This window comes from Oceanicaulis sp. (genome assembly GCF_965249665.1).
Classification (GTDB): Bacteria; Pseudomonadota; Alphaproteobacteria; order Caulobacterales; family Maricaulaceae; genus Oceanicaulis.
The window spans coordinates 519,775-632,097 of record NZ_OZ252247.1 but is presented as its reverse complement, the minus strand read 5'-3'; the positions used below and the strand labels follow the sequence as shown (position 1 = coordinate 632,097).

103 protein-coding genes (1 of these 103 only partly in view) are annotated in these 112,323 nt (G+C 62.0%); 61 read left to right on the top strand and 42 right to left on the bottom strand.

What is annotated here, in order from left to right; all coding sequences use genetic code 11:
• Nucleotides 1-1,413: the 3' portion of a signal peptide peptidase SppA gene (gene sppA, locus ACP154_RS03095; protein WP_421856944.1), read on the top strand. Its footprint begins 453 nt before the window's first position; 1,413 of the gene's 1,866 nt are visible here — the last part of the coding sequence; its start codon lies off the left edge, out of view; the stop codon is at nucleotides 1,411-1,413.
• A gap of 60 nt (nucleotides 1,414-1,473) precedes the next feature.
• On the opposite strand, the gene ACP154_RS03090 is transcribed toward sppA, so the two are convergent.
• Nucleotides 1,474-2,340, bottom strand: coding sequence for a LysR family transcriptional regulator (locus ACP154_RS03090; RefSeq protein WP_421856947.1), 867 nt, complete (start codon nucleotides 2,338-2,340; stop codon nucleotides 1,474-1,476).
• 104 nt (nucleotides 2,341-2,444) lie between these two features.
• Between ACP154_RS03090 and ACP154_RS03085 the strand changes: the two genes are divergently transcribed.
• Nucleotides 2,445-3,077, top strand: a complete 633-nt coding sequence (locus tag ACP154_RS03085; RefSeq protein WP_421856950.1) for an FMN-dependent NADH-azoreductase — start codon at nucleotides 2,445-2,447, stop codon at nucleotides 3,075-3,077.
• Between the two features lie 59 nt (nucleotides 3,078-3,136).
• Here the strand turns inward: ACP154_RS03085 and folE are convergent, their stop codons facing one another.
• Entirely contained in the window at nucleotides 3,137-3,766 is a 630-nt protein-coding gene (gene folE / locus ACP154_RS03080; protein WP_107711609.1) for a GTP cyclohydrolase I FolE, read from the bottom strand.
• A 284-nt stretch (nucleotides 3,767-4,050) separates the two neighbouring features.
• Here folE and cysS point away from each other — a divergent pair, with 284 nt between their 5' ends.
• The 4 genes from cysS to ACP154_RS03060 are packed head-to-tail and all read left to right on the top strand — an operon-like array spanning nucleotide 4,051 to nucleotide 7,220.
• The gene (cysS, locus tag ACP154_RS03075) at nucleotides 4,051-5,439 is read left to right on the top strand and encodes a cysteine--tRNA ligase (RefSeq protein WP_421856953.1); all 1,389 of its coding nucleotides are present in this window, start codon (nucleotides 4,051-4,053) and stop codon (nucleotides 5,437-5,439) included.
• A gap of 39 nt (nucleotides 5,440-5,478) precedes the next feature.
• Entirely contained in the window at nucleotides 5,479-5,913 is a 435-nt protein-coding gene (locus tag ACP154_RS03070; RefSeq protein ID WP_421856956.1) for an iron-sulfur cluster assembly scaffold protein, read from the top strand.
• A 51-nt stretch (nucleotides 5,914-5,964) separates the two neighbouring features.
• Nucleotides 5,965-6,321: a membrane protein insertion efficiency factor YidD gene (gene yidD, locus ACP154_RS03065; RefSeq protein ID WP_421856959.1), complete on the top strand. Its 357-nt coding sequence runs from the start codon at nucleotides 5,965-5,967 to the stop codon at nucleotides 6,319-6,321.
• A 14-nt stretch (nucleotides 6,322-6,335) separates the two neighbouring features.
• Nucleotides 6,336-7,220 carry a glycosyltransferase family 2 protein gene (locus tag ACP154_RS03060; protein WP_421856962.1) on the top strand — a complete coding sequence of 295 codons (885 nt, stop codon included), beginning with the start codon at nucleotides 6,336-6,338 and terminating at the stop codon, nucleotides 7,218-7,220.
• Between the two features lie 27 nt (nucleotides 7,221-7,247).
• Here the strand turns inward: ACP154_RS03060 and ACP154_RS03055 are convergent, their stop codons facing one another.
• Complete coding sequence (locus tag ACP154_RS03055) at nucleotides 7,248-8,150, bottom strand: hydroxymethylglutaryl-CoA lyase (protein ID WP_421856964.1); 903 nt, start codon at nucleotides 8,148-8,150, stop codon at nucleotides 7,248-7,250.
• 2 nt (nucleotides 8,151-8,152) lie between these two features.
• Nucleotides 8,153-9,850 (bottom strand): ArnT family glycosyltransferase, encoded by a 1,698-nt coding sequence (locus tag ACP154_RS03050; protein WP_421856967.1) that lies wholly within the window; start codon nucleotides 9,848-9,850, stop codon nucleotides 8,153-8,155.
• 111 nt (nucleotides 9,851-9,961) lie between these two features.
• Here ACP154_RS03050 and ACP154_RS03045 point away from each other — a divergent pair, with 111 nt between their 5' ends.
• Both ACP154_RS03045 and ACP154_RS03040 read left to right on the top strand, forming a co-directional pair.
• Nucleotides 9,962-10,690 (top strand): glycosyltransferase, encoded by a 729-nt coding sequence (locus ACP154_RS03045; protein ID WP_421856970.1) that lies wholly within the window; start codon nucleotides 9,962-9,964, stop codon nucleotides 10,688-10,690.
• A gap of 60 nt (nucleotides 10,691-10,750) precedes the next feature.
• The gene (locus ACP154_RS03040) at nucleotides 10,751-11,239 is read left to right on the top strand and encodes a hypothetical protein (protein WP_421856973.1); all 489 of its coding nucleotides are present in this window, start codon (nucleotides 10,751-10,753) and stop codon (nucleotides 11,237-11,239) included.
• A 74-nt stretch (nucleotides 11,240-11,313) separates the two neighbouring features.
• Here ACP154_RS03040 and ACP154_RS03035 read toward each other — a convergent pair whose 3' ends face one another.
• Complete coding sequence (locus tag ACP154_RS03035) at nucleotides 11,314-11,868, bottom strand: carboxymuconolactone decarboxylase family protein (RefSeq protein WP_107711601.1); 555 nt, start codon at nucleotides 11,866-11,868, stop codon at nucleotides 11,314-11,316.
• Nucleotides 11,869-12,022: 154 nt separating this feature from the next.
• Between ACP154_RS03035 and ACP154_RS03030 the strand changes: the two genes are divergently transcribed.
• Entirely contained in the window at nucleotides 12,023-12,628 is a 606-nt protein-coding gene (locus ACP154_RS03030) for a TetR/AcrR family transcriptional regulator (RefSeq protein ID WP_421856976.1), read from the top strand.
• A 552-nt stretch (nucleotides 12,629-13,180) separates the two neighbouring features.
• Here ACP154_RS03030 and phaR read toward each other — a convergent pair.
• Nucleotides 13,181-13,777, bottom strand: a complete 597-nt coding sequence (gene phaR, locus ACP154_RS03025; protein WP_107711599.1) for a polyhydroxyalkanoate synthesis repressor PhaR — start codon at nucleotides 13,775-13,777, stop codon at nucleotides 13,181-13,183.
• 205 nt (nucleotides 13,778-13,982) lie between these two features.
• Between phaR and ACP154_RS03020 the strand changes: the two genes are divergently transcribed.
• A complete protein-coding gene (locus ACP154_RS03020; RefSeq protein ID WP_421856979.1) occupies nucleotides 13,983-14,705 on the top strand; it encodes a beta-ketoacyl-ACP reductase in 723 nt (240 codons plus the stop codon).
• A 70-nt stretch (nucleotides 14,706-14,775) separates the two neighbouring features.
• Nucleotides 14,776-15,507, top strand: coding sequence for a DUF4908 domain-containing protein (locus tag ACP154_RS03015; RefSeq protein WP_421856982.1), 732 nt, complete (start codon nucleotides 14,776-14,778; stop codon nucleotides 15,505-15,507).
• A gap of 9 nt (nucleotides 15,508-15,516) precedes the next feature.
• Here the strand turns inward: ACP154_RS03015 and ACP154_RS03010 are convergent, their stop codons facing one another.
• The gene (locus ACP154_RS03010) at nucleotides 15,517-15,969 is read right to left on the bottom strand and encodes a cupin domain-containing protein (RefSeq protein ID WP_421856985.1); all 453 of its coding nucleotides are present in this window, start codon (nucleotides 15,967-15,969) and stop codon (nucleotides 15,517-15,519) included.
• Between the two features lie 62 nt (nucleotides 15,970-16,031).
• On the opposite strand from ACP154_RS03010, the gene ACP154_RS03005 reads away from it, so the two are divergent.
• Nucleotides 16,032-17,153, top strand: coding sequence for a hypothetical protein (locus ACP154_RS03005; protein ID WP_421856988.1), 1,122 nt, complete (start codon nucleotides 16,032-16,034; stop codon nucleotides 17,151-17,153).
• Here the strand turns inward: ACP154_RS03005 and gloB are convergent, their stop codons facing one another.
• Entirely contained in the window at nucleotides 17,154-17,921 is a 768-nt protein-coding gene (gloB, locus tag ACP154_RS03000) for a hydroxyacylglutathione hydrolase (RefSeq protein ID WP_421856991.1), read from the bottom strand.
• A gap of 104 nt (nucleotides 17,922-18,025) precedes the next feature.
• Here gloB and ACP154_RS02995 point away from each other — a divergent pair, with 104 nt between their 5' ends.
• Nucleotides 18,026-18,811, top strand: coding sequence for a class I SAM-dependent methyltransferase (locus ACP154_RS02995; RefSeq protein WP_421856994.1), 786 nt, complete (start codon nucleotides 18,026-18,028; stop codon nucleotides 18,809-18,811).
• Entirely contained in the window at nucleotides 18,808-19,887 is a 1,080-nt protein-coding gene (gene hisC, locus ACP154_RS02990; protein ID WP_421856997.1) for a histidinol-phosphate transaminase, read from the top strand. Before ACP154_RS02995 ends, hisC begins: the two co-directional genes overlap by 4 nt.
• Nucleotides 19,888-19,962: 75 nt before the next feature.
• Here the strand turns inward: hisC and ACP154_RS02985 are convergent, their stop codons facing one another.
• The 5 genes from ACP154_RS02985 to ftsE are packed head-to-tail and all read right to left on the bottom strand — an operon-like array spanning nucleotide 19,963 to nucleotide 23,944.
• Nucleotides 19,963-21,006 carry a DUF2125 domain-containing protein gene (locus tag ACP154_RS02985; RefSeq protein ID WP_421857000.1) on the bottom strand — a complete coding sequence of 348 codons (1,044 nt, stop codon included), beginning with the start codon at nucleotides 21,004-21,006 and terminating at the stop codon, nucleotides 19,963-19,965.
• Nucleotides 21,003-21,731 (bottom strand): lysophospholipid acyltransferase family protein, encoded by a 729-nt coding sequence (locus ACP154_RS02980; protein WP_421857003.1) that lies wholly within the window; start codon nucleotides 21,729-21,731, stop codon nucleotides 21,003-21,005. The genes ACP154_RS02985 and ACP154_RS02980 overlap by 4 nt, the downstream gene beginning before the upstream one ends.
• Nucleotides 21,732-21,759: 28 nt before the next feature.
• Nucleotides 21,760-22,329, bottom strand: a complete 570-nt coding sequence (locus ACP154_RS02975) for a YdcF family protein (protein ID WP_421857006.1) — start codon at nucleotides 22,327-22,329, stop codon at nucleotides 21,760-21,762.
• Nucleotides 22,326-23,228, bottom strand: a complete 903-nt coding sequence (locus ACP154_RS02970) for a cell division protein FtsX (RefSeq protein ID WP_421857009.1) — start codon at nucleotides 23,226-23,228, stop codon at nucleotides 22,326-22,328. The genes ACP154_RS02975 and ACP154_RS02970 overlap by 4 nt, the downstream gene beginning before the upstream one ends.
• Nucleotides 23,225-23,944, bottom strand: coding sequence for a cell division ATP-binding protein FtsE (gene ftsE, locus ACP154_RS02965; RefSeq protein WP_107711587.1), 720 nt, complete (start codon nucleotides 23,942-23,944; stop codon nucleotides 23,225-23,227). The genes ACP154_RS02970 and ftsE overlap by 4 nt, the downstream gene beginning before the upstream one ends.
• A 68-nt stretch (nucleotides 23,945-24,012) precedes the next feature.
• Here ftsE and ACP154_RS02960 point away from each other — a divergent pair, with 68 nt between their 5' ends.
• Complete coding sequence (locus tag ACP154_RS02960; RefSeq protein ID WP_421857013.1) at nucleotides 24,013-24,849, top strand: zinc-ribbon domain-containing protein; 837 nt, start codon at nucleotides 24,013-24,015, stop codon at nucleotides 24,847-24,849.
• Nucleotides 24,850-24,852: 3 nt separating this feature from the next.
• On the opposite strand, the gene ACP154_RS02955 is transcribed toward ACP154_RS02960, so the two are convergent.
• Genes ACP154_RS02955 through argH form a run of 3 tightly spaced genes read right to left on the bottom strand, consistent with a single transcriptional unit; the run spans nucleotide 24,853 to nucleotide 29,077 of the window.
• The gene (locus ACP154_RS02955; protein ID WP_421857016.1) at nucleotides 24,853-27,381 is read right to left on the bottom strand and encodes a DUF4175 domain-containing protein; all 2,529 of its coding nucleotides are present in this window, start codon (nucleotides 27,379-27,381) and stop codon (nucleotides 24,853-24,855) included.
• 47 nt (nucleotides 27,382-27,428) lie between these two features.
• Nucleotides 27,429-27,626 (bottom strand): LPS translocon maturation chaperone LptM, encoded by a 198-nt coding sequence (lptM, locus tag ACP154_RS02950; RefSeq protein ID WP_107711584.1) that lies wholly within the window; start codon nucleotides 27,624-27,626, stop codon nucleotides 27,429-27,431.
• Nucleotides 27,623-29,077, bottom strand: coding sequence for an argininosuccinate lyase (gene argH / locus ACP154_RS02945; RefSeq protein ID WP_421857019.1), 1,455 nt, complete (start codon nucleotides 29,075-29,077; stop codon nucleotides 27,623-27,625). Before argH ends, lptM begins: the two co-directional genes overlap by 4 nt.
• A 57-nt stretch (nucleotides 29,078-29,134) precedes the next feature.
• On the opposite strand from argH, the gene ACP154_RS02940 reads away from it, so the two are divergent.
• Both ACP154_RS02940 and ACP154_RS02935 read left to right on the top strand, forming a co-directional pair.
• Nucleotides 29,135-29,728 (top strand): TlpA family protein disulfide reductase, encoded by a 594-nt coding sequence (locus ACP154_RS02940; protein WP_421857022.1) that lies wholly within the window; start codon nucleotides 29,135-29,137, stop codon nucleotides 29,726-29,728.
• Between the two features lie 70 nt (nucleotides 29,729-29,798).
• Nucleotides 29,799-30,299 carry a hypothetical protein gene (locus ACP154_RS02935; protein WP_421857025.1) on the top strand — a complete coding sequence of 167 codons (501 nt, stop codon included), beginning with the start codon at nucleotides 29,799-29,801 and terminating at the stop codon, nucleotides 30,297-30,299.
• Nucleotides 30,300-30,362: 63 nt separating this feature from the next.
• Here ACP154_RS02935 and ACP154_RS02930 read toward each other — a convergent pair whose 3' ends face one another.
• The 4 genes from ACP154_RS02930 to ACP154_RS02915 all read right to left on the bottom strand — a co-directional run bounded on the left by ACP154_RS02930 (nucleotide 30,363) and on the right by ACP154_RS02915 (nucleotide 33,685).
• A complete protein-coding gene (locus ACP154_RS02930) occupies nucleotides 30,363-31,304 on the bottom strand; it encodes an electron transfer flavoprotein subunit alpha/FixB family protein (protein ID WP_421857028.1) in 942 nt (313 codons plus the stop codon).
• Complete coding sequence (locus ACP154_RS02925; protein WP_107711579.1) at nucleotides 31,305-32,054, bottom strand: electron transfer flavoprotein subunit beta/FixA family protein; 750 nt, start codon at nucleotides 32,052-32,054, stop codon at nucleotides 31,305-31,307.
• A gap of 288 nt (nucleotides 32,055-32,342) precedes the next feature.
• The gene (locus tag ACP154_RS02920) at nucleotides 32,343-32,951 is read right to left on the bottom strand and encodes a YceI family protein (protein ID WP_421857031.1); all 609 of its coding nucleotides are present in this window, start codon (nucleotides 32,949-32,951) and stop codon (nucleotides 32,343-32,345) included.
• A gap of 158 nt (nucleotides 32,952-33,109) precedes the next feature.
• Complete coding sequence (locus ACP154_RS02915) at nucleotides 33,110-33,685, bottom strand: cob(I)yrinic acid a,c-diamide adenosyltransferase (protein ID WP_421857034.1); 576 nt, start codon at nucleotides 33,683-33,685, stop codon at nucleotides 33,110-33,112.
• On the opposite strand from ACP154_RS02915, the gene ACP154_RS02910 reads away from it, so the two are divergent.
• The gene (locus tag ACP154_RS02910) at nucleotides 33,684-33,830 is read left to right on the top strand and encodes a hypothetical protein (protein ID WP_421857037.1); all 147 of its coding nucleotides are present in this window, start codon (nucleotides 33,684-33,686) and stop codon (nucleotides 33,828-33,830) included. The genes ACP154_RS02915 and ACP154_RS02910 overlap by 2 nt on opposite strands.
• A gap of 19 nt (nucleotides 33,831-33,849) precedes the next feature.
• Nucleotides 33,850-34,947: a serine hydrolase domain-containing protein gene (locus ACP154_RS02905; RefSeq protein WP_421857040.1), complete on the top strand. Its 1,098-nt coding sequence runs from the start codon at nucleotides 33,850-33,852 to the stop codon at nucleotides 34,945-34,947.
• Here the strand turns inward: ACP154_RS02905 and ACP154_RS02900 are convergent.
• On the bottom strand, nucleotides 34,944-35,150 hold the full coding sequence (locus ACP154_RS02900; protein ID WP_421857043.1) for a twin transmembrane helix small protein: 207 nt from the start codon (nucleotides 35,148-35,150) through the stop codon (nucleotides 34,944-34,946). The two genes, ACP154_RS02905 and ACP154_RS02900, sit on opposite strands and share 4 nt — an antisense overlap.
• 195 nt (nucleotides 35,151-35,345) lie before the next feature.
• Here ACP154_RS02900 and ACP154_RS02895 point away from each other — a divergent pair, with 195 nt between their 5' ends.
• Entirely contained in the window at nucleotides 35,346-35,969 is a 624-nt protein-coding gene (locus ACP154_RS02895; RefSeq protein WP_107713588.1) for a TetR/AcrR family transcriptional regulator, read from the top strand.
• 5 nt (nucleotides 35,970-35,974) lie between these two features.
• Here the strand turns inward: ACP154_RS02895 and ACP154_RS02890 are convergent, their stop codons facing one another.
• Together ACP154_RS02890 and ACP154_RS02885 are read right to left on the bottom strand one after the other, a co-directional pair.
• On the bottom strand, nucleotides 35,975-37,123 hold the full coding sequence (locus tag ACP154_RS02890) for a Rieske 2Fe-2S domain-containing protein (RefSeq protein WP_421857046.1): 1,149 nt from the start codon (nucleotides 37,121-37,123) through the stop codon (nucleotides 35,975-35,977).
• Complete coding sequence (locus ACP154_RS02885) at nucleotides 37,120-38,064, bottom strand: DMT family transporter (protein ID WP_421857049.1); 945 nt, start codon at nucleotides 38,062-38,064, stop codon at nucleotides 37,120-37,122. Before ACP154_RS02885 ends, ACP154_RS02890 begins: the two co-directional genes overlap by 4 nt.
• Before the next feature lie 158 nt (nucleotides 38,065-38,222).
• On the opposite strand from ACP154_RS02885, the gene ACP154_RS02880 reads away from it, so the two are divergent.
• Together ACP154_RS02880 and ACP154_RS02875 are read left to right on the top strand one after the other, a co-directional pair.
• Nucleotides 38,223-39,695, top strand: a complete 1,473-nt coding sequence (locus ACP154_RS02880; protein WP_421857052.1) for a sodium/proline symporter — start codon at nucleotides 38,223-38,225, stop codon at nucleotides 39,693-39,695.
• A gap of 5 nt (nucleotides 39,696-39,700) precedes the next feature.
• Complete coding sequence (locus tag ACP154_RS02875) at nucleotides 39,701-40,243, top strand: GNAT family N-acetyltransferase (protein WP_421857055.1); 543 nt, start codon at nucleotides 39,701-39,703, stop codon at nucleotides 40,241-40,243.
• Between the two features lie 214 nt (nucleotides 40,244-40,457).
• Here ACP154_RS02875 and ACP154_RS02870 read toward each other — a convergent pair whose 3' ends face one another.
• From ACP154_RS02870 to ACP154_RS02850, 5 genes are all read right to left on the bottom strand, one after another.
• A complete protein-coding gene (locus ACP154_RS02870) occupies nucleotides 40,458-41,000 on the bottom strand; it encodes a DUF3299 domain-containing protein (protein ID WP_421857058.1) in 543 nt (180 codons plus the stop codon).
• Nucleotides 41,001-41,066: 66 nt separating this feature from the next.
• On the bottom strand, nucleotides 41,067-41,774 hold the full coding sequence (locus ACP154_RS02865; RefSeq protein ID WP_421857061.1) for a ZrgA family zinc uptake protein: 708 nt from the start codon (nucleotides 41,772-41,774) through the stop codon (nucleotides 41,067-41,069).
• An 11-nt stretch (nucleotides 41,775-41,785) separates the two neighbouring features.
• On the bottom strand, nucleotides 41,786-42,583 hold the full coding sequence (locus ACP154_RS02860) for a ZIP family metal transporter (protein WP_421857063.1): 798 nt from the start codon (nucleotides 42,581-42,583) through the stop codon (nucleotides 41,786-41,788).
• 168 nt (nucleotides 42,584-42,751) lie between these two features.
• Nucleotides 42,752-43,234: a bacterioferritin gene (gene bfr / locus ACP154_RS02855; protein WP_107711568.1), complete on the bottom strand. Its 483-nt coding sequence runs from the start codon at nucleotides 43,232-43,234 to the stop codon at nucleotides 42,752-42,754.
• A 238-nt stretch (nucleotides 43,235-43,472) separates the two neighbouring features.
• Nucleotides 43,473-43,658 carry a (2Fe-2S)-binding protein gene (locus ACP154_RS02850; protein WP_421857065.1) on the bottom strand — a complete coding sequence of 62 codons (186 nt, stop codon included), beginning with the start codon at nucleotides 43,656-43,658 and terminating at the stop codon, nucleotides 43,473-43,475.
• A gap of 211 nt (nucleotides 43,659-43,869) precedes the next feature.
• On the opposite strand from ACP154_RS02850, the gene ACP154_RS02845 reads away from it, so the two are divergent.
• Together ACP154_RS02845 and gltB are read left to right on the top strand one after the other, a co-directional pair.
• The gene (locus ACP154_RS02845; RefSeq protein WP_421857067.1) at nucleotides 43,870-45,375 is read left to right on the top strand and encodes an NAD(P)-dependent oxidoreductase; all 1,506 of its coding nucleotides are present in this window, start codon (nucleotides 43,870-43,872) and stop codon (nucleotides 45,373-45,375) included.
• A complete protein-coding gene (gene gltB, locus ACP154_RS02840) occupies nucleotides 45,372-49,880 on the top strand; it encodes a glutamate synthase large subunit (protein ID WP_421857069.1) in 4,509 nt (1,502 codons plus the stop codon). The genes ACP154_RS02845 and gltB overlap by 4 nt, the downstream gene beginning before the upstream one ends.
• On the opposite strand, the gene ACP154_RS02835 is transcribed toward gltB, so the two are convergent.
• Nucleotides 49,877-50,836: an AraC family transcriptional regulator gene (locus ACP154_RS02835; protein WP_421857071.1), complete on the bottom strand. Its 960-nt coding sequence runs from the start codon at nucleotides 50,834-50,836 to the stop codon at nucleotides 49,877-49,879. The two genes, gltB and ACP154_RS02835, sit on opposite strands and share 4 nt — an antisense overlap.
• Before the next feature lie 101 nt (nucleotides 50,837-50,937).
• Here ACP154_RS02835 and ACP154_RS02830 point away from each other — a divergent pair, with 101 nt between their 5' ends.
• From ACP154_RS02830 to ACP154_RS02795, 8 genes are all read left to right on the top strand, one after another.
• Nucleotides 50,938-51,360 (top strand): DUF4345 domain-containing protein, encoded by a 423-nt coding sequence (locus ACP154_RS02830; protein WP_421857073.1) that lies wholly within the window; start codon nucleotides 50,938-50,940, stop codon nucleotides 51,358-51,360.
• A gap of 9 nt (nucleotides 51,361-51,369) precedes the next feature.
• Nucleotides 51,370-51,729, top strand: a complete 360-nt coding sequence (locus tag ACP154_RS02825; protein WP_421857075.1) for a hypothetical protein — start codon at nucleotides 51,370-51,372, stop codon at nucleotides 51,727-51,729.
• 38 nt (nucleotides 51,730-51,767) lie between these two features.
• Nucleotides 51,768-52,133 (top strand): hypothetical protein, encoded by a 366-nt coding sequence (locus ACP154_RS02820; protein ID WP_421857077.1) that lies wholly within the window; start codon nucleotides 51,768-51,770, stop codon nucleotides 52,131-52,133.
• A gap of 12 nt (nucleotides 52,134-52,145) precedes the next feature.
• Nucleotides 52,146-52,886, top strand: coding sequence for a M48 family metallopeptidase (locus tag ACP154_RS02815; protein WP_421857079.1), 741 nt, complete (start codon nucleotides 52,146-52,148; stop codon nucleotides 52,884-52,886).
• 127 nt (nucleotides 52,887-53,013) lie between these two features.
• On the top strand, nucleotides 53,014-54,198 hold the full coding sequence (locus ACP154_RS02810; RefSeq protein WP_421857081.1) for an LL-diaminopimelate aminotransferase: 1,185 nt from the start codon (nucleotides 53,014-53,016) through the stop codon (nucleotides 54,196-54,198).
• A gap of 116 nt (nucleotides 54,199-54,314) precedes the next feature.
• Entirely contained in the window at nucleotides 54,315-55,583 is a 1,269-nt protein-coding gene (locus ACP154_RS02805; protein ID WP_421857083.1) for a pilus assembly protein TadG-related protein, read from the top strand.
• 108 nt (nucleotides 55,584-55,691) lie between these two features.
• Nucleotides 55,692-57,002, top strand: a complete 1,311-nt coding sequence (locus tag ACP154_RS02800) for a pilus assembly protein TadG-related protein (protein WP_421857085.1) — start codon at nucleotides 55,692-55,694, stop codon at nucleotides 57,000-57,002.
• Between the two features lie 102 nt (nucleotides 57,003-57,104).
• Nucleotides 57,105-58,763: an AbgT family transporter gene (locus ACP154_RS02795; RefSeq protein WP_421857087.1), complete on the top strand. Its 1,659-nt coding sequence runs from the start codon at nucleotides 57,105-57,107 to the stop codon at nucleotides 58,761-58,763.
• Nucleotides 58,764-58,830: 67 nt separating this feature from the next.
• Here the strand turns inward: ACP154_RS02795 and ACP154_RS02790 are convergent, their stop codons facing one another.
• A complete protein-coding gene (locus tag ACP154_RS02790; protein WP_421857089.1) occupies nucleotides 58,831-60,552 on the bottom strand; it encodes a M28 family metallopeptidase in 1,722 nt (573 codons plus the stop codon).
• Nucleotides 60,553-60,744: 192 nt separating this feature from the next.
• On the opposite strand from ACP154_RS02790, the gene ACP154_RS02785 reads away from it, so the two are divergent.
• Together ACP154_RS02785 and ACP154_RS02780 are read left to right on the top strand one after the other, a co-directional pair.
• Nucleotides 60,745-61,680: a bile acid:sodium symporter family protein gene (locus ACP154_RS02785; RefSeq protein ID WP_421857091.1), complete on the top strand. Its 936-nt coding sequence runs from the start codon at nucleotides 60,745-60,747 to the stop codon at nucleotides 61,678-61,680.
• Nucleotides 61,681-61,706: 26 nt separating this feature from the next.
• Nucleotides 61,707-63,491 (top strand): N-acyl-D-amino-acid deacylase family protein, encoded by a 1,785-nt coding sequence (locus ACP154_RS02780; RefSeq protein WP_421857093.1) that lies wholly within the window; start codon nucleotides 61,707-61,709, stop codon nucleotides 63,489-63,491.
• A 127-nt stretch (nucleotides 63,492-63,618) separates the two neighbouring features.
• Here ACP154_RS02780 and ACP154_RS02775 read toward each other — a convergent pair whose 3' ends face one another.
• Together ACP154_RS02775 and ACP154_RS02770 are read right to left on the bottom strand one after the other, a co-directional pair.
• On the bottom strand, nucleotides 63,619-64,377 hold the full coding sequence (locus ACP154_RS02775; RefSeq protein WP_421857095.1) for an SDR family NAD(P)-dependent oxidoreductase: 759 nt from the start codon (nucleotides 64,375-64,377) through the stop codon (nucleotides 63,619-63,621).
• A gap of 8 nt (nucleotides 64,378-64,385) precedes the next feature.
• Complete coding sequence (locus ACP154_RS02770; protein WP_421857097.1) at nucleotides 64,386-66,701, bottom strand: penicillin acylase family protein; 2,316 nt, start codon at nucleotides 66,699-66,701, stop codon at nucleotides 64,386-64,388.
• 128 nt (nucleotides 66,702-66,829) lie between these two features.
• Between ACP154_RS02770 and ACP154_RS02765 the strand changes: the two genes are divergently transcribed.
• Entirely contained in the window at nucleotides 66,830-67,615 is a 786-nt protein-coding gene (locus tag ACP154_RS02765) for an EAL domain-containing protein (RefSeq protein WP_421857099.1), read from the top strand.
• Here the strand turns inward: ACP154_RS02765 and ACP154_RS02760 are convergent.
• From ACP154_RS02760 to ACP154_RS02745, 4 genes are all read right to left on the bottom strand, one after another.
• Entirely contained in the window at nucleotides 67,612-69,045 is a 1,434-nt protein-coding gene (locus ACP154_RS02760) for a coniferyl aldehyde dehydrogenase (RefSeq protein WP_421857101.1), read from the bottom strand. The two genes, ACP154_RS02765 and ACP154_RS02760, sit on opposite strands and share 4 nt — an antisense overlap.
• Before the next feature lie 11 nt (nucleotides 69,046-69,056).
• A complete protein-coding gene (locus tag ACP154_RS02755; RefSeq protein WP_421857103.1) occupies nucleotides 69,057-70,664 on the bottom strand; it encodes a GMC family oxidoreductase in 1,608 nt (535 codons plus the stop codon).
• Nucleotides 70,661-71,917: a serine hydrolase domain-containing protein gene (locus tag ACP154_RS02750; RefSeq protein ID WP_421857105.1), complete on the bottom strand. Its 1,257-nt coding sequence runs from the start codon at nucleotides 71,915-71,917 to the stop codon at nucleotides 70,661-70,663. Before ACP154_RS02750 ends, ACP154_RS02755 begins: the two co-directional genes overlap by 4 nt.
• A 136-nt stretch (nucleotides 71,918-72,053) precedes the next feature.
• Nucleotides 72,054-73,202 carry a PQQ-dependent sugar dehydrogenase gene (locus tag ACP154_RS02745; protein ID WP_421857107.1) on the bottom strand — a complete coding sequence of 383 codons (1,149 nt, stop codon included), beginning with the start codon at nucleotides 73,200-73,202 and terminating at the stop codon, nucleotides 72,054-72,056.
• Nucleotides 73,203-73,302: 100 nt separating this feature from the next.
• On the opposite strand from ACP154_RS02745, the gene ACP154_RS02740 reads away from it, so the two are divergent.
• The 10 genes from ACP154_RS02740 to msrA all read left to right on the top strand — a co-directional run bounded on the left by ACP154_RS02740 (nucleotide 73,303) and on the right by msrA (nucleotide 85,531).
• Nucleotides 73,303-73,758 (top strand): hypothetical protein, encoded by a 456-nt coding sequence (locus ACP154_RS02740; RefSeq protein WP_421857109.1) that lies wholly within the window; start codon nucleotides 73,303-73,305, stop codon nucleotides 73,756-73,758.
• Between the two features lie 324 nt (nucleotides 73,759-74,082).
• Nucleotides 74,083-76,815, top strand: a complete 2,733-nt coding sequence (locus tag ACP154_RS02735; RefSeq protein WP_421857111.1) for a TonB-dependent receptor — start codon at nucleotides 74,083-74,085, stop codon at nucleotides 76,813-76,815.
• 133 nt (nucleotides 76,816-76,948) lie between these two features.
• Nucleotides 76,949-77,410, top strand: a complete 462-nt coding sequence (locus tag ACP154_RS02730) for a hypothetical protein (RefSeq protein WP_421857113.1) — start codon at nucleotides 76,949-76,951, stop codon at nucleotides 77,408-77,410.
• Complete coding sequence (locus ACP154_RS02725) at nucleotides 77,394-78,332, top strand: sterol desaturase family protein (protein WP_421857115.1); 939 nt, start codon at nucleotides 77,394-77,396, stop codon at nucleotides 78,330-78,332. The genes ACP154_RS02730 and ACP154_RS02725 overlap by 17 nt, the downstream gene beginning before the upstream one ends.
• Before the next feature lie 274 nt (nucleotides 78,333-78,606).
• On the top strand, nucleotides 78,607-79,731 hold the full coding sequence (locus ACP154_RS02720) for a ferritin-like domain-containing protein (RefSeq protein ID WP_133723976.1): 1,125 nt from the start codon (nucleotides 78,607-78,609) through the stop codon (nucleotides 79,729-79,731).
• 136 nt (nucleotides 79,732-79,867) lie between these two features.
• On the top strand, nucleotides 79,868-81,421 hold the full coding sequence (locus ACP154_RS02715; protein WP_421857118.1) for a L,D-transpeptidase family protein: 1,554 nt from the start codon (nucleotides 79,868-79,870) through the stop codon (nucleotides 81,419-81,421).
• 104 nt (nucleotides 81,422-81,525) lie between these two features.
• On the top strand, nucleotides 81,526-82,533 hold the full coding sequence (locus ACP154_RS02710; protein WP_421857120.1) for an N-acetylornithine carbamoyltransferase: 1,008 nt from the start codon (nucleotides 81,526-81,528) through the stop codon (nucleotides 82,531-82,533).
• Complete coding sequence (locus ACP154_RS02705) at nucleotides 82,530-83,885, top strand: acetylglutamate kinase (protein WP_421857122.1); 1,356 nt, start codon at nucleotides 82,530-82,532, stop codon at nucleotides 83,883-83,885. The genes ACP154_RS02710 and ACP154_RS02705 overlap by 4 nt, the downstream gene beginning before the upstream one ends.
• Nucleotides 83,882-84,826 (top strand): N-acetyl-gamma-glutamyl-phosphate reductase, encoded by a 945-nt coding sequence (gene argC / locus ACP154_RS02700; RefSeq protein WP_421857124.1) that lies wholly within the window; start codon nucleotides 83,882-83,884, stop codon nucleotides 84,824-84,826. The genes ACP154_RS02705 and argC overlap by 4 nt, the downstream gene beginning before the upstream one ends.
• A 69-nt stretch (nucleotides 84,827-84,895) precedes the next feature.
• Nucleotides 84,896-85,531, top strand: coding sequence for a peptide-methionine (S)-S-oxide reductase MsrA (msrA, locus tag ACP154_RS02695; RefSeq protein WP_421857126.1), 636 nt, complete (start codon nucleotides 84,896-84,898; stop codon nucleotides 85,529-85,531).
• Between the two features lie 3 nt (nucleotides 85,532-85,534).
• Here msrA and ACP154_RS02690 read toward each other — a convergent pair whose 3' ends face one another.
• Nucleotides 85,535-87,091: an ArnT family glycosyltransferase gene (locus ACP154_RS02690; protein ID WP_421857128.1), complete on the bottom strand. Its 1,557-nt coding sequence runs from the start codon at nucleotides 87,089-87,091 to the stop codon at nucleotides 85,535-85,537.
• 367 nt (nucleotides 87,092-87,458) lie between these two features.
• On the opposite strand from ACP154_RS02690, the gene ACP154_RS02685 reads away from it, so the two are divergent.
• The 6 genes from ACP154_RS02685 (at nucleotide 87,459) to ACP154_RS02660 (ending at nucleotide 97,260) form a co-directional block, all read left to right on the top strand.
• Entirely contained in the window at nucleotides 87,459-90,716 is a 3,258-nt protein-coding gene (locus ACP154_RS02685; protein WP_421857130.1) for a TonB-dependent receptor, read from the top strand.
• A 167-nt stretch (nucleotides 90,717-90,883) separates the two neighbouring features.
• On the top strand, nucleotides 90,884-92,479 hold the full coding sequence (locus ACP154_RS02680) for an alkaline phosphatase D family protein (RefSeq protein ID WP_421857132.1): 1,596 nt from the start codon (nucleotides 90,884-90,886) through the stop codon (nucleotides 92,477-92,479).
• A 52-nt stretch (nucleotides 92,480-92,531) separates the two neighbouring features.
• Nucleotides 92,532-93,548, top strand: a complete 1,017-nt coding sequence (locus ACP154_RS02675; protein ID WP_421857134.1) for an agmatine deiminase family protein — start codon at nucleotides 92,532-92,534, stop codon at nucleotides 93,546-93,548.
• A gap of 40 nt (nucleotides 93,549-93,588) precedes the next feature.
• The gene (locus ACP154_RS02670) at nucleotides 93,589-94,737 is read left to right on the top strand and encodes a serine hydrolase domain-containing protein (protein ID WP_424993762.1); all 1,149 of its coding nucleotides are present in this window, start codon (nucleotides 93,589-93,591) and stop codon (nucleotides 94,735-94,737) included.
• Entirely contained in the window at nucleotides 94,737-95,570 is an 834-nt protein-coding gene (gene aguB / locus ACP154_RS02665) for an N-carbamoylputrescine amidase (protein WP_421857138.1), read from the top strand. The genes ACP154_RS02670 and aguB overlap by 1 nt, the downstream gene beginning before the upstream one ends.
• Before the next feature lie 145 nt (nucleotides 95,571-95,715).
• A complete protein-coding gene (locus ACP154_RS02660; RefSeq protein WP_421857140.1) occupies nucleotides 95,716-97,260 on the top strand; it encodes a GNAT family N-acetyltransferase in 1,545 nt (514 codons plus the stop codon).
• A 1-nt stretch (nucleotide 97,261) separates the two neighbouring features.
• Here the strand turns inward: ACP154_RS02660 and ACP154_RS02655 are convergent, their stop codons facing one another.
• From ACP154_RS02655 to ACP154_RS02645, 3 genes are all read right to left on the bottom strand, one after another.
• Nucleotides 97,262-97,438: a hypothetical protein gene (locus tag ACP154_RS02655; protein ID WP_158267816.1), complete on the bottom strand. Its 177-nt coding sequence runs from the start codon at nucleotides 97,436-97,438 to the stop codon at nucleotides 97,262-97,264.
• Between the two features lie 73 nt (nucleotides 97,439-97,511).
• Complete coding sequence (locus ACP154_RS02650; RefSeq protein WP_107711531.1) at nucleotides 97,512-98,165, bottom strand: MarC family protein; 654 nt, start codon at nucleotides 98,163-98,165, stop codon at nucleotides 97,512-97,514.
• Nucleotides 98,166-98,297: 132 nt separating this feature from the next.
• Nucleotides 98,298-99,518: a substrate-binding domain-containing protein gene (locus tag ACP154_RS02645; RefSeq protein ID WP_421857142.1), complete on the bottom strand. Its 1,221-nt coding sequence runs from the start codon at nucleotides 99,516-99,518 to the stop codon at nucleotides 98,298-98,300.
• A gap of 163 nt (nucleotides 99,519-99,681) precedes the next feature.
• Between ACP154_RS02645 and ACP154_RS02640 the strand changes: the two genes are divergently transcribed.
• The 7 genes from ACP154_RS02640 (at nucleotide 99,682) to ACP154_RS02610 (ending at nucleotide 108,764) form a co-directional block, all read left to right on the top strand.
• On the top strand, nucleotides 99,682-99,855 hold the full coding sequence (locus ACP154_RS02640) for a hypothetical protein (protein ID WP_158267815.1): 174 nt from the start codon (nucleotides 99,682-99,684) through the stop codon (nucleotides 99,853-99,855).
• A gap of 1 nt (nucleotide 99,856) precedes the next feature.
• Nucleotides 99,857-101,110: a type III PLP-dependent enzyme gene (locus ACP154_RS02635; protein ID WP_107711529.1), complete on the top strand. Its 1,254-nt coding sequence runs from the start codon at nucleotides 99,857-99,859 to the stop codon at nucleotides 101,108-101,110.
• Between the two features lie 2 nt (nucleotides 101,111-101,112).
• Nucleotides 101,113-102,168: a 1,9-bis(guanidino)-5-aza-nonane synthase gene (locus ACP154_RS02630; protein WP_421857145.1), complete on the top strand. Its 1,056-nt coding sequence runs from the start codon at nucleotides 101,113-101,115 to the stop codon at nucleotides 102,166-102,168.
• A 58-nt stretch (nucleotides 102,169-102,226) separates the two neighbouring features.
• A complete protein-coding gene (gene speD, locus ACP154_RS02625) occupies nucleotides 102,227-102,676 on the top strand; it encodes an adenosylmethionine decarboxylase (protein ID WP_133723963.1) in 450 nt (149 codons plus the stop codon).
• A 147-nt stretch (nucleotides 102,677-102,823) separates the two neighbouring features.
• Nucleotides 102,824-103,711, top strand: coding sequence for a polyamine aminopropyltransferase (gene speE, locus ACP154_RS02620; RefSeq protein ID WP_421857147.1), 888 nt, complete (start codon nucleotides 102,824-102,826; stop codon nucleotides 103,709-103,711).
• 489 nt (nucleotides 103,712-104,200) lie between these two features.
• Nucleotides 104,201-106,822 (top strand): ATP-dependent chaperone ClpB, encoded by a 2,622-nt coding sequence (gene clpB, locus ACP154_RS02615; RefSeq protein ID WP_421857149.1) that lies wholly within the window; start codon nucleotides 104,201-104,203, stop codon nucleotides 106,820-106,822.
• Nucleotides 106,823-106,976: 154 nt separating this feature from the next.
• On the top strand, nucleotides 106,977-108,764 hold the full coding sequence (locus tag ACP154_RS02610) for a PAS domain S-box protein (protein WP_421857151.1): 1,788 nt from the start codon (nucleotides 106,977-106,979) through the stop codon (nucleotides 108,762-108,764).
• A 35-nt stretch (nucleotides 108,765-108,799) separates the two neighbouring features.
• Here ACP154_RS02610 and ACP154_RS02605 read toward each other — a convergent pair whose 3' ends face one another.
• On the bottom strand, nucleotides 108,800-109,234 hold the full coding sequence (locus tag ACP154_RS02605) for a glyoxalase superfamily protein (RefSeq protein WP_421857153.1): 435 nt from the start codon (nucleotides 109,232-109,234) through the stop codon (nucleotides 108,800-108,802).
• Between ACP154_RS02605 and ACP154_RS02600 the strand changes: the two genes are divergently transcribed.
• Both ACP154_RS02600 and ACP154_RS02595 read left to right on the top strand, forming a co-directional pair.
• Nucleotides 109,233-109,397 (top strand): hypothetical protein, encoded by a 165-nt coding sequence (locus ACP154_RS02600; protein WP_166643722.1) that lies wholly within the window; start codon nucleotides 109,233-109,235, stop codon nucleotides 109,395-109,397. The two genes, ACP154_RS02605 and ACP154_RS02600, sit on opposite strands and share 2 nt — an antisense overlap.
• Nucleotides 109,398-109,520: 123 nt before the next feature.
• The gene (locus ACP154_RS02595; RefSeq protein WP_421857155.1) at nucleotides 109,521-110,360 is read left to right on the top strand and encodes a dienelactone hydrolase family protein; all 840 of its coding nucleotides are present in this window, start codon (nucleotides 109,521-109,523) and stop codon (nucleotides 110,358-110,360) included.
• Between the two features lie 7 nt (nucleotides 110,361-110,367).
• Here ACP154_RS02595 and ACP154_RS02590 read toward each other — a convergent pair whose 3' ends face one another.
• A complete protein-coding gene (locus ACP154_RS02590) occupies nucleotides 110,368-111,858 on the bottom strand; it encodes a peptidoglycan DD-metalloendopeptidase family protein (protein WP_421857157.1) in 1,491 nt (496 codons plus the stop codon).
• Nucleotides 111,859-112,082: 224 nt separating this feature from the next.
• Between ACP154_RS02590 and ACP154_RS02585 the strand changes: the two genes are divergently transcribed.
• The gene (locus ACP154_RS02585; protein WP_107713583.1) at nucleotides 112,083-112,322 is read left to right on the top strand and encodes a hypothetical protein; all 240 of its coding nucleotides are present in this window, start codon (nucleotides 112,083-112,085) and stop codon (nucleotides 112,320-112,322) included.
• Nucleotide 112,323: the final 1 nt, after the last annotated feature.

Below are 112,323 nucleotides of genomic sequence, written 5' to 3'. Positions count from 1 at the left end.
ATGAGCGGCTACTTCCTCGCCGCACACGCCAGCGATGTCTACTTGCACGACATGGGCGGCGCGAGCGTGACGGGGTATGCGGTCTATCGCACCTTCTTCCGGTCCCTGCTGGATCGTTTGTATGTGACGTTGAACGTCTACCGCGTCGGCACCTTCAAATCCGCGCTTGAACCCTATCTGGGCGATGAGATGTCGGAACCCGCCGCAGAGGCGAACCTTTTTGTCTTTGGCGATCTGTGGAACGCCTATACGGATCGCGTCGAAGCGGCGCGCGGCCTGTCGGACGGCGCTTTGCAAACCTATGCCGACACCTTCCCGGAGCTGCTCGTGGCCCAGGATGGCGACACCGCCGCTGTGTCCTTGAACGCCGGTCTTGTCGACCATGTGATCGGCCGTGGCGCGTATCGCGATCTGCTGGCCGAACGCTTTGGCCGGGATGAGGACACGGGCGGCATCGTCGCCAGCAATTTCTTTGACTATGTGAACGCCAATCGTGAATTCCAGCTGGTTCCGGCGGACAAGATCGTCGTGATCAAGGCTGTGGGCGGCATTGTCGACGGTGATGGTGATGGCGGTGTGATCGGTGGCGATCAGCACGCAGAGCTCGTGCGTCGGGCTCGCCTTGACGACAATGTTCGCGCCATTGTTCTGCGCATCGATTCAGGCGGCGGCTCGGCCTTCGCCTCTGAACTGATCCGTGAAGAGCTGGAAATGGCGCGTCTTGAAGGCAAGATCGTCATCGCCTCCATGGGCGGCGTGGCGGCTTCTGGCGGCTACTGGATCGCGACGCCGGCCCATGAGATCTGGGCCGAGCCGACCACCATCACTGGCTCGATCGGCATCTTTGGCTTCATTCCGACCTTTGAGAACTCCCTCGCCGAGATTGGCGTCTATGAAGACGGCGTCGCCACGACGGCGACCGCACGTCAGCCTTCTTTGACGGGTGGTGTGACCGAGGAATGGAACACCGTGCTGCAAAGCTCCATCGAGGCAGGGTATGAGCGCTTCCTGTCTATCGTGGCGGAGTCACGCGATATGACCCGTGATGAAGTGGATGCGGTCGCTCAGGGACGTATCTGGACCGGTCAGCAAGCCTATGACCGCGGTCTGGTGGACTCAATTGGCGGCTATGATGACGCCATCGCCGCCGCCGCCGAACGCGCTGGCCTTGAAGAGGGCGATTACCGCGTCGTGGAATTCCGCGACGAGGTCGACCCCTTTGCTCAGATCCTGGAAATGCTCGGTGAAGATGCGCGCCTCGCCGTCTTCGGCAACGGACTTCTGGGTTCGGGCTGGCTGGGTGATCTGGCCCGCGACGCGCAGGACGAGATCGAAACCATCAATATGATGAACGATCCCAATGGCGTGTATGCGAGCTGTGTGGAATGCAACGCGTTCCGTATCAACCAGTAAGCAGACGCATCCGCGAGACTGAGAAGGCCCGGCTGATCCAGCCGGGCCTTTTTCATGGGATCAGCCCTGAAACTGGGAGCGCAGCCAGCGCAGGACCTTGCGGACCTTGCTGGACTGAAGCGCTTCTTCTCGACCGGCAATTTTGTAGGCGGGGCCCTTCAGCCGCATGACGGGGCTCACAGGCGCCAGCAAGCCGCGCTGGATCAGAAGGCTCAGCAAATGGGGGCTGCCCAAGAGCACGCCTTGTCCTGCGAGCGCGCACTGAACGGCGTACTGTTCGTCATCGAAGGCGCGGTCCTGCGCGATGTTGATCCGCAAATCCGTTTGCTGTGACAGGTCTTGCCATGAGGGCGCGGCGCCAATCGGCATGCGCCAGCTCGGGCTGAGCAGATCCACGCTGCGTCCCGCCAGCACCTTGTCTCTGAGGGCGGGTGTGGCGAAAGCGCCGAATTCATCCTCGACCAAGATGTCTTCGCCCGGCTTCACCGGTCCATAGCGGATTGCAAGATCGATCTGTGTGGCGCGCTTCAGATCCACAGGCGCATAGGAGGTTTCGATCCGGACGCTCAGATCGGGAAGCTCGGTTTCGAGCTGGGCCAGCCTGGGCGCCAGCCACAGGCTGGCGAAGGCGGGCGTCACGGCCAGGGTGATGCGTCCTGACTGGGGTTTGAGCTCGGACAGGGCGATGTCGATATCCCTGAAGGCGCCGGCCAGGCGTTCGGCCAACTGCCGTCCTTCAGATGTGGCGGTGACGCCGCGGGCTGAGCGGATGAGCAAGGGCAGGCCCAGCTGCGCTTCCAGCGCCTTGATGGCGTGTGACAGCGCGGTCGGCGTCACGCCCAGCTCTTCTGCGGCGCGCGCGAGGGTCCCGTGCCTCGCGGCGGCTTCAAACGCCCGCAGCGCGCGATGGGAGATGTGAGAAGACATGAGAAAATCTCACCTTTGACTGAAGTCATCTCTATAGCGCCTCATGGCTATATGCGGAAATTAAGAAGCCTCTTTCAACCCTGTTAGTTCTAGAGGTGAAAATTATGCATGTCTTGAGAGTGGATGCGAGCGTCCGCAAGGACGGTTCGTTGAGCCGGGAAATCGGAGACGCCTTTATGCAGGCGCTCCGAAACACTCATCCCACGGTCAAGCTGACTGAACGTGATGTGGGTCTGAACCCGCCACAGATCATCACGTCCGACTGGGTGGCGGCGGCCTTCACCCCTCGAGATGACAGAAGCGCCGCGCAGTCTCAGCGTCTGGAGCGCAGTGATCAGGCCATAGCCGAGCTTCGCGAGGCGGAGATCATCCTGATCACCGCGCCGATGTATAATTATGGCATGCCGGCGGGCCTCAAGGCCTGGGTGGACAGCGTCGTCCGCAAAGACGAAACCTTCACGTTCGACCTGGCGCGCGGCGATTTTCCGCTTCAGCCGGTCCTGTCGGGCAAAACGCTCGTGCTGGCCACGGCCTGGGGCGAGTTCGGCTTTGAGCCAGGCGGCGTCAGGGACGGGCAAGGCCATCTGGTGGGCCATGTGAAGGCGGTGTCGGGCTATCTGGGCGCGGACCGGGTCGAGCATGTGGGCGTCGAGTATCAGGAATTCGCCGATGACCGCTTTGAAGCATCCCTGCAAGCGGCGCTGGAGCGGGCCAGAGCTCTGGGCGCCAGCCTTTGAAAAACAAAAAGCCCGGGAGCAGCGCTCCCGGGCTTTCCTGTTTGCGGTTCAGTCAGCGCCTAGCGCTTGGACTGCTCGCACAGATTCATGAAGCGCTGGCGCAGTTCGGCGTTCGCCTTGAACTCGCCGCGGAACATGGTGGTGATCGTGGACACGTTCGGATGATGCACGCCGCGCGTGGTCATGCACTGGTGTTTGGCGTCCACAAAGATCGCGACGCCCAGCGGGCTCATGGCGTCCTCAATCGCATCGGCGATCTGGGCGGTCATGGTCTCTTGCGTCTGAAGACGCTTGGAGAAGGCCTCGACCACTTTGGCGATCTTGGAGATGCCCACCACGGCGCGATCCGGCAGATAGGCAACGCAGGCGGTGCCCAGAATCGGCGCGATGTGGTGCTCGCAATGGCTCTCCACATCAATGTTGGTCAGCATGACCATGTCGTCATAGCCCTGCACGTCCTCAAAGCGTTTGCCGAGGATTTCGTGCGGATCTTCATTATAGCCCCGGAACCAGTCCTGATAGGCTTTCACAACACGCTTGGGCGTTTCCAGAAGGCCCTCACGGCGGGGGTCGTCACCAGCCCAGCGCAGCAGCGTGCGTACAGCTTCTTCAGCTTCTTCGCGGGTCGGGCGAGCAATGGCGTCCTCAGGCAGGTTGGCCAGAGTTTCTTTGTCAGTCATGGCGTCCATATCGGGCGGATCCTTTCGTTGACGGGCGCAGCTCTGCGTGAAGCAGAGCGACGAAGTACCGGTTTCCGGATCCAGCAGGGCGGGACGGTGCATGCCGTCGACGCGCGCCGGGTCTAGATGTTTCCTCCGGGAAGCGGATTTACCGCGTCCAGCACTTAGTTAGTTTCGGGTTTGAAATATCCAATACCGTAACAAGTCTTTTTCCTAAGCGCTTCACGTTGTAGACCGTCGCGCTGGTGTAACGCAAATCCCTGCGCTGCGCTCAGACTTTTGGAAAAGCTCAGATGACCGTCCTGAAACTGTATGACACCGCCGCGCGAAAGAAGCGCGACTTCGTTCCGATCAATGCCGAGCGGGTGACGATGTATGTGTGTGGTCCGACGGTCTATTCAGAAGCCCATATAGGAAATTTCCGTCCGCCGGTGGCGTTTGACGTGCTGTTCCGTTTGCTCCGGCATGTGTATGGCGCAGACCATGTGGTCTATGCGCGCAACATCACGGACGTGGATGACAAGATCAACGCGGCGGCCGCTGAAGCCGGTGTTGATATTTCCGTGATCACGGACAAATTCGCCCGCATCTATCGCGAAGACAGTGCGGCGCTGAACATCACGCCGCCTTCGCTGGAGCCGGCGGCGACCGCGCACATGCCGCAAATGGTCGCCATGATCGAAAAGCTGATGGCGGATGGCTTCGCCTATGCCGCCGAAGGCCATGTGCTGTTTTCCGTCAGCAGCTACGACAAGTACGGCAAGCTGTCAGGCCGCTCTCTGGATGACATGATCGCGGGCGCTCGCGTGGAAGTGGCGCCGTACAAGAAAGATCCGGCTGACTTTGTTCTATGGAAGCCGTCCAAGCCCGGCGAGCCGGTCTGGGAAGCCCCGTTTGGCGATGGTCGTCCGGGCTGGCACCTGGAATGCTCGGCCATGATCGAAGCGAACTTGGGAGAGACCATCGACATTCACGGCGGCGGCGGCGATCTGGTTTTCCCGCACCATGAAAATGAAGTGGCTCAGTCAGTCTGCGCCCATGGCGGAGCGCCATTGGCGAACTATTGGCTGCATAACGGCTTTTTGTCGATGGAATCCGAGAAGATGTCCAAATCGCTCGGCAATGTGATCAAGCCCAACGACCTTTTACAGAAGGGTGTGAAAGGCGAGGTGATCCGCTATGCGTTGATGACAGGCCATTACCGGGCGCCGCTCGACTGGACCGCCAAGCTTCTGGAAAACACCCAGCGGTCCATGGACCGGCTTTACGGCGTGCTGCGTCGTCTGAAGGCGGTCAAGGCCGCTGAGGTCGATGTGCCCGCTGCGGTCATGGACGCGCTGCTCGATGATCTGAACACGCCCAAGGCGCTGGCCGCGCTGTTCGAGATCGCCGGCCGCGCCAACAAGGCCGCCAGTGAGGAAGAGCAGGCGCAGGCCAAGGGCGAGCTGCTCGCCGCAGGACGGCTTCTGGGCCTGTTTGATCAGGATCCGGACGCCTGGTTTGGTCTCGATACGTTGGATGAAGCGCTCCGCGTAGAGATCGACCAGTTGCTCGCCGAGCGTCTTGAGGCGCGTCAGGCCAAGGATTTCGCCAAGGCCGACGCCATCCGTGAAACCCTGACATCGAAAAATGTCCAAGTGGACGATGGTCCCGAAGGGGCGACCTGGCGCCTGAAGGGCTGACGCCTTGAAATCGCCTAGCTGGGGGCGGACATAACGCGCATGAGTGACATCTATTCCAATGATCTGCTCGAATTGGCGGCTGATATTCCACATATCGGCCGCCTGAGCGCGCCGCACGGCAGCGCCCACAAGGTCTCTCGCATTTGCGGGTCCGAGCTGACGCTGGACCTCCGGCTGGAGGAGGGGCGCATTTCAGAGATCGGACTGGACCTGAAAGCCTGTGCTCTGGGCCAGGCCAGCGCCAGCGTCTTCGCCCGGTCTGCGATCGGGGCGGATCTGGAGGAAATTCGTGCTGCACGCGAAGCGCTCAAGGCGATGTTGAAGGATGGAGCCGAGCCGCCCAAGGGTCGGTTTTCAGCCCTTGTCGCTCTTCAGCCTGCCGCGGACTATCGCCAGCGTCACGGGTCCATTCTGCTGGCGTTTGACGCGGCGCTGGAGGCTTTTGAGGCAGCGCTTGCGCAGACTCAGGCTTAATGTGGACTCTGAACGAGTTTTGGATTGATCAGGCGCCGAACTGGGCTTCTAATGTGTAGACGAGCTGGACTTGCACGCTTGCCGACTCGCCTGGGGCTGGTATTGCTGCGCGCTTATCAAATCGGACTGTCCCCGATCCTCTACGCTTTCGGTGTGCGGTGCCGACACCAGCCCAGCTGTTCGAGCTACGCAACAGATTGCGTGCGTGAACAAGGGCTGTGGCGCGGTTCCTGGCTGGCGGCGGGACGGGTGCTTCGGTGCCGTCCAGGCGGCAGCTGGGGATATGACCCAGCTCCCGAGCCGCGTCCGAAAACGGCGTGGTGGAAAGTCTGGGCGCTGCGCGAGGGGCCAGTGCGGGACAGGCAAGGCTATATACATCCGGCGGGTGAAACGCCGGATGGGGAATGAGTGGGGGAACGGACGTGGATCAACCAGTCCGATCAGGCATCTCGGCGGTCATTGTGACCTTTCGCACGGGAGACGTCTTGCTTGAGTGCGTGGATTCCGTGCTCGCAGCGCCGGATGTGGACGAGCTCGTGCTGGTCAATCATGACAACCCCCCTGAAATGGTCGCCCAGCTTGAGCAGCGGGCCCGTCACGACGCCAAACTTCGAATTGTGCATACAGGCGGTAATCTGGGCTTTTCCAGGGGCTGTAATATCGGGGCGCAATCCGCGCGGGGCGACGCGCTTTTGTTTCTGAACCCCGACGCTGTTCTGAAACCGGGCGACGCAGCGCGTCTTCTCAAGACCGTTCAGGGCCGGGCGGAGCCCGCCATCGTCGGGGCGCGTCTGATCGGGCCGGATGGCAAGGAACAACGTGGCGCCCGCCGGGGCGCTCTGACGCTCGGATCCGTCTTGACCGGCTTTCTGGGTGTCTCGTGCAAGTTTCACCGCGAGCATGAACCCCTGCCTGAACAACCGGTCCGAATGCCGACCGTATCAGGGGCCGCCATGCTGATGACGCGGCGTGGCTTTGATCGCCTCGAGGGTTTTGATGAAGGGTATTTCCTCCATGTGGAGGATATCGACATCTGCAAGCGTGCGCGGGATTTCGGCGGCGAGGTGATCTTTGAGCCGCGTGTGGAAATCGCCCATGTGGGCTCCACCTCGAAAATCAGCCCCATCAAGGTTGAAGTGTTCAAGGCGCTGGGGCTGGCGCGATATTTTACGCTGCATGGCGGGTTTGTGGGCCCGTTGCAAGGATTTGTCCTGGGGCCGGTCTTCCTGTTGGGGGCGGTAATGCGCTCGGTTCTGTTTCAGATCCAGGGGCGGACAGCCAGCAAGGTGCCAGCCTCCGAACTCTAGCACGCGGATCTGAACCGAGGCAGTGGCTTATCGGGGCGGAAACGGCCCGGCCTTGCTGAGCGCGGACTCAATGGGGTGCTTGAGCGCAACCTGTTCAAGCCAGTGGGCCGTCTCGATCATCTTGTCGAGATCAATGCCGGTGCTGTAGCCCCCGCGTTCCAGCATGTAGACCACGTCCTCGGTCGCCACATTGCCCGTCGCTTTCGGCGCGAACGGACATCCACCAATCCCGCCCGCTGACGCGTCGATCACATCCACACCCGCCTCGACAGCGGCGTAGACATTGGCGATGGCGGTGTTGCGGGTGTTGTGAAAGTGCAGACGCAGGCGCGCTTTTGGCGCGGCTTCACGTACGATCTCCACGGCCGTGTTGACCTGCCAGGGCGTCGCCACGCCGATGGTGTCGCCCAGAGCGATTTCGCTCGCCCCGGCGGCGGCCGCCCGTCCGGCCAGCTCCCCCAGAATCGCCGGGTTCACCTCCCCGTCAAACGGATCGCCGAACGCGACAGAAATGGTGGCGGACAGGGGAATGCCTGCGTCATGGGCGAGCACCGCAATCCGGTCCAGCAGGTCGGCGGTGTCCTGTGGGGTGGCGTTCTGATTGCGTTTGCCGAAGCCTTCAGAGGCGACCATGACGTAATTGATCTCATCGCAGCGCGACTCGATCGCCTGGCGCATGCCGCGTTCATTCAGCGCCAGACCGATGAAGGACACGCCCTTGTCGCGCGGAACCTGCTCCATCACGGCGATGGAATCGGCCATTTTCGGCACGGCCTTGGGATTGACGAAGCTCGCCGCTTCCAGGCGCTTCACCCCGGCGTCAATCAGCCGGTCGATGAAGTCGAGCTTCACAGATGTTTCAAGCTGGACCGGGTCGTTCTGCAAGCCATCGCGCGGCCCGACTTCAACGATCTCGATGGAACGGCTCATGGTCAGCTCCCAGAGGTTTCGGCGGCGCTGGCGTCGCAGCCGGTGGCGGCGATCAGCAAGACCGTGTCGTCGCCGCGTGAATAGTTGAACCCGTCCACCAGCCGGACCGCACAGGCGCGCTGCACGAACGGGCGCAGGGTCTCCGCTGCGTTATCGCTCCAGCGGCTCAGATCAAATACGTAAAGTCGCGGAGTGGAGAAATCGAGGCGCCCGGCCGCTAGATCTGCAGCGATCTCATCTGCATCGCGCAACTGCACCGCGCCGCGCGTCAGAAAGACAAAGCTGGGCTCGGTGTAGGTGGAGACGAGCTCTGCATCGCCCACAAGCGCGCGCATATCGGCGACTTCCACCGCGGCGGGCGCGGAGGGGAACAGGATGTCCGCGGACGGCGCGACCACTCCGCGTCCCAGCCCGTGCCAGCTCAAACCGATGACCACCAGGCCGATCAACGCCAGATCATAGCGTCTCATATAGAGCGCGAAGGTCGCAGCAAGGCCGCAAAACACCATGATCCCGGTCGCCAGAAACGCCGCCCATTGCGCGCCGGAGAACCGCCAGGCGAGCGCGATCAGAAGCCCGCCGGCTGCAAGAACGCCCAAGCCGAGCAATCCCAGACCCACAAGCCGCCAGCGGCGCTCCACCCGGCCCCATCGCGCCAGGCCCAGACCGGCGACGACGGCGAGGGCGGGATAGATCGGCAAGGGGTAATGGGGCAGCTTTGTCGGGATCAGCTCCACCAAGAGCCAGGCGGGCGCGATGAAGGCGACCAGAAGGCGCGCGGCTTGAGCGTCCGACGTCTGATCGCGCCAATCCTTGATCAGGCTCGCAAGGCCTGTGGGCAGGCTGACGATCGCGGGCAGGAACAGGATTGGCAGCAACAGAAGATGACTGCCCGGCGGCGCACCATGTCCTTCGTGTCCTGAGGTGAGCTTGGGGGCCATGTCCCCGCCCAACGCGTCAATCAGGAAGGCGCCGTCCGTGGCGATCTGAACGCCGATCAGCCAGGGCAACAGGATCAGCGCGGCCACCAACGGGCCGGGCCAGTAGAAAAAGACCTTGAGCCAGGTCACCCGGCGTTCGAGTGCGCACAGCGTCACCACCGCCAGCCCCATCATGGCGGGTGTTACGGGCCCTTTGATCAGCGCGCCCAAAGCCACGAAGACCCACATCAAGACCGCCCATCGGCGGCGGCGAGTGTCCGTTTTCGCCAGCCAGACCTCGACAAAGGCGAGAAAACTTAGACCGGTCATGGCGCACAGAAGAGCGTCGGTCTTGGCGATGCCGCCCTCAGAGGCCAGCAACAGCGTGACCGACACCAGCGCCCCCGCGAAGACGCCTGTGCGGTGATCATACAGGCGTCGGCCCGCCCAAAAGGCGCTCAGCGCCGCCAGCATCGCGCCCAGCACGGACGGCAAGCGGTAGGCCCAAATCTCGCGCGCGTCCGGTCCGGTGGTCACAGCGACGCTGAGGCTTTGCAGCCAGTAGATCCCGATGGGCTTTTTATGGCGCGGCGCGTCCTGAAACCGGATCTCGACGAAATCGCCGCTCTCGATCATTTGCGCGGTGGCTTGGGCAAAGCGCGCTTCATCTCGGTCCAGAACTGGCAAGGTGAACACGCCCAGAAGACTGGCGATCAGGGCCAGACCGGCGATGAACAGGCGGGCCCGTTCGGTGTTTATCAGGCGATCTTGCAACGACATGAACAGCCCGGGCGCAGAGAACAAAGAAAAAGATCGTGCGTCTGTGTGAATAATCGGTATGAAACGCGGCAAGATATTCTTCAAGCAAGTCCGTCCAAGACGAAGCGTTTCATGACTGATCCCCGCCCAGAGCTGAGCATTATCGCGCCGATGCATAACGAGGCAGGTAATGCTGCGCGTCTTGCAGAAGAAATCTATAGCGTTCTTAAGGATCGCTCGCACGAAATCGTTCTGGTCAATGACGCCAGCACCGATGAGACGCTGGCCGAACTGCTGGCGGCGAAAGAAACCATCCCGACGCTACGGATCGTGACCCATCGCAAGAACGCTGGCCAGTCGCGTGCGATCCGCACTGGCGTTCTGGCCGCCAAGGCGCCGCTGATCTGCATGCTGGATGGCGATGGTCAAAATCCGCCCGCCGATATTCCGACCCTCGTCGACGCCCTGGCGGCCGCACAAGAGACCACCGGAATGGTGGCGGGGCGCCGGGTGGGACGCCAGGACAGCGCGTGGAAGAAGACCGCCTCGCGCTTGGGCAATGGCGTGCGCAAATCCTTGCTCAATGATGATGCCGACGACACGGGCTGCGGCCTTAAAGCCTTTCGCCGTGACGCCTATTTGCTGTTGCCCTTCTTTGATCATCAGCACCGTTTCCTCCCCGCCTTGATGAAGCGCGAAGGCTTTGATGTGGGCTTCCGGGATGTGGGCCACAGGCCACGCACCGCCGGCCAATCGAAATATACCAATCTGGGACGTCTTTTCGCCTCTTTGAGCGATATGCTAGGTATGATGTGGCTCAACAGTCGTGCGCGTCAGCCCGGCGGCTGGGACGAAGCCTGATCAGGCGCCCGATATCTTCGGCGCCGGTGGTGGACGGGCGACGGGGATAGGAGAACGGTCATGACCGGTCCGACGGGTTCAGGTGTCGCAGTGGGGCTCGCCAGCTCTGAAGCGCAGGTTCAACAGAGCGGGGGGCTCAACGTGTTTACGATTTTTCCGAAATTACTCATTCCCATGGCGGTTTACGCCCTGGTCGCCTATAGCGACGCCTTTTTTGGCGGCGAGGGCGCATCCATGCTGACCAATCCGTTGTTCACCCTGGGCCTGCCCAGCGGGGAATGGGCGGTGTCGGCGTCTGACCTGATCCTGACGCTGGCTCTGGCCATGCTGTTTATTGAAATGGTGGGATCGGCCAGCTCGGGCACATCGTCCTTGCTCAATCACGGCCTGTCCATGGCGACCTTGCTGGTGGGCATTTTGCTGTTCTTGCTGGTGCCGGTCTTCGCCACCTCCACCTTCTTCCTGCTCATCGTGATGAGCCTTCTGGATGTGGTTGCGGGCTTCACCGTGACGGCCATCTCGGCCCGCCGCGATCTCGGCGCCGGCTAGGGTGCAAGCCTCAACTGATGAAAACGGCCGGTTCCGTCATGGAACCGGCCGTTTTTGATTCAGGCTTTTTGGGATCAGGATTTCGGCGTCCAGGCGAATTTCTTGAACGCGCTGTCCACGGGCGTTTTGGCGAGGTGGTTGGTGTAATTGGACATGATTTTCTGGCTGTAGCCCAGAACCACTTCGAGCACATTGCGCTGGGTGAAGCCGGCGTCGAGGAAGGCCTGAAGTTCGGCGTCATCGAGCTCGCCACGCTGGCGGACCAGCTGCAAGGTGAAGGTGCGCAAGGCTTCAAGCCGCGCATTGGGAAGTGCGGTCTCATCGCGCAGGGCGTCGATAATCGCGTCGTCCACCTTCATGCTTTTGGCGATGCCAGTGTGTGCAGGCACGCAATAATGGCAAGCGTTCTCAACATTGATGGTCTGCCAGACCACGGTCAGTTCATCCGCGTCAAAGCTGGAGTTCTGAAACAGCTCATGCACACGCTGATAGGCTTCCAGCAGTTCAGGCGATTCCGCCATCACCGCGTGCAGGCCTGGTACCATGCCGAAGGCTTTGAGTGAGTTTTCAAGCAGCGGTTTGGACGCTTCAGGAGCGCTGGCGTCGTCGTGAAGGGTAAACTGGGTCATTGGCGTTTCCTTTGTCTGTTTAGAGCCGACGCAGGGACACCTAGGTATCTTTGAGTGATCACTCAATACGTAGTTTGAGCAATCACTCAAATGTGAGCTATAAAGGTTCCACAGAACGCTTGGCGACAGACCGCCAATGACCCAGATTTAAAACATGAAACGCGCGCAACCCTATAATCGTGATCAAGCTCTGGCGGCGGCGCTCGAGCTGTTTTGGCGCAAGGGCTACCACGCCACTTCGCTCAAGGATCTCGAGCTGGCATTGTCGATGAAGCCCGGCAGTATTTATGCGGCCTTCAAAAGCAAACGCGCGCTCTACCTGGCGTGTCTGGAGAGATATTTTAACGCCGGCCTGGACGATTTCTGCGCCACCCTTGCCCAAGCTCCGACTTATCTGGAGGGGCTGGCGAGCTATCTGCGCGGTTTCGGTGAGGTGAAATCCGCACAGGGGCCGGCGCGCGCCTGTATCATCGTGAAGACCGCCTTGAATGCTACCGATGAGGATGCGGAACTTCAGCAACAGTCCCGGGTCTATCTTCGGCGCATGCGAGCTGAGTTCGAGCGATGTTTTGAAAGCGCTCAAACCGCCGGTGAGATGTCAGATGCGTTCGATCCGGCTCAGCTGGCCGTTCAGTACCAGGCCGATCTGACTGCGCTACGGATTGAAGCTCAGCATGGGCTGGACGCTGACGCGCTTAAGTGGCTGGCGGACAGGAAAGCTGACGATGTTCTGGCGCTCGGCCAGCTTCACTCTGCCTGATCGCCAGCGGGCTCAGATCATCACGAACAAAAGCGTGAGCACCCAACACCCATCCCAGAGCGGGCTGAACCGGTCATGTAGATTGTCGAGGGTGTAGAGCCCGCTCATGCCGACCGCTCCTCGCTGCGCGCGGGGGGCTGGCGGGTCAGGCCTTGCTGGGCGCTGTCATAGGCCCGGGCGTACCGGGCTCGCTCGCTGGCGTCCGCCCGCAGGCCGCGCCGAGGGTGCGGGAAGTCCGCTTGGACCTGAACGCCTACGGCACTGGTTGCGCGCGCGACAGCGGGTTGTGGGGCAGGGTCAGTGTTTCTCGTAGCGCGACGGTCAGACCGGCCCGAGCTGCGGCGATCCTCACGCCGACTTGCCGCGCCCGGAGTCACAGGTTGAACCTGATCAGCTCGGGATGCGGAAGGCGCGGGCAGCGCCAGACGGCGCGGTGAATTGAAGCCAGAAACAAACATGGCCTGGACCGAGCAAGGTCCAGGCCAGTTTTAACGCTTCGTTTACGTCTCTAAATGCGCCATTAACTGTGTTGGCGGTTCAAAATGAAACGGGTCACTCCTTGTTCGCCAGCTGATCCAGCTTCTGGCGCATGGCCTCAAGCTCATCGCGCAGGGATTGCACATCATCGCTGCGCGGGGTGTCAGAGGAGGGCGCGGCGGGCATGTCGCCCATGGCGGCGCCGGTGGAGAAAGGCGTGAACATCGACATTGCCTGCTGGAACATCGCCATATTGCGCTTGGTCTGTTCTTCCAGCATGGCCATAGAGTTGCCGCCCATCGCATCTCCCATGGCGCCTGTCATCTTTTCGCGCATGGCTTGATGCTGACGCGACAAGGTGTCCATGGACATCTGGAGATAGCTGGGGACCATCGATTGCATCGAGTCCCCGTAAAACGAAATCAGCTGACGCAGAAACTCCACAGGTAGCAGTGTTTCGCCTTTGGATTCCTCTTCGAAGATGATCTGGGCCAGCACCCCCCGCGTCAGATCGTCACCCGATTTTGCGTCGATAACTTTAAAATCACGGCCCTCCCGGACGAGTTCGCGCAGATGGTCCAACGTCACATAACGGCTTGCAGACGTGTCGTATAAGCGGCGGTTCGCATATTTCTTGATCGTTACGACGTCAGACGTCTTGGTTTCTGTCACGCGATGTCCTCCCTAAGATCCCTCTTGAATACTCCGATGGTCCCATAACATCCGGCTCGACTCGGCTTCAATTCAACGTCATTAATCATAGAGGCGGCGTCAGGGGTCGAAGTGTGGCCGCCACAGCTGGATTGCTGCGTGCGCCACATAGTTATGCTGCGCAGCATAACCCGGATTTGTACTGAAGGACAAAGGGGAAATCGTGATGCAGCGAACAGCTTTGGTCACAGGCGGGACACGCGGTATCGGGCGGGCTATTTCAGTGGCGCTGAAAGACGCCGGATACGCTGTCGGCGCAAATTATGCGGGCAATGATGAGGTCGCCTCTGCGTTTACAGATGAGACCGGTATTCCGAGCTTCAAATGGTCAGTCGCCGATTACGAAGCGTGTGAACAGGGGATCAAGGACGTGGAGGCCAAGCTCGGCCCTGTGGACATCCTGGTCAACAATGCTGGCATCACCCGCGATGCGCCGTTTCACAAAATGTCACCCACCCAATGGCGAGAGGTGATCGACACCAATCTCAGCGGCGTCTTCAACATGACCCACCCGGTGTGGCCGGGCATGCGGGAGCGTGGCTTTGGGAGAATCATCACGATCTCCTCGATCAACGGCCAGAAGGGTCAGTTCGCCCAGGCCAATTATTCCGCGGCGAAGGCGGGCGATCTTGGCTTTACCAAAGCGCTGGCCCAAGAGGGCGCGCGCAAGGGCATCACCGTCAACGCGATCTGCCCAGGCTATATCGCCACTGAAATGGTGATGGCGGTGCCTGAAGATGTGCGCCAACAAATCATATCCACAATTCCCGTGGGTCGCTTGGGCGAAGCGCAAGAGATTGCGCGTTGCGTCGTGTTCTTGTCCTCTGATGATGCGGGTTTCATTACCGGCTCCACGCTAACGGCCAATGGCGGCCAGTATTTGGTCTAACTGTGATCCGTCGCAGTCACACCTTGCTTGCGCCTCGAAATCGCCCTGAAGCGGTTTACACTCCATCGCCATGAAACGTGGTATTTTTGGCCTTCTTGTTGTCAGCGCCGGGCTTTGCGCGCTGGCGACTGCGGAAGGCGTCGCCCAACCCAACCCGTTCCGGCGCATGCTGGGGCAGGAGGTTCAGACCGTTGAGCGCTCGCTATGGTTCGAGCGGGCGGATGGTCGGGGCGGCTTTGTTTTTGATCGCTCGGCGCGGATGCCGCTGATCCAAGAGGGCAGCGATGATGAAGTGCTGGCCGTGTATCAGGCGCGCGCAGCGGGCGGCGGTGAAGTGTGGCTGACCGATACAGGCCGCGTGATGTTGCGTCAGTCCAATCTGGGCGGCTGGACGTATTTCCCCTCCGACCGTCCTGATGGCGTGATCGTGGAACCGGTCGGGCAGGCGCGGGGGTTTGAAGTCCAGCCCATGGAAGACACTGCGCTGGAACGCGCGGCGACCGACATGGCGCAAGCGCTCGCCCAGATATCGCGCAATGAAGTGCGCGCCGAGCTGACGGCGCTTGATCCCGAAGGCAACGCCTATATGGCGGACGCCATGCGCATGGTGCGACGGGGGGCGGATCTGGCGCCGCGGCGCAGTGTCCGTGATTTGCAAGTGGTGCGGCTGGGCGTGGGCGAACGTCCACGCGTCACGTACGACGGACAGGTTCTCGACATCTCCATCACGCCGTCCATGGGCTATGGCGGTCGCCCCAGCTCGGCCCTGATCCGCCAGAGCTTTGAGAGCCAGGCCCGCTGACACAGCGTGTCAGGGCGCGCCGTCCGGACCTGGGCGCCAGTCGTTTGGCGCCATTTCAAATCCCTCAAATTCAAATCCTGGCGCGACCAGACAGCTGACCAGCGTCCAGGCGCCCAGGGATTCCGCCGTCTGCCAGGCGTGAGCGGGAATGACGAGTTGCGGGCGTTCTCCGGACCTCAGATTGGGGCCCAGCCTTTGATTGCGCGCGCTGACCCCGTCCTCGCTCCAGCTGAGCGACAGGGGGGCGCCGGCCTGCCAGAGCCAGGTTTCATCGGCGTCGACCTTGTGCCAGGCCGAGACCTGATCGGCGGCGAGCAGGAAATAGATCGCTGTAAAGCGCGATCGGCCATCCGGGCCCGGAGCGGCGCGATGGGTCTCGACATAATGGCCGCCCTCAGGGTGAGGCGTCATGCCGAGCATGCGAATGATCTCGTTCACGCCCAGATCGCTCGATGGAGTCATGATGCCCGTCCTTTTGGCCTGATAATTGCAAAACGTTCTCATAGTAGAACAGGTGCTGGTCCATGACCCAAAACATGTTTGGGAAACTGAAATTGCTCAAATCAGGCGGCTCGACAAGCCGTGTGATGGATCTGTTGTCGGTTCACGAACGCGCCGGCTCGCTGGGCATGAGCAGCAAGACCGCCATGTTCAACACCAAACGCCTCAATACCAGCTTCATTGTGAAACACACCTTGCGGCCCTGGGAGCGTGAACAGCTGAGCGGCGCCCGCATCTCGGCCACCAAGATCATTATCCCGATGTCCGAACGCAATCTGGATACGGGCGGTCACAGCATTTTCGTTGAGGACCCGGCGCTGGATGAGAAGCTGAGCAGCCATCTGGGCGTGTCACGCAGCTTGCCGCGTTTCCGCGATGACATCACGCGCTTGAGAGGGCTGTCGAAGCTGCCGTCTTTTGATCCCTATCTCTTGTTCGATCACTTCAGATTGACGGACCGGCCGGTGTCTGACGCCTATTTTGAGATGAACGAGCGTGAGCTCAGCGCCATCAGTGAGTTTGTAGCCGGGCAGATCAATCTTCTGGTTCGCCGGGCGTTGAACTCAGACCAGGATGGCTCCCTGGCCAAGGCGCGCAAACTGGCGTCGACCCTGTTTGAAGACCATACCTCCTCCAAGCTCGATGTGTTGCGTCTGGCGCTGAATATGTCGCCCGAACAGTACCGTGACGGTGTAAACGGCTGGAAAGGCACGCTGTACTATTGCTGGCGCGCGGGCAGCTGTAATCGGGAATTGTCTGATTTCATCACGTCCCTGAAGCAGCTCAATCTGGGACAGCTGAACGCCGGTGACCGCGATGAGTATCGCCAGGCCATGAGCGGCATCGCCCGATTGGCCGGTCAGCGCTGGGCGCGGGTGCAAAACCGCCTGTCACAATACCACGATCAGTTTTCGCGCTTTATCAAGGATGGCGACGGCGCCGCCCTGTCGCAATTTCTGATGATGGCGCCGGACATGTTTGTGGAGATGGGCGAGGATATGAGCCGCATCCAGCATGTGTGCGCCTCCTGGCGCTTCTGGGTCGGGGATCGGGACGCCGCCGACCTGCCGGTCGCCGAAGCGCGAGGCCTGTTTGAGGATTTCGACGCTGCGCTCAGCCTGGAGCCGCACGCTCAGGCGGCCTGATCAGAAAGCGTCCTTGCGCCGACGTAGCTCGGCGAAGACCTCCGCATCGCTGGCTGACGGCAGACCCAGCCGATCGCGCAAGCCTTCATCATCCCATCTCAGAAACGGATTGGCTTCGCATTCCGCCGCCAGAACGGTGGGGATGGTCGGCTGATCGTCAGCACGCAAGGCGTCCACGCGCCGCGCATAGCTTTGCAGGGCCTGATTGTCGGGGTCGACGCTCAAGGCAAAGCGAGCATTGGCCTGGGTGTATTCATGGGCGCAATAGATCACGGTTTCCGGCGGCAGATGACGCAATCGCGCCAGCCCGGCCTGCATCTGTTCGGGTGTGCCTTCAAACATGCGACCGCAGCCCAATGCGAACAGGCTGTCACCGACAAAGGCGACGCCCGCATCCTCGAACCAGTAGGCGATGTGACCCAAGGTATGTCCGCCCACATCAATCACCTGCGCGCGCTCCTTGCCGAGCATCACCGTGTCGCCGGGTATGACTGGCTGATCCACATGGCCGATTGTGGCCTGTTCGGCGCGCGGCGCGACGATCTGCGCGCCCGTGGCTTTGGCGATGGCGGCGTTGCCGCCGGCATGATCCCAATGATGGTGGGTGTTCCAGATCGCCGTGATGGGCCAGCCCAGCGTCTGGGACTCTTCAAGAATGACCTCGGCTTCGGGCGTGTCGATCACAGCGACCGCGCCGGTTTCAGAACACCGGATCAGAAAGCCGTAATTGTCCTGCAGACAGGGAAACTGTCGGATGTCGAGCGCCATACGGTCGCCTTTCACACAATGGAGTCTTTGACTGGGGCCCAGCCTTACCCAGATTAGAGGAACAGCCTAGCATGGGGCTGAACCGTGTTTCCATGAGCTGACTGATGCGAACCGACGCGCTGGACATCGCCCGCTTTTACCGCACGCCCCCCGGTCGGGCGGCGCGCGATATGGTGCAGCGTCGGATTCAGGCGCTTTGGCCTGATGTGGACGGGCTGGACATGCTCGGTTTCGGCTATGCGCCGCCTTTCCTTGAGCCGTTCAGAGATGGCGCGCGACGCACGATCGCCTTCATGCCCGCCGCTCAGGGCGCGGTTCCCTGGCCGTCCCAAGGCGTCGGGAAGGGCGGGCTGACCATGCTGGGCGATGAACAGAGATTTGGTTTCAAAGAGGCTTTGTTTGATCGCGTCATCTTGGTGCACGCCCTTGAAGAAGCCGCTGATCCGGCGCGTCTGCTGCGTGAGGTGTGGCGGGTCATGGCGCCTGAAGGGCGATTGCTGGTGATCGCCGCACATCGCTCCGGTCTGTGGTCGCGTGTGGATTCAACCCCGTTTGGACATGGCCGTCCGTTTTCGCGCAGCCAGCTTGGGGGCTTGCTGAGCGGCGCCCTGTTTGAACCCGTCGCCTGGTCGCGCGCCCTCTACGCGCCGCCCTGGCGGTTCGCGTGCGGGCCAAAGACCGTGCGCGCCTTTGAGTCGACCGGCGAGCGGCTGTGGCCGGCCTTTGGCGGGTTGATCCTCAGTGAGGCGGTCAAGCATGTGGGCGCGGTGCGTCCGGGCGGCGCGACTCAGCGTGTGCGCAGAAAGAGCCTTGAAGGCGCGACAAGGCCCGCGCTATCTCCTCGCTCAGATACGACGTCGCATTCAGATGAGCAGAAAGGCGCATCATGACGCTTCAGCCCCGTCCCGGTCTTCTTGACATCAAACCCTATGTGCCCGGCGCCGCTGCACCCGAGGGGGCGGTGAAGCTGTCCTCTAACGAGAACGCGCTGGGGTGCAGCCCGAAGGCCGCTGAGGCGTTCAAGGCTTCGGCGAGCGTCCTGCACACCTATCCCGACGGCGGCGCCACAGCGCTGCGCGACGCCATCGCCAAGGTGGAAAATATCAAGGCGGAGCAGATCGTCTGCGGAGCTGGCTCTGATGAATTGCTGCAGCTGATCGGCAAGGCCTATCTGGCGCCCGGCGACAAGGTCGTTCAGAGCCAGTACGGCTTTCTGGTCTATCGCCTGGTGGCGATGCAATCGGGCGCCGAGATCGTCTCGGCTCCGGAAAAGCATTACACGGCGGATGTGGATGCGCTGATCGAGACGGCGGGCGATGACGCCAAGATCGTTTTCCTGGCCAACCCCAACAATCCCACCGGCACCTGGATTCCGGGCTCGGAAATCCGTCGACTTCGTGACGGCCTGCCGGAGACCACGCTGCTGGTTGTTGACTGCGCCTATGGCGAGTTTGTCGATGCCCCCGATTACGAAGACCCGCTGGCGCTGGTGAGTGAATACGACAATGTGGTCGTCACGCGCACCTTCTCGAAAATTCATGGCCTGGCCGGCCTGCGTCTGGGCTGGATGTACGGCCCCAAAGAGGTGGTGGATGTCATCCACCGCGTCCGGGGTCCGTTCAACGTCAATCTGCCCGCTATTGAAGCCGGCGTGGAGGCGATCCAGGATGCGGAGTTCGTCGCCAAATCAAAAGCCCATAACGATCAGTCGCTGGCCTTCCTGACACAGCAACTGGGGGGGCTCGGGCTCGAAGTGACGCCGTCCGTGTGCAATTTCGTGCTGGTCCATTTTCCCGAAACTCCGGGCAAAACCGCCGATGACGCCAATACATTCCTGGCGGAACGCGGCCTGATCGTACGCGGCGTGCAGCCCTATGGCTTGCCGAACGCACTGCGGATCTCGGTGGGTCTGGACGCGCATAACCGCGCCGTGGTGGACGCGCTTGAGGCTTTCACCAAGGGCTAGGCGATCAAGCCTGATCCAACAAAAAACCCGGACGGTCATCGTCCGGGTTATTTTATGGAGCACCGTCGGCGGCGCTTAGTCCAGCGTGTCGAGATCCCCGATCCGGGCCGGCCCCAGGAACAAACCGCCATCTTGCAGCAAGAAGGGCAGAGCGATGCCGTCATCCCGGCGCGGCGCCATCATCGCAGCGAGGCGCAGAGCAGCGCCCTGTTCGTCATAAACCAGCCGGGCGTCTTCCAACGCGGTGATCAGGCTTTCAGGGTCAGAGACGACGACGCTCAACCGTCCGGCCGGGCGAATTTGACGATCCAGGGTGACTTCGCCAGCCCCTGTCAGGGCAGCAGGTCCCCAGTCCAGGCGAGTCTGGCGGATGATCAGGCGCCCGTCCGCACGGGTCCAGGCCAGCGGATCGCCCGCGAGCGACAAGGTGTCAAACTCAGTCAAGACACTGTCGAGCTGGTAGAGTTGGACGGTGCCTCCAAATGCGGCCTGAAGCGGATCGTCCAGCCGGGAGTCGTCAAAGCGCAAGCCTTCCACGATGATGCCGCTCAGGAAATCTCCGGTTTCAGAGATGCGGCCGGTCATGGCGACCCGCTCTATCGCCGAGGTGGGCGGTTGCGGCCCTGAGAGCGCTTGCACCTGGAGCGCCGTGATCTCAGCGCCAATCTGGCGGGTGACGCCGTTGCGAGTGATCAGGCTGAACCGAGCCTGCTCGCTTCGCAGTTCGTACTGTGCAGGCTCCCCTTCGACGGTTGTTCCCAGCACAACGCGCTCGTTCAGGCCGACGATCCAGTGATTGAGATTGTAGAACTGGGCGCTGGCGGTTCCGTTATCGACGGCGATGCGCCAACCGCCCGCATCTGCCGGCGCGGAGATCTCATAGTCTGACAGGTGCAGGGTGAATCGGAACGGATAGCCGCGCACAGTCATTGTGCTGTAGTCGATAGCGTATCCCGCTGCGATCCTGTCATCGATCCAGGTTTGCGCGGATTGACGGATCTGGCCGGACATCATGACCCAATAGATCGCATGCACGAGAACGGCGACCGCCAGAAGCCCGAAAGGCACGTAGAGGCCAAGCCTCCTCGGTGGTGTGTCGGTGGCCGGTTTGCCGATCATGCTGCGTCTTTCCTGGGAGTGTCGGGCAACAGCGCGTCGGACGCTGTTTCAATCCGGGTTTGGAGTTCGGCCATAAAGGCGTCTTTGCCCAGCCCTGGGGCGATCGGGGGCAGGAACTCGACAATGATCAAGCCGGGTTTGCGTACAAAGCCATGGGGCGGCCAGTACAGGCCCGAATTGAGCGCCACGGGTATGCAGGGCGTCTTCATGGCGTTGTAAAGCCCGACCACGCCGGGTTTGTAACTGTCGTGCTCGCCGGGTTCCAGCCGCGTGCCTTGCGGGAAGATCACCACTTGCCGCCCTTCAGATGCACGTTGGCGCGCCTGTTTGAGCATGTCGCGCAGTGCCTTGGCCCCGGCGGCGCGGTCGACCTTGATGTTCTTGAGCTTCATCGCATACCAGCCAAAGACAGGCAGGTAGGACAATTCTTTTTTCAAGATGATCGCCGGGTCGTCGAGGATCGCCCAGAACGCCAGGGTTTCAAACATGGACTGGTGTTTGGAGGCGATCAGCGCACCGCCTTCAGGCAGATGCTCGCGGCCGCGCACTTCGTAACGAATACCGCAAATCCAATGCAGGCCGCCGAATACAAGGCTCAGATAGAGCCGCATGCAGGCCTTCACGCCAGCGCGCGGACCCAGCAGGAACGGGGCGCACACAAGCCCCATCACGAGCATCAGCCCGTACATCCAGACTACAAAAACAGCTGACCTGAGTGCGGCCACGGATGTCTCCTCGACAGTTCAGAAGGGCTTAAAGCGTGCGAAAGCGCTCACGTCCATAGACGGCGGCGTATTTTACATACTCAACCATCCAGCGCCGGGCTTCGTGACCGCCGCTCCAGGGCGCCGGCGCCGGCACGCCATAGGCGCTCAGGCGCACATCCGGCATGGCCGCCTGCAGCTCCAGCAGCGCGCGTGGCATATGGTAGTCGCTGGTCACTACGATCAGATGCTCATAGCCATGCGACCGCGCCCAAGCGGCAGTTTCGGCCGCATTGCCAATGGTGTCAGCCGCCTGAAGTCCGATATCCACGCAGCACGCAAAAAGGTCTTCAGAAGCGCCGGCCGCGGCGGCGATATCGGCGGGCGGGCTGTCTGGATTCACCCCGGATATTAAAAGGCGGTCGCCCGAGCCGTCTCGTAACAAAGCCGTGGCGCTGCTGACCCGGTTCGGGCCGCCAGTCAGGACCACGATGGCCTCTGCATTGACCGTCAGATCGGGGGTGAAAGTGCGCGCCTGGCGCACGAACAGGGCGAACCCCACCACATAGGCGGTCAGCAGGATGAACGCTGCGAGGCGCAAAAAACGGCCAGTGCTCATATCCACCGCGCCTTCAAATCGCTTGAGACCGCGGAGCGCGCCGCCAGGGCGGCGATAAGCGCCGCAATCAGGGCGGCCAGTGGCGGGATCAGCAAAGCGCTCCAGCCCAGCTCCAGCGTGGGAACGAAAAACAAACCGCCCGACGCCGCGCCCGCTTGCGCCAGACCCAAAGCCGCGAGCGCCGCAGCGACCGAGCCCGCCAGTCCCGACTTCAGACCGAGAAAGAAAAACCGTTGCTGAAACAGACCGGTCACATAGCGGTCCGGCGCGCCCACAAGATGCAGGGCTTCAGCCACATCCCAGCGTGCGGCGAGCGATGCGCGGGCAGCGAACGCGACCACGGCGGCGGCGGCGATGGTCAGCAGCAGCACCAGCCCCAGGGCGAAATAGCGCACAGCGTTGGCGGCGCGCTGCACGGCATCTTCCCAACGTTGATGGTCGTCGACCAGAATGTCATAGGGTTCATCAGACAACAGCGCTTCAATCGCGCCTGTGGCGGGCGGCGCCTCGGCGTCGATCTGAACCGCGACCAGACGCGGGATGGGCAAATCTTCAGGCAGATCCGCTGTGCCGAGCCAGGGACTGACCAGGCGCTCGGCCTCGGCCCGGTCCAGCGCAGTCACCCCGGTCACGCCGGGCAGACGGGAGATGGCTTCAGCGGCTGCGACGGCGTCCGCATCCGCGTCCCGTCCATCGCCGGGCAGAATCTGGACGGTGATTTCAGCGGTCAGTTGATCGGTCCAGCCATCCGCGGCCCGCCAGGCGCCGGCGGCGCCAAAGGCGGAGAGGCAGGCGAGAAACACCAGAATGGCCGCCACCGCGAACAAGGGCCGATCTCGCCCTGAATCAGGAGGCAGCAAAGGCGCGACGCGCGGAGATTTGCTCTGCTTTTCACTCATGCGGCGCGCACCTTGCCCACCAGCCGCCCGTCAGAGAGCTCCAGTACGGGGGCGTTCAGGCTGTTGACCAGAGTCAGATCATGGGTAGCCATCAAGACGGTCGCGCCCAGCCGGTTCAGCTCGACAAACAGGCGCAACAGGCGTCGCGCCATTTCCGGATCCACATTGCCGGTGGGTTCGTCCGCGATCAACAGGTCCGGTTTTGAAATCACGGCGCGCGCAATGGCGGCGCGCTGTTGTTCGCCGCCTGACAGGGTCGAGGGGAAGGCGTCCATCCGGTCGCCCAGCCCGACCCAGGCGAGTAATTCCGCCACATCCTCGGCATAGGCGGCGCGCGCCTGTCCCGCGACCCGCAGCGGCAGGGCGACATTATCGAACACAGTGAGATGGTCGAGCAGACGGAAATCCTGGAACACTACGCCGATTCGTCGACGCAAGGCGGGGAGCGCGTCGCGTGGCAAGAGCGAGGCGTCGCGCCCGAAGAGTGTGATCAACCCGCGTGAGGGGCGTTCAGCGCGATAAATAAGTCGCAACAGCGAAGACTTTCCAGCACCGGACGGACCGGTGAGGAAATGGAAACTTCCGCTTGGTAAATCAAAGCTCAGGTCGCTAAGCACTTCGGGCCCCCGACCATAGCGCATGCCCACGGAATCAAAGCGCACCGTCGTCTCATTGGCTTGAGCTTCGGGCGTCATATCGTTCGGGTCTGAGCTCATGAGTCTGGCTTACCGCAGCTTGGCGTGAATTCGAAGTCGACTATGCAGGACAAGCGAGGCGTCCGTCCATGATCGTGACCTGTCCCAGCTGCGAGGCGAAATATCGCGTGGATGCAGCAGCCCTGGCCGCACGCGGCAATAAGGTGAAGTGCGCCGCCTGCGCACACTCCTGGGTCGTGGAAGATGAAGGTCTGACGCTGAACGAACCTGTGGAGCCGAGCTTTGACGCCAGCGAGGCGGCGCCAGAGCCGTCTGCAGCGGAGTTTGATGAAGAGCCCGCGCCCTCCATCCGGGAAAAACCGGCCGCCGCCGTGCGCGCGCGCGCCGAGCAGCAGCGCCGCAAGAAAGCCATGGCCGTTGAAGGCGCAGGCTGGGCTGGCGTCGCCGCCTGTGTCGCCGTCGCCCTGATCAGCGCCGTGGTTTTTCGGGTCAATATCGTTGAGACCTGGCCGCGGACCGCAGGCGCTTATGCGGCAGTGGGCCTGGACATCAACCCCTATGGCCTGGAAGTGGGCATGCTGACCGCCAGCTTTGAGGAGGGCGGACTGTATGTTGAAGGCGTGCTGGAAAACATCACGGGCGGGGACCGCCCGACTGTGCCGCTCAACGCCCGTGTGCTTGACGCGCAGGGCGCTGTATTGAACAGCTGGCCGGTGCCGCTGAACTCCGCAGCCTTGCCTGCAGGCGGAGCAGAACGGTTCTACACCCATCTTGAGGACGTGCCCGAAGGCGCGGTCCGGGTGGAGGTGATCATCGCCCAAGAGGACGTATCTGCGCATCAGAGCCCTTCTGCTCCTGCCGCGGAAGGGACTGATCACGCAACGCCGTCTCATGACGACGCCCATGACGCTTCAGGTCATGGCGAGACCCATGAGGCTGAGCCGCATGCAACGGGTCATCATTAAAGCCTAGAAGCGTTCCAGCAGGCGGTCGATATAATCGAGCTCTTCCTGGGGGCGACCGCGTTCAGCGGCGCGGCGACGCAATTCCTCCAAGATGTCACGGGCCCGCTGGCGTTCGCTCTCGCTGGGCAGGTTCGTGTCCTGACCCTCCGCAGCGCCGCGGCCGAGCGGGTCAGAACCCTCTCCATCATCGCCTTGACGCAATTCGTCTTCCAGCGCCTGGGCGGCCGACTGGGCGGTGCTGCGGAGCCCCTCCAGCGCTTCATCCTGAAGGGCCAGGGCGTCTTCGCCATTGCCCTCGCGCAAGGCGCGGGCGGCGCCTTCCATAGCCCGGCGGGCGTCATCAAGCGCCTGACGTGCGTCCTCACCGGCTTCGCCGCCGGGCAAGGAATCGTCCAGATCGCCCAAACCGCCGGGCAAATCTTCCTGTGGGTCGGCCAGATCGCGCAGGCTTGGGCCTTCGCCCTCGTCCTGACGTTCAAAACTCTGTTCGCCGTCATCCACAGACCCGCCGGGTTCAGCCTCGCCCGGCGCCAGCGGATCAGACAAGGGATCACGGCCGGCCTCGCCGGTCTGGCCCTGCTGGCTGTCACGTTGGGCGTTGAACGTGTCTTCCATCAGGCTGCGTTGCTCGGTGATCGTGTCGCTCAGCTCTTCCAGCGCTTCGCGCAGGGCCTGCGCTGCAGCGCTTTCCCCCTCACCATCGCCTTCGCCCTGACCCAGGGTCACCTGCATGTTGCGTAGAAGTTCAGCGAGCATGGCCAGCGCCTGACGCGAGCCTTGCGTATCGCCAAGCTCAGTCGCTTCGCGCAGCGCCTCAAGCAGCTGTTCGAGCATGTCTGCACTCATGCCGCCGCCCCCGCCCCCTTCGGCGTAGCGGCCCGCCTCGGCGGCTTCGCGCATCAGAAGCTGCATATAGCGGTCCATGGCCTGCTCGAACGCATCAAGCAAAGCGGAAATCTCGATCTGGTCCGCTCCACGCGCTAACGCATCCGCCAGAGCGCGTTCAGCAGCGGCGAGGGCGGCTTCCGCATCGGCCAGACTGCCCAGCTCTGCACGCAGAGCGATCTCCCACAAATCGCTCTCCATATGATCAAGCTCGCCGAGCTCACGCGCCCGGCGCACTTCCATCAGGGCGGTGCGCAGCCCCATCCAGACAACGGGATCGTTAAAATAGCGCGGCGGGGCGTCGCTGGCGGCGTTGAGCGCCAGCGCCAGACGCTGAACTTCATCGGGCGCGCGGTCCAGACGGCGTCGCGGCTGGTCGTCCAGAAAGCCGGTATTGCGCGCCGGACCCTCAGGCATGGCCGCATAATCGTTGGAGACCTGAAGAAAGCGGCGGCGTTCGCCAGCGACCGAGCGGGCCAACGGGTTCAGGAACACGCGCTGGGGCAGGGTGATCGTCATTTCGCCGCTTTGCCCGCGCTGTCCCGCGCCGTCCACGCCCGCCAGTCGGATCACCACGCGCTCACCCGCCAGCGGATCGCGCGACAAGTCAATCTCGGCCAGGCTCAGGCCGTCTTCTTCGGAGGGGCGGATTTGGCCGGGGCTGATCTCAACGCGCTTGAAGTCTGATGCGGTCGCGCCGTCGATGCCCGGCGCTTGAGCGTATTCAAGATAAATCGTCTCCAGCCCGTAATCATCTTCGGCGACGAATTCGAGTTTGAGACGGCCTTGCGCATCACCTTCAGGTTCCGCAGCGAAGGTCAGATGGGGCGGGGTGTCTTCGATCAGGGACAGGTCCACGCTTTCACGCAAACGTCCGGCGCGCAGGCTGATCACGCCATCTGATTGCGGTTCGATGCGGGCCAGTTGCACGCCGTCTGACAGGGTTTCAGTGCTTGAGGGCGCGCCGGAAATGCTGGGCGCGCGGTTCAGCCCGGCGATACGGGCGAACAGCACCGAGCCTTCAGGGATCTCGGCGCTGCGACGGTCCCGCAGGAACAAGGCGGGCCGATTGGTATATTCCGGCGCTTCAACCCACAGATCCACGCGCGCATCCTGCCCGCCGCCCGCCAGAAGGCGTGGCGCAAAGGCGTCCGACAGGCGCGGGCCCGCCAACTCGCCTGACAGAAACGCCCCGGTGATGAGCACCAGAAGCACGCTGGCGCGCAGACCGTAAGGGTCAAGCCGGCCCCAGGCCGCTTTCGGACGGCGCGCGCGGGCGTGTTCAAGCCGGGCCCGCATGCGGGTGATGTGCGCGTCCCACAGGGCCGCCTCGCCGGACGCCGGAACATCGCGCAAGGCCTCAAACGGGCGGTCGGTCAGGCCGCTATCATCCTCGATCCGACGTTCGATTTCGGTCTGATCGGGCCAGGCAAAAGCGGGCAGTCGCCAGCGGATAAAAGCAGCGGCGCCGCCCAGGGTCAGCGCCAGGCTGATCAGACGCCATGGATCGCCCAGACGTTCGAAAACGCCAAAAATGGCCAATATCAGGTACAGGCCCAGCAGTGCCGCGGGGCCAATCAGCACCGGGGCGGCGCGCTCCCATAAAAGCGCGGCGCGGGCTCGAAAGAAGGCGGTGGCGCGTCGCATGGTGTGAAAACTAGACCGTCAGGGCCGGCTTTGCACGGGGGAATGACCTAGCGCGTTTGCTCACTTGCAGTGGACTCGCCTTCGGCGTCTTCTGCGGTTTCATCGCTCTCATAGGCGCGTTCGTCCGCGGTGCGCTCATCTGCGCCCCAGAAGGGCGGCGGGCGTTCAAGATCGCCGCGAATGCCACAACCTGACAGCACCAGCGCTGCCGCGAAGCCCAGAAAGGCGAGGGTCAGTCGTTTCATGCCATCTCTCCATCTTCACCCGTGTCATACAGGTCCAGCTCGAACTCGAAATGCTCCTGCCAGGCTTTGACCTGTTCCATAACCCGGACCGGGGCCGTGCCGCCATAGCTGGTGCGGCTTTCCATGGACGCCCGCGCGGACAGGACCGAGAAGACCCGATCGTCGATCTGCGGCTCGATGGCCTGATACTCCGCCAGCGGCAAATCCTTGAGCGGCAGGCCTTTGGCCTCGGCGGCCTTCACGGCTGAGCCTGATACATGATGAGCGTCGCGGAAGGGCATGCCCAGCTCGCGCACCAGCCAGTCAGCGAGGTCTGTGGCGTCGGAATAGGACTCTCCCGCCGCCGCTTCCAGCGTCTCACGGTTAAAGCTCAGATCCGCCGCCATGCCGCTCATCGCTGCGATGGCGAGCGCCAGATCATCAAACGCGTCAAAGACGAGCTGCTTGTCTTCCTGCATATCCTTGGAATAGGCGAGCGGCAGGCCCTTGCAGACAATGATCAGGCCCTGAAGCGCGCCGGAGATGCGACCCGGCTTGGCGCGCACCAGCTCAGCGGCGTCCGGATTGCGCTTTTGCGGCATGATTGAAGAGCCTGTGGAGAAAGCGTCTGTGAGTTGCGCAAAGCCGAACCGGCCAGACGTCCAGAGCACGATCTCCTCGGCGAAGCGCGACAGGTTGACCGCGGTGATGGTTGCGGCGGCGAGCGCCTCGAGCGCGAAATCCCGCGAGGAGACCGCGTCCAGCGAGTTCGCCATGGGGACGTCAAATCCGAGCGCGTCAGCGGTCATGCTCCGATCAATCGGGAAGGCGGTGCCCGCAAGCGCAGCAGCGCCCAACGGGCTTTCATTCAGACGATCGCGGGCGTCCAGCAGGCGGCCCCGGTCGCGCTCGGCTGCTTCAACCCAGCACAGAAGATGGTGGCCCAACGAAATCGGCTGCGCGGTCTGCAGATGGGTGAAGCCTGGCATCACCCAATCGGCATGGGTTTCAGCCTGTTTGACCAGCGCTGCCTGATAGGCGCGCAAACCCTGGGCGGCGTCATCGAGCGCGCCGCGCAGCCAGAGACGGAAATCGGTCGCGACCTGGTCATTGCGCGAGCGTGCGGTGTGAAGACGCCCAGCAGGCGCGCCGATTTTCTCTCGCAGCGCCGCTTCGATATTCATGTGGACGTCTTCAAGCTCGGGCTTCCACTCAAACTCGCCAGAGATGATGTCATCGCGAATGGCGATCAGGCCGGATGAGATGGCATGCTCATCCTCGCTTGAAATCACGCCGCAGGCGGCCAACATCCGGGCATGGGCGAGGGATCCGGCGATGTCCTGTTCAAAAAGTCGTTTGTCCACGTCCACGGACGCATTGATCGCTTGCATCACGGCGGAAGGTCCGGCGTTAAATCGGCCGCCCCAGATGCCGCTGGCTTTTGCGTTCTGGGATTTTACATCTTCGGTCATGGGCGATGCGTCCTTGGGCGGGGTTCTGGAGCGGAACCGGTAGAAAAGAGGGTCGCTATGAAAGCGCCGAGTTTGAAAACAGGCATTCTCACAGTCGGCGCGATTGGCGTGCTGGGCATCCTATACGTTATTTCCAGCGCGCTTGTCAGTTCCACTCATGGCCCGCTCGACAGTTTCGCGGTTGGCGAAATGTCGGAGTTCCGCACGGTGCCTGAAGCGCCCGAGCAACCGCGCAATACGCTGATCACGGGCGAGGGTGAGGAGATCACCCTGGCCGACAAGCGCGGCAAGCTTCTATTGGTCAATTTCTGGGCGACCTGGTGCGCGCCCTGCGTGGTCGAGATGCCCTATCTGAACGAGCTGCAGGGGGCGTATGGCTCGGATGATTTCGAGGTCGTGACCATCTCCATGGATCGTCGGATTGAGGAGCCGCAGGCCTTCTTTGAAGAGTATGAGCTGGATCATCTGAATTTCTATTTTGATCCCGGCATGAGCATCGCCTTCGGCGTGATGGGCAGCGCCAATCGCGGCCTGCCTCTGACCATTCTCTATGATCGCAATGGCATCGAAATTGGCCGCGTTGCCGGTGAAGCCGAGTGGAACAGCCCGGAGGCCTATGCCCTGATCGAGGCGGCGCTGGAGCGGTATTAACGCGGCTTCACTTGCTTTTTGCGCGTTAGAGCGTCCCCAATGAGGGTTTCAATCTGGGGAGGACACTGACATGAAATATCTGCTGATCGCTGGCGCAGGTGTCGCCGCACTGGGCTGGGTGATGCCTGCGCACGCCCAGGAGACGCCCGGCGAGGCTGTCGAGGCGCTCTATGACGTGATATCCGGTCCTGTCGGCGAGGCGCGCGACTGGGACCGCTTCCGGGCGATGTTCCTGGACGGCGCGCAGATGACCGTTCTGGCGCCCACGCCGGATGGCGAAGACCGCGTGGTGACGCTGACCATCGAGGATTATGTCGCGCGTAACAGTGAGCGCTTGTCGGAAATGGGCTTCACCGAGGCCGAGACCCGTCGCCAAACCCATCTCTATGGTGGGCTCGCCACGATCCTAAGCGCCTATGAAGCGACGCGCGCGGATACAGGCGAAACGATTACGACCGGGGTGAACACCATCGTTCTCGCGCGGCAAGAGGGGGTGTGGAAAGTCGCCAGCCTGGCCTGGCGGTCCGAGACCGAAGACTGGCCGGTCGAGCGAGCGTTCGAGGCGCAATAGAGGCTGCAAAAAACCCCGGAAGCGGCGCTTCCGGGGTTTTCTGTGTTCGGTTGGAAAGACGGCTTAGAGGCCGACTTTGCCCAGCTCGGCTTCGAACTCGGGCACGGCCTGGAACAGGTCGGCGACGAGGCCGTAATCAGCGACGGAGAAGATCGGAGCTTCTTCATCCTTGTTGATCGCGACGATGACCTTGGAGTCCTTCATGCCGGCCAGGTGCTGGATCGCGCCGGAAATGCCGACGGCGATGTACAGCTCGGGCGCGACCACCTTGCCGGTCTGGCCGACCTGGTAATCGTTCGGCACGAAACCCGCATCCACAGCCGCGCGCGAGGCGCCCACGGCGGCGTTGAGCTTGTCAGCGACCTTTTCGAGGATGGCGAAGTTCTCGCCATTGCCCATGCCGCGACCGCCGGAGATGACAATCTTGGCGGAAGCCAGCTCGGGGCGGTCCGATTTGGACAGCTCTTCAGAAACGAACTCTGAATTGGCTGACGGAGCCGGTGCATCCAGGCTCTCAACAGAGGCCGAACCGCCATCACCCGCTTTTTCAAACGTGGTCGGACGTACGGTGATGACCTTCTTGGCGTCGTTGGACTTCACCGTCAGCATCGCATTGCCCGCATAGATCGGGCGCACGAAGGTGTCAGGGCTTTCAACGGCCGTGATGTCGGAGATCAGCATCACATCGAGCTTGGCGGCGACGCGCGGCATGAAGTTCTTACCCACGGTCGTGGCCGGGGTGAGAATGGCGTCGTAATCGCCGGCGATGGAGACCACAACGGCTTCCATGGCTTCAGCGAGCTTCTTCTCGAGCGTATCTGCGTCCGCGTGCAGAACCTTGGAGACGCCGTCGAGCTTGGCGGCGGCGTCAGCCACAGCGCTTGCGCCTTTGCCGGCGACCAGCACATGAATGTCGCCGCCGATTTTCGAGGCCGCAGTCACAGCGGCGCGCGTGGCGTCATTGAGTTCCGCGTTGTCGTGTTCAGCAATAACCAGAACAGTCATTTAGATCACCCCCGCTTCGTTCTTCAGCTTGTCGACCAGCTCGGCCACAGTCTCAACCTTGACGCCCGCTTCGCGCTTGGGCGGCTCGGAGACCTTCACAACATCCAGACGCGGGCTGATGTCCACGCCGAAATCGTCCGGGGTCTTGGCGTCGATCGGCTTGCGCTTGGCCTTCATAATGTTGGGCAGAGACGCATAGCGCGGCTCATTCAGGCGCAGATCGCTGGTGATGATCGCCGGGGCCGGGATGGCGAGGGTCTGCAGACCGCCGTCAATCTCGCGCGTGACGTTGAAGCCCGTGTCGGTTTTCTCGACTTCGGACGCGAAGGTGGCTTGCGGCCAGCCCAAAAGGGCAGCGAGCATCTGACCGGTCGCATTGGAGTCATCGTCAATCGCCTGCTTGCCCAGAAGGACCAGCTCGGGGGATTCCGCTTCCACGACGCCTTTGAGGATTTTCGCCACGGCGAGCGGTTCGACCGTCGCGTCCGTGGTCACATGGATGCCGCGATCCGCGCCCATGGCGAGCGCAGTGCGGATCGTCTCCTGAGCCTGGGCGGGACCGATGGAGACCACGACGATCTCTTCGGCGACGCCCTTTTCCTTCAGCCGGATCGCTTCTTCCACAGCGATCTCGCAGAAGGGGTTCATGCTCATCTTGACGTTGGCCAGGTCGACCCCGGTCTGATCCGGTTTGACGCGGACCTTCACGTTATAATCGACTACCCGTTTGACGGGGACGAGGATCTTCATCGACGGCTCCGGTTTCTCTTCGTTTGAACTGCTCGGCGCGAGGGAGCCGATTGCTCCCGAGACCTGGCGCCGACTATGGTCAGGCTTGAACTTAGGCGCGGAAACTGCCCTTGCCACCCTCATAAGTCAACGCGCCATGCCTGAAGGTCCGGACAAGACGTTGCAGCGCAGCACTGCTCGAGTGAACGCGGGTCACTCTGGCGGCGGCGCCCGGACGCAAAAACGGCCGACGCTCCCAGGGAGGTCGGCCGTTGGTCAGGTTGTCAGGCGCCGGGCGCAGCTGACGGATTATTCTTCGGTGACGACCGTCAGCTCGGTGTTGATCTCGATGCGGATTTCATCAGAGACAGCCGGTGCGGCGTAACCCATGCCCCATTGTGAGCGCAGGATTTCGCCAGTGGCGGTGAAGCCCGCGGTCGGGGTTTGCGAGAACGGGTTCGGACCGCGCTGGTTGAGCGTCACGTCCAGCGTCACCGGATGGGTCTGACCCAGCAGCGTCAAATCGCCCATCATCTGGCCGGTTTCGCCATCCTCGGTCTCAAAGCCGGTGGCGACAAAACGCGCGGTCGGATATTCGGCGGTGTTGAAGAGGTCGGGGGAGTTCAGATGACCCACGAAGCGGTCCTGATCGGCGCCGACCCAGAAGCCGTCTGCGAGGTTGAAGGTCACGTCCACGGTGGAGTTCGCGGGCTCTTCAAAGTCCAGCATCAAAACACCGTCAAAGTCGGTGAACTGGATGGCCTGGTGAGAAAAGCCCAGATGGGTCCAGGTGGCGCGGATCGCGGTGTGGGTCTTGTCAAACTCGTACTCGACCGGATCGGCGAAAGCTGAGGGGGTGAGGGCGGCGGCGCCCAGGAAGGCCGCGAGCGAGGCGGCGGCGTATGCGGTCTTCATCATGCTCTGTCCCTATGTGTGAACGGCGAAACTGCGGCAACGGGCCGCATGCAGTTAAATAGGGAGGCTCACCCGCACTTTGCTACCCGTCTGGCGTGAATTTCGTTTTTTCCGGAATGGAAACGCTTCACGAGAGAGTGTGCGGACGCCTTATGCGGGCGTCAGCGGTTCGCGCCTGGAACCCACTTCACATCGCGCGCGCCGTCATCGTTGGCGATCCGCGCCGCCACGAACAGATAATCCGACACCCGGTTGAGATAGGTGATCGCTGGCGCGCCCACGACGTCGCCCCGGTTCGCCAGCTCGACCGTGCGGCGCTCGGCGCGGCGAGCGATGGTGCGCGCAAGATGCAGGCGCGCAGACAATTCAGCGCCGCCGGGCAGGATGAAACTGTCCAGCGGTTCCAGCTTGTCGTTGTGGGCGTCGATGCGCGCTTCCAGCCAGTCGGTTTGCGCAGGCGTCATGCGCAAGGGTTCCCAGTCGAGCTGTTCACCGCGATCCGGCACGCAGAGATCGGCGCCCAGATCAAACAGGTCATTTTGGATGCGCGTCAGCTCGGGCGTCAGCGGGTGGTTCTCGCCCGCGCCGCAAACCGCCAGGCCCAGCGCGGCGTTCAGTTCATCTACCGCACCATAGGCCTCGACCCGGAGGTCGTGCTTGTCGGTCTCGCTCATATCGCCCAGACGGGTGCGGCCCGTGTCACCGGTGCGGGTGTAGATTTTCGTGAGCCGGACCATGGCGCTCTCCTTTGATTTGCGCGGGCAAACTATCGAGCAAGGCGCACAACGACAATGGGTGGAAGCTGCCTTCGGTGTCACCTACAAGTTACTCTTGACGGAATTGCACCGAGCTGGCAAACCTGAAAGTGTCACCTTTGCGTAACATGCCTTTGGAGTCTGACATGATAGTCTTTTTTGCTGCGACGACGCTGGCCTGTCTGTCGGTCGCCCATGCCCAGCCTCTAACGCAGCTGCAGTCAGTTGCAGACTCTGTCCTGTCGGAAACCGGCGCACCAGCGGCTGGCGTTGCCTGGGTGACGCGCGATGGCGAGCGCAGCGTCGCGGTCGCCGGCGTACGTCGTCAGGACGCGCCAGATGACGTGACGCCGGATGATCTGTGGCATCTGGGATCGAACACCAAGGCGATGACGGCGACGCTTGCGGCGCGTCTGGTGGAAACGGGCGTGATCGATTGGGAGACGACGCTGGGCGAGGCGCTGTCAGATTTGGAGCTTGAGATCCGGACTGAGTTCTTACCGGTGACCTTGGCGGATTTGCTGCATCATCGCTCCGGACTGCCGGCCAATCTGGGGCGATTGTCGACGCTGCGTTTTCTGGGATCAGATGACAGCCGTGATGTTCAGGAGGACCGTCTGCGCTACTCTGAAATCCTTTTAGCGCAAGCGCCGACCCAGTCACGCGGCGCGTTCCTCTACTCCAACGCCGGCTATGTCATCGCCGCATTGATGATGGAGCAGGCTGCGGGACAGTCCTATGAGACCCTGATGCAAGAGGAGGTGTTCTCACCCTTGGGCATGGAGAGCGCGGGGTGGGGCCCGCCGGGCGTAATGGGGGCGAACGACCAGCCACGCGGTCATGGCGCGGGCCTGTTTGGCGGCCTGTCGGTGCGAGAGCCGGATGAGCGAGCGGACAACCCGCCCGTGCTGAATTCGGCGGGCCGGGCGCATATGAGCCTTGATGACGTGCTGGATTTTCTTCAAGCGCATCTGGGTGCAGACGATGGAGCTTATCTCAGCGCACGCAGCTGGGAGGTTCTGCATCGACCGCTGGGCGAGGAGGCCTACGCCATGGGTTGGGGCGTCACCTCAGAGGGCGCGCTGGGGCATAGCGGCTCGAACACCATGTGGCTGATCCGGGTTCGGATTGACCCGGTGGGCGGCCGTGCTGCGGCGGCTGTCGTCAATGATGGGCGCGTTCAACGGGCCTCGCCGGTTCTGGGAGAAGCGCTCACGCACATTCTGGAGGCTGAGACTCCCTAGGCGCCAAACTGGTTTTTCAGCCAGAAGCCAGCGACCAGCACCAGAACAGCGACGAACTGAAGCGCGACGCGGGCCCGCATGAGCTTGTTGGACCAGGAGCGTCCGAACTCTCCCCCCTTGAACAGGGCGAAAATCCCGACGCAGAGCACGACAAAGACAACAGCTAGCAGGGCGTAAAGCAGAATATCGACAAATGTGATCATGCCGCTGATGTAGGCTGGAAGCCTTGGGGTGGCAATGGCGCGGCTCAAGACCTGACACAAGGCCGCACTACTTCCGCGATAGGATAATTAATACTCGCCTTTTGCGAGCATAATGAAGGCGCTGCCTGTTCATCTAACTGGAAAGCCCTCATACTCCGCGAATCGATGAATGCATTTAACGCCAGGACCAACGAAATGCGTGATCTTGCCGGGGGCCGCGTGACGCGCCGTGATATGAGGCGCGAAGCGACGAAGGCCGCTGTTCTTGAAGCGGCCGAAAAAGTCTTCCTGTCCCAAGGTTATGAAGGGGCGACCATCAAGGCCATTGCGGATGAAGCGGGTGTGTCTCCGGGCACCGTTCTGAACGCAGAGCCTTCAAAAGCCGCACTACTCATGGCGATCTTAAGCAATGAAGTCGAGATCATTGCAGAATCTGTCGAGCAGATGGAAGCTGCCTTGTCGGGCGGTCTGACGGATCGGATCATTGCTTTGCTGCAGATCATGCTCGAAGCACAGTCACGCAATAGCGAACTGTTCGCCGCCGCTGTCGGCCATAGCTGGATGATGGCTGATCCCACCTATCAAGCTGCATTTGATCAGATGGAACTGGCCTGGCGCCCGATCCGGCGCGTGATAGAAGCTGGCATCGCCTCTGGTGAGTTGCGACAGGATGCCAACCCTGACACGATTATTGCGGTTCTGAGCGACCAATTTCTGGGCGCAATGCGCGCCAAACGCCGCAGCGAATACGAAGAGCGTCCCATAGTGTCACTGGAAGACCGGGTCCGTCTTGTGATCGAAGGGATTCTGACGCGCTAGGCGCCTTAGGTTCTCCAGCGCAGGACGGCGGGTTTGACGGGGTTCCTGAACGCCCGGCCCTCCGCCTTCGCGCTCATCCATTCGCGTTTCAGCCGTCGGTACCACACCATCAAAGTGTCCGCGTCCGGAATCTGCATGAGTGGCGGGTCATAGGACAGGCCCTCGCCCTGGAGCTTCATGATCCGGGCGTCCTGCTGCAAAAAGGCGTGAGTGAAAGGGCGAGCGATCAGCTTAACGAGGTTCAGGATCGGCACGTCCCAGTACATGATCTCGCGGATTTCACACAGATTTTCATCAATCGGCGTGATCGCCGCCAGCCCGATGAAGCCGTATTTTTCGTTGCGAATGGATTCCGAGCGCAAGCCGGGCAGGAGAAACTGAATCTCCACCCGGATTTCGCCGCCGATAATGTTGTAAATATAGGAGTTCACCGGCTTATGAGAGAGCATGGTGAAGCCCATTTCGCTGGGTGCATAATGCTTCTCTTTTTCCTTCAGCGTCTTTGAGCTGCGCCAGAGCGGGCTCTTGTGCACGAAGGGGGTATGGGCCGGGTCGAGCAGACCGATCACGGCGTGATCCTGGTGGCAGGCCAGTTCGGCCCGCTGGACGAACTTCACCTTGCCTTCGGTCTGGCCCTTGTGAAGCACCATGTTTTCAAAGCGCGGCGGCTCGCTGTCGGGTTCGCGCGCCGGGTCGGTCGGCATGTAGATCCAGACCAATCCGTCCTGTTCGCGCAGGGTGTATTTGCGCACCTGGATCTTGCTCAGGTCAAAGGGTTGCCCCTCCACCAGAGACGGAATGTGCGCACAGCCGCCATCGGTGCGGAAGCGCCAGCCATGATACGGGCATTCCACGGTCTTGCCGCCATCGGGCTCGTCCAGCATCTGCCCTGAAGATAGAGGCACGGCCCGGTGCGGACACAGATCGCGCAGAGCAAACGGCGCGCCGTGTCCGTCGCGGCCCATCACGATGGGCTCGCTCAGGAATTTTTTCTTGTAAAGCTTGCCGGCCTTCAGCTCGTCTGACGTCATGGCCACATACCAGATGTCGCGGATCAGCGGGCCGCCCAGAGCGCGGAACGGGTCATCACCGGTCTTGGGCGAAGCGCTCGAGGCGCTGGAGGAGGCGGAGGCGGAAGCGGCGGTGTCGGTCATGGGTCGGGTTTAGCCGCGCCTGCGCCCGGGGTCGAGACTTGAACGCCAGCGCGTTGTGCGGCGTAAACGCCGATCATCACCAGTGCGGCCCCGATCCATTGCAAAGGGGTGAAGGCTTCGCCGAACAGAACCCAACCCGCAAAGGCGGAAACGACAGGCTGGATCAGAATGATCAAGGTGGCGAGGGCGGCGGGCGTGTGACCCAGCCCATAAGCGATCCCGCCCTGACCGCCCACATGGACGATCAGGGCCAGCGCCAGCAGCGGCCACCAGCCTGACGGATCCGGTGGCAAGAGCGGTTCATTGAAGCCCGTCGCCACCAGAAGCGCGATGGGCGCGCCCACGAAGGCGGACCAGAACATGACCTCGACCGTTGCTGCGCCGGCCTTGCGGGCCGCGCGAATGCTCAGAATGTACCCCGTATACCAGACTGCGGTGAGAGCGGAGAGAATGTCGCCACTGATCCGTTCGGGAGCGAAACGCACATTGCCGCCCGCCAGGCACACCGCGCCCAGGATCGCCAGCACGCCTGCGATGAACATGCCGCGCGTAGGACGCTCCTGGAACAGGAACCAGGCGGCGATCGCCACCAGAATGGGTGTCAGATTGGCCAGCAAGGTCGCATTGGCGGCGGTGGTGATCTTGATGCCGGCGTGCCAGAAGGCGAGATCGCCCGCAAAGAACACGCCCGCCAACGCCAGGGCGCGCCAGCCGGGCGGCTTGAACGTGAACGACGCGCCTGCGCGTCGTCGTGACCAGAGACGATGGCCCAGCAGGGCCGCGAGCAGCGGTAATCCCAGCGATAAACGCCAAAAGGCGATGGCTTGCGGACCAAGCTCTGACGCCTTCACCAAGATCGAGGCGAATCCCAAGATGGCGGCGCTGACCGCGAGCACGGCGACGCCGGGGATTGGCAGGCGAGAAGAGGCGGAAAGCGGCATGGAGAACGCCTGACAGAGAGTAAGGGTAATCAGATGAGGTCATTTGCTGGACCGGTTGGGGACTTGTCCAGTTTTGTCGTTACGCTTGCGGGACAAAAAAGGGGTGTGCGCCAGCGCTTTGAGTTTGCATAGTCGGTCAAAAGACTTAGGGGACACGCATGGATGATCTTGGAGCGACCGCGGGCGTCGTGTTGATCACACTGATCGCTTACAAGCTGGGGCTGATCCTGATCGGCGTCCTGGCGTCGCGCTTCACCCATGATGAAACCGATTTCTTTCTGGGCGGCCGCAAGATGGGACCGTGGGTGGCGGGTCTGTCCTACGCGGCCTCCACCTCTTCAGCCTGGGTGCTTCTGGGCTATACCGGTTTTGTCTATGATCAGGGGGTGTCAGCGCTCTGGATGGTCCCGGGCATATTGGGCGCATATGCGGTCATCTGGCTGGTCTTCGGCCCGCGCCTGCGCGCGGCGTCCGCTCGGGACAAGCACATCACCGCCAGTGACTACATGGCGGCGGGCGCCGGGCGCTGGACAGTCTGGGTGCGAAGCCTGGCGGGTTTGCTCGTGCTGCTCACCTTTATGGTCTATATCGCCGCCCAGTTCGGCGCCGCGGCGATCGCGTTTGAGAGTCAGTTCAACATCAGCCATTGGGAAGGCGTACTTCTGGGCGCCTGGGTGATCCTGATTTATGCGCTGATGGGCGGCTTCTGGGCGGTCTCGCTGACCGACACCTTGCAAGCGGGCGTCATGGCCGTGATCTCGGTGGTGCTGCCGCTCTTGGCCTTGATCAGTGCGGGCGGGATTGACGGCGTCTGGACAACGCTCTCTGCGACCATGCCCGCCGCCTATCTTGATCCCATGGGCGGGCGCGGCCTGTTCGCCTTTATCGGGTTTGCAACCGGGCTCGCCTCGATCGGACTGGGCGCCTTGGGTCAGCCGCATCTTCTGGCGCGTCTGATGGCGGTGCGCGATGACAAGGCGCGCAAGCGTGGCTTTGCCATCGCTATCGGCTGGGGGGTGGTCGTTCACGCCGGCATGGCGATCCTGGCGCTGTCTGGACGAGCGCTTGTCATGGACGCCGCGGACGGCGAGGCGCTCTTTTATCAGATCGCAGCCATGGTTCTGCCCGCAGTGCTGGCGGGCATCGTCATCGCAGCCGTGCTGTCTGCAGTGATGAGCACGGTGGATTCGCTTTTGATCGCGGCTTCGGCGGCGGCGGTGAATGATCTGGGGCTGGCGCGGCGTTTTCCGGGCCGTGAAATGCTGATCAGCCGCTCGGTCATGTCTGGTCTGTGCGTGCTTGCGGTGGCGCTCACCCTCAGCCTGCCCGCTTCGATCTTTGACCGCGTGCTGTTCTCCTGGTCGGCTCTGGGCGCGGCCTTTGGGCCTGTCATCCTGATGCGCGTCTGCTCGGTTGAGCCGCGCGGACTGGCGATCCTGGCCTCTATCGCGACCGGTTTTGTGCTGACAGTGGTGTTTTATGTTTTCGGGCAGGTGGATGGTGTCGCCATGGGCGGCCTTCCAGCGTTATTATCGAGCCTCGCCAGCACGCCTGGCGATCCGTTTGAGCGGATCTTCCCTTGGGTGATTCCGCTTGTGCTTCTCTTCATCTTCCGCCAGTCCCGGACTTGACGCCAATGACCGTAGCCGCCTGCCCGACGTTGACCACCGAGCGCCTGATCCTGCGTGAAACGCTGTATGAGGATTTTGAGCCGAGCGCCGCGCTCTGGGGCGATGAAAGCGTCGTGCGCTATATCGGCGGCAAGCCCTCAAGCCGCAGCGACAGCTGGGCGCGGCTGCTGCGTTTCCCGGGGCTCTGGGCCTTACTGGGTTATGGGTATTGGACGGTGGTCGAGCGAGAAACCGGCCGCTTTGTGGGGCAGGCGGGGCTTGCTGATTTCAAGCGCGACATGACCCCGTCCATCGAAGGCGTACCAGACGCCGGCTATGTCCTTTCACCGGCCTTTCAGGGGCGTGGTTACGCCACCGAAGCCATGCAGGCCGTGATGGGCTGGGCGGATGATGTGCTCAAGGCGCCGCTGACCTGCGCGATTATTCAAGATGAGAACACCGCGTCGATCCGGGTGGTTCAAAAACTGGGCTTCGGGCGCGCGGAGACGGCGGATCTGGGCGGAACGCCCGTGACGCTTTACTGGAGGGACCGGCCCGCCGCTCCGTGAGAGGCTGGCGCGGGTGGGACCCGCCGAGCGGACGCGCAGGCTTCGATCGCCCCCCTCTGACGATTGTGTGCCGCGCTGGTACACGCAAGACGAGCCCCAAGCTGGCACACGCAAAGAGCGTGCAGCTCAGCGCATACATGTTCGCGAAACTCTGTGTCCGGAACTGTTCGACAATGCGCCGAAATTAGGACACGCGCTCACAAAAGCGTGCGGTCTATCGTGTGTAAGGCAGGATTTCGGTCAGTTCGAGCGTGTAGGCGGTGTCGCCCAGATCATTGTCATGGCGATCCGTGCGCATCACACCCTTAACATAGACCGGGTCCCATAACCCTTGGATCTGTATCGGGTCATCGGCGTGGACATAGACAAGCTGGTTGGGGGGCGGAGGCGGGACGTGAATGCACGCGCCCACATAGGGCACGAGCAAGAAGCGGCTGATCTCGCGCGAACCGGTAAAATCAAAGGGCAATACATAACCGCCCAATCGCACGATCTCGCCGTTGAGCGCATCCACAGTGTTGAAGGTCTGAATTTGCGGCATCCGGTCAGCGCCGAAATGGTCCATGCCGCTCTGGATCGCCTGCATCTGTTGCAATTGGGCGATGCGTTCCGCTTCGCCTTCGGGCAACAAGTCAGCCCAGGACAGGTCCAGGAATTCAGGGGTGGACTGCGCCTCGGCGCGGTCCATGGAAAGGGCTGCGGTCGCGCCGGTCAGCGCTGCGCCAGCCAGAAAAGCGGAGAGAAGAATTGTGCGCATCATGCCTCGTAAATTGCGCTCGCTGATACTGAAGCGCAAGATACGAGGCTGAAAAGAGTGCGCGTCCTAGTCCAGGCGCAGGACCGAGCGGGCCGGCGTGAGGTCCTGGGCTGCGGCGCGAGCGCCGTCAAAATACTGAACTTCCAGCGTTTCAAACTGATTGAACGCCTCAAACAGGCCTGACAGATCGACATCCGAGAGGCGTTCGGGCCGGGCGCACTCAAATGTCCAGCTCACCACGACATCGGCATGGCCGTGACCGGCATGGTCGTTGTGATCGTGATGATCTCCGTGGTCATGGTGATCGTGATCATCATGATGCTCATGGTGGGCGGAGCCATCGTGATGCATGTGCTCATGATCCGCGTCATGGGCGTGACCATACTCATGCTCATGCTCGTGATCATGGTGATGGTCATGGTCATGGTCATGGTGATCGTCAGACGCATCTGCGGGTCCGCCGCCCACTTGCGTCCCTGTGAGCGTGCATTGTGCGGCGCTGGACAGGGTGATCATGGAGGCGCTGGCCAGGGTGCGCGCCGCTTGCTCGACCACAGCCCGCTCTTCTGGCGTTTCAGGCGTGTGCTCGAACACATAGAGATTGAAAGCCGGGGTCGTCAGTTCGGCCAGCACGGCGCCTTCAGGGTCCGCAGCGATCGCCAGTTGGGCCGCGCCGTGCACATGCGCGCCGAGCTGCCGCATCGGTTCCGCATTCTGAGCCAGAGCGGGTGAAGCCAGAAAGCAGGCGGTGAGGCAGGCGATACCAAGGCGCATAAGCAATCTCCTTAACGATGAGAGTGACGAAAGTCAGGCGGGCTGTGATCATGCGCTTCGTGCGGCGCATGGGAATGGCTGTCATCATGACCCAGCGTCATGACAGCCGCGACGGCGGCGCCGGCGAAGACGGCGCTCAAGCCCTTGAGCCAGCCCGCCTGCGCGGTTTCGCCCAGAAGATGCGAAGCGCCGACCTGCAATAGAAGGCCCGCGACCACAGCGAACAGCATGCCCAGCACGGCTGGATCAACGCCCAGGGCGAACGGACCTGAGATCACGGCGGAGATCAGGGTGGTCGCGCCTGCCGCCAGAAATGCGAGCACAGTTGCTGTGCGATCTGAGAAGCCGCCACGCTGAAGCAGCAAGAAACAGATCAGTGTCTCTGGCATTTCATGCAAGATCAGACCGGTCGCCGTGCTGATCGCCGTATAGGGGTCAATGGCTGAGGTGACGGCGTAGACGGTCCCGTCCAAAGTGGAATGCACGGCGATCGCCAGAACCGGCGCCAGCGCCTGCATGCGTCCGGCGACGCTTTGTCTCTTGATGGCGGCCCCGACCAAGACGTGCAGCACCAGTCCGAAACCGAACCCGGCGAGCACCAGCCATCCGGCATAGGGATGCAAGTCCAGCGCTTCAGGGATCAGCTTCACCAGCGCCAAGGTTACCACAACGCCGCCGGCGAACGCAGCAAACAGGGGGGCGTTCGCGCGTGTAAAACCGCTGGCGCGGTGCACCAGCACCAGCGCCAGGGCGCAGACGAGCGCGGCGGTCAGCCCAAGGCTGAGCGTAAGGAGATAAGCGGCAGACACGGAAGCGGACCATCCCGAGTGTTATATTATTTCACTCTGATAGCGGCTGTGACCCGAGGGGGCAAGCGCGCTTGGCCGTATTATCGCGCCTTGCACCCCGATGAGAAGGCTGAAAACAGAAACGCCGCCCTGGTGGGCGGCGCTTCCAAAGCGATTTAGACGACAGCCTTAGCCCATTTCGCCAGGCGACATCTGGCTTTGCATATAGCGTTCTTCGCCAATTCTCTCGATCAGTCCCAGCTGGGTTTCGAGAAAGTCGATATGCTCTTCTTCCGATTTCAGAATTTCATCAAACAGCTGGCGGCTGCCGTAATCGCCGACCTGTTCGCAATAGGCGATGGCGTCCTTGTAGACCGGATGCGCGCGGCGCTCCGCTTCAAGATCGCATTCCAGGCACTCCTTGAGGGTTTCGCCGATCAGCACCTTGCCCAGATCCTGCACGTTCGGCAGGCCTTCGAGAAACAAGATGCGCTCGATCAGCGCATCGGCGTGTTTCATTTCGTCGATGGATTCTTCGTACTCGACCTTGGCGATCTTTGCGAAGCCCCAGTCTTTGAACATGCGCGCATGAAGGAAGTATTGGTTGACCGTGGTCAGTTCCAGCCGCAGCGCCTTGTTCAGGTGCTCGATAACCTTGGGATCGCCCTTCATATGCCGCTCCATAAACGCGTGTGATGAGACCGGTAAAATACCCCGAAACGCCTGTAAAGAAAGGGGGATCGGACGATTATCTTTGCCAGTGCAAGGCACTCTCAGTCGCGAGAGTCAGGCGGCGCAATTTTTGGCGGGAGAACGTCGGAGATTATCACTCAGACAACGGCTCACACCTGAGCTGCAGCAGACCGGTTGATGCCGATCCGTATCACGGATGTCACTTTGACGACGGGGATTAAGCGACGGCGACGCCGTGCTGGATCCGGGCGGTCTGCATCACACGATCAGCTTCTTCAAAGCAACGTCCGCACTGGGGCTTGGCGCCACACGCTTTGAAAGCGCTGGGCACATCATTCGCTCCGTCCTTGGCGGCGGCCTTGAACTGGGTGCATTTCAGCGCGTTGCAGAGGCAAACATACATGGAGCAGATCCGTGATGCGGGTTGCGAGTGTGTCCGCAAATCATTCGCAACTAATATAGTCATTCTTGCGAATGAGTGTCAACGGCGATCTCGTGGGCCCGACTGTCAAAAGTTTATCAGGTGTAACCGCCCTTGTATCACTGGGCTCTGAAACAATTACCGCCCGATTGAACCGGCTCACGCTTGCGCTGACGGGCTGTCTCATGATGCAATGCAGCAAGAACGTCCGGACAAAGAGCGTTACAAAGACGCCGCGGACGCACATGAGGAGACGGCTGTGCTGAAGTTTACAAGCACGGACCAGCGCTATCCGGACAAACGGTCCGCAGACGAGCGCCGGACCGACTTTGATGAGATCTATGCGCCTTTCAGCCTGGAGCAGGGTGAGGCGCAGGCCGAACGCTGTTCGCAATGCGGCGTCCCGTTCTGCCAATCGGGCTGCCCGTTGCACAATGATATTCCCGACTGGCTGATGCTGGTCGCGGAAGGGCGTCTGCAAGAAGCGTATGAGCGCTCTTCCGCCACCTCCGCCATGCCCGAAGTGTGTGGCCGGATCTGCCCGCAAGACCGGTTGTGCGAAGGCGCGTGCGTCATTGAGCAATCGGGTCATGGCGCGGTCACCATTGGCTCGGTCGAGACCTTCATCACCGAAACTGCGTGGGAAAACGGCTGGGTGAAGCCTATCCGCCCGGCGCGCAAGACCGGCCTGTCTGTGGGCATTGTCGGCTCTGGACCCGCGGGGCTGTCCGCGGCGGAGCGTCTCGCCCAACAAGGCCATGAGGTGACGATCTATGAGCGTCAGGATCGCGCGGGCGGCTTGCTGATCTATGGCATCCCCAATTTCAAGCTCGACAAGTCTGTTGTCGAACGCCGCACCCAACGCCTGGAAGAGGGCGGTGTGGTGTTCAAGCTCAATTTCGAAGTGGGCCGGGACGCCAGCCTGACCGACCTGCGAGCGCGTCATGACGCGGTTTATGTGGCTGCGGGCGCCTATGCGGCCCGCGCCCTGACCTGTCCTGGCGGCGGCGGGCGCGGTCTTGTTCCAGCTCTTGATTATCTCACCGCCTCCAACAAGGCGGGCTTTGGCGATGAGAGCGCACAGGGCGGTCGTCTGAACGCCAGCGGCAAGCGCGTTCTGGTGATCGGCGGCGGCGACACCGCCATGGATTGCGTGCGCACCGCCATCCGTCAGGGCGCCGACAGCGTGGCGTGCCTGTACCGCCGTGACCGGGTGAACATGCCCGGCTCGGCGCGTGAAGTGGTCCATGCCGAGGAAGAGGGCGCGATGTTTGACTGGCTCAGCGCTCCCGCCGCCATTCTGGGTGATGCAGAAACCGCCTCCGGCGTGCGCATCCAGAAAATGACTCTGGGCGCGCCTGACGCGTCGGGCCGCCGCCGTCCGGTCGCAATGCCCGGTCAGGAAGAGGACCGCCAGGCCGATATGGTGATCGCGGCTTTGGGCTTTGAGCCGGAGAATTTCCCGCAAACCTTGGGTGCGGAAGGGCTGGAGCTCAATCCGCGCGGCGCGATCCGTGTGACCGACCGCAGCCGCACTTCTCTGCCGGGGGTGTATGCGGGCGGTGATGCTGTGCGCGGTGCGTCTTTGGTCGTCTGGGCCGTGAAAGACGGTCTGGACGCGGCTGAAACCATCCATGCCGATCTGATGGCGGGCGCGCGCAAAGCGCAGGCGCAGCCAATTGCGGAGCCTGCCGAATGAGCCAGTTTGATTATCTGACCGAACGTCAGCGCCTGATCGATGCCGGCGCGTATGAGCTTGAGAGTGAACGCTCGGCCTGCGGCGTAGGCCTGATCGCCGATATCAAGGGCGAGCCGCGCCGTGAAACCGTCGAGCTGGGGCTCAAAGCGCTCAAGGCGGTCTGGCACCGGGGCGCTGTGGATGCAGACGGCAAGACCGGCGATGGCGCGGGCCTGCGTCTAGGCATAGCGCAGGATTTCTTCAAGGCGGCGGTGGCCCGCACCGGGCACGAGCCCAGCGAGCACGCCATCGGCGTCGGCATGGTCTTCCTGCCGCGCACCGATTTCGGAGCCCAGGAAAAAGGCCGCACCATCGTCGAGACGGAAGTCCTGCGCGCGGGTCTGCGCCTGTTCGGATGGCGTCAGGTGCCGGTGGATCCCTCCTGTCTGGGGGCCAAGGCTGCGGCGACCCGCCCGGCGATCGAACAGATCCTGTTTGAGGACACCAGTGATCGCGGTGCGGACGAGCTGGAACGCGCCCTGTATCTGGTGCGCCGCCGGATCGAACAGCGCGCCCGCGCCGAAGCCGTGCCTGAGCTCTATGTCTGCTCACTCTCCGCGCGCGACGTCGTCTACAAGGGCATGTTTCTGGCCGAAGCCATCGACCAGTTCTATCCTGATCTGCGCGACGAGCGCTTTGTCTCGCCCTTTGCGATCTTCCATCAGCGCTATTCAACAAACACCTTCCCCGAGTGGAAGCTGGCTCAACCCTTCCGCATGCTCGCCCATAATGGCGAGATCAACACGCTCAAGGGCAATCGCAACTGGATGCAGAGCCATGAAATCCTCATGGCCCACTCCGCGTTCAAGGATGCCGAGGATGTGGTGCGCCCGGTGATCAGCCCTGGTGCGTCGGACTCTGCGGCGCTGGACGAGGTGTTTGAGATCCTGGTGCGGGCAGGCCGTTCGGCGCCCATGGCGAAAACGCTTCTGATTCCTGAAGCCTGGTCCAAACGCGGCGAGATCATGCCGGGGTCCTGGCGCGGGCTTTACGAGTATTGCAATTCGGTGATGGAGCCCTGGGACGGGCCGGCCGCCGTGATCGCGTGTGACGGCCGCTGGGCGATTGCGGGCCTTGATCGCAATGGCTTGCGTCCGCTGCGCTGGAGCCTGTCGGAAGACGGGCTTCTGACCGTCGGCTCTGAAACCGGCATGGCCGAGCTCGAACCGTCGCGTGTGATCGAGCGCGGCGCCGTGGCGCCGGGGCGTCTGATCGCGGTGGACCTCGCCGAAGGCGGCTTCCTGCGCGAGGCTGAAATGCTTGATCAGCTCGCCGCCAAGCACCCTTACGAAGACTGGCTGAAAAACGTTCGCGAGATCGAGTCCGAGGTCGGTCCCGGGCCAGAGCCGCTTCTGTTTGACGACGCCGAGCGCGCCCGTCGACAGGCCGCCGCCGGCATGACGATGGAAGAGATCGAGATCATCCTCTCGCCCATGGCCGAAGACGCCAAGGAGGCCATCGGCTCCATGGGCGATGACAGCCCGCTGGCGGTGCTGTCCAACCGCTATCGTCCGATCAGTCATTATTTCCGGCAGAACTTCTCTCAGGTCACAAACCCGCCCATCGACCCGCTGCGCGAAGGTCGGGTGATGAGCCTGAAAACCCGCTTCAAGAATCTCGGCAATGTGCTGGAGGAAGACGCGGCGCAAACCGATGTCTTCGTTTTAAATTCTCCGGTGCTCACCAACGGCATGTATGACCGCTTGCGCGCCGTTTTGGGCGAAGGGGTCGCGCTGATCGATGTCACCCTGCCGGCCGCAGACGCCACTGGCTCCGGCGCGGGTCTGAAGGCGGCGCTTGATCGCATTCGCGCCGAAGCCGAGGCGGCGATCAGCGAAGGCGGCGCCCAGCACCTGATCCTGACTGACGAACGCCAGAGCGAACGTTTCGCGCCTGTGCCCATGGCGCTGGCGGTGGGGGCGGTGCACACGCACCTCACGAGAAAAGGCCTCCGCACCTATTGTTCGCTGAATGCGCGCACGTCTGAAGTCACGGATCCGCATGCGCTGGCGGTTCTGGTGGGCCTTGGGGCCACCACGGTGAATCCGTATCTGGCGTTTGAAACCGTGGCCGCGCGCACCGAGCGCACTCTGTCAGGCATGAGCCCTGAGCAGAAGGCGAAGAACATGAAGACCGCCTTTGATGCGGGCCTTCTCAAGATCATGTCCAAGATGGGCATTTCGGTGGTCAGCTCCTATCGCGGCGGCTGTAATTTTGAAGTGCTGGGCCTGAGCCGCGCCGTGGCGAGCGAGTATCTGGGCGGGGTCACCAGCCGAATTTCCGGCATTGGCCTTGCGGGGCTTGAGTCAAAGCTCGCGGAACTTCATCGCTGGGCCTGGCGCCATGAGGATGCGGTGCGCCTGCCCGTGGGCGGGTTTTATCGCCAGCGCAGCTCGGGCGAGGCGCATGCGCTGGAAGCGGCCTCGATCAGCCTGCTTCAGAAAGCGGTCCGGAACGAGGATTACGACGCCTATCGCGCCTATGTGGCCAAGCTCAATCACGAAGACCAGCCGATCCAGCTGCGCGACCTTCTGGAGCCGCGCCCGCTGAGCGGGCCTGTCGATCTGTCGCGCTGTGAGAGCGTGAACGAGATCCGCCAGCGCTTTGTCACGCCGGGCATGTCGCTTGGCGCGCTCAGCCAGGAGGCCCATGGCGCGCTGAACGTCGCCATGAACCGCATCGGCGCCAAGTCGGTCTCGGGCGAGGGCGGGGAAGACCCCGCGCGCTATCACCCGATGCCGAACGGCGACAATATGAACTCGGCGGTCAAGCAGGTGGCCTCCGGCCGCTTTGGCGTGACGGCGGAATATCTCAACCAGTGCCGCGAGATCGAGATCAAGGTCGCCCAGGGCGCCAAGCCCGGCGAGGGCGGGCAATTGCCCGGCTTCAAGGTGACCGGGTTTATCGCCAAGATGCGCCATGCGACGCCGGGCGCGACGCTGATCAGCCCGCCCCCGCACCATGACATCTACTCGATCGAGGATCTGGCGCAGCTCATCTACGACCTCAAGCAGATCAATCCCTATGCGCGCGTCTGCGTGAAGCTCGTCTCCGCGGCGGGCGTAGGGGCGGTTGCAGCGGGCGTGGCGAAAGCCCATGCCGATGTGATCCTGATCTCGGGCAGCGTTGGCGGTACGGGCGCCAGCCCGCAAACCTCGATCAAGTTCGCGGGCGCGCCGTTGGAGCTGGGCCTGTCTGAAGCCCATCAGGTGCTGTCGCTTAACGGCTTGCGCGAACGGGTCACCCTGCGCGCGGATGGCGGCATCCGCACCGGGCGCGATGTGGTGATCGCGGCCATGCTGGGCGCGGAAGAGTTCGGCGTCGGCACGACCTCGCTGGTGGCGCTGGGCTGTCTGATGGTGCGCCAGTGCCATTCCAACACCTGCCCGGTGGGCGTGTGCACCCAGGATGAAGAGCTCAGAAAGCGCTTCTCCGGGCTCGCCGACCATGTGGTCAATCTGATGACCTTCATTGCGCGCGACACCCGTGAAATCCTCGCGAGCCTCGGTGCAGAGCGTCTGGAAGACGTGATCGGCCGGGCGGATCTTCTCGATCAGGTCAGCCGCGGCGCGGATCATCTTGATGATCTTGATCTCAACCCGCTGCTGGTGCGCGTGGACCCGCAGGCGCGGCCGCCGCGCTCGACTCGGACGCAACGCAACCCGGTGGCCCCGGCGCTCGATGAGCAGATCCTCAAAGACGCCGAGCCGGTATTCTCGCGGCGTGAGAAGATGCAGCTGGTCTATGACGTGAAGAACACCGACCGCGCCGTGGGCGCGCGGGTGTCGTCTGAAATCGTGCGCACCTTCGGCCCGGACGGGCTCGAAGACGGCCAGCTCACCTTGCGCCTGCGCGGTTCGGCGGGGCAATCCCTGGGCGCCTTCTCCGCCACGGGGCTCAGGATCGAGCTTGAAGGCGACGCCAATGATTATGTGGGCAAGGGCCTGTCGGGCGCGACGCTGGCCATCCGCCCCTTTGGCGGCTGCAAGGAGCATCGCCCCGGTGACGCCATCATCGGCAATACCGTGCTCTATGGCGCAACGTCAGGACGGCTGTTCGCTGCGGGCGGGGCGGGCCAGCGCTTTGCGGTGCGAAACTCCGGCGCGACCGTGGTGGTCGAGGGCTGCGGCGCAAACGGCTGTGAATACATGACCGGCGGCGTCGCGGTGATCCTCGGCAAGGTCGGAGACAATTTCGCTGCCGGCATGACCGGCGGGGAAGCCTTTGTGCTCGACGAGCAAGACAGGCTGGAGCCTCGCCTAAATCCTGAAAATGTCGGGGTTCATGTGCTGGCGGGCGAGGCCGAGGCGCGCTGCCGCGCCCTGATCGAGGATCATTACGCCGCGACCGGCAGCCTGCATGCCGCCGCCATCCTCAATGACTGGGAGACCCGCAAGCTCGCCATTCGCCACATCGTCCCCTTCCCGCCGGCTACCGGCATGGAGGCGCAGGAGAAACGCGCTTAGGCGGGGTCAGCGTCTCGGCGCACGGCGCCAGGCGCGTGACCGAACTGGCGTTTGAAGGCGCGGCTGAATGCGGCTTCTGAGCCATAGCCCGCGGTTTCGGCGATCTCGATCATCGGGGTGCGTGTGTCTGACAGCGCGCGATGGGCGAGATGCAGCCGCCATTGGGTCAGATAGCTAATGGCGGATTGGCCCAGCTGTTCGGTAAAGCGTGCGGCGAAGACCGAGCGCGACAGCCCGGCTTCGCGCGCCAGCGCCTCTAATGTCCAGTCCCGCTGGGGTTGGTCATGAAGCGCGGTGAGGGCGCGTCCCAGATGCGGATCGCGCAGGGCGGCCAGCCACCCGCTCTGCGCGCTGGCTTCAGTCTCGAACCAGCTGCGGACCAGCTGGATCACCAGCACATCGGTCAATCGCGTGATCACCGCTTCGCTGCCTGGTGAGAGCTCTTCGGATTCGCGCGCGATGATCGTCAGCGTGGAGGTGATCCAGCTGTCTTGCGCCTCCGCGCCTTTTGATACGATCAGCGTCGGCAAATGCGCCATCATTTGCGCGCCCAGCACCTGATCAAAGCGCACCACGCCATAGGTGATCCGCGAACGCGAGCCGGGACCGTCCAGCATCAGGGTTTCATAACGGGGGCTCAGCGGCGTCACGTCCAGCTGATCCAGCGGGACCAAATCAGCCTCAGAATCGCTGAACAGCTCATGGCGCGCGCCATTGGGGATGAGCGCCAGATCCCCGGCTTCCAGACGCACCGGCGCCTCGCCTTCAAGTCGCAACTGGCAAGCCCCGTCGAGGACGATGGCGATCAGGGTCAACCCCTCAAACGCGGGCAGCGCGATGCCCCAGGGCGCCGCCATGTCGGTCTGGCAATACAAGGTCCCCGTCAGTTTCAGCTGATCGAGCAGTGCGGTCAGCGGATCGGGCCGGGGGCGAGGGTCTGTGTTGGGCGTGCTCATGAAAACCCCCGGACGGAGAGTCAATTTTCTCGGACGGGCGAGCATGGCCTGTTCATAGCGACAAACGCAATCTCCACCCGGCTTTGGACAGGAGAGACGCCATGAAAACGCAAAGGAATGTTCGCGCCCTGCTGGGGTTGAACGGTGTTGTGCTGACAGGGATCGGGGTGATGCTGGTCTCCGACCCGCACGCCATGTTTGCGCTGAACGGGGTGACGCTTAGCCCTGATCCTAATCTGCTCAGCGAATTGCGCGCGCCGGGCGGCGCTTTGGCCCTGGGCGGCGGTTTTGTACTGGCTTCAGCCGCTTTGGGGGTCTGGATGAGAGCGGCGAGCGGCTTCAGCGCGCTCTTGCTGCTCGGCTGGGCGCTGGGGCGCTTGGTCTCTATCGCAATGGACGGCATGCCCGATACCGGCTTGCTCGCAGCTTTCGGGATCGAACTCATTTTAGGCTTTGCCAGCGTCTGGGCGCTGAGGGCGCTCTCGGGATCCTCCGCACTGGAGGCGGGACTGAAACCCGCCTAGGCTCCGGTCATGACGCGCCTTTTGCAGATCCCCTATTGGCTGGCGGCGGCTTTGCTCGTCGTCGGCCTTGGCTGGACCGCCTCCGCGGGCCTTCTGGTGACGGCGCACTGGAGCGCGCTGCTCGGCCCGTTTGTGGGCACGGCGGCGCTTCTGGGGATGGGCTTTCTCAATCGAGAGCGCTGGCGCGCCGCGCCGACCTTGTGGCGGACACGTGCGAGCCTCGCCGCGCTTGGGACGGCGCTGGTCAGCGGTATCCTCGCCGCCTGGCTCTTTGGCCCCGCCGTCATCGGCATCGGCTTGCAACTGGGCGGTTTGGTCGGTTTTATAGGACTGATGATAATCGCGGCGCGGGTTCCGACGAAAGCCTGATCTGGCGCGGTGTCGCGACACGCTCTAAGCTGGCCTCCATGTTGAAACGTATCAATCATCCTCTTGTCTGGGGCGTTCTGATGATGCTGGCGGGCGCGGGCGGGCTTGTGGCCCAGGGCGCGCTCGCGGGCGTCGGCCTGCCGGCCTATCTGGCGCTGGGCGCCGCTCTGGCTTTATTGCCGTTTCTGACCTGGACCTCGCGGGCGCGCTGGCAAGGCGCGGAGGATCGTGCGCTGGGCCGGATCGTGGTGCTGGCGCTGGCGGTGTATGGGTTGGTCATGGCGGTGATGGCGCTGGTCGTCGGGCAGATGGTCTATGCGCCTTTCGCGGGGCTGTATGTGGGCGGGGCGGTGATGCTTTTGGGGTTGCATTATGTGGCGCTGACCGCGCCGCGCACCGCTTAGACGAACGCCGCAATGGCTGGATTTGACGATCAGATGCGCCAGATCGAGCTGGCCGACCGGGCGCTGATGTACACGCTCAAGCGCTCGGCCCGGCGCAAGACGATCGGCCTCAAAGTCAGCGAAGACGGCCTGACCGTCACCCTGCCATCGCGCGTGAGCGCGCGTGAGGCGGACGCCGTGGTGCGTGAGAAAGCGTCCTGGGTGATCGACCGGCTGGAGCGACGGCAAGCGCGCACGCCGCCGGCGCTGAAAGGCGTGGACGGCGAAGTGATCGGCTGGCTGGGCGCGGAGTTGCGCCTGTCGGTGCTAACCCATGACAAGGCCCGCACCAAGGTCACGCGGACCGAGGCCGAAGTCATCGTGCATGTGGACCGGCATCTTGATCCGTCAGATAGCCGCAAAGCGGTGCTGGCCGCGCTCAGGCGCTGGCGCAAGAGCGAGGCCCTTGCCCTGATGACGCCCAAGCTCGAAGCCTATGCGCAGGCGCTGGGCGCCAAGCGTCCGAAGGTCAGCGTTCGGGAACAGAAGGCGCGCTGGGGCTCATGCTCATCCGACGGCTCGATCCGCATGAATGCCCGCCTGATCGCTTATCCCGAAGCGCTGATCGATTATGTCTGCGCGCATGAGGCCTGCCACCTGAAAGTGATGGATCACTCGCCGCGCTTTCATGCCTTGCTCAATGAGCTGATGCCCGATCAGCGGCGACGCCAGCGCGCCTTGCGCGAGACGCGACCTGCGGGCGGGGCGTTCTAGTCGCGAAATCGCGTTTCACGCCTATTTGTCCGTGCAATTCTTCAGTCCGACACAGCTTCGCCCCATTGACGCCCTCGGGGGCGTGCGGAGTACGCTGCTGCAACATGAAAGCAGGGCGATTTGAACGATGTCCCACGACGAAGAATTTTACCGCGAGCGGCGCTTGCCGCCTTATGTCTTCGCTGAAGTGAACCGGATGAAGCAGGCCTATCGCGCAGAAGGCCGCGACGTCATTGATTTTGGCATGGGCAATCCCGACCTCGCCCCCGCCACGCACATCATCGCCAAGCTCGCCGAAGTCGCCGCCGATCCGCGTGCGCACCGATATTCCGCCAGCCAGGGCGTGCCGTCGCTTCGCAAGGCATTGGCGCGCTATTATGACCGGCGTTTCAATGTGGGCCTGAACCCCGATACCGAGGTCTGCGTCACGCTAGGCTCAAAAGAAGGGCTGGCGAACCTCGCTCAGGCCATTACCGCGCCCGGCGATGTGATCCTGGTGCCGGACCCCTCCTATCCGATCCACATGTTCGGCTTTCTGATTGCCGGCGCCGCCGTGCGACCGGTGGGATTCAAGGACCCCGAGGATTTCCTGCGCGAGGCGGTCCATGCCTGTCGCCGCTCGATCCCCGCGCCTTCGGCTTTGGTGCTGAACTTCCCGTCCAACCCGACCGCCCAGGTTGTCGATCTCGATTTCTACAAAGAGGCGGTGCGCATCGCCAAGGAGAACGATCTCGTTCTCATCTCCGACCTGGCGTATTCGGAGATCTATTTTGACGGCAATCCGCCACCCTCCATCCTCGAGGTCGAGGGCGCCCGGGACGTGGCGGTGGAGTTCACCTCCATGTCCAAGACCTATTCCATGCCGGGCTGGCGCATGGGCTTTGCGGCGGGCTCCTCGCGTCTGGTGGACGCGCTCAAGCGGGTGAAATCCTATCTCGATTACGGGGCCTTCACGCCGATCCAGATCGCGGCGGTCGCCGCACTCGATGGCCCGCAGGACCATGTGGCCGAGGCGCGGGAGACCTACAAGAAGCGCCGCGACGTGCTGGTGGAGAGCTTTGGCCGCGCGGGCTTTGATATCCCGAGCCCGCCCGCGACCATGTTCGCCTGGGCGCCGATCCCCGAACCCTTCGCCCATCTGGGCTCGGTGGAGTTCGCCAAGAAGCTCTTGGAAGAAACCGATGTGGCCGTCGCACCGGGCTTGGGCTTTGGCGAGCGCGGCGACACCCATGTGCGTCTGGCCGTGGTGGAAAACGAACAGCGCATCCGTCAAGCGGCGCGGGCGCTCAAAGGCTTTTTCGCCAAGGGCTAACGCCTTGATTTGAAACAGGGTAAATGGCGCGTTCACCCTGTTTCTTTTCAATGTCTTAACAGGGGGCGACGGATTCTGGAGCTGTTTTGCGCGAGCGCGCGAAGTGGGATCTGGACATGCGGTCGCTTCTGGCGAACTTCCTTAATGAGACCCGGGGCAATGTGGCGATGATGTTCGCCATGCTGCTGGCGCCGATGGTGGTCAGCGTCGGCGGAGCGCTGGATTATTCGCGCACCTTCACCATCGGCTCTGAAATCCAGTCGGCCATGGACGCCGGCACCCTGGCGGCGGCGTCGCTGACCCAGGGTGAAGACCCCGAAACGGTCGTACGCAATTACATCACCGCCGCTTTGTCAGAACATAACGGCGTGCTGGAGCGGCTGAATGTTCAGGTCAGCTCGGATACGGCGATCAATTCACGCGAGGTGAGGGCGGACGCCGTGATCAGCGTGCCGACCTTGATGCTGGGGCTGATCGGCTATGACGCGCTGACGCTCAACCGCACGTCTGAAGCCAATGAACGGGTGCGCAATCTGGAGATTTCGCTGGTGCTCGATATTTCGGGCTCTATGGGCGGATCCAAGATTTCCGCTTTGCGTGACGCCGCTGAAGAGTTCGTCCTGTTGATGATGGACCCTGATCTGGACGGTCTGACCAGCTTGTCCGTCATCCCGTATAATGGCGGGGTGCGATTGCCGGCGACGGTCACCAATGATCTCTTGTCAGGCACGCCCAATGATAGCGGCTGTATCGAGCTGGGGGTCTCGGATCCGGTCGAGATGGAGCTGGCGTCTGACGAATACGACTGGCTGGACTGGCAAGACCGCGATCAGCGCGGCTCGCGTTCGTCGTCCTTTTGCCCGGAAGAGTCTGAAGCCACGGTGTTTTTAGAGCAGACCCGTTCGGTCTTGCTGGATCTGATTGAAGGGCTCAGCGCGGGCGGGAACACCGGCCTTGATCTGGCGACAGCCTGGGGCGCGCGGGCGCTCGACCCGGTCTGGCGGGGGCGTCTGGGCGGGGACTTCACCGATCGTCCGGCGGCCTATGATGATCCATCCACCATGAAAGTGCTGGTGGTGATGACGGACGGCGCCGCCACCGCCCAGTATCGCCGGGCGCAAAACTGGCGCGGCGATTGGTACACGTACGAGCTCTACAGCGCCGCCACGGCGCGCTCCAATATGGCGGCGGCGTGTGATGACGCAGAAGCCGCGGGCGTGCACATCTACACCATCGCCTTTCAGGTTTCAGGCGCCACCAACCGGACCCTGATGCGTGAATGCGCGAGCAAGACCGAGAACTATTACCAGGTAGAGAGTCTCGACATCTCTTCCGCCTTCAACGCGATCGCTGCGGACCTCAACAGCCTGCGGCTGGCGCGATAGCGCTGTTAACTTTTCATAAACTATTGTTTTAACTTGATTTTGGTCTGTTTGTTGCAGGCTGCTCCATCGCATGTTCCGGCTTGGAACGGTTTTGGCGAAGGCGTTCAGATGCAAGCGCTCCTGGGTTTTCTTTCTCGCTGGTCTTCAGACCGCCGCGGCAATGTGGCGATCATCATGGCGTTGTGTTCGGGCGTGCTGGTGACAGCGGTGGGCGGCGCGCTCGATTATTCGCGCAGCGCCACGGTCAGCTCTGAACTGCAAAGCGCTTTGGATTCCGGCACGCTGGCGGCGGCGTCCCTGACCCAGGATCGCGCTCCGACTGATGTGGTGCGCGCCTATGTGGAGGCGGCGCTGGAAGATCACCCGCAATTGCTGGCCAGCCTTCAGCTGGATGTGAACGCGGACATCTCGCTCAATTCGCGCGTGGTGACCGCCACAGCAAGCGTCGCCATGCCCACCACCATTCTGGGCCTTGTGGGCATCAATTCGCTCACTTTGGAACACTTCTCAGAAGCCATCGAACAGGTGCGCGATGTGGAGATATCGCTGGTGCTGGACGTGTCGGGCTCCATGGGCGGCAGCAAGATCAACGCGTTGATCGACGCCGCCGACGAGTTTGTGGAAATCGTCCTGGCGGCGGACGCGGCTGAACGCACCAGTATTTCCGTCATCCCGTATAATGGAGGCGTGCGCACGCCCAGCGAAGTCAATGACGATCTGATCGACGGCAACAACAATGCGCGCCGCCGGTCGGGGTGTGTCGATATGGGTACGGACTATCCGGTGGATATGACCCTTCCCTATCGGGACATGAATTTCATCGAATACAATGGCGCCCTGCAACGCAATAACAATCACTCGTCCTTTTGTCCGCGCTCCAACATGGAATCCGAGTTCCTGTCGCAAAACCAGAGCCGCCTGCAAGGGCTGATCCAGTCTTTGCGCGCCAGCGGCAATACCGGTCTGGATGTGGCGACCATGTGGGGTGTGCGGGCGCTGGATCCGGCCTGGCGCGGGCAGCTCGGCGGGAGCTTCTCTGATCGCCCGGCGTCTTATGACGACCGCGACACGATCAAGATCCTGGTGGTGATGACTGACGGTCAGGCCACAGCGCAATACCGAACCGAAGAATACACTTACACAGACTGGCGTGGTCGACGCCGGACGGGTACGCGCAATTATGAGATCTATTCGGCGCGCCAGGCGCGTGAGAACATGGCGGAGGCGTGCGACGTTGCTGAAGACAATGGGGTGCAAATCTACACCATCGCCTTCCAGCTCAGCGGCAACACCAATCGCGATCTGATGCGCAACTGCGCCAACAAGCCCCAGAACTATTATCAGGTGGAAAATCTCGATATCGCCGAGGCGTTTTCCTCCATTGCCGCTGACATCAACCGTCTGCGACTGACCCGTTAAAGGGCAAAACAAGGCGGGGCGTGAATACCCCTTGTTTCCTTACGGTTGAAAAACATGGCGTCTCAGACTTCATTGTGTCCGAAATTCACAATGGAGTCTCAGATGGCGGATCCGCAGTCTCAAACCGTTGAAGCGCCCAAGCGCAATGCGTTCACGCGCTTTCTCGATGGCGTGGAATGGCTGGGCAATCTGCTGCCGCACCCTGTGACGCTGTTTGCTTTGCTTGCGGCGGGCATCGTCCTGCTCTCAGGCGTTTTCGGCTGGATGGGCGTCGCAGTTGAAGATCCGCGCCCTGCCGGGTCCAGAGGCGTGGCGGAAGACGGCATGATCCGGGCGGTCAGCCTGATGAATGGTGATGGCGTCCGGCGTATTTTCACGAACCTGACCGAGAACTTCACCAGCTTCGCTCCGCTGGGCGTCGTGCTGGTGGCGATGCTGGGCGTTGGCGTCGCGGAAAAGTCGGGGCTTTTGTCCGCCGCCGTGCGCGCCATGGTGCTGGGGGCGCCGCGCCATGTGGTGACGGTGGCCGTGGTGTTCGCCGGCATTGTGTCCAACACGGCGTCCGAAGTGGGCTATGTGGTCCTGATCCCGCTGGCTGGCGCGATTTTTTATGCACTGGGGCGACATCCGCTAGCGGGCATGGCGGCGGCCTTCGCCGGGGTGTCCGGCGGCTATAGCGCGAACCTCTTGATCGGGACGGTCGACCCGCTGCTGGCGGGGATCACCGAAGAAGCCGCCCAGCTGGTCGACCCCGAGTATACGGTGAACGCGACGGCGAACTGGTTCTTCATGATCGCGTCCACTTTCCTGATCACCATTGTGGGGTCGCTGGTGTCCATCTTCGTCGTCGAGCCCAAGCTCGGCGCCTATGACCCTGAGCGCGCCGATCCGACAATCCTGAACAAGTCCATGATGGAGAACCTGGCCGAGCCGGAGAAGAAAGGACTTGCTGCGGCGGGGCTCGCTTTCCTGGCGGTTCTGGCGGTCATGGCCTACACACTGCTGCCCGATGTGCGCTTTCCAGCCTGGCTGCCGCTGCTCTCCGGCGCTTCGGTACCAGAGGTTCTGCCCGGATGGGGCGTTTTGCGCGATCCTGACACCGGCAGCGTCATGCGGTCGCCGTTCTTTTCCGGCTTTGTGGTCTGGATCCTGATCTTCTTCATCGCTGTGGGCTACGCCTATGGCCGTGTCGCGGGGACCATGAAGACGGATCGCGACATCATTGACGCCATGGCCGCCGCGTTGGCGTCTCTGGGGCTCTACATCGTGCTGGTGTTCTTTGCGGCCCAGTTCGTGGCGTTTTTCGGCTGGACCAATCTGGGCGCCATCACGGCTGTGACCGGCGCGAATTTCCTGCAGGAAACCGGCATGACCGGCCCGGCTCTGTTCTTCTTCTTCATTCTGATGTGCGCGGTGATCAATCTGTCGCTGGGCTCGGCTTCGGCGCAATGGGCGGTGACGGCGCCGATTTTTGTGCCCATGCTGATGCTGATCGGATATTCGCCGGAGGTGATCCAGGCCGCCTACCGGATCGGGGACAGCACCACCAACATCATCACGCCCATGATGAGCTATTTCGGCCTCATCCTCGCCTGGGCCACGCGCTATGATAAAAATCTGGGCGTGGGTACGCTGATCGCGATGATGCTGCCCTATTCAATTTTCTTCATGCTGACCTGGTCCGGCTTCTTTTTCGCCTGGGCCTTTGTGTTTGATCTGCCTGTCGGTCCGGGTTCACCGACATTCTATCCGGCGCAATAAGACGCTGGCGGACACAAAAAAGCCGGGCGGTTGTCGCCCGGCTTTTTCACAAAGGTGGTGAGAACGCCTATTCATCCATCATCGCATCGCGAAGGACGCGGAATTCGTTGTCCTCATACCAGTTCGGCCAGTCCTCGGAATCAGCGAGGCGACGCGAGACGCGGTACATCAGTTCAGTGGCCTGCACGAAGCCGCCCATATCCCAGTTCGGATCAAACTCGTCGGCGGGCTTGTGATAGGCCTGCAGACGATAGGCGGTCTCGATTTGAGCGCCATACTCCCGGCCGCCGTCTTCAGCGACAGACCCGGAATCGGCATACAGCATCGGCACGCCGCGACGGGCGAGCGTGACATGGTCTGAGCGGTAGAAATAGCCCGCTTCCGGGTTCGGATCGGGGCTGAGATACATGCCGTCCGCTTCCGCTTCCATGCGCAGCAGGTCTTCCAGCTCTGATGCGCCATAGCCGATCACGACAATGTCTTCCGTACGACCGATGGGCAGGATGCCGTCAAAGTTGAAGCCGCCCACGGTCTGGTCCAGCGGCACGAGCGGGTTCTGGGCGTAGTATTCTGATCCCAGAAGGCCAGATTCTTCGGCTGTCACCGCGACGAAGATCAATGACCGTTCCGGCGGAATCTCGGCTTTAGCGTAAGCTTCCGCCAGTTCCAGTATGGCTGTGATTCCAGTGGCGTTATCGACGGCGCCATTATAGATCTGATCGTCGCCCGAGAAGTTCAGGCGCACGCCGATATGGTCCCAATGGGCCATGAACAGCACGTATTCGTCCGGGCGCTCTGACCCCGTGACCTGACCGGCGACATTGTTGGAGGTCAGGCTGCGCAGTGAATTGGTCAGCGACGCACTCATTGTCGCCCGACCCATATCCACCGGCGTGAACTCAGGGCTGACAGCGGCTTGGCTCAGCTCCACGAAATCGAGATCAAGCGCATCAAACAGCTCGACGGCCTTGTCCTCGGTGATCCAGGCCTGAACGTCGGCGCGCTCCTGACCGGCGGAGGAGGCGAGGGTGAATTGCGGTCCGCTCCAGCTTGATTGGACGGTGCCCCAAGGGTAGGAGGCCGGGGCGGTCTGGTGGACAATGATCGCACCTTCCGCGCCCTGACGGGCGGCTTCTTCGTATTTATAGGTCCAGCGGCCGTAATAGGTCATGGCTGAGCCGTTGAACCAGCCGGCATCAGGATCGGCGAAGCCCGGATCATTGATCAAGATCACCACCGTCTTGCCGGTGACGTCCACGCCATCATAATCGTTCCAGCCATATTCGGGCGCGACCACGCCATAGCCCACGAACACCAGTTCGGACGCGTCCAGGCTGACTTGTTCTTCAGGGTTCTGAGACCAGAACACCACATCCACATTGGTCTGAAGGCCCATCGCCTCGCCATCCACGCTGATGTCAAAGCTCGATGCGCTTTCATCGAGGGTGGATTCAATCAAGGGCACCGGTTGGAACCAGCCGTCTGTCCCCGCAGGCTCGAGGCCGACGGTATCCATTTCCTCGGCGATCCAGCTCGCCGCCTGCTCGCCATGTTCGGACGCCGGGCCGCGGCCTTCGAACCGGTCATCGGCCAAGGCCGCAATTCGATAGGCGAAATCCGCTTCGGTGATGGCCGCATCACTGGGCTGGTGCGCGGGATAGGCGTTGCTGGTTTGGGCGTCTGAAGACGCGGATTCTGATGGCTCATCCGTGGCTGGCGTATTGGCGGGCTGGCTGCAGGCGGTGAGCGCCATTGCGACCAAGCTGGACGTTACTAAATAACGTAACATTTTGACTCCCCACAAGAAATTTTCTGCAGTGCATCGTGCATTGATCCCATGCGCATGCAAGCCCGGTACGAGGAGGTCTCGACAGGACGCGTCAAAGGATGCGAGGATTAAGTGAACGCCGTTCACTTGCCCGATTGAGAGGCGAGGGCGGACCGGGCGCCAGCCCGATCACAAGGGAGGAGACAGCGCGCTATGGATCTTGCTGCGCTCGATGCGGTCCAGATTGAACTTGCGCCCGGCGCGCAGCTGATTATGCCGGTCATCCTGGTGGCTATAATGTTCGGGGTGGCGCTGGACGTCCATGTGAAGGACTTCGCGCTTCTCAAGGCCCGACCGGTTCGCTTTATTGGCGCCGCGGCCGCCCAGATCATCGGCTTGCCGCTGGTGACCCTGGGCCTGATCTTGGTGCTCGCTCCGCCGCCGTCCATCGCGCTGGGCATGATTGTGGTGGCGTGTTGCCCTGGCGGCAATGTCTCCAATTTCCTCACGCATCTGGCCAAGGGCGACACTGCGCTATCGGTCTCGCTGACCGCCACATCCAGCCTGGCGGCGGCACTGCTGACCCCGGTCTCGATCGTCTTCTGGACATCGCTATACGGCCCGGCGGATGCGCTGGTGGACACGATCGACGTCTCGCCCGTGCCCTTTGTGGTGCAGACGACGCTGTTGCTCGCCCTGCCTCTGATTTCGGGCATGGTGATTGCGCATCATTTTCCAAAGACCGCGCGGCGTTTGCGCCCGATCTTCCTGATGGCGGGCCTTCTGGGGCTGGCGGTTCTGATCATTGGCGGGGTGGGATCGAACTGGGCGCTCTTTACCGCCACCGCAGGCAGCGTGTTGATCATCGCCATGATCCATAACGCCGTCGCGTTAGCCTTTGGGGCCGCCTCGGGGCGGGCTCTGGGCTTTGAGACGGCCGGACGGCGCTCGGTGACCTTTGAAGTGGGCATCCAGAACACCGGGCTCGGTCTTGTGATCTTGCTGGGCCAGTTCGAAGGCGTGGGCGGGGCGGCGGCCATCACCGCGCTCTGGGCGGTCTGGCATCTGTTCAGCGGCGGCCTGCTTGTCGGCTTCTATCGCGGGCTCGACTGGGTCCGCCTGCAAAAGAGCGCCCGAACGGCGCCTTGACACAACGTTTTATTCGGGAGGCTTCCATGGCGACTTATGATCTGAAAATCACCGGCGGCATGATCCACGAAGGCGAGGGCGGCTCGCCCTATATCGGCGATGTCGGGATCAAGGCGGGCCGTATTGTGGCGGTGGGCGAAGCGCCGGGCGACGCCGATGAGGTGATTGACGCCAAGGGCTGCATCATCACGCCGGGCTTTATTGACGTGCACACCCATTATGACGGTCAGGCCACTTGGGATGACCGCATGGAGCCTTCGATCAAGCATGGCGTGACCACCGCGATCATGGGCAACTGCGGGGTGGGGTTCGCCCCCGTGCGCAAATCCGACCATGAGCGGCTGATCAAGCTGATGGAAGGGGTGGAGGACATTCCCGGCACCGCGCTCGCCGAAGGGCTGAGCTGGGATTGGGAGAGCTTTCCCGATTATCTCGACGCGCTTGAGAAAACCCCGCGCACCCTCGATGTGGCGGCCATGGTCGGCCATGACCCGCTCAGGGTATATGTCATGGATCAGCGCGCCAGCTTTGACCAGCAGGCCAATGACGAGGAGATCGCCAAAATGCGCGACCTCGTCTCTGAAGCGCTGGACGCTGGCGCCATCGGCTTCGCCACCGGGCGCTCTGACCTGCACCGCACCGCGGACGGGGAGTGGACCCCGGCCTCTGAGGCCACCACCAAGGAGCTCACCGGCATCGCCAGCGCCTTCAAGGGCCGCAACCATGGCGTCATCCAGGCGGTGTCCGATTTTGATCTTGAACGCGACCAGTCGCGCTTCGATGAAGAATGGAAAGTGGTCGAGGACTATGTCCGCGCCGCCGGCGGTCGTCCCTTCTCCATGTCCCTGATGCAGCGCGACTTCGCGCCGGATCAATGGCGCAAGATTCTATCGGGTCTGGAAAAGCTGGATGAGGAAGGCTTCACCGTGCGCGCCCAGGTCGCCCCGCGCGCCATTGGCGTCTTCCTGGGGCTGCAATGCACCTTCCACCCCTTCATGGGCTTCCCGGCCTATAAGGAGATCGCTGACCTGCCGCTGGATGAGCGCGTGGCGGTGATGAAGACGGACGATTTCCGCAAGAAGATCCTCAGCCAGAAGTCAGACAAGCTCGCCGGTCCCGGCAGCTCGATCCCGCCCATCGCCGATCTTCTGATCGAAAACATGGAGATGGTGGCGGGCAAGCTCTTCACCTTGTCTGAAAATCCCGATTACGAGCAGCCGCCCGAAAACGCCATCGGCGCCAAGGCCGAAGCGCGCGGCGTCTCGGTATGGGAGGAGCTCTTTGACACAGTGATCGCCCGTGACGGACGTGAGCTGATCTATCTGCCGATCTATAACTATACCGAGCTGAGCTATGACAATGTGCTGACCATGATGCAGCACCCGCTCGCCATTCCGGGCCTGTCAGACGGCGGCGCCCATGTGGGCACGGTCTGTGACGCCAGCTTCCCCAGTTATCTCTTGAGCTATTGGACCCGCGACCGCACACGCGGACCCCGGATTGCGCCCGAACGCGCCGTGCAGATGCTGACCGGCGATATCGCCGATTACCTTGATCTCAAGGATCGGGGCCGGATCAAGCCGGGGATGAAGGCCGATCTCAATGTCATCGACTATCAGAAGCTCCGCCTGCATCCGCCGCGCCTCGTCAAAGACCTGCCCGCGGGCGGTCAGCGCCTCTTGCAAGACGCCGAAGGCTATCGCGCGACAATTGTCTCAGGTGAGGTTGTGGTGCGCGATGATCAGGTGACCGACGCCCGTCCGGGCCGCCTTCTGCGCGCCGGTCGGCAAGAGGCGATGGCGGCGGAGTAGGGCTGAAACCCCGGCCGAGCGCAGCGCAGAGCCGGGGCCTCCCTCAGGATCAGGCGCTCTAAGCGGAGAGAGGTCCCGGGTCTCGCTAAGCTAGCCCGGGACTTCAAAACGTTTGTTCGCTCAGCCCCTACCGCACATAACTCGCGCCATTGACGTCAAACGTGGCGCCGGTGGCGCTTTTGCAGGCGCCGGACAGCAGGAAGGCGGTCAGGCGCCCCAGCTCGTCCGGGCTCGCCATGTCGCCATAGGGCACTTCTGAGAGCGCCGCCTTGCGGTCGTCAGGGTCTTGCGGGGCCATTTCGGTGTCGATCCAGCCCGGCGCGATGGCGTAGGCCAAAAGGCCTCGGCCCGAATAGGCGCGGGCCAGCGTCTTGATCATTGCAATAAGCCCTGCTTTCGAGGCCGCGTAGGCGGGGTGGTCGGCGTCATCACCGCGGTGCGCGGCGCGAGAGCTGATCGCCACCATCGAGCCGGGTTGCGGCCCGTCCACCCAATCCTGGGCCGCGCAGCGCGCCAGATCAGCGCAGCTTTGTAGATTGATCTGAAGCGTCCGCGCCCAGTTCTGCTGCCAGATATCGGCGGGGTCATGGATGTTGGAGGCTTCAAAGACGCCGTGATTGAGCACCAGGCCGTGGATCGGGCCGTCTGCGAGGGTTTTCGCTTGGGTCCAGGCGGGCTCGGCGGCGGCCGGGTCTGAGAAGTCCGCCTGCACGAGCCCCATCGCCTGATCGCCCAGCTCGCTCGCCATGGCTTTGGCGGCGTCGGTGTTGCGGGCATAGCCCAGGATCACCTGGCCGCCAGCTTCTGCGATCTGGCGAGCGATGCCGGCGCCGGCGCCGCGTGAGGCGCCGGTGACGAAAAAGGTCTGGTTCTCAAGACGGATCATGACAGGTCCTATTGCGGCGTCAGGGTCAGCACATGGCTGCCTTCGGGCGCGGTATCAACCGTCCAGTCATCGCGGATTTCGAAATACTCGCCCGCCGCCCAGCGGGGCGCGAGGTCGCCGTGATGGGGCGAGAGCGGGTGACCGGACTGGCCGGGCGCGAACATGTAGAGCGAGTTATTGAGGTCAGACAAATCATAGATCGCCCTCAGGGACGCGGCGTGGAACACGTCGTAAGTCCCGGACGCATAGCTGAAATGCGCCACATTGATCGTCGCGCCGTCGCCAGGGACTGACACGCGGTTGGCGAACATGGGGCCGATCAGCGGCAGGGAATCAAACGGGTGATCGAAATCGGCCACATGCATGTCGCCCCAGCGCCAGCGATCCATATCCCGCCCGAAAGCATCTGCGGTCTCCGCCATGGCGGCGTCGAGCGCCAGCCCGGCGGTGATCGAGCAGCTCTCCACCGCGTCCGTACGCACATCATCGCACCAGGCGGACGCTTCGCCCGCCAGCACGTCTTCGAGGAAGGCGCGGCGAGGCTGGTTGAAAGCCGAGGCGAGCGTATCAAGCTCATCATTCCAGATCGCGCCGGAGAGCACGCGCAGCCAGGCTGAATAGATCAGGGCTTCTGGCGCATCCATATCCAGCGCGCCATCCCAGGCTTCAAGCCGCGCCAGGGCTTCCGCCCCCAGCTGGCTTTCAGGTTCGGAGCCCAGCAGCACGGGCAACAGACGCAGCGCCTGCTCGCTGGTCACATCCATTTGCAGGGCGGCGAAGCTCTCCAGCGTATGACGCTCACGAGCCGCAAGTTCCCGCTCGATCCGTGGCGCACGATAGGTCGCGTATGAGCCCGGAAGCGGGTAGGGATAGTCTGGCCCCGCCACCAGATTATTGCCCGACGCGATGACCCCGCCTTCGGGATTGCGCACGCGCGGCAGCTCGTCAAACGGAATAAAGCCCGTCCAGTCACCAGCCTCATCGCGGATCGGCAACAGCCCGGCTGTTGTGTAACCGATGGTGCCGTCCACGCTGGCGAAATGCATGTTCTGCATGGGGGCGGTCCAGCCGCGGCCCGCCTCGACAAAGTCATCAAAGGTCTGCGCTTGCATGATCGCGAGGGTGGCGTCCGCTACGCGGTTGCCCGGCGCGGTCACGGTGGAGCGGCGCACCACAATGGCGTCCTCGTCAAAGCCGCGCAGATCAAACCATTCCGGGTCCAGCACCGGGCCGTCGCCGGTTTCCTCGATCGTCAGTTCATAGGGCTCGGAGCGGCCCTTGATCATAATGGTTTCGGTGCGCGTGGTGGTCTCTTCAGCGTCGCGATCGCGCTCGAGAATGTCGATGACGTCAAACCCGGTATTGGTGAAGCCCCAGGCGGCGTGGGCGTTCCGGCCCAGAATGACGAAGGGTGAGCCGGGCACTGTGCCGCCGATGACGGGGCCATAGGAGAGATTGAGGCGCACATAATACCAGATCGCCGGCGTGCTCAGGCCCAGATGGGGGTCGTTGGCCAGCAGCGGACGTCCGGTTTCGGAGCGCTCGCCCGACACCACCCACGCGTTTGAGCCGGGCTGGTTGTCTGATTGCGCGCTGGGCTGAACAGGCGCGCTCAAGGGCAGGGTCTGCACATCGCCGAACCGAGCGCGCATATCCTCGGCCTTCAGCATGGTGGGCGCCCAGTCGGGAAAGCTCATTGTGAATTGAGCCAGCTGCTCGGCGGAGAGAATGTCATCGAGCAGAGCGCGATCCATGTCAGCCCCCGCCCCGGCGGCGAGGTCATGGGCCAGCAGCACCACAATCGCGGCGCTGTCTTCGAGGCTCCACGCCTCAGGCGCGGTGCGCAGGACAGCATATTCAGGCGCGACGGCGCCTTCGCTCAAGCGCGCGTTCACGCCGTCGATATAGGCTTGCAGCATCGCGCGAGTGTCTTCGGATGTGTTGTCGACGATCTCCTCGGTTAGACGGCGAAACCCATAGGTCCGGGTCTGGGCGTCCGCGCGCAAATACTCCTCGCCGAACAAGGCCGAGAGCTCTCCGCGCATATAGCGCCGCGCCATATCCATTTGGAAAAAGCGTTCGCTGGCGTGCACATAGCCGAGCGCCGTCATGACATCGGCATCGCTGTCTGCAAAGATATGGGCGATGCCGTTCGCGTCGCGCACCACATGGGCGGGGCGATCCAGAACCGATACGGTGACGTCGCCGGACTGGCGCGGCTTGGACGCGTGGAACCGCTCCACCATCCAGGCGCTGACGCCCAGCACACAGATAAGGGCCAGCGCCAAGGCCGCCAGGAGTATGCGAATGATCCAGGTGTTCATGTAGGGCCTCCCCATGGCCAAAGTCGGATATGTCGTGATGCTTTAAATGCGGTGCACTGTACTCACAGCGCCATACTCTTCATTAAGTTGTGTGGGGTACAGTCATGAAAAAATCCTATGGGTGTGTCATGACTGTTCCCGAGCCCTCCACCGCTGTGTGTGAAGACGCTGTCTGCCGCTGCGCCGAGCCGATTCCCGAGCGTCTGCGGTTTGCGTTTCAGCCGATCATCGATTTCAAGACACGGACTATCTTTGCACAAGAAGCGCTGGTGCGCGGCGCGGAGGGGCAGTCGGCCGGTTCGGTCCTGTCCAAGGTGACGGCCGACAACATGCATGCCTTTGACCGGCACTGTCGCATTCAGGCGATCAAATCCGCCAGCGCCGCCTTGTCTGACCGGCCCGAGTTTCTGTCTTTGAACACTATGCCGAACGCCGTTTACGATCCGGCGACCTGCTTGCGCACGACATTGGCGGCGGCGGCGGCGAACAGCTTTCCAACCCATCGCATCATGTTCGAGATGACCGAGCACGAAGCGGTCACCGACCCCGATCACTTCGCCATGATCGTGCGTTCCTACAAGGATATGGGGTTTCTGACCGCGCTGGATGATTTCGGCTCCGGCGGCGCCGGTTTGACCCTGCTCGCCGCTGTCATGCCGGACATCATCAAGCTCGACATGGGCTTGGTTCGCAACGTCCATATCAGTCCGGTCAAACGCACCATCCTGTCGGCCATGGTGGAGATCTGCGACCGCTTCGACATCAAGATCATTGCTGAAGGCATTGAGGTCAAAGCCGAGGCGCGCGCCTTGTTCGATCTGGGGATTCACCTGTTCCAAGGCTATTATTTCTCCAAACCGCAACTGGACGAGGCCCCGGCGATTTCTGACATCAACTGGTCGATCGCACGCTAGCCGGCCTGCAGTTTTCTGAAAAAGTCAAACATCTTGCCATAGGGCGGGCGGATCAGGCGGCTGGGGTGCCAGACCGGCGCCTCAAACACGCTGCGCTCATGGGTGAAGGTGAGAAACCCGCTTTCCCCGTGATAACTGCCATACCCGGAGGCGCCGACGCCGCCAAACGGCAGGTCTTCCACCGACAGGTGCAGCAGCGGGGTGTTTACAGCCGCGCCGCCTGAAATCGTCCGCCCCAGAAAATCGCGCGCGGTCTGCTTGGACTTGGCGTAGACATAAAGCGCCAGCGGCCGGTCACGCTCATTGATAAAGCGCGCGGCGTCCTCCAGCCCGTCATGGCCCAGCACAGGCAATATCGGCCCGAAAATCTCTTCCTGCATCAGTTTGGAGTCGAGCGGCGGATTGACCACCACCGTGGGCGGGAAGATGCGCGTATTACCGGCGGCGGCCTTATCAAAAGCCAGCTGATGCACCTCCGCGCCGGCGTCGCGCACCTCTTCGACCATCTCGCTCAATCGGGCGTGATGGCGTTCGGAGATGATCGCCGTGTAATCGTCATTGGTGGCGACGTCGGGCCACATCTCGCCCGTCTCATGCATCATCGCCTTGGCTAAGTCCGCTTCAGAACCGCGCGGAACCAGCGCATAATCGGGCGCGACACAGGTTTGTCCGGCGTTCAGAAACTTGCCCCAGGCCACGGTCTTTGCGGCTTCCGCGCCATCAAAATCCGGAGCGATCACTGTCGGCGATTTGCCGCCCAGCTCCAGCGTCACCGGGGTCAGATTCTCCGCCGCCGCCTTGGCGACGATGCGCCCCACCTGGGTGGAGCCGGTGTAGAACAGATGATCAAAGGGCAGGGCGGTAAAAGCGCTGGCTTCTTCCACGCCGCCTTCAATGACCGCCACATGATCCTCGCTGAACAGCTCGGCCAGGGTGGACTTGATCAAGGCCGCGGTGCGCGGGGTGAATTCACTGGGTTTGATCATCACCCGGCATCCTGCGGCCAGGGCGGCGACCAGCGGCGCGAAGGCCAGTTGCATGGAATAATTCCAGGGCGAGACGATGCCGACCACGCCTTTGGGCTCACGCCGTATATAGGCCTTGCCCGGCGCCAGCGTCATCGGCACCGGGACGGGCTTTGAGCTCGCCCATTTGTTGAGATGCTGCCGGCTGTGTTTGGCCGTGGCGATGGTGAAGCCCAGCTCCGCCATCGCGGTTTCAGACTTGGAGCGCCGACCGAAATCGGCGTCGATGGCGGCGGCGAAGTCATCGCCACGGCTTTTCACCAAGGCTTCGATCTTCTCCAGATCCGCCTTGCGGTCAGACAGGGGGCGGTGGCGTTCGGATTCGAACGCGGCTTTTTGCCGGTCAAAGATCGCCTGCATGGCGTCTACGGCGGCTGGAGCGGTTTGCATATGGCTGTCAGGCATGTGTCTGTCTCCTAGCGCGCACGGATCATATCGGCGGCGCGAGTGGCGATCATGATGGTGGGCGCATTGGTGTTGCCGCCGACTATACGCGGCATGACGGATGCATCCACTACGCGCAGATTAGTGACGCCGCGCACACGGCATTGCGGGTCTGTGACGGAAAGCGCGCCGCTCCCCATCGCGCATGTGGAAGTAGGATGATACAGCGTTTCGGCGCGCTGACGCACCTCATCGGTGAGTGCGGAACGGCTGGCGCCTGGATCTGCGGGCAGATCCAGCTGGTCAAATTCGCCGTCGAACGCATCGCTGAGCAGAAGATCGCGTGCGATTTCCAGGCAATCCGTCATCACCTCCACATCTTCCTCGTGGTCGAGATAGTTGGGATCAATGCGGATAGGCGCACGCGGATCCGCGCTGTCCAGCCGCAGTCGGCCGGTGCTCTGCGGATACAGATGGCAAGCGTGCAGGCTCATGCCATGGCCCGTCAGGGTTTCGCGCCCATGGGGGCTGGCGAGGGAGGGAATGAAGACCAGCTGGATATCCGGTAGGTCCCGCGCCCGGCTGGAGCGCACAAAGCCGCATCCCTGAACCGGATTGACGGTGAATTTCCCCGTTCCTGTCAGCGCCCATTGGAGGACATCGCGGGCCGTCGCCGGGAATTTGCGCGCCGAATAGCCGATGGAGGTCGCCGATTTGGTGCGCGCGCGCGCCAGAATGTCGAGATGGTCCTGAAGGTTTTCGCCAACGCCGGGCAGGTCGTGTTCGACACTGATCCCGTGCTCCCGCAAATGATCGGCCGGACCGATGCCTGACAGCATCAGAAGTTGAGGCGAATTGATCGCCCCGCCCGACAGGATCACTTCGCGCTTGGCGGTGACGGACTTCATCTCTCCGTCGACCTCAATGAGTACGCCTTGCGCTTCACCGTTCTCGATCATGATGCGGTGGGCCAGGGCGCCGGTGACGACGGTGAGGTTGGGACGGGTCAGGGCCGGTTTGAGAAACGCGTCCGCCGCTGACCAGCGCTTGCCGCCTTTCTGGGTGACCTGATAGGGGCCGAACCCTTCTTGCCGCGCGCCGTTATGATCATGGTTTTCAGGGATCTGGCGCTGGCGGCAGGCTTCGAAATAGCGCTCGGTCAACGGGTTGAGCGGGCTGATCGTCTTGACGTTCAGCGGGCCGCCCTGACCGTGAAAAGGGGCGCCATGGTTTTCATTGTGCTCGACTTCCTTGAAAGCTTCCAGCGCCGCATCGCCATTCCAGCCTTCAGCGCCGTACGTGCTTTCCCAATCGTCATAATTCTCCAGCGCACCGCGCATATAATGCATGGCGTTGATCGAAGAGGAGCCGCCCAAGGATTTGCCGCGCGGCCAGTAGAGCTTGCGGTCGTCGAGATTGTGCTGCGGTTCTGTCCAGTAATCCCAGTTGATCGCCGGATTGGTGATGGCGAACTGAAGCAGCATCGGCGTCTTGATGATCGCCTTATTGTCGGATCCGCCAGCCTCCAGAACACAGACGGAAACGTCGCGATCCTGGCTCAGTCGGTCGGCGAGCACGCATCCCGCCGAACCGGCCCCGACGATCACATAGTCAAACTCCGTGTCTTCGGCGCGGCTCATTGGTCGCCTCCGTCACGCGGCAATCTCTGACTGTTCTGGGAAGCGCCGCGCGGCGCGACGGCCTCGGCGATGGCGCGGAAGACGGCGGTCATCTCCACACTGCGCTCGCCCCAGTCTGCGTCGCCAGCATTCTGGGCGATCACGAGATCGCGGTTCCGGTCTATCCAGATATACTGGCCAAACACGCCGGCGGCGTAGAATTCACGATCATAGTTTTCCGGAATCCAGAAGTGCAGGCCGTAGCCGCGATGGGCATACCGGCTCGCGCCCGGTTCGTGCGATGGCGTGGGCGGGGTTGAGACCAGATCCACCCAGCCCTCTGGCAGCAGACGCTCGCCGTTCCAGACGCCGTCCTGCAGGTAAAGCTGGCCCAGACGTGCATAATCTTCGCTGCTGGCCTGCAAGCAGCAATAGCCGATGGCGACGCCTTCAGGGCCGGGCTTGTGCTGCAGCCAGGTCGCATGATCGCGCATGCCCAGCGGTTCCCAGAGCTCACGCTGGATGATCTCGGCGAGGCGGCCTTCATAGACGCCGCGCACGACCGCGGAGAGCACATGGGAGTTGGGGCTGATATAATGAAAATCCTCGCCCGGCTCACGATCGCGCTCAATCAGCGCGATCATGTCGTCGGGATTGCGGCGCATGATGAAGGCGTTGAAAAAGAGCGGCCGCACATCAGACGGCGCATCCGCGCTGTATTCCTCGTTAAACGCCATGCCAGAGGACATCATCAGCAGCTCGCGCAAGCTGTTCGCGCCATAATCGGTCCCGGCGTATTGCGGTGCGTACCGGTCCACCCGGTCATCCAGGCTCTCGATCAGGCCCTCATTCAGCGCTTTCCCGATCAGGGTCGCCACGAAGGACTTGCCGACCGACCAGGAGGTGAAGCGTGACTGGTCGTTCGCCTCATATGCATAGGTCTGGGCGATCACTTCCCCGCGAGACAGCACGGTCAGCCCTGTGACCTTGGCCTCGGCGAGGTAGTCACCCAGCGTTTTGGTTTCCCCCTGCCATTCATAGGTGATGTCGAGCGATTGAACGTCGCGCGGAAAGGGTGCGGGCGCCTCGGCGTCGATCCCTGTACTGGGCAGGAACTCATCCATGCGCTGATAGGTCAGTGGATACTGGTCTGGATCGTCCAGCGACCGGATCTTAGCCGGGGCATAATCAGACCAGGGTCTGTAGTACCAGCCTGCGCCCACAAGCCCGAGCAAAACCAACGCGCCCAATACGGCTGTCAGGATACGCTTCATTCAATCTCTCCCCGAACATGTTCGCCCGATCTCGCCGCAATCTGCGGGGCGGGCAAATCAGTTAGCCTTAAGTGAACACCTTTCAGAGAGTGAGCGCCAGTCAAAACCCGCTATGGATGTTTGCACCGGGGCGTGCTCACTCCGCGGGGGTCAGCCGCAAGACCTGGCCCTCCGGGGATTCCGCCAGCACCCAGATTGCGCCGTCCGGTCCATTGACCACCTGTCGGATGCGCTGTCCGCGTTCTGACAAAAGACGCTCCTCGCCCACAACCACCCCGTCTTCAAGATCCAGCCGGTGCAGCGCCTGTCCCGCCAGCGCCGTGACCAAAAGGTCGCCACGCCAGTCTTCGAACAGACCGCCGTCATAGAGGGCAAGGCCGCTGGGAGCGATGGAGGGCGTCCACACCCATTCCGGGGCGTCAAATCCGTCATGCTCAAAGAAGGGCGAGATACGCGCGCCGTTATAATCGAGCCCCATGGTGGCGATGGGCCAGCCGGCGTTCGCGCCAGGGTTGATCGCGTTCAGCTCGTCGCCTCCGCGCGGGCCGTGTTCATGTGTCCAGATCGTCCCTGTCGCGGCGTCCAGCGCGATGCCTTGCATATTGCGATGGCCATAGCTGTAGACATAGACGGCCGCGCCGCCCTCATCGGCGAAGGGGTTGTCATTCGGCGCGGATCCGTCGGGGTTCAGCCTCAGTACGGCGCCGAGATGATTGCTGCGCACCTGGGCCTCTTCGCGATAGGCGAAGCCTTCTCCGGCGGTCATCAGCAAGGTGCCGTCCGGCAAAAAGGCCAGACGTGCGCCGTAATGGGCGTTGGTGCTGCGCATGGGCTCGGCCCGGAAAATCGTCTCGCCCTCCACCAGCTGGCCCGCTTCGTACCGGGCGCGATAGAGCGCCGGCGTGTTGGCGTCCGCCGTTCCAGACGCGTAGCTGAGATAGACGACGCCCGTGGTTGCAAAGTCCGGGCTCAGCGCCAGGTCGAACAGGCCGGCCTGCCCCTCGGCGAAGACGTCATCCGGCCCGCCGGGCACATCGCTTAAAGTCCCGTCTGAAAGCCGTTTGATCCCGCCATTGCGTTCGCTGATCAATGCGGACCCATCCGGCAGAAAGGCCATATCCCATGGAATCTGTAGCCCCTCTGCGATCAGTTCGACCTGATAGCTGGCGGGATCCAGATCTGTGGCGGGCGGCGCCGCTTCGGGCGCTTTTGAGCAGGCGCTGAGGGCGCCCAGGACAAGCGCGAGACCGCTTGGTGCGATGACGGTTTGGGTCAGCCGGATCATGATGGTTCCCTCGCGCGTGTGTTTGCGGCAGTCTCACAGTTATTGCGAGCGCCAAGCACTATGAGCGCTATACTCGGCGTGTGCAAAGGGGGAATGGGCCATGACGATACTCAGAGTTTTCGGAGCCTATCTGGCGGTGGTGCTGATCCTGGTGACGCTTGCGGTTATCGCGCAAAGCCTGTTCGTTCTGGCGGGGTTGATGGCGGTCGGCGCTGAAATCGGCGCAGCGGACGCGCTGTCCATGATCGTTGACGACCTGGTCGGATTGGGCCCGCTTTACGCCATCTTCATCGCGCTGGGCTTGGCCGTCGCCTTGCCGGCGGCGGCGCTGACCGGACGACTGCTGCCCGTGCCGCGCGGCTGGGTGTTCGGTGCTGCCGGGCTGGTGTGCATGCTGGTGATGCTGACCTTGATGAAAGAGGTGTTCTTCGGCGTGCAGGTTATTGCGGGCGCGCGCAGCATGGCCGGGCTGCTCACTCAGGCGGTCATAGGTGGTCTCGCGGGGGTGGTCTTCGTGTTCCTGACAGCACCGCCTCGGAGCAAAGCGTCAGCTTAAAAGACTGATTCCTAAGCCGAACGATGGCGGCAGGGCTTCAAGGCGCATGATGCGGCTCTGAATAACCGTCATGCTCGGGAGCATCAGTGCTTGTGCGCAGCATAAAATCATTATCCAGAAAATCACAAATTATCTCAATAGCATAAATAAAATGCTGCGCCGCACGCAGAGGCTGCGCGTGTGAGGTTTGCGCCACGTTTGGGGCGTTGCAAGAGCAAGTCCGCATGACAAAACTCTCAAAGCCTGCATAAGCTAAGCCCAAGTGCGGACAGCGATCCTCGACACAATATCGCGACGCAACATCCATCAGGGGAGGAGACCTTCATGAACCGTTTGACCAAAGCCGCTGTTCTCGGGGCGACGGCGCTCGCCGCAGGCGTAGTCGCTGCACCCGCGTTCGCTCAGCAACCGGATGTGATCACTGTCACCGCGCAAAAGCGTGAACAGACCTTGCAGGAAACGCCGGTGTCTGTGGCCGTGGTCACCGATACGGCGATCCAGCAATCGCAAATTCGCGACGCAGCAGACCTTCAGACCCTCGTCCCGTCCTTGCGGGTGGCCGAGTTCGCCTCCTCAACCAACACCGAATTCAGCCTGCGCGGCATCGGCACGTCGAGTTTCAACCCCGGACTTGAACCGTCCGTGGGCGTGTTCGTCGACGGCGTTTACCGTCCGCGAGCTGGCGCAGCCATTAATGACCTTCTGTCGATTGAACGCGTCGAGGTCATCCGTGGCCCGCAATCCACCCTGTTTGGTCGCAACACGCCTGCGGGCGTGGTGAGCTTCATCACCAAAGAGCCCGAGTTTGAGCTCGGCGGCGATGCGGAAGTGACGTTTGGCGATTTCGGCCAGTTCGTCGCGAAAGCCACCGTGACCGGCCCGATCATCGAGGATGTGCTCGCGTTCCGCGTCGATGCGACCACGCACACCAATACGGGTTATCTGGACAATGTGTCGCCTGTGGCGCAACGCCAAGAGCTCAATAATCGCGATCGCCAGTCCTATCGCGGTCAGCTGATGTGGTATCCCACCGACGCCACTGAAGTGCGCATCATCGCCGATCTGGGCGTGATTGATGAAAATTGCTGCGCGGCGCCGTTCGGTTCTTATGACCCGATCGACCAGGGCGCGATCATTGCACTGGGCGGTACGGCTCTGCCTGCAGACCCGTTTGACGGCCAGATGGCGGTCGACGGCAATGTGAACACCCAGCTCGACACAGCCGGACTGTCCGCCCAGATCGACCATGAGTTTGATGGTTTCACCTTCACCTCGATCACCGCGTATCGCACCTATGATGAATCCCAGAATATCGATGCGGATTTCTCCGATATCGACCTGCTGGGTGCGCGAAATATCGATAACGAATACAATAGCTTCACCCAGGAGTTCCGTTTCACCTCCAATGGCGGCGAGTTCGTCGACTGGATGTTCGGCGGCTTCTATTACAAGAATGAGCTCGAATTCAATCAGCGCCTGGCTTACGGCGAGGACAGCAAGGCGTTCTTTGACCTGGCGTCCGCCGGGCAAGTCGCCGATCTGGTGGCGGCCTTCGGCCTACCGGCGGGCACGGGCGGCATTACGCTGACTGAATTCCTGATCGGCGCGAACAACCAGCTGGGCGTCACCGGCGTTCCGCAACTTCCCGCAGCCGGCTATTTGCAGCCGGGTACGGGCGTTGAGCAGGAAAACTACCAGTACGATACAGAATCCTGGTCAGCCTTCGGTCAGTTTGACATCAACTTCACGGATCGTCTGACCCTGACGATTGGCGGTCGCTACACCGAAGAAGACAAGGAGATGGAGACCCGGATCAATATCAACGATCCGCTCTCGGCTCTGAACTTCACCGATCTGGGCGCAAGCCTGCGCCTGCCTGAGGCGTCGCTCTGCCCGTCCTTCCCGAACGGCAATTCGTGCCCCTACCTGCTGACCACAGTTCTGGCCCAGCAGGCGGCTGGCGATCCTGCGCTTGCAGCTCAGCTTGAGGGCGCGCTTCAGGCGTCCGGCATTCCTGGCGCAACGCTCGCCAATCCGTTCGTGGTTTATGACCCGACCGTTGCGGCTTTTCTGGCGAACACGCCGTTCAATCTGCTGACGGATTTCAGCGCGTTCCAGAATTTCGGCCCGGTGGACGCCAGCCAGTATCCGAGCTCGCGCTCTGACGACAATTTCTCCTATAACGCCATCCTCAGCTATGATGTGACGGACACCTTCAACATCTATGCGAGCTATTCCACCGGCTTCAAACCGGGCGGGTTCAACCTGTCTTATGAAGCGGCGGAGACCGGCATTTTCGAGTTTGAGGATGAGAGCGCCTCATCCTGGGAGCTGGGCGCGAAAGGCGCACTGCTCGATGGCGCGCTGGTCTATGCCGTGACCTATTTCAACCAGGAGATCGAGGACTTCCAGTCTGAGGCCTTCGTGGGGACGGGCTTTGCGCTCGACAATGCAGGCTCCATTGAAGTCAGCGGCATCGAGTTTGATTTCAGCTATGCGCCGACCGATCGCCTGTTCTTCACCTTGGGCGGCACCTATCTGATCGATGACAAGTTCGGCGATTATGAGTTCGCGCCGTGCCCGGACAGCTCGCCGCTGTTTGGCCCGGTGTGGGATCCGGCCGACCCGACCTTCTCCAATTGTAACGCCCCGCGGACGAATGATCGCGGCGAGACAGGGACCTTCAATAACCTGTCTGGCGTCGACCGGGGCAATCCTGAACTGGTGGCGGCCTTCACAGGCACCTACACCCATCCGGTCAACGATCGTCTGGATCTGATCCTGCGCGGTGAAGCTCAGCACACCTCTGAGTTCAATCTGGTCGCGAGCCTGGACCCGCGTCCGATCGCCAATCAGGACGCCTTCACCCTGTACAACGCCTCTGTGACCTTGTCGGCTGCGGATGAGAGCTGGGCGCTGCAGTTCTGGGGCCGCAACCTCACCGAGGAAGACTACGCCAAGGGCGGTTTCCCGTCGGTGGGTTATCTGGGCGCCAGCTTCAATAACTATCCTGGCGATCCGCGCACCTATGGCGTGACCCTGCGCGCGCGGTTCTAAACTAAGCGCATAGAGACAACAGACGAGACGGCGCCGGAGCATTCCGGCGCCGTTTGTCTTTGTGCGCCGGCCCTTGTTTTATCCCTTGCTTTTTTGAGGTGAACGGCGTTCAATTTTTCGTATGAATGAAAGCATGACAGATGTTCTGGCCTTGATCGGGGCAGCGTTCGGCATTGGCCTGATTGTTTTGCTGAACATGGCCTTGGGCTGGACACGCTTGCGCCTGAACACTGAAGGTGAGGCGCAACGCTTTCTCAAGCGCGACGTCATGGGATTCAAGGTCGGGACTGAACAGATTCTGACGCCGGACCGTTGCGGCTATCTGTGTCTGGAGGCGGATGGCGGGCGCATCGGTCTGGTGCTGGCGCGCGGCGACAATGCGGTTGTCCGCGCGCTGCGCCCCGGGGATGTGCGCTCGGCTCAGGTGAACGGCACGACCCTGACGCTGGCGCTGTTTGATTACACCTTGCCGCGCGCGGTGCTGGAGCTGGGCCGAGATGGTCAGGCGACAGACTGGGCGGATCGTCTAAAAGACTTTGTGCGGGCGCCTGGCGGCACACCCGGAAATGAGGCGCGTTATGCCAAATCTGCCTGATCCGATCCTGTGGGCCATACCCGCCTTTATCCTGCTGGTCATCGCCGAGATGATCTACGGACGCATGACCGGCAATACCCGGTTCGAGCCGCGTGATACGGCCGCGAGCCTGGTGATGGGATTGGGCAATACGGTGTCGGGCGTTCTGCTGGGCGGGATTGTGCTGGCCTGGCTGGTGTTCGTCGAGCAGTTCGCGCTCTTTGATATTGGTTGGGCTTGGTACTGGTTCGTGATCGCCTTCGTGCTCGATGATTTCGTCTATTATTGGAGTCATCGCTGGGCGCATACTGTGCGCTGGTGGTGGGCGGACCATGTGGTTCACCATTCCAGCCAGCACTACAATCTGTCGACGGCCTTGCGCCAGCCTTGGCTGAACCCGTTGACGCTGAAATTCATTTTCCTTGGCAGCTGGCTCGTTCTGATCGGTTTTCCGCCCGCCATGATCGCCTTCGTCGGCGCGCTGAACCTGATTTACCAGTTCTGGATTCACACCGAGGCCGTGGGCAAGATGTGGGCCCCGATCGAGGCGGTGATGAATACGCCCAGCCATCACCGGGTCCATCACGCCACCAATCCGCGCTATCTGGATCGAAATTACGCAGGCGTTTTTATCGTCTGGGATCGGATGTTCGGCACCTTCGAGGCTGAAACCGATGAAGAAGAGATCCGCTACGGCATCGTGCGCAATCTCGGCACCCATAACCCGCTGACGATCTGTCTGCATGAATGGTGGGGGATTTTAAAAGACGTCCGCTCGGCTCGCTCCCCGCGCGAAGTTCTGGGCTATTGGCTTGGCCCGCCCGGCTGGTCACCGGACGGCAGCCGGGACACGTCCGCCATACTCAAGGCCCGTTGGCTGGAAGAGCATAGAGAAGACACGGCAGCGCAGTCTGACAAGCACCCGCCTATCGCCGCCGAATAAGCGTGCGGCGCAGCATGCAAGAATAGTGATATTGATCAACGCATAGCGTGAATTGCGTTGCCGATCTATGTTGCCATGCGGCGAAAATAATTCTCTTTTTCATTGAAAATGCACGGTCTTGCGCTGGACAGGGATGGGTCAGTTGATCCAAAGTTGAGAAGTGAACGCCGTTCATTGCTTGCTGAAGACAAGCAGACGGCGTGGAGCTGGCGCGTCCGGCTCATCGCTGATCCGCGGGCGCGCAGGCTCTTCTCGCAGCAGGCAGGAGGACCTGATGACGGCTTTGCGTGACCTTTATCCCATGCCCGGTATCGACCCGCACTGGCATGTGCCGAACGAATTTGAGTCCGTGTTCGACTGGCGCTTCGACGAGGGCCGCACCACGCTCATGCACCTGTACCAAAAGGGTAAGGACATGCAGTGGGATGCGGTGGACCGCATCGACTGGGAGCTGGATCTGGACCCTGAGAACCCGATGGAAATGCCCGACGAGGCGGTGTCCATCTATGGCTCGGACATCTGGAACAAGATGAACAAGGCTGAGCGCATCGAGCTTCGCCGTCATACGCAAGCTTGGAACATCTCGCAGTTTCTTCAAGGCGAGCAGGCGGCGCTTCTCGCCGCTTCCAAGATCGTTCAGGCGGTGCCCGATCTCGACGCCAAATTCTACGCCGCCACGCAAGTGATGGACGAAGCGCGCCATGTGGAAGCGTATCGCAAATTGCTGGGCAAGTTCGGCGTCGCCTATCCCATGACCGACCCCTTGCAGAGCCTTGTGAACGACGCGCTGTCGGATTCGCGCTGGGATGTGACCTATCTTGCGATGCAGGTGGTGATTGAAGGCCTGGCGCTGGCCGCCTTCGGCACCATCCGTGATTTGGCGCAGAACCCGCTGGCGCGCATGGTCAATGCTTATGTGATGGAGGATGAGGCGCGCCATGTGGCTTTCGGGCGCTTGTCGCTGCGCGATTATTATCCTCAGCTGACACAGAAAGAGCGCGATGAGCGCGAAGAGTTTCTGGTGGACGCCTGCTATCTCATGCGTGATCGGATGACGCGCTCCAAGGAGATCTATGAGGTCCTGGGCTTGCCTGAGAAAGAGTGCCAGGACTTCACCGAGAACTCCGATATCGTCAAACTCTACCGCACCTTGCTGTTCCAGCGCATTGTGCCCATCGTCAAGGATATCGGCTTGTGGGGGCCAAAGATCCAGCGCGCCTATGAGGATATGGGCGTGCTGCATTTCGCTGAACTCGACCCACAGGCGCTTCAGGATGAAGACGAGCGCATCGCCCGTGAAATCGACGGGGACCGAACGGGCCAGGTGGACGCCGCCAAAGCGCGCCGCGACTATATCCATGCGGTGGCGGCGGAAGGCGCCGCCGGGGCTGCGGAATAGAGCCAGAGCCTTTCAGAGCTTGCCTCACTCGTCGCCCTGGCCTGTACGCTGGGGCGGCGATTTTTTTGACTGAAGCCTTCTGGAGTGAGACCTTAACGCCTGTTAAGACTGACCCGTCTGAGGGGGCGCATTCATCATGGTCTGGCGAAATTGGATAGCAGGTCTGACGCTTCTGGCGTGTCTGTGCGCCAGCCAGGCGCAGGCGACGGGCCGGAACTGGACAGCGCGCTGGACTGATGCGGAAGTGGATGCGCTCGGCTATGCATTGGCGGAGGCGTGGACCCATGGACTTGATCCGTCCGCCTATCCCGATCCTGACGCCTTGCGCGCCTTACCTTATGGCGCAGAGCGCGATGAGCGCGCCCGGGCTGTGTGGTTTGCCCTTGCCGAGGATTTGGCCTTTGGCGTGGTTGATCCGCGCGCACTGGATCCTGACTGGACCGCGCCCATCCGTGATGTGGACCTGTTGACGGTTTACGCAGAGGCGCGGGAGGGGGCGGGGATTTATGAAAGCCTTGAAGCGCTGGCGCCGTCTCATCCCGATTATCAGGCACTGCGGGCGGAGCTGGTGCGCCGGGCGGCTTTGCAGGACGCACCCATCCTCGTGCCGCCAGGCGAAGGCGCGCTAAGTCTGGGTGATGCGGGGCCGCGGGTTGACGCCTTGCGCGCCCGCTTGCGGCAGCTGGGCCTGGTGTCGGGCGAAGCCGCGCCGGGCGCACCGTTCGACGCGCGTCTCGAGAGCGCGGTGATCCGGTTTCAGACTCGGCATAATCTGGCGGCGGATGGTGAAGCAGGCGCGTCCACCCTGTCAGAGCTGAACGCCGGAGACGCCCGGCGGATCAGCCAGATCCGGATTAATCTGGAGCGCTGGCGCTGGCTTCCCGCCGAGCTGGGGGCGCGTCATATCCGGGTGAACATCGCCGATTATGGTCTTGAGGCGTGGGAAGAGGGCGCGATTGTGCGCACCCATGAAGTGATGATCGGCCGGCGCTATTCGCGCACGCCCATATTCTCTGAAGACATGTCCATCATCGAGATCAATCCCTACTGGCTGACGCCGACCAGCCTGGGCGCGCGCTGGCTGCGCAGTTTCCGCACCAGTCCGGGTTACGCTCTGTCACAGGGGTATCGTCTGGTGGATCTCGATACCGGCGCGCGCGTGAATCCCTATGACGCAGACTGGGCGAACCGGCGGTACCGGGTCATTCAGGTGCCTGGGCCGAACAACGCCATGGGTCGGGTCAAGTTCCTGTTCCCGAATGTCCATAATGTCTACATCCACGACACGCCGCACCGTGAGTTGTTCGCCAACGCCCAACGCGACGATTCCTCCGGATGCGTGCGGGTTCAGAACCCTGAAGATCTGGCGATCTGGATCCTCTCCGGGGAGGGGTGGAGCGCAGAAGAGGTGGTCCAGGCCTTTGACTCCGGCCAGACGCGCCGGGTTCGGCTTCGCAATGTCATTCCGGTTCACATCCTGTATTTTACGGCTGTGTCTGATGAGCTGGGCCGGATCCGTTTCATACATGACGTCTATGGCCGTGATGTGGCCCTGGTTGCAGCCTTGTCGGACCCGCCGCTTTATATCCCGCCCCAACAGCGCGCGCCCGACGAGAATGATGATGCTGAGGACGGGGGTGAAGATGACGCTGCGGGCCAGCCGGAGCTCGCAACCGCCCCCTCGCTCTGACAGGCGGAGCTTTTAGGGGCGGCCTGTCTACACACGGTATTTGCCAAGTTCATCGTCTCTGACTACACCGCAGACTTTGTTTGTTCAGACAAAGGTCCGCAGCCATGCGCCATTTCCTGTCGACGGAAGACTGGTCCCGGAATGAATTGCAATCGATCCTGGATCGAGCGCGAGAGCTCCGATCCAGCCCGATGGGCAATGCGCTGAAGGGCAAATCAGTCGCCCTCATGTTTTTCAACCCGTCGCTGCGTACGCGGTCGAGCTTCCAGATCGGCGTACAGCAACTGGGCGGCATCGCCATCGTGCTGGATGCGCAGGGCCAGACCTGGCCGGTTGAGTTTGAAGAGGGCGCGATCATGGATGGCGGCCCTGAAGAGCATATCAAGGAAGCCGCCCGCGTGTTGTCGCGGTATGCGGACCTGATCGCCATTCGCTGTTTCCCTAAATTTCAGGACTGGGAGACTGAGCGCGATGACCCGCTGATCACCGCCTACGCCAAACATGCGACGGTGCCTGTGATCAACATGGAGACGATTGTTCACCCCTGTCAGGAGCTGGCGATGATGCTGGCGCTGCAGGACCGCCATGGCGATGTGGCGGGCAAGGATTTTCTTCTGACCTGGGTGCCGCACCCCAAGCCGCTTAACACAGCGGTCGCCAATTCCGCCGTCCTGATGGCGTCCAAGATGGGCATGAATGTCCGTATGCTGATCCCTGATGACGTCTATCAACTCGATGAGCGCTATATGGACGCCGCAGAGCGTTTCTGTGGTGAAAACAACGCCCGGTTCTCCGTCACGACAGACATTGAAGAGGCGTATACCGGCGCCCACGCCGTCTACGCGAAAAGCTGGGGCGCGCTGCCGTTTTATGGCGCTTGGGAGGGGGAAGCCCCCTACCGCGCCAAAGGGGCGGGCTTCATGATCGACGACGCCAAGATGGCGCTGACCGACGCTGCGACCGTCAGCCACTGCCTGCCCATGCGCCGCAATGTGAAGATCGCCGATTCCGTGGTCGACAGCCCGGCTTTCCTGGGCATCGAGGAAGCGGAGAACCGCCTTCATGTACAAAAGGCGATGATGGAGCGCCTGGTTCAGGGTTCTGACGGATGACGGACGTGAAATCCTTTCCCGAACGGGGCGGCGCCAACGCGCCGGTCCGGTCCGCCATCGTGCAGCTTTTGTCCAATATGCGCGACGGCAAGGAAATCCGCGAATATCTCAATCGGTTTTCCGAGCTCGATCAGGAACGCTTTGCGGTCGTCAAAGTCGGCGGCGCGATCATCGAGGAAGATCTCGATGCGCTTGCCGCCGCGCTTGCTTTCCTGCAATCGGTGGGGCTTGCGCCCATCGTCGTGCATGGCGGCGGACCGCAACTGAACGCCACGCTGGAGGCCGCGGGCTTTCCTGAAGAGCGCAAGGACGGGCTTCGGATCACCCCGCCCGAAGCCATCAGCACCGTGCGAGATACGCTGACCGCGGTGAATTTGAAACTGGTGCAGGCGGTGCGTGATTGCGGCGGCCGGGCGGCCGCGGTGCCCTCTGGCGTGTTTGAAGCCGAGCTGATCGACGAGGCGGGGCTGGGCCGGGTGGGCGAGCCCACCGGCGTCCGGCTCGATCTGGTCGCGGCGGCGGCGAAGGCCGGCCAGGCGCCGATCCTGACCTGTCTCGGTGATACGTCTGATGGGCGTCTGGTCAATATCAATGCCGACAGCGCCGTGCGAGCGCTGGTCCACAAGCTGCAGCCTTATAAAGTGGTTTTCCTGACCGGGACGGGCGCGCTGCTTGATGCGAACATGCAACCGATCTCGGCCATCAATCTCGCCACTGATTATGATGACCTGATGGCGTCAGACTGGGTGGCGGGCGGCATGCGGCTCAAGCTCCAGGAGATCAAGCGCCTGCTTGATGATCTGCCGCTTTCTAGCTCGGTGTCGATCACCCGGCCTGATCAGCTGGCCAAAGAGCTGTTCACCCATGCCGGGTCGGGAACCCTGGTGCGTCGCGGTGAGCGCATGCTGGAACTCGAAACGCTGGATCAGCTTGATCAGGAGCGCACGCGGCAATTGATCCGCAAGGCCTTCGGGCGCGCGCCGGTGGCGTCATATTTTGACAGCATCGACTTTGACCATGCCTTCGTCACGGAAAACTACCGGGCAGCGGCGATCACGACGCGTCTCGATGACATGGTCTATCTCGACAAGTTCGCCGTGCTCGACGAAGCGCGCGGAGAGGGGCTGGGCGGGGCGGTCTGGCGACGTCTGATCGCATATGCGCCGCGTCTGTATTGGCGTTCGCGCACCCATAATCCGGTCAACGAGTTTTATTATGCGACCTGTGAGGGCGCGGTGAAATCGGGGCCCTGGACGGTGTTTTGGCGCGGGGAGGATGATCTGAGCAAACTCCCGGCGCGGGTCGAGCGGATCGCTGCCCTACCAGCGACCCTTGAGGAGGGCGGGTCATGAAAACCCTCGGGCTGGTCGGCGCGCGCGGGCATACCGGGCGCGAGCTTATCCGGTTGATCGCAGAGCGCGATGATCTGTCGCTCAGCTTTACTGTCTCTCGCGCCATGGATGGCCAGCCCGTCAGCGATCTCGCTCCCGAAGCGCCGTCTGGCCTTCTGTTTGAGGCGCTCAGCCCTGACGAGGTGGCGCAGCGCCAGTGCGACGCCGTGATCCTCGCCATGCCCAATGGTCAGGCCGCCCCCTATGTGGCGGCGATCGAGGCGACCAAGCCTGAGACGGTCATCGTCGACCTTTCAGCGGATTATCGCTTTGACGAAACGTGGGTCTATGGCCTGCCGGAATTGTATGGCGAAGCCAGGATCAAGGGCGCGACGCGCATCTCAAATCCGGGCTGTTACGCCACCGCCGGGCAATTGGCGGTCGCCCCGATGCGGCCGCGTCTGGCGGGGCCGGCGCATCTGTTTGGGGTTTCGGGGTATTCTGGCGCCGGCACTACGCCCAATCGCCGCAATGACGTGACGGCGCTGAAAGACAATCTGATGCCCTATGCGTTGCTGGGCCATATCCATGAGCGCGAGATGAGCCGTCATCTCGGTCATGACGTACGTTTCAGCCCCCATGTGGCGGCGTTCTTCCGCGGCATTGTACTGACGGCGCAGATGGAGTTCTCCGAGCCGGTGACGGCGGACGCGTTCCGCGCGGCCTATGACGACGCCTTCGGAGATCAGCCGCTGATCCGAATCCAGGAGGACGCGCCGGAAGTCATTGAGGGCGCGCATAATCCGGGTGCGGTACTGGGCGGCTTCGCCTTTAGCGAGGATGGCCGCCGGGGCGTCATGGTGTGCGCACTCGATAATCTGCTCAAGGGCGCGGCGGTCCAGGCGATGCAGAATCTGTGTCTGGGGCTGGCGCTGCCCGGATTCGAGCCGCAGCAAAACTGACGCCTTCGTGACTTGGCGGTGAGCGGCTTTGCTCCAACTCTATAGGGGTGAACCCTTATGGAGGCCCTGATGAAAGCTGTCCTCACCGCCCTGTGCGCCGCGATCACCCTGTCCGGCGCCGCCTGTGCGCAGTCAGACGATTATGTCCGCCCGGCCCAGGCCGCAGGTGCTGATTTGCCTGAGGGCCTGGACCATGCCGTTTTCGCCTCCGGGTGTTTCTGGTGCACGGAAGCGGATTTTGAAAAGCTCGACGGCGTCGTGGAAGTGGTGTCGGGCTTCGCCGGCGGCACGGAAGCAAATCCTGATTATTATGACGTGGCCCGCGGACGCAGCGATCACCATGAAGCGGCGCGTGTGATCTATGATCCCAGTGTTGTCAGTTATGAGGCTTTGCTGGATCACTACTGGCGCAATGTCGACCCGTTTGATGACGGGGGACAGTTCTGTGATCGCGGATCAGGCTATGCGCCGGGCATTTTCGTCGCCAACGCCGAGCAGCGCGCTGCAGCCGAAACCTCCCGCCAATCGGTTCAGGCGCTGTTTGAGCGTTCGATCATCGTGCCGGTCGAGGATCTGACCACTTTTTGGCCAGCGGGCCTCGAGCATCAGGACTATTATCTGGAACGCCCGGCGCGCTATCAGCGCTATCGCTTCGGCTGTCGCCGCGATGCGCGTTTGCGCCAGATCTGGAACGGTGTCGAATAGCCGCTAGTTCGATCCGGCGCGCATGTCCACGACCCGGTCTTCATAGGCCGCGTCGCGTTCGCGCCGTTGGTGGCCCTGCGCCAGAAATACCTGATAGATACGATAACGGTCTCCGCCCAGAGCGATCGAAATCTCGTCCACCTGTTCAAACTGCGCGAAATCCCAATCCATCAAAGGGGCTTCTTCGGGGCGCTCGGAAATGATCAGCACCGGCTCTGCATAGCCATCGGGAAGGGGCCAGGTTTGTTCGGCGAAGTTCTGGGCGTAGGCGGCGCGCACCCACATGAACACCTGGCCGTCAAAACCCTGTCCATAGCGCTGCATCTGGTGAAAGTCGTTGCGGTTGTCATAGACCAGCGCCGCGACGTCTTGCTCTTGCGCGATGCGCTCGACCGCCTGCACGGTTTCAGGCCAGCCGCGCACGCGTTTGAAGGCGTTGGCGAGACCTGCAGCGTCTGACAGCGGCGTGGACGCGGCGAACGCCATCAAGGCCAGCCCCGCGACCGTATGAAGCGCCAGCGAGCCATACAGAACCCAGCGCCGCCAGACCGGGCCTCGCAAAAGAAATGCGATGACCAGGATCAGCCCGGTCAGATAGGCGGAGGCGGCCCAGTTGGCGTGCGCCCGGCTGATGAAGGCCTGGACAGCGACGATGATTAGCACGGGCAGGCAGAACGCCAAGAGCATCAGGCGTGGCCGGGCCGCGTCCCAGTTCAGCGTGGTCGCGCGAAACGCTGACACGGCCGCCGTGATCAGGATGATGAAGAAGAGCGGGCCGAAGACGCCCAGCTGACCGATCAGGAAGTCCGCCAGCTCTTCTGGATGAAACAGGCTCCCGCTCCAGTTGGCGTTGGCGGCGGTATGGCTGACTGTGGCGAAGTCATGCTGGGCGTTCCAGATCACATTGCCCGCGATGATGACGCCGAACAGCGCCAACGCCGCGGCGCCCTGACGTGAAATCAGGGCGCGCCGTGATGGGGCGTCGATGACTGCGCTGATCGCGAGCCCGATCAACAGATAGATCGCCGCGTATTTGGACAGGAAGGCGTAGCCTGCCGCAGCGCCCAGCAGCAGCGCAAAACGCCAGTCCGGGCCTTCACGCAGGCGCACCAGTGCATAAAGCGCTGTGCTGAAGCCCGCCATCAACACAGCATCGGTCGAAATGATGGTGGAGGAGAGCCAGACCGCCGGCAGTGTCGCCCAGCCCAGAGCCGTGAAGGCGCCGATCCTGGCGTCAAACAGACGCGCAGCGGTCAGCCCCAGCATTACGGCGGTGAGGGTGTGAAGAAATGGCGCCGCCAGCCGCACCGCCCAGTCGGCGTTCCCGAACACAGCCGTGGTGGCGGCGATGATCCAGGCGATCATGGGCGGTTTGGAGAAATACCCCCAGTCCACATCCCGCGACCACAACCAGTACTGGGTCTCGTCCGCATACAAGCTGTTGGGATCGGCGAGCAGGACCAGCACCCGCAAGATCAGAAGGCCGCCCAGAACGAGAGCGGTCAAACGCAACCAGTGAAGCGGCGACGAATCTGAGGATGTGGGTCTGATCTTGTTCATGACAGGCTTCATGCGTCTGCGCCGCGCATCTGTCAAAGCCCATCCCTTTCGACGCAAAAAGAGTGGCCGATATGCAACGTTTCCGGACGGGGTTTTGCGAAGCAACATATCCGGAAAGGTGCGTTTGAGCAGACTCAGGCGTTAACAGGTTCGGGGTGTGATCCTGAATCTCCTTGCGAGCACACACTAATGCTGAGTTAACGGCGCAGGGATGACGCTCTGTCGACGGAATGCCGCCCAGAGCGCCGTTACAAAACCTTCATAAACTCGTCACTGAACCGTTAGCGCCCGATTTTAAGGCCCCCCTCGAAGCATGGGCGGAGTGCCCGTGTTGTCCATCAGGTCGATTTTTAGGGGACCCTCCACAATGGCGATGTTCAAAAAGTTCGCTTACGGCGCTTCGGTGGCCGCGCTTGCCGCGCTGGCGCCGGTTGCCGCCGTGCATGCACAGACCACGTCTGCAAACCTGCGTGGCGAGATCGTTGACGGCTCCGGCGCTCCGGTGTCCGGCGCGACCGTCACCATCATCCACAGCCCGTCTGGCACAGCGTCGCGCGCTGTCACCAACGAAACCGGTCAGTTCTTCCAGTCCGGTCTGCGCGTTGGCGGTCCGTACAGCATCATCGTTGCAGCGCCTGGCTTCCAGGGTGAAGCTCTGGACGGCGTCAACCTGCGTCCGGGCAACCAGTCCCCGCTGACCCTGACCCTGAACCCGCAAGCCGCTGATGTCATCGTGGTGACCGGTCAGGCCATCAACACGTTGGACCTGAACAACGGCGTTGGCTCCAACTTCTCCGCTGAGGACATCGCTAACCAGCCGTCCGCCAACCGCGACGTGATCGGCACCCTGGTGCGCGACCCGCTGGCGTTCTCCAACGGCGAAGGCCAGCTCTTTGTCGCTGGCGTGAACCCGCGCTTCAATGGTCTGGCCATTGATGGTTCGCTGCAGCAGGACGATTTCGGCCTGGGTTCGAACACGTATGCGACCGAACGCTCCCCGATCTCCTTGGATGCTGTGGAATCGGCGTCGCTCGTGGCCTCTGACTACTCCGTCACGGCTTCCGGCTTCACCGGTGGTCTGGTGAACATCACCACCAAGTCGGGCACCAACGAGTTCGACGGCACCGCTTACTATTACTACCAGGACGAAGAATTCTTCGGTGACACCATCGACGGTCAGTCCGTCAACACCGCTGAGTTTGACGAAAAAGAATACGGCTTCACGCTGGGCGGCCCGATCATCGAAGATCGCCTCTTCTTCTTCGTGTCCTATGACGAGTTTGAATCCGGTTCCGGCCAGGACTTCTCTGTCGGCGACGCCAATGACGGTATCGAGCTGGGCCTTTATGACGCCCTGAACCAGTTCGTACTGGACAATACCGGTTACGACATGGGCGGCCGTCCCACCGTCGTGTCTTCCCCGGTGACCTCCGAGCGCTTCATCGGCAAGCTTGACTGGAACATCAATGACGACCACCGCGCGTCGTTCACCTACCAGTCCACCGAAGAAAACGGCGCCAGCATCGATCGTCAGGAATTCGCCACCGCGGCGTACGACATTCCTGTCGAGCTGACCTCTTACTCGGGTTCTGTGTTCTCTGACTGGACCCCGAACTTCTCCACCACCGTGCGCGCCACGTACAAGGAATTCTCCCGCGGTCAGAACTGCCGTGCGGGCAGCGATGCGCCGCATCTGGAATTCCGCCTGACGCCGTCTGATCTGGCCGGCACCGCGCTTGACGGTCTGCTGTCCCAGGGCGGTGAAGAAACCTTCGTTGGCGGCTGTGACCGTTTCCGTCACGCGAACGTCTTCAACGATGAGCGCCTGCAGCTGTTTGCGGAAGGCAACTACATCCTGGGCGATCACCTGATCACCTTCGGCGGCGAATACGAAGACTACTCGCTGTTCAACCTTTTCGTTCCGAGCTCCAACGGTCGTTTCATCTACCGTTCGCTGGACGAGATCACGAACAACACGCCGCAGATCGACTACATCAACGCCAACACCAATGACGCCAATGATGCGGCGTCCTCTTGGGGCCTTGAGAAGTTCACCGCCTTCATCCAGGACACCTGGCAGGTGCGTGACGATCTCGAGCTCAACTTCGGCCTGCGTTACGAGTACTATCAGCAGGACGACACCCCGCCGCTGGACGCCAATGTGGACAGCCTTTACGGCGCTGGCACCACCGGCCAGACCCTGGACGGCCTGGACCTGATCATGCCGCGCGCCAGCTTCCGCTGGGAGCCGAATGATCGCACCACCCTGACCGGCGGCTTCGGCCTGTTTGCCGGCGGTGAGCCGAAAGTGTGGATCTCCAACGCATTCCAGGGCGCCACGGCGTTCTCGCGTCAGTCCTCTGGCACCCCGATCACCAGCTTCGCCATCCCGCAGACCCTGCTGGACACGGTCGCTGGGTCTCAGGGTTCTGTGATTGACGTCATCGGTTCTGACTTCGAAATCCCGTCCGATTGGAAAGCATCGCTGCGCGTGGATTACGATCTGAACCTTGAGCGTTTTGGCATGGGCGACGGTTACCTCCTGTCCGCGTCCTGGCTGTACACCACCCCGCAAGACGCCTTTATCTGGCGTAACCGCGCTCAGACGGACCTGGCGGCGGCTCTGCCGACCGGCGTGGCGCCGGATGGCCGCACCATCTATGCGGACCTGGACGATCTGGGCATCGCCAACCTGACCGAACTCAGCAACGCTGACGGTTCTGAGAGCCACGTGTTCTCGGTCGCCGTTCAGAAAGACTATGAGAACGGTATCGGTTTCTACACCAGCTACGCCTATCAGGATGTGGACTGGGTTTCCGAAGGCGGGTCTTCGCGCGGCATCTCCAACTGGCGCGGTCTGTCTGCGATCGACCGCAACAATCCCGAAGTGCGCACCTCCTTCTGGGAGATCGAGCACTCCTTCAAGATTGGCCTGTCCTATGAGCGTGAGATCATCTCTGATCTGACCTCGCGTGTGGACCTGTTCGGCCAGATCCGTTCGGGCGTTCCGTACTTCCTCAGCTATGACGTCAGCGGTTCGAACTCCCTGTTCGGTCGCGCCGGTGCTGGCGAAAGCCCGTTCGACAACAACCCGATCTACGTGCCGACCCGCGGCGGCGACGCCAATGTGGTCTTCGCGAGCGGCTTCGACACCCAGGGCTTCTATAACCTGGTGGATCGCGTCGGCGCCTCTGAAGGCGAAATCATGCCGGTGAACAGCGCCTCTGCGGCCTGGAACCAGCAATGGGATTTCCGCTTCACGCAGGAACTGCCGGGCATCCCGGGCGTCGACCGTTTCGTGGGCGACAACAACTTCCAGTTCGTTCTGGACATTGTGAACCTGCCGAACCTGCTGAACTCCGATTGGGGCTCTCAGACCAACTCGCCGGGCAATGGCCAGTTCACGACGGTTGACGCAGACCTCGTGTCTGCCGCTGACGTGGCCCTGAACGGTGTGGACGGCGCTTCCGCCCTGCGCGGTGACGACATCCGCACCACCTGCACCACGCAGGCGTCCTGTGTGTACCGCTACAATGATTTCCGGGCTGCTGGCCGGGATATCAACACGCTGGACCGCAATGACTCGGTCTATGAAATCCGCGTCGGCCTGCGTTACGAGTTCTAAGATCTCTAACGCCGATACGGCACGATTACGGGAAAGGGCGGCTCTTTGGGCCGCCCTTTTCTTTTTATGCAGCGCAGCCTTCATCAGTGCGCCGGTCGTCGCAAAACTGTGACCGCGGCGGGATATGCAAGGCGCACGCTGGCAGTTTCTTGGCATGGGAAAAGATTATGGTCCGCAGGTTTGCATCCGCCCTCACGCGTCGTTTCGTCCTGACCTCCGCCGCCTCCGGCGCCGCCGCCGCCCTGACGGCGGGCTGCACCCTGCCGGTGACGCAGGGCGCTGCGCCGATCTTTCGCAATGACCCGTTCAGCCTGGGCGTGGCGTCCGGCGAGCCGACTTCAGACGGGTTCGTGCTGTGGACGCGCCTCGCGCCGAACCCGCTCGACCCAGATGGTGGCATGGCGCCTGAAGCCGTCGATGTGGCCTGGGAATTGGCGGAAGACGAAGCCTTCACCCTGATCGTGCGCTCCGGCGTCGAGCGCGCGCTGCCCGATTGGGGGCATTCCGTCCATGCCGAGCTGTATGGCCTGCCAGCGGGACGGGAGTATTTCTTCCGTTTTCATGCCGGCGGTGTGACCAGCCCTGTGGGCCGCGCGCTGACCGCCCCGGCCTATGGCGCGGGCGTGGACGCGATGAAGATCGCCTGGTGTTCGTGCTCGCATTACGAACAGGGTTATTTCCACGCCTACCGCAACATGGCTGAAGAGCGTCCTGATCTGATCGTGCACACGGGCGATTACATCTATGAATCGAGCTGGGGTCCGCAGGTGCGTCGTCATGTAACGCCAGAGCCGTACACGCTCGAAGATTATCGCCGGGTGCACGCGCTTTATCGCCTCGACCCTGATCTTCAGGCCGCCGCCGCCATCGCCCCCTGGCTTGTGACCTGGGACGACCATGAAGTGGATAACGATTACGCCGGCGATATCAGCGAACAGCCCTTCGTCTCGGCCGAGGACTTCCGCGCGCGTCGCCTCGCCGCTTATCAGGCCTATTGGGAAAACATGCCCCTGCGCCGCCGCTCCATGCTGGAGCGCGCATCGGGCCGCATGCGCATTTACGGGCAAAGCGTCTTTGGGGATCTGGCCGAAGTGAACATGACCGATGGACGCCAGTTCAAGACACCCATGGCGTGTCCGACCGAGACCGATCGCGGCGGCAATGTCGTTCCGGCGAGCTGTGACGAGCTGATCGATCCGAGCCGCACCTATCTGGGCGAGGGACAGGAGCGCTGGCTGTCACGCGGTGTTGCAGGGTCGGGCGCAATCTGGAGCTTTATTGTTCAGCCGACCCTGTTCTCGCCGTTTAATTTTTCCAATCCGCAAACCGGTGAAGCCATGGTCTGGACCGATGGTTGGGACGGCTATCCGCTGGCCCGGCAACGCCTGGTCGATGCATTGGCTCAGCGAGAAAACGCCAACCCGATCATTCTGGGCGGCGATACGCACTGCTACTGGGTCACCGATGTGAAGGCGGATTTTGCGGATATGAATTCGCGGACAGTGGCGTCTGAGTTTGTCACCACGGCTGTCACCAGCCAGCGTGGCGGCTATGAAAGCACCGCGGCCTTCCTTCCGAACAACCCGCATATCAAGCATTTCGATACGCGTGAGCAGGGCTACGGCCTGATCCGTCTGAGCCGGGAGCGGGCCGAGGTGGATCTGCGCGTCGTGGGTGACGTATCGCGTCGCGACGGCTACGCGCCGCGCAACCAGAAACAGTATGTGGTCGAGGCCGGACAGCCCGGCGCGGTGGAAGTCTGAGCCAGCGATAAATCCGCTATTGTCGGGGGGCGGCGCGTGATATTGGCGTTTTATGACCCAACGCTCCGTACCCCATGAAACCGCTCCTCAAACCGTCATTCACACCGCCTGGCCCTATCATGAGGATTGGGCTGATGCGCTGGAGGGCGCGCGGGAGGAGTTTGCGCGCTTTCTGACCCTGGCCGCAGCCCCTGGCGCGACCGGCAAAGCGCAGCCGCTCGTCATCTATGTGGCGAACGCCGAGGCCGAGGCGAGCGCGCGACGCGCTCTGGGCGATCGTGCGACCTATGTGCGCGCGAGCTATGGCGATGTGTGGACGCGCGACACCGGCCCGGTTTTTGTGACCAGCCCCGAGGGTCTGAAAGCCCTGCGGTTCAAGTTCAATGGCTGGGGCGGCAAGTACGAGTATCCGGGCGACGAAACCATCGGCGCGGTGATCGCCAAGCACGCAGGCGCCAGGATCGAGACGCTCGACTGGGTCTGTGAAGGCGGCGCGCTGGAGTTTGATGGCGACGGCACGGTGCTCACCACGCGTGACGTGGTGCTCAACCCCAATCGCAATCCCAAACTCAAAGCCTCTCAGGTTGAAGCGGATCTGAAACGGGTTTGCGGCGTGCAGTCCGTGATCTGGCTTGAGGACGGGTTGGCGGGCGACCACACCGATGGCCATATTGATAATCTCGCGCGCTTCGCCGCGCCGGGCGTGGTGGTGACCCAACGGCCGTCGGGGCTGGGCGATCCGAACACTGCTCTGTATGCGCGTACGATCCGGGACCTCAAGGCGGCGAAAGACGCCAAGGGGCGGTCGCTGAGAGTGATCGAAATTCCCTCTCCGGGGTTTGTAGCCGGGGAAGATGGCGGCCCGGCCGCCGCGTCTCATATGAACTGGATCATCGGACCGCGCCATGTGGTGATGCCGGCCTATAACCGCCATTCCGAGGCGGCGGTGCGCGCACTTTCCCACGCTTTTCCCAATCATGAGGTTGTCGCCAGCCCTGCAAACCATATCCTGACAGGTGGCGGCGCGTTCCATTGCGTCACATGTAACCAACCGGATCAGGTGGGATGAGACATTGATTGCTCTTGCTATTCCGCTTAGCGCTCTGACCTTGGCTTTGACTGACGCGACGGTCGCCACACCCTCGCCGGAACCTGAAGCGCCGATGCAGGCGGTTGAGCAAGCGCTTGATTATCTTGATGCCTTTCAGCTCGAAGTCGCCGATGTGGCGCATCATGACCGCATGGTGGGCTTCGCCGCGGCGATCCTGGAAAACGGCGAACCGGTGGCGATCTACACATCAGGTGAAACCGTGCGCGGCTCAGGCGAGGCGGTGACGGCGGACACGGTGTTCCGCCTGGCGTCTGTGTCAAAAACCTTCGCCGGCACCATGCTGGGCCTTCTGGACGAAGCCGGGCTGGTCAGTCTGGACGCCCGCGTGCCGACAAGCGTGCTCACCCTTGGCGGCGCCCGCCAACCGACCTGGCGCGAGCTCGCCAGCCATCAGACCGGCTTGCCGCCCAATGCCTACGACAATCTGATCGAGGCGGGGCAGGATGCGCACACCGTGCGGGCGCGGCTGACCGAAGTGCCGCTCCTGTGCCAGACAGGCGCGTGCTATACCTATCAGAATGTCGCTTTTGATGTCGTGCGTGACCTGATCGAGGACGCCAGCGGACTCAGCTATCCCGACGCCATCCAGACCTATCTGTTTGATCCGCTGGGTATGGAAAGCGCCGGATTCGGCGCTGAAAACCTGGCGCGGGCCGACAGTTACGCTGCGCCGCATTACGGGCGACGGCAAAGGCTGGGCGGGACCGGGACCGATTACGACACCTTGCCGGCCGCGGCGGGCGTATCGCTCAGCCTGAATGATCTGATCATCTGGGCGCAGGCGCAGATGGACCCAGAAGCCTATGGGTTGTCGCCGCGGGCTATTGAACGCGCCCACACGCCGCAAACCCGCAGTTTACGGCAAACGCGAAACCTGCGCCGGCTGGGCCGGGTTCGGGACACATCATACGGACTGGGGTGGCGCATTTATGACTGGCAGGGAGAGCGCACGCTGATTGCGCATGGCGGCGCCCTGGCGGGCTATGGTTCGCAGGTCGTGCTCGAGCCTGAAACCGGCTTTGCCTTTATTGCGCTCTGGAATGCGGATGTGGGATTGCCGCGTCTGCTTTGGCCGACAGCGATGGATATGCGCACCGGCGACGGCCCTGGGGCCTTTGTCGACGATGCGATCGCGCGGATGAGATAATGACTGACACTTTCACCATGGGCGTCCTGCAAGCGCCGCTGAACGCGGACATGGACGACAATATCAAGACCATTTCAGATCTGGTGCGCGATGCGGCCGGGCAGGGGGCGCAAGTGATCTTGCCGCCCGAACTGTTTCAAGGCCCGTATTTCTGCAAGACCCAGGTCGAGGACTGGTTCGCCACCGCCTATCCGGCGCTGGAGCATCCCTGCGTCACCGCCATGCAAGCGCTGGCTCAAGAGTTGGACGTGGCCATCCCCGTCTCGATCTATGAGCGCGATGGACCGAACTATTACAATTCCATGGTCATGGTGGACGCAGGCGGCAAGGCGCTGGGCGTTTATCGCAAGAGCCATATTCCTGACGGGCCGGGCTATCAGGAGAAGTATTACTTCCGACCTGGCGATACCGGCTTCAAAGTCTGGGACACGAAGTTCGGCAAGGTGGGCGTGGGGATTTGCTGGGACCAATGGTTCCCTGAAGCGGCCCGCTCCATGACGCTTCTGGGCGCGGAGATGCTGCTGTATCCCACCGCCATCGGCGCCGAGCCCCAGGCCCCCGAGATGGACACCGCCGCCGCCTGGCGCCGGGCCATGCAGGGCCATGCCGTGTCCAATTGCATACCCGTGGGCGCTGCGAACCGGATCGGCGATGAAGACGGGCAGGTGTTTTACGGCACCAGCTTCATCACCGATAATACCGGCGCGGTGAAAGCCGAGCTGGGCCGGACCGAGACCGGGGTGTTGACGGCGACCTTTAACCGCAAGGACCTGGACACCTTCCGGGCGGCCTGGGGGTTCTTCCGCGACCGGCGGCCGGACCTGTATCTCTAGACGCTGCGTCGGCCCGGAAACTTTCAAGCGTCCAGCGCGTTAAAGCTTGTATGCGCCGGCTTTCGCCGGCATGACACTTTTCGACGGCGCCGTGCGATCTTGGGGGTGGCGCGGCGCCGTTTAGGGTGACCAGAAGGGAATATGAATGACCCAGACCCGCCGCTCTGCAAAACTTCTGGTCCGCACCGCCACACTCGCTGACGTGCCCGCCATTCTGGACTTGCAGGAGCGTGCGTATCCGGGGTGGGACCCTGATACCCCCGCCATGATCCGCGGTCAGATCGCAAACTTCCTTGAAGGCCAGTTCGTCGTCGAATACGAGGGCGATCTGGTGGGCTGGTGCGCCAGCTTCATCATTGACGAAGAGGCTGCGTTTTCGCGCCATAGCTGGGCGTCGATCACCGGGGGCGGGTTCGCCGCGCGGCATGATCCCGATGGTGATTGGGTGTACGGCATGGAAGTGGCGGTGGACCCCAGCCGCCGCCGTTTGCGCATAGGCCAGCGGCTGTACGATGCGCGCAAGGCCCTGTGTGAGGAATGGGGGCTGAAGGGCGTCGTGTTTGGCGGCCGAATGGCGGGGTTTCGCCGCAAGCGCAAGCAATACCCCACCCCGCAGGATTATCTCGACGCCGTGGTCAGCAATGAGCTGCGCGACCCGGTGCTGAACTTCCAGATGCGGATGGGGTATGAGCCGGCGGGCGTGCTGAAAGACTATCTGCCCGATGATGCGGACTCAGGCGGCGCTGCAGCGCGCATGGTCTGGCGCAATCCCATGTATGTGGAGAGCAATGGCCCGGTGAACCGGCCGAACCCCAATACCGTGCGGGTGGCGGCGATCCAGATGGCCATGCGCTCCATGGAGACGCTCAAAGAGTTTGAGCGCAACGTCGAATATTTCGTCGAGGTCTGCTCGGACTATCGCGCCGATTTCTGCGTCTTCCCGGAAATGTTCACCGTAGCCCTGCTGGCGCTTGAGAAGCGCAAGCTGACGCCCGAAGAAAGCATCGCCGCCCTGTCGCGCCATACCCCGCGCTTCGTTGAGCTGATGAGCACGCTGGCGGTGCGCTACAACATCAACATTGTCGGCGGCTCTCATCCCACGCGCACCGATGACGGCGATATCCAGAACGTCGCCTATGTCTTCCTGCGTGACGGGTCGGTACATGCGCAGGAAAAGATCCACCCCACGCCAAACGAGCGCTATTGGTGGAATATCAAGGGCGGCGATGCGGTCGCCACCATTCCCACCGATTGCGGGCCGGTGGGCGTGCTGATCTGTTATGACACTGAATTCCCCGAACTGGCCCGCCGCCTGGCCGATGAGGGCGCAAAGATCATCTTCGCCCCCTACGCCACAGATGACCGGGGCGGCCATTTGCGGGTGCGCTATTGCGCCCATGCCCGGGCCATCGAAAACCAGCTTTATGTGGTCACGGCGGGGAATGTGGGCAATCTGCCGGGCGTTGAGAACATGGACATCAATTACGCCCAGAGCGCCATTCTGACGCCGTGTGATTTCCCGTTTGCGCGGGACGGCATTGCGGCGGAGACCAGCGAGAACGTAGAGACGATCGCCGTGGCCGATCTGCACCTGGATGACCTTGTGCAAGCGCGTCGCTCCGGCACGGTGCGAAATTTGCGCGACCGCCGGTTTGATCTGTATCGGATTGTCTGGAAAGACCGCGGCTAGTTTATTTCGCAGGACGTCCGGGGGCGATCAGCGCGAGCGCCACTGCGCCCGCAAGTCCGGGCCAGGTGAACGCCACAGCCTGATCCAGTGCGCCGCCCATCAGGCTCAGCGCGCCCGCGAGCAGTCCGCCCAGGGCGGTGATCGCCGCGAAGGCGAGTATGATCAGGCGAAACGACACGGAATGCAGGCTCCCACATCAACGTAAGTGAGAGCTTACACATGGCCGCCTAATAAATGGTAAGAGGCCGCAACTAGCCCGCCAGCAACGCGCCGCTTATGCCGTCGAAGATGAACTGCGCCGCCAGCGCCGCCAGGATGACGCCCAGAATTCGGGTGATCATTGCGGCCAGCGTATCGCCGATCAGTTTCATGATCGCGCCCACAGCCAGGAACAGGCCCAGACACAGCAACAGGTTCGCGCCCATGCCGGCGAATACCATGACCTGGCCGCCCAGACCGTCCGCTTCATTCATGAACAGCATGATGGAGGCGATCGCGCCGGGGCCCGCCAGCATGGGAATGGCCATGGGGAAGACGGAGATGTCCTCGTTGGTGCCCGCGATCTCTTCATCCGCCTCGTTGAGCGCTTCAGCGCGTTCTTCACGGCGTTTGGAGCGGGTCTCGAAAATCATGTCGAGCGCCAGCATGAACAGCAGGACGCCGCCCGCAGCGCGGAACGCGTCCAGGCTCACATGCAGAGCGCTGAGGAGCCATTCGCCCATATAGGCGAAACCGAACAGGACTGCGGTCGCGATCAGGACTGATTTGATCGCCATCACACGGCGGTGCGCCGGGGTGGAGCCTTCGGTCAGACTGGCGAAAATCGGAGCTACGCCAATCGGGTCGATCACCACGAAAAAAGTGACCAGAGAGGCGGTCAAAAGACTCAGATCCATCGCGTCCATAGGTGTCCCCAGTTCGAACCGTACACTAGGGTCCCGGCCTAACACGCCCGCTCAGCCTTGGCGAGGCCGCGTCCTTGCAGGTCCGATCTGTGTCATACGCAGAGCGTGCCCGGCGATCATCCCAAGCGATGATTATTGGGCCGGGGTCTGCATGGGCCTTAAGGCGCGCGCATTGCGTGCGGCCTCCTGACGGCGCGCCTCGGGAAGGGCGATCAGGCCGCGTTCAGCGAGATAGCCGAACGGCCCCCAAGCGTCTTCACTGGTCAGCTCTTCCACGAAGGGCGCCAGACCGGGGGCGACGCCCGCATGCTGGTTCTTGACGTAAATGAACAAGGACCGCGATCCGGGATAAACACCATTGGAGATGTTTTCATAGGTCGGCTCGATCCCGTCGACCCGGGCGGCCTGGATGCGGTCGCCGTTCTGCTCCAGGAAGGAATAGCCAAAAATGCCGAAGGCGGCCGGAGAGTTGGCGAGGGTCTGGACGATGGTGTTGTCGTTTTCGCCGGCGTCCACCCAGGCACCGTCCTCGCGGATGCGCGAAGCGAGACGTTCAAAGGTGTGCTCGTCGCTTTCAGACAGTTCGGCCAGGCAATCCACACCCTTCGCACCCATGATCATGTCGAGCTCGACAAAGGCGTCACGCGTTCCTGAGGTGGGCGGGGGGCCAAAAACTTCAATGCGTTCGGCAGGCAGATCCGACGAGATGTCAGACCAGCGCTGGAAAGGGTTGGCGATAAAGCTGGTGCAAGAAAACCCGGCGATTTCGCTATAGCTGCGGCCTGCTTGTAACCCGCCTTGCACGTCAAACAGCGCCTCGCCCTCGGCTGAAACGGGCATGGGGGTTTGTGCAGCGAGCGCCAGGTAGAGCTGCACACGCTCAATATCCATTGCGTCCGCACTGATCGAGTTCCCCAGCACGATACCGTCATATCCGATCGGTATTTCGGTGATGGCGACGACCCCATTGTCCTGACACAGCTGATATTCGGTCGCCTTGATGGGGCGGGAGGCGCCCGTCAGGTCCGGATAGCCCAGGCCGACGCCCGCACAGAACAGGTTCATGCCGCCGCCCGTGCCCGTGGCTTCCACGACCGGGGTGGGAAATCTTGTCTTTGCGCCAAAATTCTCCGCCACCGCAGTGGCGAAGGGGAAGACCGTGGATGACCCCACCATGCGCAGGCCGTCTCGGCCGCCTACGCCTGCGCCCGAAACGGTTGTTTCAGCGTCAGAGGGCGCCGCTGGCGACATCGGCTCATCCAGCAGCACGATATCCTCTCGCGGTTCGCCGCAGGCGATAAGCGCCAGCGCGGCGCATGCGACAAGTAGGTGATCGGCGCGGCGTTGAAGCATCTCGTCTCTCCTGGAACCTAATGGTGGCTGCAGCGTTTGTTCTTCTAACGTGAAGGACGCATCAGTTTTATGACACATGCGCAAGCAAATATTGACTGCACTGTGTCGGACAGGGCGCGTGCGGTCCTTGAAACAGCCAAGGGTCTGATTTGGTGACCCCTTTATGACGCTGATGGATACGCATGTGGATGAATTGACCCACGCCGCCGCGAAAAAAATCAAGATGCACAAATTTTCGGCTTTACATGCGAGGTCGCAGGATTTAATTCGCGCCGTCCCGGCGGAGGCGATCCGCTCGATGCCGGATTGGGTTAACAACAAGCAGGGGGTTCCGTGAGTTGTCTCATTACCATACGCCCCTGGACCTGGTCCGCTCTCGGCCTGTCGAAGGCCCGGTCGCCTGCGCGCGGCCCGATCGACTGACGATTGCGGCATCCTGGTTCCAGAACAATTTTCCCGGCGAAGTGCTCTACGCGGTCAAATCAAACCCGTCCGCGTGGGTGATCGATACTCTGTACGCCGCAGGCATGCGCTGGTTTGACGTGGCGTCGCTCAACGAGGTTGAGCTGATCGCGTCACGTTGTCCGGACGCCACCATGGCGTTCATGCATCCGGTCAAAAGCCGCCGCGCCATCCATTCGGCCTATTTCGACCATGGCGTACGAATCTTTGTGCTCGACTGTGAAGCCGAGCTTGAAAAGATTCTCGCCGAGACCGGCTACGCTCAGGATCTGACCTTGGTGGTGCGCATCGCTGTCTCCAATGACGGCGCGACCCTGCCTCTGGCGGGCAAGTTCGGTGCGTCCGAGAACGATGCGGTGGATCTGATCCAGCGCGTGCGGACCTATGCCGACGAGCTGGGCGTGAGCTTTCACGTGGGCAGCCAGTGCATGGCGCCGAGCGCGTATCGCGCAGCGATGCTGGATGTGTCGCGCCTGATCAAGCGCGCGGCCGTCACCGTGGACATCGTGGATGTCGGCGGCGGCTTCCCTGTCGCTTATCCCGGCATGACCCCGCCGCCATTGTCTGAGTACGTGGCCGCCATCGAGAACGCGTTCGAAGAGATGATGGTTCTCGAGAACGCCGATTTGTGGTGCGAGCCGGGCCGGGCGCTGTGCGCGGAATCCACCTCGATCCTGACACGCGTCGAGCTGGTCAAGGGCGATCAGGTGTACCTCAATGACGGCGCTTACGGCACGCTGTTTGATTTGGTCCATATGAAATGGCCCTATCCGATCCGCGTGCACCGGACCAAAGGCGAACCGAGCGCTCAGACCGCGGCGTTCAAGCTGTACGGGCCGACCTGTGACGCCATTGACGCTGTTGCGGCGCCCATTGAGCTTCCGGCGGATTTGTCTGAGGGCGATGTGATCGAGTTTGCGCTCATGGGCGCATACGGGGTCGCCATGGCCACCCGTTTCAATGGGTTCGGAGAGGTGGAGACCGAAACGGTGTCCGACTTCCCTTGGGCCTCTGTCTATGACCGTCCGGTGGCGGATATCGCCCAGGGACACGATGACGAAAGTGACCGCGTGGTCTCTTTTCCGCGTCTCAACCGGCGCCGTCGTAACCGCATTATGAAAAGGCGTTGAGGATGGCTGACACCTCAAACCGCAAGGCCGAGCTGCTCTCCAGCCCGGTCGAACATATCGACATTGCGAGCTTTGACGGCCGCGTGATCATCGACGCCTGGGAGAAGATGAGCTTCACCTCCCGCGACGCGGCGCGCGCTGCTCGCATCTTGCAGGCGGCGCAGGAAGATCCCGACTGCTCGGTGATCCTGACGCTGGCGGGCTCCACGTCCGCGGGCGGCTGCATGCATGTGTGGCGCGACATGATCCGCAACAACATGGTCGACGCCGTGGTGGCCACGGGTGCGTCCATCGTGGACATGGATTTCTTCGAGGCTCTGGGCTTCAAGCACTACCAGGCCAAGGACATTCCAGACGACCGGGTGCTGCGCGATCTCTATATCGACCGCATCTATGACACCTATATCGACGAGGAAGACCTGCAGGCGTGCGACCATATCATCGGCGACATCGCCGACAGCCTGCCTGCCGGTCCGATCAGCTCACGCGCCTTCATCAAGGCAATGGGCCAATGGCTCGCGGACGGCAACGCCAAGAAAGAGGGCTCTTTGATTGAAGAGTGCTATCGCCATGGCGTGCCGATCTTCGTGCCGGCGTTCTCTGATTGCTCAGCCGGTTTCGGTCTCGTCAAACACCAGGTGAACCGGATCAAGGCGGGCGAGGGCTATGTGTCCATCGACTCCGTCGCTGATTTCCGCGAACTAACCGACATCAAGATCAAGGCGGGCTCGACCGGCCTGTTCATGGTGGGCGGCGGCGTGCCGAAAAATTTTGCGCAAGACACCGTTGTCTGTGCCGAGATCCTCGGCCACAAAGACGTGGAAATGCACAAATACGCGGTGCAGATTACGGTGGCGGATGTGCGCGACGGCGCCTGTTCCTCCTCGACCCTCAAGGAAGCGTGTTCCTGGGGCAAGGTGGATGTGGCGCTCGAGCAGATGGTGTTCGCCGAAGCCACCACGGTGGCCCCGGTCATCGTCTCGGACGTCTATCACCGCGGCGCCTGGAAACAGCGCCCCCGCCGTCGGTTCGCCGACCTTTTCAACGACGCTTTTTAACAAGAACAACGGGAGTGAGCGCGGCCCTGAGCCGCGTTCCCACACGGAAGGACCTCTCATGGATGGACTGACCCTGGCGGACAACCCGCACTTTGACACCGCCCTCGAGCCGGTGGACGCCAACCACAAGGACGACCTTGATCACTTCATCATGGTCGACGGCAAGCAGGTGGCGGGCCGCCATTTGATCATCGATCTGATGGGTGCGCGTCACCTGACCGACGAAGATCGTATCCAACAGGCGTTCCGCGATTGCGTGACCGCCTGCGGCGCGACCCTGCTGCACATCCACACCCATGTGTTCGAGCCCAATGGCGGCGTGTCTGGCGTGGCGGTGCTGGCGGAAAGCCACATCTCGACCCACACCTGGCCCGAGCGCGACTATGCGGCGTTTGACGTGTTTATGTGCGGCGACGCCCAGCCGATCAAGGCGGTCGCGATCCTCAAGGAAGCCTTTGAGGCCGCCGAGGTGCGCGTCACCGAAATCCTGCGCGGCGAGGGCGCGTAAGCGCTTTCTGGCCGACAGGCTGAAACAGGGGAGCGGTTCTGCAAAGAACCGCTCCTTTTCACATTTTTCTTGCCTTCAAGCGGGCTGGACGCGAGTAAACCGGCGTTCCGTCCCCAGCGTTCCTGCACGCACCTTCAGGAGAGTTTCATGACCGACACCCCCAAGCACACCTATCGCGACGCCAATGGCGATCTGTGGTTCCGGGAATCGCTGAGCGAGGGCATCGGCAACGGCCTGCGCATTGACACCCTTCTGTACGCTGAAGCGTCCGATGTTCAGGACCTGATCGTGTTCGAGAACACCGAAAACGGTCGCGTGCTGGCGATTGACGGCCTCGTGCAGGTCTCCATGGCCGACGAGTTCATCTATCACGAGATGGTCTCCCACGTGCCGCTGCTGTCGCATGGCGCGGTCAAGCGTGTGCTGATCGTGGGCGGCGGAGATGGCGGCGCCATGCGCGAAATGCTCAAGCACACCGGCGTTGAGTCCATCACCCTCGTTGAGATCGACCCCGATGTGATCGAGTTCTCGAAAAAATGGTTCCCGGACGTCTCCCAAGGCGCGTTTGAGGATCCGCGCGTCAATGTTGTGATCGCGGACGGCTCGAAATATGTCGAGGAGACGTCCGACACGTTCGACCTGATCCTGATTGACTCCTCAGACCCGGTCGGGCCGAGCGCGGTGCTGTTCACCCGCGAATTCTACACCGCGTGCTCAAAGCGGCTCAATGAAGGCGGGGTCATCGTGACCCAGTCCGGCCTCGCTGCGATCCACCCCGAGCCGGTGAAATCGACCTCTGACAGCTTCAAATCGCTGTTTGCGCATTCAGGCTTTTACCTGATCTGCGTGCCGGCCTTCTCGGGCGGCTTCATGGCGCTGGGCTTTGCGACCAATGACGGCGCGACGTTTGATCGCGACATCGAGACGATCCGCGAACGCTTTGCGGCGCTCGACATCAAGACGAAGTATTACAGCCCCGAGATCCACAAGGGCAGCTTCGCCCTACCGCCCTATATCGCCGAGAAAATTGCGTAAGGACGGGGCATCCGGAGTTGAGGCGGCGCAGGCGACTGCGCCGCCTTTTTTGTTCGCGTCACTTCCCACCCTCTCATTCGACGGTTCGTCCGGTGAATCCATGCCGTGGTTTTTGATCAAAGCAACGCTCTTCCCCGGCGGAGGCCGGGGTCCAGAGCCAGATGCTCAGCGCTTGATGATCTCTGGGTCCCGGCCTTCGCCGGGAAAGAGAGATGGTAAGAGAATGAATTCCCGGGCGAGCGTCGCGAAGACCCGGGACCTCCCTCCGCTTCTAGAACCCTATTCTGATGGAGGCCCCGGCTCTGCGCTTCGCTTGGCCGGGGTTTCAGGATGTTTTCCTTCCCCCTGCGACCGTTCGTCTTTTCCGCGCACAGACCCTTGTGTGCTGGATATGCAACACCTACCTCGTGAGGTGACAGGGCGGTATGGGGATGCTTCCAAGAAGGTCGCCGACCCCGCCTGTCTCGCTGAACCTCAGGAGACATGATTATGGACTTTGAAAAATTCACAGACCGGGCGCGTAGCGTTTTGCAGGCCGCTCAAGGCCTTGCGCTCAAGAACAAGAACCAGCACTTCGCGCCCGAGCACATTCTCAAGGCGCTGCTGGAGGATGACCAGCAGCTGGCGGTCAATCTGATCAAGGCGGCGGGCGGACGCCCCGATGTGGTGGCGGACCTCACCGAACGCGCCTTAAGCGCGCTTCCCAAGGTGGAGAGCGCGACCGGGCAGATTTATCTGGCCCCCAAGACCGCTGAAGTGTTCTCAAGCGCTGAAGACGCCGCGAAGAAAGCAGGCGACCAGTATGTCACCGCCGAGCGGCTCTTGCAGGGGCTCAGCCTTGTCAAAGGTCACAAAGCCGAGGAAATCCTCAGCCAGGCGGGCGTGACGCCGCAATCGCTCAACACCGCCGTTAATGATCTGCGCCAGGGCCGCACGGCCGACAGCCAATCGGCCGAGGACACCTATGAAGCGCTGAAAAAATATGCCCGAGACCTCACCGAGGTGGCGCGTGAAGGCAAGCTTGATCCGGTGATTGGCCGCGATGAGGAGATCCGCCGCGCCATTCAGGTGCTGTCACGCCGCACCAAGAACAATCCGGTGCTGATCGGCGAGCCGGGCGTGGGCAAAACCGCCATAGCGGAAGGCCTGGCGCTGCGCATCGTCAATGGCGACGTACCCGAGAGCCTCAAGGACAAGAAGCTTCTGGCGCTTGATATGGGCGCCTTGATCGCGGGCGCGAAGTATCGCGGCGAGTTCGAGGAACGCCTGAAATCGGTGCTCAATGAAGTGGAATCCGCCAACGGCCAGATCATCCTGTTCATCGACGAAATGCACACGCTGGTGGGCGCAGGCAAGACCGATGGCGCGATGGACGCGTCCAATCTTTTAAAGCCTGCGTTGGCCCGTGGTCAGCTGCATTGCGTGGGCGCGACGACGCTCGATGAATACCGCAAGCATGTTGAGAAGGACGCCGCATTGGCGCGGCGTTTCCAACCGGTCTTCGTGGAAGAGCCGAGCGTGGAGGACACGGTCTCCATTCTACGTGGCCTCAAAGAGAAATACGAAGTGCATCACGGCGTGCGCATTGCGGACGGCGCGATCGTGGCGGCGGCGACCCTGTCCAACCGCTACATCACCGACCGCTTCCTGCCTGACAAGGCGATTGATTTGATGGACGAGGCGTCGGCCCGTCTGCGCATGCAGGTGGATTCAAAGCCTGAAGAGCTGGATGAGCTCGACCGCCGGATCATTCAGCTGAAGATCGAGGCTGAAGCGCTCAAGAAAGAAGGCGATGACGCCTCAAAACAGCGCCTTGAAACGCTTCACAAAGAGCTTTCCGAACTGGAAGGCCGTTCCGCAGAACTGACCGCCGCCTGGCGTGCGGAGAAGGACAAGCTGGCGTCTTCGACCGAGATCAAGGAGCGGCTGGACCGTCTGCGGGCTGAACTCGCCGATGCGGAGCGTCGGGGTGATCTGGGCCGTGCGTCCGAGCTGAAATACGGCCAGATCCCCCAGCTTGAAAAACAGCTCAAGGACGCTGAGGACGCCGCCGACGGCGCCGCTAACGATTCAAGCCTGGTCAAAGAGGTGGTCGATGAAGAGCAAATCGCCGCCGTGGTCAGCCGCTGGACCGGCGTGCCGGTGGACAAGATGCTCGAAGGCGAGCGCGAAAAACTGCTCGCGATGGAAGATGGTTTGCGCAAACGCGTGGTCGGTCAGGAAGAGGCGCTGCAAGCCGTGTCTGACGCCGTGCGCCGCTCGCGCGCAGGGCTTAAAGACCCGAACCGCCCCATCGGCTCCTTCCTGTTCCTCGGCCCCACGGGCGTGGGCAAGACCGAGCTGACCAAGGCGTTGGCGGAGTTCCTGTTTGACGACGAAACCGCGATCACGCGGATGGATATGTCTGAATACATGGAGAAACACTCCGTCGCCCGACTGATCGGCGCGCCTCCGGGCTATGTGGGCTATGAAGAGGGCGGGGCGCTGACCGAAAGCGTGCGGCGTCGACCCTATCAGGTGGTGCTTTTTGACGAAGTGGAGAAAGCCCACCCGGACGTCTTCAACGTGCTGCTGCAGGTGCTGGATGATGGCCGGCTGACCGATGGTCAGGGGCGCACCGTGGATTTCCGCAACACCATCCTGATCATGACCTCGAACCTTGGCTCTGAATTCCTGCTGTCGGGCGATGTGGAGGATGCCCGCGATCAGGTGATGGACGTGGTGCGCGGTGCGTTCCGCCCCGAATTCCTCAACCGGATTGACGAGATCATCCTGTTCCGTCGTCTGGCCGAAGAGCATATGGGCGCGATTGTCGGCATTCAGCTCCAGCGTTTGGAAGCGCTGCTGGACGATCGCCGCATGGTGCTGGAGCTTGATGACGGCGCTCGGCAATGGTTGGCGGCCAAGGGCTATGATCCCGCTTACGGGGCGCGGCCTCTGAAGCGGGTGATCCAGAAAGAGCTGCAGGACCCGCTGGCCCGGCTTATCCTGGATGGCAGCCTGCATGATGGCGAGACGCTGAAAGTCTCAACCGAAGGCGATGCGCTGACGGTGAACGGCAAGGCTGTGAGCCGGAACGCCCAACCTCCCAGAGCGGCGGTTATTCAATAGGTCTATGCGCTGTCCAGACCGGGCGACCGGTCCGGGCAGCGCAGCTCTATCATCAAGTATTTATGATGAGATTCATTCATAGGAAAATTTTCATAAGCTATTAACTCTCCCACAGCAGAGTTCGATCCAGAATAAATTAATTCAGGATTCTGCGATGGGCTTCTTCAATAAAACCTCGAGCATGGTGGGTGCTGACGTGGGCAACCACAGCGAGTCAGGGGCCCAAATCGCCGCCAGCATCGCCGACCAGATATTGGAGCAGGCGCTCGATGCCGTCATTCGGATCGACAGCCAGAATATCGTGACCTATTTCAACCCGGCGGCGGAAACGCTCTGGGGCGTTGAGGCTGCGCAGGTCGTCGGACGCAATGTGAAGTATCTCGTACCCGAAGAGTATCGGGACAATCACGACGATTTTGTCAACAGTCACAGACGCACAGGACAAGACAAGATTGTCGGCTCCAGCCGTGAAGTTGAGATTGTTCGGCCGAATGGCGAGCGACGCTACGTTTCGCTGGCGCTCTCAAAAGTGGAAGAGCCGGGACGACCTCACGGGTACGCCGCTTTCGTGCGCGACATCACAGCGGAACGCGAACAGCGCGAGATCATCAGTCAGACTTTGGAGCAGGCGTTAGATGCTGTCGTGACGATTGATGACAACAATATCGTCACCTTCATGAACGCGGCGGCCGAACGCTTGTGGGGTTATGACCGGGGTGAAGTGCTGGGTCGAAACGTCAAAATGCTGGTCCCGAAAATCCACCAGCCCCGTCATGATGATTACGTCAACGCCAACCGGACGACGGGCCAGGACAAGATCGTGGGCACCTTCCGGGAAGTCAATCTTGAAACCAAAGGCGGCGAGGAGCTGATGGTTTCGCTGTCTCTGTCCAGGGTGAAGCTCGGCGGAAAGACGCTGTACACAGCGTTCTTGCGAGACGTGACAGAGGAAGTGAAGCAGCGAGAAGAAATTGCGATTCTGTCGCTTGTGGCGAATGAAACTGACAACTCGGTGATCATCACCAATGCTCAGGGGCATATCGAATACGTCAATCCCGGCTTTACAAAAATGACGGGTTTCACGTTCGAAGAAGTCAGGGGGAAAAAGCCCGGCGACGTGCTCCAGGGGCCCGACACCAATCCTCAGACGGTGTCGCGCGTTTCGCAATATCTAAAGGAAGAGCAGCCCTTTTATGAGGAAATCCTGAACTACACAAAGAGTGGCGAGCCGTACTGGATTTCCCTGGCTGTGAACCCTGTGCGCAATGCGCAGGGCAAGGTGATCCGCTACGTCTCCATTCAAGCCAATATCAATGCAGTCAAGCAGCAAGCCCTGGAGTTTGAAACCCGCTTGTCCGCCATCAGCGAGACCTGCGCGATCGCGGAATGGGGGGCGCCCCACCTTTCCGCCGAGATGAACCCTTATCTCAGAACCAATTGTCCGTCGGGTGCGGCGACCCAGTTGACCCATTTACTTGACCAGGATGATCTGGCGCGGATCGAGCGTGGTGATCTGGTGCGCAAGGATACGATTTTGGGCGAAGGTGAGTTGGCTCTGGACGCCGTCTTTTCCGCCGTTCGAGATATGAACGGCCATATTCTCAAATACTTGATGTTCGGTGTTGATATCACAACGCGCCGCCATGCTTTGTCCGAAGCCGACGCCGCCATGGCGGACGTAATCACATCCGGCGTTTCAATTAGTGGATTTGTGGCGGAAATCGACACCATCGCCAAGCAGACAAACCTGCTGTCGCTCAACGCGACGATCGAAGCCAGTCGCGCCGGTGACGCTGGACGAGGGTTTGCCGTGGTCGCAGCGGAAGTGCGTGAACTGTCACAACGCGCCGCGGTGACCGCCAGCAAGATTTCTGAGGTCGTCAGCGGCAATGAATCGCAGGTTCGGGCGCTCAACGAATCCTTGCAACAGTTAGCGGGGTAAAGGCGGAGCATCATGCTCCGCCTCTTTTCGCGCGATCACTGCGTCAACACCAGATAGGGCTGACCGTCCGAGGTTTTCTGCACCGAGCGGCCCTGACGATCCATCGTCACGGTCACGCGTTTTCGATAGGCGGAAAAGCTGTCGAACTTCACTACGTCCACCGCGTCGTCAAAGTCGAAACTGATCTGGTAGTGCGCGCCGTCATCGAGTTTTTTCAAGGCGTGAATGACACCGGTGAAGGGCTGGCCCAGATAGGTTCCCGCCCATTGACCGCCCATATGGTAGGGCTCGCTGGGGCGGTTGCCGACCCGGGCGTGAAGCGTGTTCCAGTCTCGGCAGCCATATTGCCGGGCGATCAGCTCGAGCGCTTCGGAATGAGTGATGAAATCGCCCTCGGTCGCCAAAGCGGCGCGCAGGCGTTTGGCCTGAGCTTTCAGCTCGGTGAGGTCGGGCAGGGTGAAGGTCGTCATGGTGTGCGCCTTTCATCAAGGCGGCCTGTTCGGCGGGGCCCGCATTGCCGCCGCGCCGCTTGATGAGCTGCACGACATGCACAAGAGAAAAGAAGACTTCACCAAAGACCAAACAGTCTCGCGGACGGCGGGCGCTTCCAGCCCAGCGGGGATTTACGCCTAGGACGGCGCCAGGTCAAGCGCTCGGATAACCGGTAAAACGCGCTCGCTCTCGGATCTGCTCTGTCCGTGACTGAAGAAAGAGGCCACACTTCATACGTGGACACCGTCAGACGAGGCCGCCCCCATGCAGCAGGCGCAAGACCTATTCAGCCATACCGTGTTTGCAGACGTGCTGGCTCTGGATGACCGGACGCCCTTCAGCGACGTGTTTGACTGGGAAGCCCAGGGCATGGCGCATCCTGTCCTGGTGGCGGGGCAGGGGCCGGGCGTTCTGTTGATGCATGAACTGCCGGGCTTCGTGCCGGAATTCTGGCGGTTGGCGCACTGGCTGGTCGCAGCGGGGTTCCGGGTCTACGCCCCTGCGCTTTACGATCCGGCCGGCGCCCCGCACGAGGAACTGGTGCAGGTGCATGGCAAGGTCGGAGGCATGGTGCGGGCCTGCATCAGCCGGGAAATCCGGCTGTTTGCGCGCACGGGCGGCTCTCCCATTTCCGACTGGTTGCGTACGCTGGCGCGCGAGATCCATGAAGAGTGCGGCGGGCCTGGCGTCGGTGCGATCGGTCTGTGCCTGACGGGTAATTTCGCCTGGTCGGTTGCGGTTGAGCCGAGCGTCATTGCGGCGGTGGCGGGTGAGCCAGCCTTGCCGTTCAACGCCGCCCAGTCCGTGCATCTTGATCGGGATGAGGCTCAGGCGCTCTCCGCGCGGGATGATCTTGAGGTGATGGCCTTGCGCTTTGATGGCGACCCGTCGTGCAAGGCCGGGCGGTTCGCCGCGTTGCAGCAGGTGCTTGGCGACAAGCTGGAGACGCGGGTGTTGCCCGATGAGGCGAAAAACCCGAACGGGAATCCGTTCCCGCACGCCGTGCTGACCAAGGACCTGATTGCCGAGGATGGCCAACCCACCTATGAAGCCGCGCGCGATGTGCTGGCGTTTCTCAGCCATCGTTTGCAGACCAACCGATAGAAGCCTCTCAGGCGTCGCCGGCGTTATCCGCGGTCAGGATGGGAGAGGAGTCAGAGACTTCGAGAGCGGGCGGAGCACTGTCGCGGATTTCGATCAGCTGGTCCCGAACGGTCATGAAGTCAGAGAGTTCGTCTGATTCCAGCCGGCGGCCCGTAGGCAGATCCAGGCTCATCGGATTGGTCGGTCTGCCGTTCAGATGCACTTCATAGTGAAGGTGCGGGCCCGTTGACCGCCCCGTGGTGCCCACATAGGCGATGATTTGACCTTGCTGGACCCGGCTGCCCGCACGGATGCCGCTGGCGAAGCCGTTCAGGTGCGCATAGGCGGTCTGATAGCCGTTGCTGTGACGAATGCGGACATAGTTGCCGAAAGAGCCGAACCGGTTGGCGCGCTCGACAATACCGGCGCCCGCCGCCATCACCGGGGTGCCGCGCGGCGCCGCAAAATCAGTGCCGTTATGGGGGCGGTTCCGGTTCAGGACCGGATGGAACCGCATGCCGAAGGACGAAGAGATGCGTGCGCCGTTGATCGGCATGCGCATCAGCAGGCGCTGAGCGCTTTCGCCTTCGCCCGTGTAATAGCCGACTTCGCCGTCTTCCATTTCATAGCGGAAATATTCCAGCGGCTCGCCGCGCCCGTCGAACACAACGTACAAGATATTGCCTGTACGGACGGTCTCGCCGCGGCTGTTCACAAATCGCTCAAAGACCACGTCAAACGGATCGCCAGGCTGCACGGTGCGGAAGTCGACGGCGAAGCCGAGAATATTGGCCAGTTCAAACACAACACGGTCCGTCGCGCCGAGCTCGATGGCGGACAGATACAGGCTGGAGCTGACCTCGCCAGTGACCCGCACCACTTCACGCTGGAGGCTGGCTGTCGCTTCGCGGGCGTGAAACTGCCCCTCGCCATCGCGAGAGACCGTCAATGTGCGTTCTTGATCGGGACGGAAAGAGAAGCCCGCCAGACGCGCTTCAGCGACGGGCGCATCCGTTGATGCGGCCAGCTGAAGCTCTGAAGCTGTGGGCGTCTCAAAAAACAATGTCAGGTCCTGACCTGCGCGCAGCAGGCGAGCGGAGAACAGCGGATCGAGCGCATTGATGGCTCGCGCAGCGTCAATGCGGTCTGCGCCGGCGTCCGCCAGCACGCTGGCGAAGGTCTGGCCACGGCGCACGGTGACGTCCCGACTTTGAACCTCAGGGCGGACGTCCGCGTTCGTGAACAGGGCGTGTTCAGACATCACTTGGCCTTGCGGCGCGTCAAAACGGCTTGGGTCGTCGGGCGTTGCTTCGGTATTGGAGGCAGGTTGCGCCGTATCGGCGGCGGTCTCGATCCGCTCGGCCTCGTCGGTCTGGGCCATGGCGGAGAGACGCGGGTCAGACTGATCGCGGCTGATCAGGAAACCGACCGTCAACAGAAGTGCTGCGCCGACGGCGATAAAAAAGATTAACGAGCGGGAACGCCGAGCATCGGCCAAGTGCACATCAAATCCGGACATGTACGCAGATTATCCCTCATTGCTCCCCAGCAGCTTGGGGATGCTAGCGCGCCTGTAACGCATCTGGAAGTGCCTTAAGCTGCAATCTTCATTCCAGTTCGGTATGGCGCGCAAAGACGTGACACAGAATTAGCTTTGTCTTTCGCATTTAGGGCGCATCGCTTAACAGGTTGCAAAGATAGTGAACGTGCGTCACCGCGCCGGGACGCAGGAAAGGGTTGTCCGTGAAGAGTGTTCTTCTGCTTGGTCTCGTATTGGGCCTTTTGCTTGTCGGGGCTGTTTGGGTCTCCGTGTATATGTGGACCAGCATGGATGGCGGGGATGTGGCGTTCAGCATCAGCTGGCATGGCTGGCTGGCGATGGGGTTGGGCGTCGTCCTGACGGCTGTGCTGGGCGTGGGACTTATGGCTTTGGTGTTCCATTCCAGTCGCAGCGGGCATGACGACCTGGACGACGGCGTCTGAG

What these genes read in the sequence shown, in the direction of transcription:
- ACP154_RS03040 (WP_421856973.1), top strand. Translation starts at nt 10,751, where the DNA reads ATGACCGGTCCGACGGGTTCAGGTGTCGCAGTGGGGCTCGCCAGCTCT.
- ACP154_RS02900 (WP_421857043.1), bottom strand. Translation starts at nt 35,150, where the DNA reads ATGATCACATTTGTCGATATTCTGCTTTACGCCCTGCTAGCTGTTGTC.
- ACP154_RS02810 (WP_421857081.1), top strand. Translation starts at nt 53,014, where the DNA reads ATGTCCCACGACGAAGAATTTTACCGCGAGCGGCGCTTGCCGCCTTAT.
- ACP154_RS02630 (WP_421857145.1), top strand. Translation starts at nt 101,113, where the DNA reads ATGGCTGACACCTCAAACCGCAAGGCCGAGCTGCTCTCCAGCCCGGTC.
- ACP154_RS02640 (WP_158267815.1), top strand. Translation starts at nt 99,682, where the DNA reads ATGACGCTGATGGATACGCATGTGGATGAATTGACCCACGCCGCCGCG.
- ACP154_RS02850 (WP_421857065.1), bottom strand. Translation starts at nt 43,658, where the DNA reads ATGTATGTTTGCCTCTGCAACGCGCTGAAATGCACCCAGTTCAAGGCC.
- ACP154_RS03015 (WP_421856982.1), top strand. Translation starts at nt 14,776, where the DNA reads ATGAAACGTGGTATTTTTGGCCTTCTTGTTGTCAGCGCCGGGCTTTGC.
- ACP154_RS02835 (WP_421857071.1), bottom strand. Translation starts at nt 50,836, where the DNA reads ATGAGCACGCCCAACACAGACCCTCGCCCCCGGCCCGATCCGCTGACC.
- ACP154_RS03070 (WP_421856956.1), top strand. Translation starts at nt 5,479, where the DNA reads ATGAGTGACATCTATTCCAATGATCTGCTCGAATTGGCGGCTGATATT.
- ACP154_RS03030 (WP_421856976.1), top strand. Translation starts at nt 12,023, where the DNA reads ATGAAACGCGCGCAACCCTATAATCGTGATCAAGCTCTGGCGGCGGCG.
- ACP154_RS02820 (WP_421857077.1), top strand. Translation starts at nt 51,768, where the DNA reads ATGTTGAAACGTATCAATCATCCTCTTGTCTGGGGCGTTCTGATGATG.
- ACP154_RS02675 (WP_421857134.1), top strand. Translation starts at nt 92,532, where the DNA reads ATGACCCAACGCTCCGTACCCCATGAAACCGCTCCTCAAACCGTCATT.
- ACP154_RS03055 (WP_421856964.1), bottom strand. Translation starts at nt 8,150, where the DNA reads ATGAGCCGTTCCATCGAGATCGTTGAAGTCGGGCCGCGCGATGGCTTG.
- ACP154_RS02960 (WP_421857013.1), top strand. Translation starts at nt 24,013, where the DNA reads ATGATCGTGACCTGTCCCAGCTGCGAGGCGAAATATCGCGTGGATGCA.
- ACP154_RS02685 (WP_421857130.1), top strand. Translation starts at nt 87,459, where the DNA reads ATGGCGATGTTCAAAAAGTTCGCTTACGGCGCTTCGGTGGCCGCGCTT.
- yidD (WP_421856959.1), top strand. Translation starts at nt 5,965, where the DNA reads ATGTGTAGACGAGCTGGACTTGCACGCTTGCCGACTCGCCTGGGGCTG.
- ACP154_RS02645 (WP_421857142.1), bottom strand. Translation starts at nt 99,518, where the DNA reads ATGCTTCAACGCCGCGCCGATCACCTACTTGTCGCATGCGCCGCGCTG.
- ACP154_RS03005 (WP_421856988.1), top strand. Translation starts at nt 16,032, where the DNA reads ATGACCCAAAACATGTTTGGGAAACTGAAATTGCTCAAATCAGGCGGC.
- ACP154_RS02745 (WP_421857107.1), bottom strand. Translation starts at nt 73,202, where the DNA reads ATGATCCGGCTGACCCAAACCGTCATCGCACCAAGCGGTCTCGCGCTT.
- ACP154_RS02650 (WP_107711531.1), bottom strand. Translation starts at nt 98,165, where the DNA reads ATGGACGCGATGGATCTGAGTCTTTTGACCGCCTCTCTGGTCACTTTT.
- ACP154_RS03010 (WP_421856985.1), bottom strand. Translation starts at nt 15,969, where the DNA reads ATGACTCCATCGAGCGATCTGGGCGTGAACGAGATCATTCGCATGCTC.
- ACP154_RS02755 (WP_421857103.1), bottom strand. Translation starts at nt 70,664, where the DNA reads ATGAGCCGCGCCGAAGACACGGAGTTTGACTATGTGATCGTCGGGGCC.
- ACP154_RS03085 (WP_421856950.1), top strand. Translation starts at nt 2,445, where the DNA reads ATGCATGTCTTGAGAGTGGATGCGAGCGTCCGCAAGGACGGTTCGTTG.
- ACP154_RS03020 (WP_421856979.1), top strand. Translation starts at nt 13,983, where the DNA reads ATGCAGCGAACAGCTTTGGTCACAGGCGGGACACGCGGTATCGGGCGG.
- ACP154_RS03045 (WP_421856970.1), top strand. Translation starts at nt 9,962, where the DNA reads ATGACTGATCCCCGCCCAGAGCTGAGCATTATCGCGCCGATGCATAAC.
- cysS (WP_421856953.1), top strand. Translation starts at nt 4,051, where the DNA reads ATGACCGTCCTGAAACTGTATGACACCGCCGCGCGAAAGAAGCGCGAC.
- ACP154_RS02680 (WP_421857132.1), top strand. Translation starts at nt 90,884, where the DNA reads ATGGTCCGCAGGTTTGCATCCGCCCTCACGCGTCGTTTCGTCCTGACC.
- ACP154_RS02845 (WP_421857067.1), top strand. Translation starts at nt 43,870, where the DNA reads ATGCAGCAAGAACGTCCGGACAAAGAGCGTTACAAAGACGCCGCGGAC.
- ACP154_RS02660 (WP_421857140.1), top strand. Translation starts at nt 95,716, where the DNA reads ATGACCCAGACCCGCCGCTCTGCAAAACTTCTGGTCCGCACCGCCACA.
- argH (WP_421857019.1), bottom strand. Translation starts at nt 29,077, where the DNA reads ATGACCGAAGATGTAAAATCCCAGAACGCAAAAGCCAGCGGCATCTGG.
- hisC (WP_421856997.1), top strand. Translation starts at nt 18,808, where the DNA reads ATGACGCTTCAGCCCCGTCCCGGTCTTCTTGACATCAAACCCTATGTG.
- ftsE (WP_107711587.1), bottom strand. Translation starts at nt 23,944, where the DNA reads ATGAGCTCAGACCCGAACGATATGACGCCCGAAGCTCAAGCCAATGAG.
- ACP154_RS02725 (WP_421857115.1), top strand. Translation starts at nt 77,394, where the DNA reads ATGCCAAATCTGCCTGATCCGATCCTGTGGGCCATACCCGCCTTTATC.
- ACP154_RS02715 (WP_421857118.1), top strand. Translation starts at nt 79,868, where the DNA reads ATGGTCTGGCGAAATTGGATAGCAGGTCTGACGCTTCTGGCGTGTCTG.
- ACP154_RS02720 (WP_133723976.1), top strand. Translation starts at nt 78,607, where the DNA reads ATGACGGCTTTGCGTGACCTTTATCCCATGCCCGGTATCGACCCGCAC.
- ACP154_RS02790 (WP_421857089.1), bottom strand. Translation starts at nt 60,552, where the DNA reads ATGTTACGTTATTTAGTAACGTCCAGCTTGGTCGCAATGGCGCTCACC.
- ACP154_RS02940 (WP_421857022.1), top strand. Translation starts at nt 29,135, where the DNA reads ATGAAAGCGCCGAGTTTGAAAACAGGCATTCTCACAGTCGGCGCGATT.
- ACP154_RS02970 (WP_421857009.1), bottom strand. Translation starts at nt 23,228, where the DNA reads ATGAGTGAAAAGCAGAGCAAATCTCCGCGCGTCGCGCCTTTGCTGCCT.
- ACP154_RS02760 (WP_421857101.1), bottom strand. Translation starts at nt 69,045, where the DNA reads ATGCCTGACAGCCATATGCAAACCGCTCCAGCCGCCGTAGACGCCATG.
- ACP154_RS02710 (WP_421857120.1), top strand. Translation starts at nt 81,526, where the DNA reads ATGCGCCATTTCCTGTCGACGGAAGACTGGTCCCGGAATGAATTGCAA.
- ACP154_RS02605 (WP_421857153.1), bottom strand. Translation starts at nt 109,234, where the DNA reads ATGACGACCTTCACCCTGCCCGACCTCACCGAGCTGAAAGCTCAGGCC.
- ACP154_RS02765 (WP_421857099.1), top strand. Translation starts at nt 66,830, where the DNA reads ATGACTGTTCCCGAGCCCTCCACCGCTGTGTGTGAAGACGCTGTCTGC.
- ACP154_RS02600 (WP_166643722.1), top strand. Translation starts at nt 109,233, where the DNA reads ATGGTGTGCGCCTTTCATCAAGGCGGCCTGTTCGGCGGGGCCCGCATT.
- ACP154_RS03090 (WP_421856947.1), bottom strand. Translation starts at nt 2,340, where the DNA reads ATGTCTTCTCACATCTCCCATCGCGCGCTGCGGGCGTTTGAAGCCGCC.
- ACP154_RS02930 (WP_421857028.1), bottom strand. Translation starts at nt 31,304, where the DNA reads ATGACTGTTCTGGTTATTGCTGAACACGACAACGCGGAACTCAATGAC.
- ACP154_RS03050 (WP_421856967.1), bottom strand. Translation starts at nt 9,850, where the DNA reads ATGTCGTTGCAAGATCGCCTGATAAACACCGAACGGGCCCGCCTGTTC.
- ACP154_RS02865 (WP_421857061.1), bottom strand. Translation starts at nt 41,774, where the DNA reads ATGCGCCTTGGTATCGCCTGCCTCACCGCCTGCTTTCTGGCTTCACCC.
- ACP154_RS02925 (WP_107711579.1), bottom strand. Translation starts at nt 32,054, where the DNA reads ATGAAGATCCTCGTCCCCGTCAAACGGGTAGTCGATTATAACGTGAAG.
- ACP154_RS02610 (WP_421857151.1), top strand. Translation starts at nt 106,977, where the DNA reads ATGGGCTTCTTCAATAAAACCTCGAGCATGGTGGGTGCTGACGTGGGC.
- argC (WP_421857124.1), top strand. Translation starts at nt 83,882, where the DNA reads ATGAAAACCCTCGGGCTGGTCGGCGCGCGCGGGCATACCGGGCGCGAG.
- ACP154_RS02780 (WP_421857093.1), top strand. Translation starts at nt 61,707, where the DNA reads ATGGCGACTTATGATCTGAAAATCACCGGCGGCATGATCCACGAAGGC.
- ACP154_RS02805 (WP_421857083.1), top strand. Translation starts at nt 54,315, where the DNA reads ATGCGGTCGCTTCTGGCGAACTTCCTTAATGAGACCCGGGGCAATGTG.
- ACP154_RS02935 (WP_421857025.1), top strand. Translation starts at nt 29,799, where the DNA reads ATGAAATATCTGCTGATCGCTGGCGCAGGTGTCGCCGCACTGGGCTGG.
- ACP154_RS02955 (WP_421857016.1), bottom strand. Translation starts at nt 27,381, where the DNA reads ATGCGACGCGCCACCGCCTTCTTTCGAGCCCGCGCCGCGCTTTTATGG.
- ACP154_RS02595 (WP_421857155.1), top strand. Translation starts at nt 109,521, where the DNA reads ATGCAGCAGGCGCAAGACCTATTCAGCCATACCGTGTTTGCAGACGTG.
- clpB (WP_421857149.1), top strand. Translation starts at nt 104,201, where the DNA reads ATGGACTTTGAAAAATTCACAGACCGGGCGCGTAGCGTTTTGCAGGCC.
- ACP154_RS02910 (WP_421857037.1), top strand. Translation starts at nt 33,684, where the DNA reads ATGGCGCTCTCCTTTGATTTGCGCGGGCAAACTATCGAGCAAGGCGCA.
- speD (WP_133723963.1), top strand. Translation starts at nt 102,227, where the DNA reads ATGGATGGACTGACCCTGGCGGACAACCCGCACTTTGACACCGCCCTC.
- ACP154_RS02705 (WP_421857122.1), top strand. Translation starts at nt 82,530, where the DNA reads ATGACGGACGTGAAATCCTTTCCCGAACGGGGCGGCGCCAACGCGCCG.
- ACP154_RS02825 (WP_421857075.1), top strand. Translation starts at nt 51,370, where the DNA reads ATGACGCGCCTTTTGCAGATCCCCTATTGGCTGGCGGCGGCTTTGCTC.
- ACP154_RS02785 (WP_421857091.1), top strand. Translation starts at nt 60,745, where the DNA reads ATGGATCTTGCTGCGCTCGATGCGGTCCAGATTGAACTTGCGCCCGGC.
- ACP154_RS02775 (WP_421857095.1), bottom strand. Translation starts at nt 64,377, where the DNA reads ATGATCCGTCTTGAGAACCAGACCTTTTTCGTCACCGGCGCCTCACGC.
- ACP154_RS02895 (WP_107713588.1), top strand. Translation starts at nt 35,346, where the DNA reads ATGCGTGATCTTGCCGGGGGCCGCGTGACGCGCCGTGATATGAGGCGC.
- gltB (WP_421857069.1), top strand. Translation starts at nt 45,372, where the DNA reads ATGAGCCAGTTTGATTATCTGACCGAACGTCAGCGCCTGATCGATGCC.
- ACP154_RS02885 (WP_421857049.1), bottom strand. Translation starts at nt 38,064, where the DNA reads ATGCCGCTTTCCGCCTCTTCTCGCCTGCCAATCCCCGGCGTCGCCGTG.
- ACP154_RS02740 (WP_421857109.1), top strand. Translation starts at nt 73,303, where the DNA reads ATGACGATACTCAGAGTTTTCGGAGCCTATCTGGCGGTGGTGCTGATC.
- speE (WP_421857147.1), top strand. Translation starts at nt 102,824, where the DNA reads ATGACCGACACCCCCAAGCACACCTATCGCGACGCCAATGGCGATCTG.
- ACP154_RS02875 (WP_421857055.1), top strand. Translation starts at nt 39,701, where the DNA reads ATGACCGTAGCCGCCTGCCCGACGTTGACCACCGAGCGCCTGATCCTG.
- ACP154_RS02815 (WP_421857079.1), top strand. Translation starts at nt 52,146, where the DNA reads ATGGCTGGATTTGACGATCAGATGCGCCAGATCGAGCTGGCCGACCGG.
- ACP154_RS02590 (WP_421857157.1), bottom strand. Translation starts at nt 111,858, where the DNA reads ATGTCCGGATTTGATGTGCACTTGGCCGATGCTCGGCGTTCCCGCTCG.
- bfr (WP_107711568.1), bottom strand. Translation starts at nt 43,234, where the DNA reads ATGAAGGGCGATCCCAAGGTTATCGAGCACCTGAACAAGGCGCTGCGG.
- ACP154_RS02975 (WP_421857006.1), bottom strand. Translation starts at nt 22,329, where the DNA reads ATGAGCACTGGCCGTTTTTTGCGCCTCGCAGCGTTCATCCTGCTGACC.
- aguB (WP_421857138.1), top strand. Translation starts at nt 94,737, where the DNA reads ATGACTGACACTTTCACCATGGGCGTCCTGCAAGCGCCGCTGAACGCG.
- ACP154_RS02830 (WP_421857073.1), top strand. Translation starts at nt 50,938, where the DNA reads ATGAAAACGCAAAGGAATGTTCGCGCCCTGCTGGGGTTGAACGGTGTT.
- ACP154_RS02920 (WP_421857031.1), bottom strand. Translation starts at nt 32,951, where the DNA reads ATGATGAAGACCGCATACGCCGCCGCCTCGCTCGCGGCCTTCCTGGGC.
- ACP154_RS02770 (WP_421857097.1), bottom strand. Translation starts at nt 66,701, where the DNA reads ATGAACACCTGGATCATTCGCATACTCCTGGCGGCCTTGGCGCTGGCC.
- ACP154_RS02995 (WP_421856994.1), top strand. Translation starts at nt 18,026, where the DNA reads ATGCGAACCGACGCGCTGGACATCGCCCGCTTTTACCGCACGCCCCCC.
- ACP154_RS02735 (WP_421857111.1), top strand. Translation starts at nt 74,083, where the DNA reads ATGAACCGTTTGACCAAAGCCGCTGTTCTCGGGGCGACGGCGCTCGCC.
- ACP154_RS02795 (WP_421857087.1), top strand. Translation starts at nt 57,105, where the DNA reads ATGGCGGATCCGCAGTCTCAAACCGTTGAAGCGCCCAAGCGCAATGCG.
- folE (WP_107711609.1), bottom strand. Translation starts at nt 3,766, where the DNA reads ATGGACGCCATGACTGACAAAGAAACTCTGGCCAACCTGCCTGAGGAC.
- ACP154_RS03035 (WP_107711601.1), bottom strand. Translation starts at nt 11,868, where the DNA reads ATGACCCAGTTTACCCTTCACGACGACGCCAGCGCTCCTGAAGCGTCC.
- ACP154_RS02750 (WP_421857105.1), bottom strand. Translation starts at nt 71,917, where the DNA reads ATGAAGCGTATCCTGACAGCCGTATTGGGCGCGTTGGTTTTGCTCGGG.
- ACP154_RS02915 (WP_421857034.1), bottom strand. Translation starts at nt 33,685, where the DNA reads ATGGTCCGGCTCACGAAAATCTACACCCGCACCGGTGACACGGGCCGC.
- gloB (WP_421856991.1), bottom strand. Translation starts at nt 17,921, where the DNA reads ATGGCGCTCGACATCCGACAGTTTCCCTGTCTGCAGGACAATTACGGC.
- lptM (WP_107711584.1), bottom strand. Translation starts at nt 27,626, where the DNA reads ATGAAACGACTGACCCTCGCCTTTCTGGGCTTCGCGGCAGCGCTGGTG.
- ACP154_RS02905 (WP_421857040.1), top strand. Translation starts at nt 33,850, where the DNA reads ATGATAGTCTTTTTTGCTGCGACGACGCTGGCCTGTCTGTCGGTCGCC.
- msrA (WP_421857126.1), top strand. Translation starts at nt 84,896, where the DNA reads ATGAAAGCTGTCCTCACCGCCCTGTGCGCCGCGATCACCCTGTCCGGC.
- ACP154_RS02870 (WP_421857058.1), bottom strand. Translation starts at nt 41,000, where the DNA reads ATGCGCACAATTCTTCTCTCCGCTTTTCTGGCTGGCGCAGCGCTGACC.
- ACP154_RS02880 (WP_421857052.1), top strand. Translation starts at nt 38,223, where the DNA reads ATGGATGATCTTGGAGCGACCGCGGGCGTCGTGTTGATCACACTGATC.
- ACP154_RS02890 (WP_421857046.1), bottom strand. Translation starts at nt 37,123, where the DNA reads ATGACCGACACCGCCGCTTCCGCCTCCGCCTCCTCCAGCGCCTCGAGC.
- ACP154_RS02985 (WP_421857000.1), bottom strand. Translation starts at nt 21,006, where the DNA reads ATGATCGGCAAACCGGCCACCGACACACCACCGAGGAGGCTTGGCCTC.
- ACP154_RS02730 (WP_421857113.1), top strand. Translation starts at nt 76,949, where the DNA reads ATGACAGATGTTCTGGCCTTGATCGGGGCAGCGTTCGGCATTGGCCTG.
- ACP154_RS02690 (WP_421857128.1), bottom strand. Translation starts at nt 87,091, where the DNA reads ATGAACAAGATCAGACCCACATCCTCAGATTCGTCGCCGCTTCACTGG.
- ACP154_RS02800 (WP_421857085.1), top strand. Translation starts at nt 55,692, where the DNA reads ATGCAAGCGCTCCTGGGTTTTCTTTCTCGCTGGTCTTCAGACCGCCGC.